Origin of the sequence: Shouchella miscanthi, assembly GCF_007725405.1 — a bacterium.
GTDB classification, from domain to species: domain Bacteria; phylum Bacillota; class Bacilli; order Bacillales; family Bacillaceae_D; genus Shouchella; species Shouchella hunanensis.
Window position 1 is genome coordinate 1 of record NZ_CP042163.1, and the last position, 115343, is coordinate 115343.

Below are 115343 nucleotides of genomic sequence, written 5' to 3' on the forward strand. Positions count from 1 at the left end.
TTGGAAAATATTCATGACCTATGGAATAAAGTACTTGAAGAAATGAAACAGAGAGTAAGTAAGCCTAGTTATGAAACTTGGCTAAAATCAACGACAGCAACGGCTTTGCAAAATGACGTTATTACAATAACAGCTCCAAATGAATTTGCTCGCGATTGGCTTGAAGATCATTACTCAAGCTTAGCAGCAGATATTATCGAGCATTTAACTGGTGCAAGACTAAACCCGAAATTTGTCATTCCACAGCACGAACAAGAACAAGTCATTCAAGAACAACCAACTCCTGCCGCGACAGAAGTAAATGTAGCTACCCAAAATGACACAAATCGTTCGATGTTAAATGATAAATACACGTTTAATACCTTTGTTATCGGTTCTGGTAACCGGTTTGCCCATGCTGCTTCACTGGCTGTTGCAGAAGCGCCAGCCCGAGCATACAATCCACTTTTCATTTATGGTGGCGTTGGACTAGGCAAAACACATTTGATGCATGCCATCGGTCATTATGTAATGGAACATAATCCAAACGCTAAGGTTGTTTATCTCTCTTCAGAAAAGTTTACAAATGAATTTATTAATGCGATTCGTGACAACAAAGCGGTTCATTTCCGCAACAAATATCGCAATGTCGATGTCTTATTAATAGATGATATTCAATTTATTGCTGGGAAAATTCAAACTCAAGAAGAGTTTTTTCATACATTTAACGCTCTACATGAAGAGTCAAAGCAAATTGTGATCTCGAGTGATCGTCCTCCTAAGGAGATTCCTACATTAGAAGATCGTCTTCGTTCAAGATTTGAATGGGGCTTAATAACAGACATAACGCCACCTGATCTTGAGACGCGTATTGCCATTTTAAGAAAAAAAGCAAAAGCAGAAAACCTTGATATTCCAAATGAAGTGATGCTTTACATTGCGAATCAAATTGACACGAATATACGTGAGCTAGAAGGGGCTTTAATTCGTGTTGTCGCGTATTCTTCTCTTATCAATCAAGACATGAATGCCGATTTAGCTGCTGAAGCTTTAAAAGATATTATTCCAAATGCACTACCAAAAACGCTGAGCATCTCAGATATTCAAAAACTTGTCGGTGACCATTATCAAGTTAAATTAGAAGATTTCAAAGCGAAGAAGCGAACAAAATCTGTTGCTTTTCCTAGACAGATTGCAATGTATCTCTCAAGAGAAATGACAGATGCCTCCTTACCTAAAATCGGTAGTGAATTTGGTGGCCGTGACCATACAACGGTCATTCATGCTCACGAAAAAATTTCAAAATTACTTGTTACCGATCAAGATTTACAACAAAAAATACAAATGATTACCGAGCAGCTTCGCCAATAGGCTGTGAATGATGTGTATAATTGGAACAAGCCTATCCACAATTTACCCACATGTGAATAGGCTATCTCTTTACGCATTTTTTTAGTTATCCACAAACCCACAAGCCCTATTACTATTACTACGACTTTTATAATAAAAAAAGAATACTATATATGTTTATGAAAAGGAGTATCAAAGTATGCATGTCATAATTGATCGCAACCGAATGGTTCATGATGTTCAACACGTATCGAAAGCTGTTTCTCCGAGAACAACGATTCCTATTCTTACTGGAATAAAAATTGTCGCAACAAAAAATGGTTTAACGTTAACAGGAAGTGATTCTGATTTATCGATTGAAGCATTTATTCCAACCGTTGAAAATGAGAAAGAACTTGTTGAAGTCCAGGAAGAAGGAAGTATTGTATTACAGTCAAAATACTTTTCTGAAATAGTGAAAAAATTACCTGGCGATACAATTGATATTACGGTTCATGATCAATTTGCTGCTACGATTCGTTCTGGATCTTCTGTCTTTACGTTAAATGGATTAGACCCTGATGAATATCCACGACTTCCGCAGTTGAAAGAGGATTTGATTTTTTCTATGCCTCAAGACATGCTTCGCAATGTTATTCGTCAGACTGTCTTTGCAGTGTCCACTCAGGAAACACGCCCAGTGTTGACAGGTGTAAACATTGAGACCGAAGAAGGTGGGTTAATCTGTACTGCAACAGATAGTCATCGCTTGGCAATGAGACGTACAAAAATCGATGCTGAAAATGAAGACCTGCATTTTCAAAATGTGGTTATTCCGGGAAAAAGCTTGCAAGAATTGAGCAAGATTGTAGAAGATACATCAGATGCCGTTAATATTGTTGTGACGGAGAACCAAATTTTATTCAAACTTGGGCACGTGTTATTTTTCTCAAGATTGCTAGAAGGAAAGTATCCAGTTACATCAAGTATGATTCCAAATCAATCAAGAACAAGCTTTGTGCTGAAAACGAAGCCGTTGCTTCAGACATTAGAACGAGCACTTCTTTTATCTAGAGAAGCAAAAAACAATGTCATAAACATGAAAACCTTGGGAGAAGGCGAAATTGAAATTTCATCTACTTCACAAGAGGTAGGGAAAGTGACCGAACAAATGGAAGTTGAACGGTACGAAGGTGAAGAACTAAGAATCTCTTTTAACGGTAAGAACATTATCGATGCTTTAAAAGTCATTGATAGTGAAGAGATTCATTTGATGTTCACAGGAGCGATGAGTCCGTTTGTTATCCGTCCAATTGATTCTGATCGGTACTTACACCTTTTTTCACCAGTACGGACTTATTAAAAGCTTGTGTGAAAAAAGGTTGGCTAGAGACGATTCGTTTAGTACAATAGAGAAAGAGTTTTTTTTAGAGCGAACAATACGATACAGCTAACAAATTAGAGACAGCATCCATTTGACGTATGCTGTCTTCCCTTCGTCTAGCAGATGGTGAGGTGTACGATCTTGGAACAAATTGAGATTGAATCAGAATACATTACACTCGGTCAATTACTAAAAGAAGCTGGAGTGATTGATACTGGTGGAATGGCAAAGTGGTATTTAAGCGAGTATATTGTCTACGTAAATGGTGAAGAAGAAAATCGCCGAGGTAAGAAGTTACGACCTGATGATCAAATTGATTTAGTAGATGGACGAACCTTTGTAATCGTTACGAAGGTGTAAGAAATGCTAATAAGAAAAATTCAACTAACGTCCTACCGTAATTATGAGAGAGCAGCATTGTCTTTTGGTGATAAAGTAAATGTGTTTATTGGAGAAAATGCACAAGGTAAAACCAATTTACTAGAAGCGATTTATGTCATCTCTCTTGCGAAATCCCATCGATCGAATAAAGACAAAGAATTGATACGATTCGATGATGAATTTTCCCGAATCCATATTGAAGCTGAAAATCGAACTGGCCAAGTCGAGCTAGATTTAATTATCTCGCAGAAAGGAAAGCGCGGGAAGATAAATGGGCTAGAGCAAAAACGCTTAAGTGATTATGTCGGAACGATTAATGTTGTCATGTTTGCACCGGAAGATTTAGAACTTGTTAAGGGAAGCCCACAAACAAGAAGGCGTTTTATTGATATGGAGTTAGGGCAAATTAGTCCGGTTTATCTCTATGAATTGTCTCATTACGGCAAAATTATGAAACAACGTAATGTCTTACTTAAAACGATGCAGGTGAAACGTTCGACGGATTTTACGATGCTTGATATTTTAACTGAACAAATGATAGAGCGAGCGGCTTTTATTATAAAAAAGCGTGGGGAATTTACGAAACAGCTAGAAAAATGGGCCGTTCCGATTCACGATTCTATTAGCAGAGGAAAAGAAGTGTTAAGACTTCAATATATCCCTTCTTTAGAGGTATCAGAAGAGGGAAATCTGTCGAAAATAAAAATAGATATGCAAAAAAAATACGAAGCGAAAAAAGCAGAAGAAGTAAGAAGAGGAACGACGTTATTTGGGCCGCATCGAGATGATTTAGCTTTTACCATTAACGACTTAGATGTTCAAAAGTTCGGTTCTCAAGGGCAGCAGCGAACGACAGCATTATCTCTTAAATTGGCAGAAATTGATTTAATTCATGATGAAGTCGGTGAATATCCTGTTCTATTACTAGATGACGTGCTATCAGAACTAGATGATTATAGACAATCTCATTTACTAGAAACGATTCAGAATCGCGTACAAACGTTTGTAACAACGACGTCCATTAGCGGACTACATGAAAGTGTTCGTCAAGAAGCGTGCATTTTTACTGTGAACCAAGGTGAAATCAAACGAATGGAGTAAACGATGTATATTCATGTAGGTGGAGATATTATTTTACCAATCAACCGGATTGTTGGTATTTTTCCATATGTTGAAGAGGCGTTACCGAAAGACACACTCGCTTTTCTTGAAAATCAAACGATACAAAAAACGTGTATCGGCAATGTAACAGACGCGATCAAAAGCGTCATTGTAACAAATCATCATGTGTATTACTCTCCGGTTTCCACACAAACCCTCTATAAGCGCTCAACCGAAAATGTGCTAGATCGTTTATTTGAGGAAGAAGAAACCAATGGATAGGACCCCTAACGAGAAGGTGAAAAATGTTGGAAAATGATCAAAATCAAACGTATGATGAAAGCCAAATACAAGTACTTGAAGGGTTAGAGGCAGTAAGAAAACGACCTGGTATGTACATCGGATCGACAAGCCAAAGAGGGTTACACCATTTAGTCTGGGAAATTGTCGACAATAGTATCGATGAAGCAATGGCCGGTTATTGTGACACCATTACATTAACCATTGAAAAAGATAATTCTATTACGGTGGAAGATAATGGTCGTGGTATACCTGTTGGGATTCAAGAAAAAATGGGTCGTCCAGCAGTTGAAGTTATTATGACTGTTCTTCACGCTGGTGGAAAATTCGGTGGAGGCGGCTATAAAGTCTCTGGTGGTCTACACGGTGTAGGGGCATCTGTTGTAAATGCCTTATCGACTTATTTAGAAGTGAATGTCCATTTGGACGGGAAAATCCATAAGCAATCCTATTCAAGAGGTGTGCCTCAAGAGGATTTAAACATTATTGGTGAAACCGAAAAAACAGGGACCGTTATTACGTTTAAGCCAGACGGTGACATTTTTAAAGAGACATTAGAATTTGATTATGACACATTAGCGAGTCGTGTAAGGGAGCTTGCCTTTTTAAATAAAGGGCTTACCATTCGCATTGCTGATAAAAGAACGGAAGAGGGAAAAGAAGCTACGTATTATTACGAAGGTGGGATTTCTTCGTTCGTTATGCATTTGAATCGTACGAAAGAGGCACTTCATTCTGAACCTATCCATGTTGAAGGTGAAAAAGAAGGATTAACAGTAGAAGTAGCTGTTCAATATAACGATGGCTATACAAGCAGTATTTATTCATTTGCAAATAACATTAACACCCACGAAGGTGGCACACATGAATCAGGCTTTAAAACTGGTTTAACACGTGTTATTAACGATTATGCAAGAAAGAACAGCCTGTTTAAAGAGAATGATCCGAATCTTAGTGGTGAAGATGTTCGCGAAGGATTAACGGCTATTATTTCTGTTAAAATTCCAGAGCCTCAATTCGAAGGGCAAACGAAAACAAAGCTAGGGAACAGTGAAGCAAGAACAATTACAGACTCTCTTTTCTCTGAAAGTTTCTCACGTTTTATGGCAGAAAACCCTACGGTTGCGCGCAAAATCGTAGATAAAGGCTTGATGGCTTCTAGAGCTAGAGAGGCTGCAAAAAAAGCACGTGAATTAACGCGCCGAAAAAGTGCGTTAGAAGTGAGTTCACTACCAGGTAAACTAACAGATTGTTCTTCTAAAGATGCAACCATCAGCGAATTATTTATTGTAGAAGGTGACTCGGCAGGTGGGTCTGCTAAAGGTGGACGAGATCCACATATCCAAGCGATTTTGCCTCTTAGAGGGAAAATCTTAAACGTAGAAAAAGCGCGTTTGGATAAAATTCTAGCAAATAATGAAATTCGGATGATCATAACAGCAATTGGCACGGGTATTGGCGAAGAATTCGATATCGAAAAAGCTCGCTACCATAAAATTGTGATTATGACAGATGCGGACGTAGATGGTGCCCACATTCGGACGCTTATTCTTACATTCTTCTATCGCTATATGCGTGAGTTAATTGAAAGTGGCTTTGTGTACATTGCGCAACCGCCATTATATAAAGTGGAACAAGGAAAAAATAATGTAACCTATGTTTATTCAGATCGAGAATTAGATGCACATCTCTCAACCATTGAAGATCGAACGAAGGTTGGAATTCAGCGTTATAAAGGACTAGGGGAAATGGATGCTACTCAATTGTGGGAAACCACAATGGACCCAGACACAAGAAATATGCTTCAAGTAACTCTAGCAGATGCTATTAAAGCAGATGAAATTTTTGAAGTGTTAATGGGAGATCGAGTAGAGCCACGACGCGATTTCATTCAAGAGAACGCACAGTATGTAAAGAACTTGGATATTTAAGAGGAGGACTAAGGATGTAACTTAGTCTGTTGCGGAGGTTTTTGTATGGCTGAAGAAGATGTGTCGAGACTTAGAGAACGATTAATTGATGAAGAGATGAAAGAATCATTCATGGATTATGCCATGAGTGTTATTGTTAGCCGAGCTCTTCCTGATGCACGAGATGGAATGAAGCCGGTTCACCGCCGTATTCTTTATGCGATGTTTGAATTAGGAATGACACCTGATAAACCGTTTAAAAAATCGGCAAGAATTGTCGGAGAAGTTTTAGGGAAGTACCACCCTCACGGAGACTCTTCTGTATACGATACAATGGTTCGTATGGCGCAAGATTTTAGCTATCGTTATATGCTCGTTAATGGACATGGAAACTTTGGTTCTATTGATGGAGATTCCGCGGCGGCAATGCGTTACACAGAATCAAAGATGTCGAAAATCTCCATGGAGCTTGTTCGTGACTTAAACAAGGATACGGTTGACTTTGACGATAACTACGATGGTACAGAGCGCGAGCCTAAAGTATTGCCAGCGAGATTCCCAAACCTTTTAGTGAACGGTACTTCTGGTATTGCCGTTGGGATGGCGACGAATATCCCTCCTCATCAACTAGGGGAAGTGATTGATGGTGTGCTTGCATTATCAAAAGACCCAGAGATTACGATCCCAGACTTAATGGAGCACATTCCTGGTCCAGATTTCCCTACTGGAGGAGAAATTTTAGGACGTTCTGGAATTCGTAAAGCTTATACGACTGGTCGCGGGTCCATTATGGTGCGCGCAAAAACAGAAATTGAAGAGAAAAAAGGAAAACAGTCTATTATTGTGACTGAACTACCTTACCAAGTAAATAAAGCTCGTTTAATTGAAAAAATTGCTGAACTCGTTCGTGATAAAAAAATAGAGGGTATTACCGAGCTGAGAGATTCATCTGACCGAAATGGTATGCGTATTGTTATTGATATCCGTCGCGACGCAAATCCAAACGTCATTTTAAATAATTTGTACAAGCAAACGGCTTTGCAAACGAGTTTCGGAATTAATATGTTGGCACTCGTTAATGGCAAGCCTGAAGTATTGAATATAAAACAGGCGTTAGAGCATTATTTAGCGCACCAAGTAGAAGTTATTCGTAGACGGACACAATTTGATTTAAATAAAGCAGAAGCTCGTGCGCACATATTAGAAGGGCTACGAATTGCACTAGACCATATTGATGAGATCATCGCGTTAATTCGTGCGTCAGCAACAGCTGAAATTGCTCGAAATGGATTGATTGAACGCTTTGAACTTAGCTATGATCAGGCGCAAGCCATTTTAGATATGAGATTACAAAGACTGACTGGTCTTGAACGAGATAAGTTAGAACAAGAATACAAAGAAGTAATGGCTCGTATTGCAGAGCTAAGAGCTATTTTAGCTAGTGAAGAACGTGTGTTAGAAGTTATTCGCGAGGAATTAGAATTGGTTAAGCAGAAATTTAATGATGAACGCAGAACGGTTATCTCGATGAGTGAAGAACATCTTGAAGATGAAGATTTAATCCCTCGTCAAAATATCGTCATTACCATTACACATAACGGTTATGTAAAGCGTCTACCGGTTTCTACGTACAGAGCACAAAGACGTGGTGGTAAAGGAATACAAGGAATGGGAACAAATGATGATGATTTTGTTCAACATTTGTTTATAACAAATACCCACCATACCATTTTATTCTTTACTGACAAAGGAAAAGTATATCGTTTAAAAGGCTATGAAATTCCTGAATTAGGACGAACAGCAAAAGGGATCCCAGCCATTAATCTCTTGCAAATTGAGCCAGGGGAAACGATCAGTACAGTAATTCCAATCGAAGAATTTGGCGACAACTCTTATTTATTCTTCTTAACGGAACATGGTATTGCGAAGCGAACAACGTTGTCCGCATTTGCAAACATCCGTAAAGGTGGTTTGTTCGCCATTAATTTGCGTGAAGGCGACTCGTTACACGGTGTCCGTTTAACAGATGGGGACCGAGAGATGATGATTGGCACAAGGCAAGGAATGGCTATCCGTTTCCATGAGACGGATGTTCGTGACATGGGACGAACTGCTGGTGGTGTAAAAGGGATTACCCTTTCGAACGATGATGGTGTAGTTGGAATGGATGTTATCAACGAAGACCAAAAGGTGCTTGTTGTAACGGAAAAAGGTTACGGAAAGCGTACAGAGCTGGAAGAATACCGTGTTCAGAGCCGAGGCGGTAAAGGCATTAAGACGTGTAATGTAACCGACAAAAACGGTCCGCTTGTGTCGTTAAAGATGGTTGGCGAAGACGATGACATTATGATTGTAACGGCGAATGGTATTATTATTCGGACAACTGTTGAAGGGATTTCGACAACCGGAAGAAATACACAAGGGGTTACTCTTATCCGTGTTCAGGAAGGCGAAGAGGTAGCAACCGTTGCCCGAGTCAATATTCATGATGAAGATGTAGAGGATCTTGAGGATAGCGAAGAATTAGAAACGACAGAAGCTACAAACGATATAGAAGAAACCACTGACTCGAATGAAGAATAAAAGAAACTGTCCTTTTGGACAGTTTCTTTTTGCTTTAAAGGACTGGGTACTCTGGATCAAGTCGAGGATGAGTGTAAAAGGGAGGTCTAGGTCCTATTTTTGGAACAAGCCATGAATCTCCTAAATAGTGCATACGCTCATGTTCTGATGAATCGCTCTTTGTAAGCAGGGTGACTTCAGGATAAAGTGTAAAGTTCATAAGACTGCTCCTCCTTTGTAACTTACTATATGCAAAGTCAAAGAGGGAGAAGTATGTCTCTCAGCAAAAAAGACGTGCACGTAGGTAATCGCCTATTCATAGTGTAGGATTATCGAGGTGATGAAATGACCAATGAATTTGACAAAAAGCGTGAGATTGAAGAGCTTCAACAATGGTTTCATTCAAATATAAAAGAAGGAACTTATCCTTTATATCCTAGCTATGGAAAGATCACACGCTATGAAGAACTAAATTTAACGGGCCCCGAACAAAGACAATTGGAGCAACCGGGAATTGAATCATTAATGGTTCCGCGTCCTATTATAGAAAATGAACAATATAAAGGTTCTGGAAAACTAGAAAATAAAGTCGCCATAATTTCAGGCGGTGACAGTGGAATTGGTGCAGCGACGGCAATTGCGTTTGCAAAAGAAGGTGCTAACTGTGTGATTAGCTACTTACATGAGCATGAGGACGCCTACCGAACGAAGAATAGGATTGAGGAATTAGGACGTCGCTGTTTACTTATTTCAGGGGATGTGAGTTTAAAAGAAAAAAATGAAGAAATTGTACGCCGAACGATTGAGACTTTTAAAAAGATTGATATCGTCGTTAACAATGTCGGTATCCAATTTCCGCAGCAATCGATTACCGATATCACGGACGAACAATTTGATCACACGTTTAAAGTGAATGTGTACTCGCATTTTTACTTAACAAGAGCAGCTATGCCCTATTTAGAGCCTGGAAGCTCCATTATTATGACATCTTCTGTCGTAACGTATGTGGGAGAGCCACAGCTTGTTGATTATACGGCGACAAAGGGAGCGAATGTAGGATGGACGAGAGCTCTGGCGAAACAAGTTGGAAAAAGAGGGATACGTGTAAATGCGGTGGCACCAGGTAAGATTTGGACCCCGCTTATTCCGTCTAGCTTTTCAGCAGATGATAATGCCCTACCTGTAGATAATGTATTTGGTAGAGTAGGTCAACCTTTTGAATTGGCTCCCACATATGTGTACTTAGCTTCAGACGATTCACGTTTTGTAACTGGTCAGGTTTTACATGTTGATGCGGGGCAATCAACAAATAGTTAATTGTTAGTGGCCGTAAACTAAACACAAGCTTTTTATGGATCATGAAGATAATAGTAAAAGAGAATAATTGATTAGAACGAGAATGGTGTGTGCTTGAACCAGCAACGCTGTTCTCGTTGTCAATTTAGTGGCTGAATACATTCTTCTTAGGTTCGTTTGCTAATAACGACGAAATACATGAATAGGAGAGTAAGTATGTAACTAACATAGTGTTGTTGAACTTACTGAATAGAAACAAGTTAAATGAATAAAGCTGAAAAAAGTTTAAAAATATAGTTGACGATTTATTAATAGAATGATATATTATTACTTGTCCTCTTAAGAGAGGCGCAAACAACTTAATTTTAATTTAAAAAAGTTGTTGACTTTATACGCAAGAAAATGGTATATTAATTGAGTCGCCAAGAGAGATCGAGGCGCAAACGAGTTCTTTGAAAACTGAACAAAAGCCAAGCGTAAAAAGAGATACAAGGTATCTCGTCAATGAAGTTAGACACAGCTTTAAAATGTGCAAATGAGCAAGTCAAACACTTTTAACGGAGAGTTTGATCCTGGCTCAGGACGAACGCTGGCGGCGTGCCTAATACATGCAAGTCGAGCGGACAGAAGGGAGCTTGCTCCCGGAAGTCAGCGGCGGACGGGTGAGTAACACGTAGGTAACCTGCCCCTTAGACTGGGATAACTCCGGGAAACCGGAGCTAATACGGGATAATAAAGAGAATCACCTGATTCTCTTTTGAAAGACGGTTTCGGCTGTCACTAAGGGATGGGCCTGCGGCGCATTAGCTAGTTGGTAAGGTAACGGCTTACCAAGGCGACGATGCGTAGCCGACCTGAGAGGGTGATCGGCCACACTGGGACTGAGACACGGCCCAGACTCCTACGGGAGGCAGCAGTAGGGAATCTTCCGCAATGGACGAAAGTCTGACGGAGCAACGCCGCGTGAGTGAGGAAGGCCTTCGGGTCGTAAAGCTCTGTTGTGAGGGAAGAACAAGTACCGGCGTAACTACCGGTACCTTGACGGTACCTCACCAGAAAGCCACGGCTAACTACGTGCCAGCAGCCGCGGTAATACGTAGGTGGCAAGCGTTGTCCGGAATTATTGGGCGTAAAGCGCGCGCAGGCGGCTTCTTAAGTCTGATGTGAAATCTCGGGGCTCAACCCCGAGCGGCCATTGGAAACTGGGAAGCTTGAGTGCAGAAGAGGAGAGTGGAATTCCACGTGTAGCGGTGAAATGCGTAGATATGTGGAGGAACACCAGTGGCGAAGGCGACTCTCTGGTCTGTAACTGACGCTGAGGCGCGAAAGCGTGGGGAGCAAACAGGATTAGATACCCTGGTAGTCCACGCCGTAAACGATGAGTGCTAGGTGTTAGGGGTTTCGATGCCCGTAGTGCCGAAGTAAACACATTAAGCACTCCGCCTGGGGAGTACGGCCGCAAGGCTGAAACTCAAAGGAATTGACGGGGACCCGCACAAGCAGTGGAGCATGTGGTTTAATTCGAAGCAACGCGAAGAACCTTACCAGGTCTTGACATCCTTTGACCACTCTGGAGACAGAGCTTCCCCTTCGGGGGCAAAGTGACAGGTGGTGCATGGTTGTCGTCAGCTCGTGTCGTGAGATGTTGGGTTAAGTCCCGCAACGAGCGCAACCCTTGATCTTAGTTGCCAGCATTCAGTTGGGCACTCTAAGGTGACTGCCGGTGACAAACCGGAGGAAGGTGGGGACGACGTCAAATCATCATGCCCCTTATGACCTGGGCTACACACGTGCTACAATGGATGGTACAAAGGGCAGCGAAACCGCGAGGTGGAGCCAATCCCATAAAGCCATTCTCAGTTCGGATTGTAGGCTGCAACTCGCCTACATGAAGCCGGAATTGCTAGTAATCGCGGATCAGCATGCCGCGGTGAATACGTTCCCGGGTCTTGTACACACCGCCCGTCACACCACGAGAGTTTGTAACACCCGAAGTCGGTGAGGTAACCTTTTGGAGCCAGCCGCCTAAGGTGGGACAAATGATTGGGGTGAAGTCGTAACAAGGTAGCCGTATCGGAAGGTGCGGCTGGATCACCTCCTTTCTATGGAGTTTTTACTCTAGTCGATGTATGACCTCGGGTCATATAGCGCTTTGGATCTTTTGTTCAGTTTTGGAAGAATTCCTCTTCCAATTGAAAATGCGAAGGTAATGGATACCACGCTTAGAACGCCACGTCCTGTGGCAACGCCTGGTACCTACATCCTGTAGGCATGGTTCTTTGAAAACTAAATCATAATCAATCAACTCAAATTAGTTTTGTTCATCGGTTTTACAACTGTTTGAACGAGACGTCAAGAATTCATAAACCTTTTAGGTTAACCAATTGACAAAGAGACCCGAGTAGATCAAGGATGGGAAATGCTTGATGGAAGGAGCGTAGTTCGCTACGTAACTGACAGAAAGACAGGAACCAGACGAAGAGATACGATGGGAATCTGAAGTGAAAATGGATAAGTTAGAAAGGGCGCACGGTGAATGCCTTGGCACTAGGAGCCGATGAAGGACGCGACGAACAGCGATATGCTTCGGGGAGCTGTAAGTAAGCTTTGATCCGGAGATTTCCGAATGGGGGAACCCACCATCCGTAATGGGATGGTACTCCTGCCTGAACACATAGGGCAGGGTGAGGCAGACCCGGGGAACTGAAACATCTAAGTACCCGGAGGAAGAGAAAGCAAATGCGATTTCCTGAGTAGCGGCGAGCGAAACGGAATCAGCCCAAACCAAGAGGCTTGCCTCTTGGGGTTGTAGGACACTCTATACGGAGTTACAAAGAAACGGAGTAGGTGAATTGTCTGGAAAGACAAGCCGAAGAAGGTAACAGCCCTGTAGCTGAAACTTCGTTTCCTCCAGAGTGGATCCTGAGTACGGCGGGACACGTGAAACCCCGTCGGAATCCGGGAGGACCATCTCCCAAGGCTAAATACTCCCTAGTGACCGATAGTGAACCAGTACCGTGAGGGAAAGGTGAAAAGCACCCCGGAAGGGGAGTGAAAGAGATCCTGAAACCGTGTGCCTACAACTAGTCAGAGCCCATTAACGGGTGATGGCGTGCCTTTTGTAGAATGAACCGGCGAGTTACGATAACGTGCAAGGTTAAGCTGATGAGGCGGAGCCGTAGCGAAAGCGAGTCTGAATAGGGCGAGTGAGTACGTTGTCGTAGACCCGAAACCGGGTGATCTACCCATGTCCAGGGTGAAGGTCGGGTAACACCGACTGGAGGCCCGAACCCACGCATGTTGAAAAATGCGGGGATGAGGTGTGGGTAGGGGTGAAATGCCAATCGAACTCGGAAATAGCTGGTTCTCCCCGAAATAGCTTTAGGGCTAGCCTCGAGTGATGAGTTTTGGAGGTAGAGCACTGATTGGACGAGGGGTCCCCACAGGATTACCGAATTCAGTCAAACTCCGAATGCCAAAAACTTTAACTCGGGAGTCAGACTGCGAGTGCTAAGATCCGTAGTCAAGAGGGAAACAGCCCAGACCATCAGCTAAGGTCCCCAAGTATACGTTAAGTGGAAAAGGATGTGGAGTTGCTTAGACAACCAGGATGTTGGCTTAGAAGCAGCCATCATTGAAAGAGTGCGTAATAGCTCACTGGTCGAGTGACTCTGCGCCGAAAATGTACCGGGGCTAAACGTATCACCGAAGCTATGGCAATCCCAGTAGGGATTGGGTAGGGGAGCGTTCCAAGGACTGTGAAGCTAGATCGTGAGGACTAGTGGAGTGCTTGGAAGTGAGAATGCCGGTATGAGTAGCGAAAAGAGGGGTGAGAATCCCCTCCGTCGAAAGCCCAAGGTTTCCTGAGGAAGGCTCGTCCGCTCAGGGTTAGTCGGGACCTAAGCCGAGGCCGAAAGGCGTAGGCGATGGACAACAGGTTGATATTCCTGTACCACCTCGTATTTGTTTGAACGATGGGGGGACGCAGAAAGGTAGGGTGAGCGCGCCGCTGGCTGTGCGCGTCGAAGCATGCAAGGCTGGAACATAGGCAAATCCGTGTTCCGTGAAGGCTGAGCTGTGACCGTGAAGGACCCAAGGGTCCGAAATCCCTGATCCTCCGCTGCCGAGAAAAGCCTCTAGTTAGAATACAGGTGCCCGTACCGCAAACCGACACAGGTAGGCGAGAAGAGAATTCTAAGACGCTCGGGAGAACTCTCGTTAAGGAACTCGGCAAAATGACCCCGTAACTTCGGGAGAAGGGGTGCTCTATTAGGGTGTTAAAGCCCGAGAGAGCCGCAGTGAATAGATCCAAGCGACTGTTTAGCAAAAACACAGGTCTCTGCGAAGCCGTAAGGCGAAGTATAGGGGCTGACACCTGCCCGGTGCTGGAAGGTTAAGAGGAGGGGTTATCCCGTAAGGGAGAAGCTCTGAATTGAAGCCCCAGTAAACGGCGGCCGTAACTATAACGGTCCTAAGGTAGCGAAATTCCTTGTCGGGTAAGTTCCGACCCGCACGAATGGTGCAACGACTTGGATACTGTCTCAACGAGAGACCCGGTGAAATTATAGTACCTGTGAAGATGCAGGTTACCCGCGACAGGACGGAAAGACCCCATGGAGCTTTACTGTAGCTTGATAGTGAGTGTTGGTACCATTTGTACAGGATAGGTAGGAGCCTTGGAAGCCGGAGCGCTAGCTTCGGTGGAGGCGTCGGTGGGATACTACCCTGATGGTGCTGACATTCTAACCTCGACCCGTGATCCGGGTCAGGGACATTGTCAGGTGGGCAGTTTGACTGGGGCGGTCGCCTCCTAAACAGTAACGGAGGCGCCCAAAGGTTCCCTCAGAATGGTTGGAAATCATTCGTAGAGTGCAAAGGCATAAGGGAGCTTGACTGCGAGACCTACAAGTCGAGCAGGGACGAAAGTCGGGCTTAGTGATCCGGCGGTGCCGTATGGAAGGGCCGTCGCTCAACGGATAAAAGCTACCCTGGGGATAACAGGCTTATCTCCCCCAAGAGTCCACATCGACGGGGAGGTTTGGCACCTCGATGTCGGCTCGTCGCATCCTGGGGCTGAAGTAGGTCCCAAGGGTTGGGCTGTTCGCCCATTAAAGCGGCACGCGAGCTGGGTTCAGAACGTCGTGAGACAGTTCGGTCCCTATCCGTCGCGGGCGTAGGAAATTTGAGAGGAGCTGTCCTTAGTACGAGAGGACCGGGATGGACATACCGCTGGTGTACCAGTTGTTCCGCCAGGAGCATCGCTGGGTAGCTACGTATGGACGGGATAAGTGCTGAAAGCATCTAAGCATGAAGCCCCCCTCAAGATGAGATTTCCCATGGCGTAAGCCAGTAAGACCCCTTAGAGATGATGAGGTTGATAGGTCAGAAGTGGAAGTGTGGCGACACATGGAGCGGACTGATACTAATCGGTCGAGGGCTTATCCTAAATTTCTTGAGTTTGAGTATGATGATATGATTTAGTTTTGAAAGAATCACCGATTCTTTTTAACAAGAAGGTACTATTCCCTTTTAGAATGAGTTTTACAAAGAGAAGCAAGGGATTTGCGGAAGTGACGATAGACTTGAAGGAGCGTACTCACGTACGTGACTGAAAAGGAAAGAGGAAACTGACAAAAAAGCCCGACGCTTATCTGAAGTAAACCAAAGTCTGGTGGCAATAGCAAAGAGGTCACACCCGTTCCCATGCCGAACACGGTCGTTAAGCTCTTTTGCGCCGATGGTAGTTGGGGGCTTCCCCCTGTGAGAGTAGGACGTTGCCAGGCAATCAGAAGACACCTGAAAAGGTGTCTTTTTTTGTGTAGAAAGAAAAGCGCAAAAGAGCTGCGCTTCGGCAGAAGCGGTCAAACAAAAAGCAACAGTATGAAATGAGCACCATTAACGAGAACAACATGAAAAAGACATCGAAGGGAAAGCAGCGTGCTTCCCCTGTGAGACGAAAGGGTTGTTTTCGTGAAGCCTCATGGGAAGCATCGAGGATCCATCAACGAGAGGAACAAAACCACCGTGGAGCAGTAGGACGTTGCCAGGCAATGAGAAAGACACCTGAAAAGGTGTCTGTTTTTGTGTAGAAAGAAAAGCGCAAAAGAGCTACGCTTCGGCAGAAGCGGTCAAACAAAAAGCAACAGTATGAAATGAGCACCATTAACGAGAACAACATGAAAAAGACATCGAAGGGAAAGCAGCGTGCTTCCCCTGTGAGACGAAAGGGTTGTTTTCGTGAAGCCTCATGGGAAGCATCGAGGATCCATCAACGAGAGGAACAAAACCACCGTGGAGCAGTAGGACGTTGCCAGGCAATGAGAAAGACACCTGAAAAGGTGTCTTTTTTTGTGTAGAATGAAAGGCGCAAAAGAGCTGGAATCTTTAGAGAGATGAGAAGACACTAATTACAAGTGTGGTCTTAAAGGAACCCACATAAGCAGTAGAGAGCTTATTAAAGAATAAAGCATTAATACTAGACATCACCCGTTTCATGGCATAAGAGGCTTGTAAACGACTTTTAAATGAATCAGGCTATCGACCTCGATAATAAGTTAGGTTAGCGTTGAACTAATTTAGTGAGAACAACATGTTGACTATCTTTTTCTACAAGGTCTAAGAAGTTCTTAATGAACGGCATTTCGTCGCAATCCAATGTATGCAGTCTTTCTCCCCACCATTCTGTTTCATAGCGACAAATCATGCTGAGATTGTAGAGAACAAGGTAGTAGACCATTAAAGTGGGAAGCTTCATGTAGTCTGTTTTGGCTGAATGGAGAGCATATGTGTTTTCATTTACAAATAAAAGAGGACTAATGTTTCGTTCTTTTAGTACATCAATAGGGTGTAAGACAATAGTTTCCCTCTGTTCACTAATGTTTAACGAATGGTTGTAGCCATAGCTAATTAAATAATCCTTAAAACGTTCAGCTGTCATATGGTAAGCATCAAGCACACTAGAAGGAAATGTGAGTGTTTGATTTTCGTGAAGCGTTCCGTAGTAATAAGGTTGTTCAGAAAGCAGATGAACAAAAGCATCTTGCATCGGTGGTAGTTGTTTAAATAAGAGAGCCATGGAGTATTTATCAGAATATTGATTTGGTTTCATGTGAAACATTTTTTGCATTAGATGTGGAAACAAACCATCTTGTTGTACTTTTACTTCATCGGCTAAAAACGAATAGCCTTGCTTTTTTCTTTTTCGTGTTGAGACACCGTGAGACAATACAGATGATTTTGCTGGGTAGTCTGGGTCGTATTTAAGAATGCAGGCTTTTAGAAGCTGAGAGACTCCGTAAAATAAAAGCATCGGCTTTATCGCTACAGGAGCTTGTTTAGCCTGAGTGTAGTAAAGCTGACCATGTTGAATATGATACATAAATCGGTAAGAATTCATGTAGCTCTTTGAAGAGGCAACATCTTCTTTTTCAATAAGCTGATACTGTTCTTTTAGAAAATCTTGTGTAAAGCTGGCCGATTCGAAAAAGGTAAAATCATTCATAGAGGGATCCATCCTTATGTATAGTGAATTCAGAAAAGTGCTACTTAAACCCTTGTCTTGACAGTAGTTTGCCCAGTTGATAAGCTACTAATAATATTTTCTGGCTTTTTTAAGGGGGCAAATACGATGTGGGACGATAAATTTAAAAAAGAAGGCTTAACATTTGATGATGTTTTGCTTTTACCGGCTAAATCTGAAATTCTTCCAAGAGATGTTTCAGTCGCAACAAAGTTAAGTGATAATGTAAAGTTAAATATTCCAATTTTAAGCGCTGGGATGGATACGGTAACGGAATCGGAAATGGCTATTGCGATTGCTCGTGAAGGTGGTATGGGGATTATTCATAAGAATATGTCCATTGAAGAGCAAGCGGAACAAATTGACAAAGTCAAACGTTCAGAAAGTGGTGTTATTACAGATCCATTTTTCTTAACGCCGGATCGACAAGTATTTGATGCTGAGCACTTAATGGGTAAATATCGTATCTCAGGTGTACCTATCGTAAACGAATCTCAACACTTAGTAGGGATTCTTACAAATCGCGACTTACGCTTTATTGAAGACTATTCCATTAAAATTGATGATGTTATGACGAAGGAAGGTCTTGTTACAGCCCCGGTTGGAACGACTTTAGAAGAAGCAGAGAAAATTTTACAAAAATATAAGATTGAAAAATTACCACTTGTTGATGATGAAGGTGTGTTAAAAGGGTTAATTACCATTAAAGATATTGAAAAAGTAATTGAATTCCCTAACTCAGCTAAAGACAAGCAAGGTCGTCTTCTTGTAGGTGCAGCCATTGGTGTGTCTGCAGATGCTGATGTTCGTATTGAAGCGGTTGTAAAAGCAGGTGCCGATGCAATTGTCATTGATACTGCACACGGTCATTCACAGGGTGTGTTAAATAAAGTAGCTGATGTAAGAGCTAATTATCCTGACCTAACCATTATTGCAGGGAATGTTGCTACTGCTGAAGGCACAAAGGCATTGATTGAAGCTGGAGTTAGTGTAGTGAAAGTAGGAATTGGTCCAGGGTCTATTTGTACAACACGTATTGTTGCTGGAATTGGTGTTCCGCAAATTACCGCAGTGTATGATTGTGCAACCGAAGCAAGAAAACATGGTGTACCAATTATTGCTGATGGTGGGATTAAGTACTCTGGAGATATTACTAAAGCATTAGCTGCTGGTGGACATGCTGTAATGCTTGGTAGCTTGCTGGCAGGTGTTTCTGAGAGCCCTGGTGAGACTGAAATCTATCAAGGTCGTCAATACAAAGTTTATCGAGGCATGGGTTCCCTGGGTGCAATGGAAAAGGGAAGTAAAGATCGTTATTTCCAGGAAAATAATCAAAAGCTCGTTCCAGAAGGTATTGAAGGACGTACATCTTATAAAGGACCGTTAGCAGATACGGTTCACCAGTTAGTTGGTGGTGTTCGTGCTGGTATGGGTTACTGTGGAACGGCTACATTAACAAATTTAAGAGAAGAAGGCCAATTTGTCCGGATCACTGGTGCAGGCTTAAAAGAGAGCCACCCACATGATGTACAAATAACAAAAGAAGCGCCAAATTATTCGTTATAATCGACAAACTTTTGACCAATAGATAGGGACTTCCCTATCTATTTTTTTGTATGTTAGCATGATACAATAAGAAACATGTGTAGAAATAGTGGAGGTGTCATTTTTGAAAAGAAATAATCGAGCGAAGTGGGCAAGAATGTCTTTGTTGTTCACGTTGATTTTAGCTCTAGTAACAGTACCTTATCAAAAAGCAGATGCAAATACAATTAATGTTGATGCGTCGGCTGCAATTATGATAAATGGAGATACAGGTCAAATCCTTTATGAAGATAATATAGATGAGCAGTTAGCTATCGCAAGTATGACAAAAATGATGACTGAGTATTTATTGTTTGAAGCGATTGAAGAAGGCCAAGTTTCTTGGGATGATACTGTTCAAATTGAAGATCATTTATATCCTTTATCTCATCAAGGCGGTCTTTCAAATGTAATGCTACGCTCAGATTATGATTATACGGTGAAAGACCTTTATGAATCAATGGCTATCTATTCTGCAAATGCGTCAACAATGGCACTTGCTTCTCATATTGCTGGATCAGAATCGGCATTTGTTCAGCAAATGAATGAAAAAGCAGCAGAATTAGGTCTTGATCATTATGACTTTGTTAACTCAAGTGGATTACCGAATTCTAGTTTAGATGGTCATCATCCAGACGGGACCCCAGCAGATGCGGAAACAACTATGTCTGCTCGTTCTGTTGCACAACTTGCTTTTCATCTTTTAAATGACTACCCGGAAGTATTAGAAACAGCAAGTATTCCTTTTGCTGAATTTCAAGCGGGACCAGATGAAACAGTGAATATGCCAAACTGGAATCAAATGTTACCAGGTATGAGTCATGAATACGAAGGCGCAGATGGATTAAAAACGGGTACAACCGATGCTGCTGGGAACAGTTTTACAGGAACAGCCTTACGAGATGGTACACGACTGATCACCGTTGTAATGAATGCAGGAGATCCACAAATTAGAACTGAACGTTTTGATGAAACAGCAAAATTGTTTGATTATGGATTTGATCAGTTCGAAGACATTACTGTTGTGGAAGAAGGCCAAGAGCCCGAAGACAATACGTTTACTGTTAGTGGCGGGAAAGAAACAGAGGTCTCAGTCGTCACTTCTGAAAACTTGAATGTATCAACCCAAAAAAATGCAAATCAAGACTACACGCTTGAAGTCGTCCTTGATGAAGAGCTCTTGAATGAAAATGGAGAACTTGTCGCACCAATAAGCGAAGGCGAGCGTATTGGTACGTTAAAAGTGAACTTTGATGATCCAACGGAATACATTCAAGGGACACAGTTAAGCGGAGTTGCATTAGTTGCAACAGAAGATATCGAAGAAGCTGGTTGGTTTACAATGTCTATGAGAGGTATCGGTTCATTCTTCTCAAGCATGTGGACGAGTCTTACTGATACTGTATCTGGCTGGTTTAATTAAGAAAATGAAAGAAGCAGTTCTATTGTGGCTGCTTCTTTTTTCACTATTCGGGTACATAAATGAAAGAGGGAGTTGATTATAAAATGAAAGTGGCACTGTATCAAGGGGATATCGAACTTGGTGATGTTAAGAAAAATAGTGAGCGTGTGACAGCATGGATGGAACAGCTTTCTAAAGAGAAAAGTGTGAATTGTGTTATTTTACCCGAATTGTGGTCGTCAGGTTATGCGTATGATCAATTAGAACAGATAGCGTCTCAAGAAAAACAAACAAAAGCCCTGTTGGTTGAACTCGCTAACACCTATAAGGTGCATATAATTGGAGGATCAATCGTTACAAAAAGAGAAAATAAGTTTTACAATACAGCTCTTGTTTATAACAAAGAAGGGGCATTGGTTAATCAATATGATAAAGTGCATCTAGTGCCAATGCTAAACGAACCTGATTTTTTTGCAGCTGGTCAAGAACCGCCACGTTTATTTACTTTAGATGGGTTAACGATAGGCATAATGATTTGCTATGACCTACGTTTTCCTGAATTGGCAAGAAAACTAACGTTAGCAGGTGCAGATGTATTAGTCATTCCTGCTGAGTGGCCAAAAGCAAGAACAGCTGTATGGCGTACATTGCTTCAAGCACGAGCGATTGAAAACCAAGTATACGTTATTGGTGTTAATCGCATAGGGTCTGATACTCAAACCGCGTACGGTGGTCATTCGGTTGTTATTCGACCAAGTGGTGATGTAGTAGAAGAAGCAACTGAAGATAAAGGAACGATTATTGCAGCTTTGAAGAAAAAGGAGGTTGAACAGATTAGAGAAGATATTCCTTTATTAAAAGACCGCAAACCTGGTCTTTATTGAGAGATGTAGCTGCAGAATAGGGGTGCAAAGTCATGTTAAATTTAAGTGAAATCATGAAGTTAGACATCATGAAGCCTGCTACGATTAAAACTGCTCTTGAGCATGTAGGCAATAAACAAGTGGAGTGGGTCTCTATAACCGAGGCACCAGTAGAAAACTTTATACGTAAACACGAACTTGTTTTAACAACAGGTATTGGTTACGGTCATGATCCAAAACAATTTTATGAATTTGTATCCGACGTCATTAAATCTGAAGCTGCTGCGTTAGCAGTAGCGACAGGTCGCTATATATTTGAGTTATATGAAGACGCGAAAGCACTAGCAGAAGAACATGAATTTCCCATTCTATTTTTGCCATGGGAAATTCGATTTGCTGATTTAACGCAAGCGGTAACTGCCCGTTTGTTAGATCAAAAGCAAGAGCATCTTCGATTTACGCAGCATATTCAACAAGAATTACTCTCCCTTACTCTTGCAGGCAATCGATTATCAACAATCGCTGACCATGTTTCGAACTGTATAGCGGTACCTATCGTCATAACTGATCATGTAGGTACGTTAAAGGGGAGAAGTCATCTTGTCTCCCATTCATTTGAAAAGCAAATACGAAATGCGTTAAACGACGTGAAAGCATTTGATTCCTCAAGCGAACACCATCCTCTTGAAAGCAAAATTCAAGAAATTGTTGTGGGAGAGAATACGTTGTATGTATTACCAATTATCCAAACAAATCATGATATTCAAGGCTATTTGTTTACAACGCCACTGAGTGGATCAGACAAAATTGATGAACAAAGCTTTTTCATTATTTTAGAACATACAGTAACCGCAGCCGCGTTCTGGTTTTTACAGGAAAACGCTGTTCAAGAGGCGGAGGCAAGGATTCGAGATAATTTCGTTGCCGATTTAGCTAATGGGATTCACACAAAGCCTCTACATGCAAAAGCACGTGCGTTTGGCTATAATTTACATTTATCTTATCTTGCAATCGTTGGTTTTCCTCATAATTTTGAGACGTTATTCTCGCAAATTGGTCAAACGGCTACTTATGAAGAATGGTTAACGAGTATGATTCATTACATTGAGGAAGAAATTTATTTCGCAGGGTCGACGATTGAACGAGGATGTATGTCAACTTTTTTAGATGGTCAAATGGTCATCTTCTTAGAGGTTTCTGCAGAGGATTATAAAGCAACGGTCAATAGTTTTTTAGACTTATTATACCGTAGATTGGATCATTTATTGCCTGATGTTGAACTTACTTGGGCAATAGGAGATGCAGCCATTGAGCCCAATAGATTTGCAACTCGTTTTACAGAAGCAAAACAGGCACTGCAATTAGGGTTGGGTCGACTTGGTAAAGGCAGTCGAATTTATTTCAGCGATACGAAAATTGATCGAGTCATGCACAAAATCGGTACAGTTGGTGAAATTAAAGAGTTAATCACCGGTTACGTTCAACCGCTTATTGATTATTCGACAATGAGAGAAATTGATTTACTTGAAACCTTTATTGTGTACCAGCGAAATCAAAATAAGGTGTCTCAAACAGCTCGTGTTTTGCACCTTCACCGTCAATCTCTATTATATCGACTTAGAAAAATTGAGACCATTACAGGCTTATCTCTTGCGAATCCTGATAACCTTTTTTTGTTGGATTTATGTATTCGTACGTATCAAATAAATAAGAATATGGAGACACCTCAGCTGTAGGTGTTTTTTTGTGTGTGGAATAAGATCTGACGTTCAAAATCCTTGCTACAAAAGGAAAAAGTGACTTGAAAAGAAAATTGTATAATGAATATACCTAATTTTCATACATTTTTTCCATTACGTTCAATAGAGGGGCTCTATATACTGTACATAGAGAATAGCTTACATCTATAAGGAGGCCAGAAAATGTTCCCGTTTACGTTAGAGGAGTTTCAAGCACGAATTGCGAATACAAAAAAGAAGATGGAAAAAAGGGGAATTGATGTCTTACTCATAACGGATCCAGCCAATATGAATTATCTCTCTGGTTTTAACGGCTGGTCCTTTTATGTTCATCAGATGTTAGTCTTATTCATTGATGAGGAACAGCCGATATGGCTTGGTAGAGGGATGGATGCGAATGTCGCTAAGCAGACAACATGGCTGATGCACGAACGGATTATTTCATATCCGGACTATTTTGTACAGTCTCGGGAAGAGCACCCAATGGATTTTATCGGCAAGGTCCTTGCAGACATTGGTCAATCGAATCGCTCCATCGGTGTTGAGATGGATACGTATTACTATACCGCACAGGCTCATCATCGCTTAAAACAAGCTTTACCAAATGCAACCTTTATCGATGCTACAAACCTCGTAAACTGGGTCAGAATTATAAAATCAGAACAAGAAATTCATTATATGAAGCAAGCGGGAAAAATTGCTTCTAAAGCTATGTATGCAGGCATGAATGCCATTCAAGCCGGTGCAAGAGAATGTGATGTGGTTGCTGATATTTACCATGCACAACTATCAGGAACGGATGAAAGTGGTGGCGATTATCCAGCCATTGTACCATTGCTACCTGCCGGTATTAAAACAGGCGCCCCTCATATTACGTGGACGGACCAACGCTATCCGAGTGAAGAAACGGTCATCATTGAACTGGCAGGTTGTCATCAGCGTTATCATGCACCTTTAGCTCGAACGATTACAATTGGAAAACCACAGCAGCGTGTTTCAGATGTAGCAGACATTGTTGTAGAAGGGTTAAATGAAGTGATGGCTTTTATTAAGCCTGGTGTCACGTGTGAACAAGTCGAGGCAGTCTGGCAAAAGACTATTAATCGTTATGGATTAAAGAAAGAGTCGCGGTTAGGTTATTCAACCGGTTTGAATTATCCACCTGATTGGGGTGAGCACACTGCAAGTTTACGAAAAGGGGATCAGACAGAAATAAAAGAGAATATGGCATTTCATGTTATTCCCGGTATGTGGTATGAAGATTTTGGAGTCGAGATTAGTGAATCGATTCGAATTACAAAGGACAGTTGTGAGCTGCTAGCAGATTTTCCTAGACAGCTATTATCAAATACGTCGATTGACTCAGCGTCTTAATCAAAAATAAGGGGATGAAAATATGACAGGACAACACAAACCAACATTAGCAACCCAAGCTGTTTGGGCAGGAGAAAAAGAATATCTTGTACATGGAGCGACCCAGGTGCCTGTTATACCTAGCGTTGCATTTGGCTATGACGATATGGATGAATGGTATGAAGTCGCAATCGGACGCAAAAAAGGTCATATATATGGACGAAACACAAATCCAACTGTGCAAGCATTTGAAGACAAAGTAAAGATATTAGAAGGCGCTAACGCGGCGACGAGTTTTTCTACTGGAATGGCCGCCATTTCAAACACGTTATATACATTTCTTCGTCCTGGTGATCGTGTTGTGACAATTAAAGATACGTATGGCGGTACGAACAAAATTTTTACAGAATTTTTGCCGAATATAGGCGTGGATGTGCAATTTTGTGAAACAGGTAATCATGAACAACTAATAGAGGAAACAGCGAAAGGCTGTAAAATTTTATATTTAGAAACACCGACAAACCCAACTGTGAAAATTACGGATATAAAGAAATGTGCTCAAGCAGGTCATCAAGCAGGAGCGTTAGTTGTTGTCGATAATACGTTCGCTACCCCAGTAAATCAAAATCCGTTGCAACTTGGAGCTGATCTTGTTCTGCATAGTGCTACCAAATTTTTAGGCGGTCATGCCGATGCATTAGGCGGTGTTGTCGTAGGCTACGATCACGCCCTGATCGAAGCCATCTATCATTACCGTGAAATTAACGGTGCAACAATGGATCCTTGGGCTGCTTATCTTCTATTGCGTGGTATGAAAACGCTAGATCTTCGAGTAAAGAGACAGGCAGAAACAGCAATGAAACTAGCAACGTATTTAAAGACTGTCGAAGGTGTGGAACAAGTCTTTTATCCAGGTCTTGAAGACCATCCAAATCATGCCATTGCGAAAGAACAAATGTCAGGATTTGGTGGTATGTTGAGTTTTGCTGTTACTGGAGGGGTGGATACGGTTCGTCATCTATTGCCGAAATTACAATTTGCTAATCGAGCTGCTAACTTAGGTGCTGTAGAGACGACAGTAGGACCTGCAAGAACAACGAGTCACGTGGAATGTACACCAGAAGAACGTGCAGCCATGGGCATACCAGAAGGCCTCATACGCGTTTCTTGTGGGATTGAAGATGCAGATGATATTATTCAAGATTTTAAACAAGCGTTTGAGGCAGTGAAAGTAGGCGTTTAATGTGGAAGTGTTAAAAGATTATGCTCTTAAAATAGAAGAGCAGCTTATTGAATGGCGTCGCCATTTGCATCGATATCCTGAGTGTAGCTTTCAAGAAAAAGAAACCTCTGCTTTCGTCAAAAAACAGCTAGAAAGCATACCGGGAATGACCGTTTTTGAGTCAAACGTTGGTTATGGGGTCGTAGGAACATTATCAAATGGTGTTGGACCAACGATTGCATTGCGTGCCGACATGGACGCATTGCCAATTAAAGAGGAGGCAGATGTCTCCTTTTCTAGCGAACATCCTGGGGTAATGCATGCGTGTGGCCATGATGCTCACACGGCCATTTTACTTGGCGCCGCAACGTTGCTTGCAGAACAATTCAACCATAAATCAAGAACAGGTACAATTAAATTTGTGTTCCAACCAGCAGAAGAATCGACGGATGAAACGAATACATCAGGTGGGTTGTATTTAGTAAAAGAAGGTGTGTATGACGATGTTGATATGGCGTTTGCTCTCCATATGTGTCCGTGGCTCACGCCGGATGCCATTCAAGTTTACAAAGGACCAGCTATGGGTAGCTTAGACGTGTTTAAAGGGACAATAAAAGGAACCGGTGGACATGGTGCTTATCCTCACTTAGGAACGGATCCTGTCTGGTTGCTGTCTCAAATTTTGCCTACATTATACAGCTTACAAAGCAGGTTTATTTCTCCGTTAGATGCAGCTGTATTAAGTATAGGCATTATTCAAGGTGGAAGGGCTAATAATGTGATTCCGTCTGAGGTATATGTGGAAGGAACCGTACGTTGTTACTCGGCAGCTACACGAAACGACTTAATTGAGGAAATAAAAAAAGCTTTTACATTAGCAAATGTATTCGGTGGAGAAGGCACTTGCCTAATTGACTCTGGTGAGCCAGCTCTCGTAAATAACGATGAGGCTGTTGATGTAATCGTGGAAACGGCTAAAAAGCTTTATCCAGACGATCGGATTGTGGAAGCTCCCTATGGTATGGGGAGTGAAGATTTTGCCCATACAGCGGAAAAAACGCGATCTGCTATGTTCTTTTTAGGGTGTAAACCCGAGCATGGTCAATATGATTTACACACGCCGCTTTTTCAAATTGATGAAGCATGTCTGAAAAAGGGGGCAACTTTGTTAGCTTCAATGGCGTTGGCTGCATTACAAGGGGGAATTGACAATGAAGCTTAAATTAGCATTACTCGGATTTGGAGTAGTCGGGCAAGGGCTCGTGGAGCATCTTATTCATAATTGTGGGAAGGCGAAAGAAGAGGTTGGCTTTGATCCAATGGTCGTTGCCATATCTGATTTTAAGAAAGGTTCTCTCTATGATCCGAATGGCCTTGATTTAGAGCTACTCCTTCATACATTGGAAACAACAGGTTCCCTTGAGGATTACCCTCATTCAAAAGGTTTAATTCGTGATCTTGATGCCATTGCAACCATTATTGAAAGCAACGCAGATGTCGTCGTTGAAGCTACTTATACAAATGTAAAAACAGGAGAGCCAGCTATCACCCACTGTAAAACAGCATTTCAACACAAAAAAAGCGTTGTGATGACGAATAAAGGCCCCATTGCTCTTGCATTAAAAGAGCTTGAGAGTCTAGCAAAAGAAAACAACGTGTTTCTTGGCTATGAGGGAACTGTTATGAGCGGAACGCCGTCATTACGACTTCCGAAGACAACATTAATTGGAAATAAAATTACGAAGATTAGTGGAATTTTAAACGGCACAACCAATTACATGATTACACAAATGGAACAAGGCTGTTCATATGAAAGTGCCTTAAAGGAAGCACAAGAAAAAGGATATGCAGAGGCAGATCCAACGAGTGATGTTGAAGGCTACGATGCCATGTACAAAGTCGTTATTCTCGCAAATGCTATTATGGGTAAAGATATTACTGTAGAACAAGTTGAGCGACAAGGTTTAAATACCTTAACTCAAGAGGCTATCTTAATGTCTAACGAAAAGCAGACTTGTTGGAAGATGCTCGGTACAGTGGAAGAAGGAGCAAATGGTGAGATACACGCATCTGTGAAGCCCGTCGAAATTCCTCTTACGCATCCTTTAGCAAGCATTGGCGGTGCAACAAATGCCATTACGTATTCATGTAATATGTCTGGTGATATTACGTTAACAGGAGCCGGAGCAGGGAAAAGTGAAACCGGGTATGCTCTTTTAATTGATTTAATTTACTGCCATCTGCACGTGCAAAGCCAATCAAATACGACGATGATACATTAGGAGGTTATTCCTATGAAGGTAGATTTGAAGCGTCAGAAAATGTTTGTTGCAGGTGATTGGGTTGAACGGGAACGTGTACTGGAGGTGCGTAATCCAGAAGATGATGACTTACTTGCAGTCGTTCCACGTGCCTCCCGAAAAGACATGGAAGAAGCAGTGGAGCTAGCAAAGAAAGGTGCTCAAGTATCTGCTCTTTTACCTGTGTATAAGCGAATGGATATCTTAAATAAAGCGGCTGATTATGTGTCGGCACATAAAGAAGCCTACGCTAGAACGATTGCTCTGGAGGGTAGTAAGACGATTACAGAAGCAAGAAAAGAAGCAGGTCGATGTGTAGAGACGTTGCGGTTATCGGCAGAGGAAGCGCGAAGAGTAACAGGTGAAACCATTCCGTTTGACCAATCTGAAGGAGGAGTTGGTCGATTTGGCTATTATGAACGAGTCCCGTTAGGCATTATTGGGGCGATTACGCCATTCAACGATCCATTAAATTTAGTTGCCCATAAAGTTGGTCCTGCAATTGCTTCTGGGAACGCAATTGTTTTAAAACCATCAACGGCAACCCCTCTTAGTGCTCTCTTTCTAGCAGAAGCATTCGATTATGCAGAACTGCCAAAAGGCATTCTTTCTGTTATTACAGGTGTAGGGTCTGAGATAGGTGATGTCTTAATGACCCATCCAGATGTGCGAATGATTTCATTTACAGGTGGGATGGAAGCTGGATTAAAGATTGCCAATCAAGCAGGATTAAAAAAGAAAAGCATGGAACTTGGTTCAAATTCTCCTGTTATCGTACTGGAGGATGCTTCACTCGAAGAAGCTATACCTGCATGTGTAAGTGGTGCTTTTTGGGCTGCAGGACAGAACTGCATCGGTGTGCAGCGGATTTATATTGATGAATCCATTTATAAAGAGTTTAAAGATCAGTTTGTGAAAGAGACGAAGCGATATCAGCTTGGTCCAAAGCTTGATGAATCAACGAGTATGGGGCCGTTAATCAATGAAAAAGAAGCAAAGCGTGTGGCTTTTATGGTGGAAGACGCAGAGCGGACAGGTGCAACCATTCTTACAGGGGGCAAACGAGACGGGGCTTTTTATGAGCCAACTGTGCTTGAAAATGTTCCAGAAGATTGTCATTTAGGAAGAGAAGAAGTATTTGGCCCTGTTGTTTTGCTTTATTCTTTCCGAACCCTTACGGAAGCAGTAGAAAGAGCGAATCAAACAGACTACGGTTTACAAGCTGGTCTTTTTACGAAAGACCTACAGCGAGCGTTTACCCTGATTAAACAGCTTCACGTTGGCGGTGTGATGATTAACGATAGTACGGACTTTCGCATTGATGCAATGCCTTTTGGCGGTACAAAACAATCAGGTGTCGGGCGAGAAGGTGTGAAATTTTCGATACATGAAATGACTGAAGAGAAAGTGATTTGCTTTAAGCTTGCTTAGATGACACTATATGGATTGAAGGAAATAGCCTTCAATCCTTTTTTGCATATAGGTGGAAATGGTGCTTAATGTGTGGATGAGAAAGCTTGTTTCTTTATAGGCTGTTATAGGCGTTACCATGATAAAATATCGTCTCGTTTGGTTTTTGTCTTTATGAACAGAACATGTTAAACTAATGAGAATAAACAGAAAAGAACAAAAAGGAGAACAACTATGAAAAAAATAGTCGGAACAGTAACGGTTGCAGGAGCAGTTCTCGTATTAGCAGCCTGTGGAAGTGATGAAACATCGAGCGGAGAAACAAATTCAACAGCGAATGATGAAAATACGGAAGTCGTTACATATGATATTGCGACAGATAACAATTTTGTTCCATTTGAATTTATTGATTTAGAAACAAATGAGTTAACCGGTTTTGACATTGAATTGATGGAAGCGATTGCAGAGGAATCGGGATTCGAAGTGAATTTTCATCAAATGGATTTTAGTGGTGCATTGTCAGGAATTGAACAAGGATCCTATGATGCAGCCATAAACGGCATGAGCATCACAGAAGAACGCAAGCAGAATATTGATTTTTCTGATCCATATTACGAGTCAGGTCTAGTGTTAGCCGTTGCGCAGGACGATGATACAATTCAGTCCATTGATGATCTCACTAGTGATCATAAAGTTTCCACTAGACTATCTTCCACAAGTCAAACGTATCTTGACGAACAAACAGATGCAGAAGTTGATGCGTATCCAGAAATTACAGAAGCCTATCAAGCATTAATTGCTGGTCACGTTGATGCGGCACTTTATGATATGCCGAACGTACAATATTTCATCCAACAGCAAGGAGAAGGCTCAATGAAGATTGTGGGTGATTTGTTAACAGGTGAAGATTACGGGATTGCTTTTCCAAAAGGGTCTGATTTGGTTGACGATGTCAATGAAGCATTAGCGACGTTGATGGAAAATGGCACCTACGGAGATATTTACGAAACCTATTTTGGAGAAAGACCTGAAGGAATGTAATTGAAATTGAGTTGCTCATACAACAAGGTGAGCAACTTTCTTAATTGAAAGGAAGAGGTAGAATGGATTTTGATTTTGGTGCCTTTCCATTTTTAGTAGAAGGGTTAAAGTTAACAATTATTATTACGCTAGTCGGGGTGTTTTTTGGAAGCATTATTGGTTCCTTAGTAGGTCTTATGAAACTTTCTCGCTTCAAGCTGATAAAAGCTGTTGCAGTGGTTTTTGTAGAAGTTATTCGAGGTACACCGCTATTAGCACAAATCTTCTTTATTCACTTCGGGATCCCTGGTATTTTTGGTGTCAGATTTGATCCATTATACACAGGAATTTTTGTTATTGCGATTAATTCAGGCGCATATATTGCCGAAATTGTCCGTGGAGCGATACAATCTATTGATAAGGGACAGATGGAAGCAGGGCGTTCTTTAGGCTTAACAGGAACGCAGACGATGCGGCATATTGTATGGCCACAGGCAGTAAAGGTAATGATTCCTCCTTTTGGGAATCAATTTGTCATCAGTTTAAAAGATACATCGCTCTTATCAACGATTGCCGTTGCAGATCTGATGTATCAAAGTAGAACCTATACCGGAATTTCTGCGTCTTATTTTGATACATACTTACTCGTTTGTTTATTTTACTTAGCCATAACGATACCAGCTTCTATTTTATTACGTTATATAGAACGGAGACTTGACCACTAATGATTACTGTAAAGAATTTATATAAAAGCTTCGGGAAAAATGAAGTGCTAAAAGGGATTTCAACGACAATTCATGAAAAGGAAGTTGTATGTGTGATTGGTCCATCAGGATCAGGGAAGAGTACCTTTTTGCGCTGTTTAAACCGGCTTGAGGAAATTACCTCTGGAGAAGTATATATTGAAAAGGAGAATATCGCTGACCCGCGCACAGATTTAAATCGGATTCGTCAAGAAGTAGGGATGGTGTTCCAGCATTTCAACTTATTCCCCCACAAGACCGTTTTAGAAAATATTACACTTGCTCCGCTAAAAGTGAAAAATGCAAGAAAAGAAGAAGCGATTGATGTGGCATTGGCCTTGCTTGAAAAAGTGGGTTTAAGTGACAAAGCGGATGCTTATCCTGCAAGCCTGTCTGGCGGTCAAAAGCAGCGAGTAGCAATTGCACGTGCGCTCTCCATGAATCCAAAAGTGATGTTATTTGATGAGCCTACATCAGCACTTGATCCAGAGCTTGTTGGTGATGTTCTCGGTGTCATGAAGGAACTGGCTTTAGAAGGAATGACGATGGTCGTTGTGACGCATGAGATGGGTTTTGCAAGAGAAGTAGGAGATCGAGTATTCTTTATGGATGACGGGAAGATTGTAGAAGAAGGCACACCCCAACAACTATTTGATGAAACACAGCACGAACGGACGAAGGCTTTTTTGAGTAAAGTGTTATAAAAAAACGAGTTAGCTGTTCCATGATGGTAGAGGGAACCTTATCAGAGAACAGCTTTTTTGTTAAAAAGAGAGTATGAAATAATATTTCTTAACTAAATATTATTTGTTTTGTGTTAATTTAAACTAATTTATGATATTATCAAGTAGAAAAGGAGGTGAATTTATTATGAAGAAGTTATTATTTGCAGTTGTTATTTTACTTTCTATTGGGTTTACATCAGAAGCGCAAGCTTCGACTTCCAATGTTGCTAGTCCTGGGAACACAGTTTCTGCTCAAGATGTATCAATTCAAGGCTCAAGAATTGTTTCGAATATCCAGAGAACATTCTCTAGCTATCCACCTCAAACAATTTACTATAGTTCCGGTGGATATGGTGGACATATTCAATTACAAATGGTGCGACGATCTGGAAGTAATTACATAGGTATTTATGCTGGTGAAATTCGCCCAATATGTGTAGGCGGTGTTTGCCCATAAAACCTCTCTAGTATTATTGTCTAAACTGATAAATAAGCAAGCAAAAACAGCGCACTCAATGCGCTGTTTTTGCTTTTAGAGATAAAATTATTTTAAGAGTAAGCTGGCTGCATTTTACCGGATGTAATTTCTTCCATGTAATGGCAAGCCCCTTTATGCCCTTCCTTCATATCCTCAGTTGTGCGAAGATCAGGATTTTCTGTACGACACTTGTCAGTAGCAAATGGACAACGTGTGTGGAAACGACAGCCGTTTGGAGGATCAATCGGAGAAGGGACATCTCCCTTAAGAATGATACGCTCTTTTTTTATATTTGGATCAGTACTAGGAATTGCTGATAACAATGCTTTTGTATAAGGGTGCTGCGGATTATCAAAAACAGATTTTTTATCACCCATCTCAACAATTTTTCCAAGGTACATAACAATAACTCGATCAGAAATATGGCGGACGACGCCAAGGTCATGTGAGATAAATAGATATGTTAATTTGCGTTCTCTTTGTAGCTTTTTAAGTAAATTGATAACCTGTGCTTGAATCGACACGTCAAGTGCCGATACAGCTTCGTCACAGATTATTAATTTTGGATTAACTGCAAGTGCACGTGCAATCCCAACACGCTGGCGCTGACCACCACTAAATTCATGTGGGAAGCGATCAATTTGGTGTTCACCTAAGCCAACGGTTTTCATTAGTTCACGAATAATGCCATCATGTTCTTTAGGAGGTGCAATTTTTTGGATTGTTAGAGCTTCTGATAAGACTTGTCTAACTGTTTGACGCGGGTTAATGGATGCATAAGGATCTTGAAAAATGATCTGCATATCATCGCGTTTCTTACGCATTTCACCTCTACTTAATGAGAGGATATCTTCGCCTTGAAATTCAACTGAACCTTCGGTGGGCTCATCTAAACGCAGAATGGCACGACCTGTTGTTGATTTCCCACAACCAGACTCTCCTACAATCGATACTGTTTCGCCTTCTTCTATTTCAAAAGAAACATCGTCAACGGCTTTGACATGATTAACAGTTCTTCCTAAGAAACCACCTTTTATCGGAAAGTATTGTTTTAAATTAGTTACTTTGAGTAACGTATTCTGCATGAACATTCACCTCCGGGCCATCCCACTGGTCAGTATAAATCCAGCACCGTACTTGTCTGCCATCTTCTTCTGTTTTCAATTCAGGAAGTTCTTTACAGATCTCAGTTGCAAACGGACAACGTGGTGCGAAGCGACAACCTTCCGGCATATCAGCTGGAGCAGGTACCGTTCCCTTAATAATTGTCAAATCACCTTCCACATCTTGATCGTGTTTAGGTAAAGAATTCATTAAACCAACTGTATAAGGGTGCCTTGGGTTCTTAAATAAGTCATTAATAGGTGCATATTCGACAACTTGTCCACCGTACATCACTGCTACATTATCGCATGTTTCAGCAACAACACCTAAATCGTGTGTAATCATAATTACAGCCATGCCCAAGTTGTTTTGTAGTTCACGAATTAACTCTAGTATTTGTGCTTGAATTGTAACGTCTAACGCTGTGGTCGGTTCATCAGCTATCAACAGCTCAGGGTTACAAGCGAGCGCAATAGCAATCATGACTCGTTGTCGCATTCCTCCGGAAAGTTCGAAGGGATATTGATCAATTCTTTTTTCTGGAGACGGTATACCAACTAGTTTTAGCATATCAATTGAACGTCTTCTAGCTTCTTTTTTTGATAGTTTTTGATGAATTTGGTAGGACTCACTGATCTGTCTCCCTACAGTAAAAGTAGGGTTTAATGATGTCATAGGCTCTTGGAAAATCATTGAGATTTCATTTCCTCTAACTTTTCGCATTTGAGCAGATGATTTCTTCGTTAAATCTTCACCTTTGAAAAGAATTTTACCGTCAACGATTTTTCCTGGAGAAGAGAGGAGATTTAAAATTGATAGAGAGGTAATACTCTTACCAGATCCAGATTCTCCAACTATCCCAATTGTTTTCCCTTTTTCTACAGAGAATGTAACGCCGTCAACGGCTTTAACTTCCATTTCTTTAGTGAAAAACGACGTCCGAAGATCTTGAACTTCAAGTATTGTATCGTTAGCCAATCGTTCCACACCTTTCCTTAAAAAATCATTTATTCTACTTCAACACGTTTATTTACAAATCGATAGGCAATGTCAACTAGAAGGTTTACAAGAACAAAACATAATGAAGCAATTAAAATTCCACCCTGCATGACTGGGAAATCTCTACGAGTTATGGCTTCAAAAATCATTCTCCCCATACCATCAATAGCAAAGACAGTTTCCGCAAGTACGGCACCACCAAGTAGTCCACCAAAACTTAATCCTACTACAGTAATAACAGGAATCAATGCATTTTTTAAAGCGTGTTGATAAATAACGTAACGTTCTTTAACTCCTTTTGCACGGGCGGTACGAATGTAATCTTGATTAATAACTTCAAGCATGCTTGAACGAGTCATTCGCGCAATAATGGCTGCTCCAGAAATTCCAAGCATGGCAACTGGTAAAATCAATTGATCAAAATTTCCCCAACCAGATGCTCTAAACCAACCAGTGTCAAAGAAATTCTGGATAATTGGTATATTACCAAGTGCGAACCACTGAATAAGTAGTAAACCAAGCCAAAAATTTGGCATAGACATACCGAACATCGCAATAACCATAATTGCTGAATCTGTAAATGTCCCCCTTTTAGTGGCTGAGAGTATACCAGCAACTAAGCCAAGAAAAATACTTAAAATTGTACTATAGATTGCCAATTCCATGGTAATTGCTAGCCTCGGAAACATCATCGATCCAACATCTTGCCCTGTGGTAATAGAGTTACCAAAATCAAGTTGAATTAAGTTCGCCATATAATTAAAGTATTGAACAGGCAATGGGTCATCTAATCCTAGTCGCTCAGTAATAACATCAATTTGTTGTTGTGTGGCATTCTCACCAGCAAGAACTTGAGCGGGATCACCCGGAATAAAATGCATTAAACTAAAAACAAGTATCGTTACACCTAATAAAACAGGAATTAGTTGTATAAGTCTTCGTACAAGAAATTTAAACAAAATGACACCTCTTTTCTATCGTTTTAACTTAGGATCTAAAGCATCACGAAGACCATCACCAAAAACGTTGAATGCAATTACAAAAAGAACAATTGCTATCCCTGGTGCATATGTCATATGTGGTGCTTGGTACATATAGTTTCGACCATCGTTTAACATTGAACCCCATTCAGGAGATGGTTCAGGTGCACCTAATCCTAAGAAAGATAGTCCAGCAGCAGCTAGAACACCAGTAGCAATAGATAAGGTTGTTTGTACAATTATGGGTGATAGTGTATTAGGTAATATGTGTTTAAAAATAATTCTACCATCACTAGCGCCTAAGGCTCGAACAGCATCAATGTATTCTAATTTTCTAACAGATAACGTAGAACCACGTGCGATTCTAGCGAAAACAGGAAATGAACTGATGGCAATTGCTAAAATAATGTTTTCAATCCCCGCGCCTAAAGTTGCAACAATAGCAAGTGCTAAAATGATTCCAGGGAAAGCAAGAAGCACATCCATAATTCTCATAATAAATGCATCAAGTCTTCCACCATAATAACCAGATATAACACCAATCGCTACTCCAACGGAACCTGCGAGTGCTACTGAAGCAAAACCTATGACAAAGGTCGTGCTCATACCGTGAAGTATTCTTGAAAAGATATCTCTTCCATACTGATCGGTTCCAAACCAATTCTCAGCCGATGGTCCCATTAATCTGTTTTCATAAGTGTGTTCATTAATACCTTCTGGTGCGAAGTGCGGACCGACTATCGCAATAATCGCTAATATTAAAATAAGACTTCCACCGGTAATTGCTGATTTGTTCGTCAGAAGTCTCTTTAAAAAGTCCGTCCAATTTCGTATAAAAGGACTTTTGGTGTTTTCTGACTTAGTTTCTTGGACTGAAGTGTTCTGCGTCATCTACAACTTCCTTTCCTTTCAAAATCGTCTTTCTGAGTTTATTGCCCGCATTCTTTAATTATATACAAAGTTGAGCGTTGGAAACAATCAGAAAATAGTATTCTTAGGATAATAGTTTAGTGGATTAAAAGATAAGTTGCAAAGGAAATTTTATGTATAACTGTTAAATTGGAAAAACCTTCAATATATAGTAGTCATGAAATTGATATGTCTTATAATTCTGTTAAAAACACTTGTCCACCTGGATGAGAATGTTTGTGTAATGTAAATAATTTTTTTATATTGAGATAGTAATATAGGAAGAAAACTAGAGTTTTTTGATAAATTGTAAAAAAGTCTATTTTTTTGATTGCTGAATCTAAGACTATAGTATAAAATTAGGCTAGTTTTACACGTAATAGCCAAAACAAAGGGGGAAAAAGAATTGAAGAAATACAAAAGTACTCTATATGGAGTTTCTGCACTAGCTTTAGCTATTGGACTCTCCGCATGTACAAGCGAGCCAAACGACGATGGTGGACAAGGTGCTACCGATGGAGGAAGTGACTCAGGTGAGCCTCAAGAAGGTGGGGATTTTGTCTTAGTTATGCAGTCCCATGCAAGTGGTCTTGATCCGCATCAAGTTAACGACGTTCCGTCAGGTCAAGTTCAAGAGCAAATGTTTGAAGGGTTATTAGATTTTGATGATAACTTAGAGTTACAACCACAATTAGCAGAAGATTATGAGGTTGAAGATAATAAAATTTGGTTTAAGTTACGTGAGGGCGTTACTTTCCATGATGGCGAGCCTTTCAATGCTGACGCAGTTAAAGCCAATATTGAACGTATTACAGATGAAGCTGTCGGATCACAACGAGCATTTTTATTTGATGAAATATCTGAAATAAATGTCATTAATGACTATGAAATTGAATTTTTTACAGAAGAGCCATTTGCTCCGCTTCTTTACAGCTTTGCTCATAACGGTGGTTTTATGATTAGTCCGGCTGTTATTGAAGAAGACTACGCAGCAATGGAAGATGGAGAGCAGCCTTATACTGCTGTAAATGCTAATCCAGTTGGAACTGGTTATTTCAAATATGAGTCTGGTGTTGCAGGTAGTGATGACATTGTTATGACTCGTAATGAAGATTATTGGGATGAAGAGACTTATTTAGATAGCGTAACTTTCCGTGTAGTTCCAGAATTAACTACACGTGTATCAGAAGTTGAAAGAGGAGACGCTCATTTTGCCGAGCCGGTTGACTCTACATCAATTCCTCAAATCGAGGCAATGAGCGATGCTTCTTTAATTGAAACAGAAAGTATTTCTGCTTCTTACTATGGTTTCAATACGGAAATAGAACCATTTGATAATCCGGATGTTCGTCGTGCTATTGCAATGGCGATTAACAAAGAAACAATCCTTAATGATCTAATGGATGGTTACGGACGAGTTGCATCAGCTCCTGTGCCTCCTCGTGTAGATGGACATGATGAAAACATTGAATCAATTGAGTTTGACCCAGAGGCTGCAAAAGAACTTCTTGAAGAAGCTGGTGTTGAAAACTTAGAAGTAGAGATTCGTACAAACGATTCTGATACTCGTGTGCGTATGGCAAACTATATGATTAGTGCGCTTGAAGAAATCGGAATTACTGCTACGATGAATGCATCAGATTTCCCGACGTACCTTGAAGATACAGCAAACGGAAACCATGAAATGTATATCCTTGGCTGGAGCTCAGCAACAGCGGAAGCTGATTATGCACTTGCGCCATTATTCCATTCAGAGAGTTCCGCTGCAAGTGGAAACCGTTCTTTCTACTCGAATCCTGATGTAGATCGTTTAATTGAAGAAGCTGCAGTTGAGATTGATGAAGAAAAGCGTCAAGAACTTTATAGTGAAGCACAACAAATTATTGTTGATGATGCTCCAGTTGTGTTTACAACGTACACAAACTATTTAAATGTTATGCGTGATAACGTTCATGACTTTGTGATTTCTCCACAAGGTGGTTATAATTTACACCGAACGTACTTCTCAAATTAAGCAAATCGAAAAGTTGATCGCTACAATTGTGGTGATTGACTTTTTTTCTGTAGAACAAGATAAGTAAGTGAGATTATTTAAATTAGTTAAGAAAAAATAATGTTGATTGTTCTATTACTTTCTGATATAGTTGTCTTTGTCAGTTGATACGGAGGAATACCCAAGTCCGGCTGAAGGGATCGGTCTTGAAAACCGACAGGGGTGTTAAAGCCCGCGGGGGTTCGAATCCCTCTTCCTCCGCCATTTTTCTTATAACATGTACACGACCCTAGATGAGTGGTCGTTTTTTTGTATCTATAGAGGGGCTGAAAACGTGGTCATTCAAAGTGATGAAGAGTGGATGGAATATGCGCTAATAGAAGCAAAACAAGCACTTGTATATGATGAAGTCCCAATTGGTGCTGTTGTTGTAAAAGATAATAAAGTAATTGCGTCAGCATTTAATTTAAGGGAAACGGATCAGCTTGCGACGGCTCATGCAGAAATTTTGGCTATTCAGAAAGCATGTAATGTGTTAGATACCTGGCGTCTAGAGGAATGCACTTTGTATGTAACGCTAGAACCTTGTCCTATGTGTGCAGGAGCTATTGTTCAGGCACGAATACCCAAAGTGGTGTTTGGCGCATCTGATTATAAAGCTGGCTGTGCTGGTACATTAATGAACTTATTAGAAGAGCCGCGCTTTAATCATCGCTGTGAAGTAAAAAGTGGTGTCTTGGCAGAAGAGAGTGGTCAACTGTTATCCACTTTTTTTAAAGCGATTCGTATGAAAAAGAAACAGTCAAAAAAAGAATTTGAACAGTAAAACATTGCGTTTTTGACATGAATCACGTATACTTAGAGTTGCGCTATTTTACTAGTGCAATAAACGATGTTTACACTTTGCCGTGCTAGACGGGGAGGTAGCGGTGCCCTGTAACTCGCAATCCGCTGTAGCGAGGTTGAATTCCTTTTTGAGGTTTCGGCTTTGTAAGGACTGCCCTAAGTAAGTGGTGTTGACGTTTGGGTTCTGCGCAACGGAAACCCATGAACCCTGTCAGGTCCGGAAGGAAGCAGCAGTAAGTGGATCCTTTCGTGTGCCGCAGAGGTGCCTGGATCGAGCTAACTGCTTAGGTAACGCTTATGAAGTTGTTATCGAAAAAAGGTGCACGGTATTTAATTATAGAATAACCAGAAGCTCGCTAGAAATGGCGGGCTTTTTTTCTACTGTTTTTTAGATAAAAAGATGACCAGCGCTTTATTCGTTTAGAAGGAAACGATATAATAAAGGCATGACTCTGAAAGGTTGGATGAGTACATGAGCTATCAAGCCCTTTATCGTGTATGGAGGCCTCAACTGCTAGAAGATGTAGTAGGTCAGATTCATATTACGAAGACATTGCAAAATGCGTTACTTCAACAAAAAATGGCTCATGCTTATTTGTTTTCCGGTCCAAGAGGGACAGGAAAAACAAGTGCGGCGAAAATTATTGCCAAAGCAATTAATTGCGAGCATGCACCTGTTGCTGAGCCGTGCAATGAGTGTAGTCGTTGTATTGGAATTACGAATGGTTCTATTATCGATGTTATGGAGATTGATGCTGCCTCAAACAACGGTGTTGATGAAATTCGTGATATCCGGGAAAAAGTTAAATACGCACCAACAGAAACGGACTACAAAGTCTACATTATAGATGAAGTTCATATGCTTTCCACAGGTGCTTTTAATGCCCTTTTGAAAACGCTAGAAGAACCACCTGCTCACGTTATTTTTATTTTGGCGACAACAGAACCTCATAAAATTCCGCTAACGATTCTATCCCGATGTCAGCGGTTTGATTTTAAGCCGATTACGAATGAAGAATTAGTCTCTCGCATGAAGCGTATCCTTGATCATAATGGTCAAGCTTATGATGAGGATGCAATTGATTTGATTGCACAAGCAGCTGACGGTGGGATGAGGGACGCGTTGAGCTTGCTGGATCAAGCGATCTCTTTTTCAGGAGACCGTGTAGCTGTGAAAGACGTTCTTGTCATAACAGGCTCTGTTTCAAGAGAGGCATTAAATAATCTAGTAGGTGCTTTGTCCCAAGATAACGCCAGATTAGCACTTGAAACAGTTGATGAGACTTTAAGGAATGGAAAAGATCCGAAACGTTTGCTAGAGGATTTGATTTTATATTTTAGAGACTTACTTCTATATAAGACAGCCCCAGAAGCGAATCACTTATTGGAAAGAGCGAAAGTGGAAGAATCGTTTGTCTCTGTAGCGAAGCAGTATGAGGTGCGGAAACTGCATCGCATTATACAAAAGTTAACGAGTAGCCAGCAAGAAATAAAATGGGCATTGAAACCAAAAATTATTTTGGAGATGGCGATCATTAATGTGATGGAAATAGAAGATGCTCCTTTAGCTCCGCAACAAAACCAAGATGTAGAAGAGTTAAGAAAGCAAATAGAGAAGTTGCAAACACAGCTGAAACAAGGGCAACCGATTGCAGCCGAAGAGCAACAATCGCCACAACGTAAACCTCAAACTCGTCCGAGATCCAGTGGTGGTAAAGGTAAGTCGACGATTACGGCTCAAGTGAAAGAGATTGTTGCCACAGCTGATAAGAATGAGCTACAAGAAACCGTTAGCAAATGGGCGAATGTGAGAGAACAATTAAAAACGATAAGTGTACCTGCTCATGCATGGTTAAACGATTGTAAGCCCGTAGCAGCGTCTTCCTCAAAGATACTCTTGGCGTTTCAAAATGAAATGCATCGTGATATGATGGATACAAAGTTTCGTGATGTTCTGAACCAAGTGCTTCAACAAGTATATGGTGGACGATCGGATTTTTCCACATTGCTGCAATCACAGTGGGAACAAGTAAAAACAGATTATATGAAAGACAAAGAGAATGACCAACCACAAGATCCTTTTATGGAGGAAGCTGTAAAGCTTGTTGGTGAAGATTTAATAGAAGTAATTGATTCTTAAGGAGCTGATTTTATGAAGAACATGGGTAATATGATGAAGCAAATGCAAAAAATGCAAAAGCAAATGGCAAAAGCACAAGAAGATTTAAAAGAAAAAACAGTTGAAGCGACAGTTGGTGGAGGAATGGTGACTGTTGTCGCATCTGGTGACAAACGAATCTTAGAAGTGAAGATCTCTGAAGATGTTGTTGATCCTGATGATATCGAAATGCTACAGGATTTAGTAGTCGCTGCGACAAATGAAGCGTTGAAGCAAGTTGATGAACTGGTTGAGCAAGATATGGGGAAATTCACTAAAGGGCTAAATATTCCGGGAATGTTCTAGGAGGCAAGTTGATTGCAATATCCAAAACCGATTGCTAAATTAATTGAAGGATTTTCGCGCTTGCCAGGAATTGGACCAAAAACAGCAAGTCGTTTAGCCTTCTATGTTTTAGATATGAAGGAAGACGATGTGTTAGATTTTGCAAAAGCACTTGTTCACGCTAAGCGAGATTTAACGTATTGTTCTGTATGTCATAGCATAACGGATTCGGATCCGTGTCAAATTTGTGATGATGCCCATCGAGATCAAACAACCATATGTGTTGTTCAAGAATCGAGGGATTTAATTGCAATGGAGAAAATGAGGGAGTACACTGGCTTGTATCATGTTCTTCACGGATCAATTTCACCAATGGACGGAATTGGCCCGGAAGACATTAAAGTGGCTGAGCTCATTAAAAGGTTACAGGAAAATGGTCAAGTGGAAGAAGTGATTATTGCAACGAACCCAACAATTGAGGGTGAGGCTACGGCAATGTATATTTCCCGCTTGATAAAGCCTACTGGTATAAAGGTAACTAGATTAGCGCACGGCTTGCCTGTTGGTGGAGACTTAGAATACGCGGATGAAGTTACGCTATCAAAAGCAATAGAAGGTCGACGCGAGTTGTAGGTGGACATAAAATGATTGGAAAACGAAAAAAAGGCGCTCTTCGAAAAGAAGAGGATCAACGACTCTACTACTATGTCGATGCGATGAAAGAGCAATTGGACTACAAACGAGGGTTGCTAGAACATAGTTTAGATGCATCTGAGGACATGCACTTTGATGTACAGCGTGCTGAAATGTTGTACTCATTCTTACTTAGAGAAGCTAGAGTGCGCCATGAACGGAAACGAAAATAGAAAGAAAGAAGCTCCTGTTTGTGCAGGAGTTTTTTTATTGAGAAAAAATAAAGTTCTAATTGGTGACTCTATACATATAGTAAAGCAAGACGAGCTATCGGTGAGGAGGGGTTGGGTTTGGGAGATTGGATATTGTTATTGCTGGGGGCGCTGGTTATCTTATTGTTGTTAGTAGGTGCTTCAGTTAAGCCATTTCGATTTATCGGTCGATTAGGTGTGAAATTTATTATTGCGGCATTGTTTCTCTTTTTATTTAATTCATTAACGACGATGACAGGGCTTTTTGTACCAATTAATTTAACAACTACAGCGGTTGTTGCTTTGTTAGGATTACCAGGTATGGCCCTGTTAGTCGCGGTTCAGCAACTTATTTTATAAAGGACAATCAATAGAATAAAAAAATCTTTTAAACAACTAAAATTTTAGTTGTTTATTTTGTATTGCTATGATATATTATTACTTGTCCTCTTAAGAGAGGCGCAAACAACTTAATTATAATTTAAAAAAAGTTGTTGACTTTATACGCAAGAAAATGGTATATTGATTGAGTCGCCAAGAGAGATCGAGGCGCAAACGAGTTCTTTGAAAACTGAACAAAAGCCAAGCGTAAAAAGAGATACAAGGTATCTCGTCAATGAAGTTAGACACAGCTTTAAAATGTGCAACAGCTTAGGATCTTCGACTAAGATCGCAACGTCCATGTTGCAACGTCGAAGTCAACACATCCGTGTGTAAGTAAACACTTTTAACGGAGAGTTTGATCCTGGCTCAGGACGAACGCTGGCGGCGTGCCTAATACATGCAAGTCGAGCGGACAGAAGGGAGCTTGCTCCCGGAAGTCAGCGGCGGACGGGTGAGTAACACGTAGGTAACCTGCCCCTTAGACTGGGATAACTCCGGGAAACCGGAGCTAATACGGGATAATAGAGAGAATCACCTGATTCTCTTTTGAAAGACGGCGTCTAGCTGTCACTAAGGGATGGGCCTGCGGCGCATTAGCTAGTTGGTAAGGTAACGGCTTACCAAGGCGACGATGCGTAGCCGACCTGAGAGGGTGATCGGCCACACTGGGACTGAGACACGGCCCAGACTCCTACGGGAGGCAGCAGTAGGGAATCTTCCGCAATGGACGAAAGTCTGACGGAGCAACGCCGCGTGAGTGAGGAAGGCCTTCGGGTCGTAAAGCTCTGTTGTGAGGGAAGAACAAGTACCGGCGTAACTACCGGTACCTTGACGGTACCTCACCAGAAAGCCACGGCTAACTACGTGCCAGCAGCCGCGGTAATACGTAGGTGGCAAGCGTTGTCCGGAATTATTGGGCGTAAAGCGCGCGCAGGCGGCTTCTTAAGTCTGATGTGAAATCTCGGGGCTCAACCCCGAGCGGCCATTGGAAACTGGGAAGCTTGAGTGCAGAAGAGGAGAGTGGAATTCCACGTGTAGCGGTGAAATGCGTAGATATGTGGAGGAACACCAGTGGCGAAGGCGACTCTCTGGTCTGTAACTGACGCTGAGGCGCGAAAGCGTGGGGAGCAAACAGGATTAGATACCCTGGTAGTCCACGCCGTAAACGATGAGTGCTAGGTGTTAGGGGTTTCGATGCCCGTAGTGCCGAAGTAAACACATTAAGCACTCCGCCTGGGGAGTACGGCCGCAAGGCTGAAACTCAAAGGAATTGACGGGGACCCGCACAAGCAGTGGAGCATGTGGTTTAATTCGAAGCAACGCGAAGAACCTTACCAGGTCTTGACATCCTTTGACCACTCTGGAGACAGAGCTTCCCCTTCGGGGGCAAAGTGACAGGTGGTGCATGGTTGTCGTCAGCTCGTGTCGTGAGATGTTGGGTTAAGTCCCGCAACGAGCGCAACCCTTGATCTTAGTTGCCAGCATTCAGTTGGGCACTCTAAGGTGACTGCCGGTGACAAACCGGAGGAAGGTGGGGACGACGTCAAATCATCATGCCCCTTATGACCTGGGCTACACACGTGCTACAATGGATGGTACAAAGGGCAGCGAAACCGCGAGGTGGAGCCAATCCCATAAAGCCATTCTCAGTTCGGATTGTAGGCTGCAACTCGCCTACATGAAGCCGGAATTGCTAGTAATCGCGGATCAGCATGCCGCGGTGAATACGTTCCCGGGTCTTGTACACACCGCCCGTCACACCACGAGAGTTTGTAACACCCGAAGTCGGTGAGGTAACCTTTTGGAGCCAGCCGCCTAAGGTGGGACAAATGATTGGGGTGAAGTCGTAACAAGGTAGCCGTATCGGAAGGTGCGGCTGGATCACCTCCTTTCTATGGAGTTTTTACTCTAGTCGATGTATGACCTCGGGTCATATAGCGCTTTGGATCTTTTGTTCAGTTTTGGAAGAATTCCTCTTCCAATTGAAAATGCGAAGGTAATGGATACCACGCTTAGAACGCCACGTCCTGTGGCAACGCCTGGTACCTACATCCTGTAGGCATGGTTCTTTGAAAACTAAATCATAATCAATCAACTCAAATTAGTTTTGTTCATCGGTGTTACAACTGTTTGAACGAGACGTCAAGAATTCATAAACCTTTTAGGTTAACTGTTTTACAAAGAGACCCAAGTAGATCAAGGATGGGAAATGCTTGATGGAAGGAGCGTAGTTCGCTACGTAACTGACAGAAAGACAGGAACCAGACGAAGAGATACGAAGGGAATCTGAAGTAAAAATGGATAAGTTAGAAAGGGCGCACGGTGAATGCCTTGGCACTAGGAGCCGATGAAGGACGCGACGAACAGCGATATGCTTCGGGGAGCTGTAAGTAAGCTTTGATCCGGAGATTTCCGAATGGGGGAACCCACCATCCGTAATGGGATGGTACTCCTGCCTGAACACATAGGGCAGGGTGAGGCAGACCCGGGGAACTGAAACATCTAAGTACCCGGAGGAAGAGAAAGCAAATGCGATTTCCTGAGTAGCGGCGAGCGAAACGGAATCAGCCCAAACCAAGAGGCTTGCCTCTTGGGGTTGTAGGACACTCTATACGGAGTTACAAAGAAACGGAGTAGGTGAATTGTCTGGAAAGACAAGCCGAAGAAGGTAACAGCCCTGTAGCTGAAACTTCGTTTCCTCCAGAGTGGATCCTGAGTACGGCGGGACACGTGAAACCCCGTCGGAATCCGGGAGGACCATCTCCCAAGGCTAAATACTCCCTAGTGACCGATAGTGAACCAGTACCGTGAGGGAAAGGTGAAAAGCACCCCGGAAGGGGAGTGAAAGAGATCCTGAAACCGTGTGCCTACAACTAGTCAGAGCCCGTTAATGGGTGATGGCGTGCCTTTTGTAGAATGAACCGGCGAGTTACGATAACGTGCAAGGTTAAGCTGATGAGGCGGAGCCGTAGCGAAAGCGAGTCTGAATAGGGCGAGTAAGTACGTTGTCGTAGACCCGAAACCGGGTGATCTACCCATGTCCAGGGTGAAGGTCGGGTAACACCGACTGGAGGCCCGAACCCACGCATGTTGAAAAATGCGGGGATGAGGTGTGGGTAGGGGTGAAATGCCAATCGAACTCGGAAATAGCTGGTTCTCCCCGAAATAGCTTTAGGGCTAGCCTCGAGTGATGAGTTTTGGAGGTAGAGCACTGATTGGACGAGGGGTCCCCACAGGATTACCGAATTCAGTCAAACTCCGAATGCCAAAAACTTTAACTCGGGAGTCAGACTGCGAGTGCTAAGATCCGTAGTCAAGAGGGAAACAGCCCAGACCATCAGCTAAGGTCCCCAAGTATACGTTAAGTGGAAAAGGATGTGGAGTTGCTTAGACAACCAGGATGTTGGCTTAGAAGCAGCCATCATTGAAAGAGTGCGTAATAGCTCACTGGTCGAGTGACTCTGCGCCGAAAATGTACCGGGGCTAAACGTATCACCGAAGCTATGGCAATCCCAGTAGGGATTGGGTAGGGGAGCGTTCCAAGGACTGTGAAGCTAGATCGTGAGGACTAGTGGAGTGCTTGGAAGTGAGAATGCCGGTATGAGTAGCGAAAAGAGGGGTGAGAATCCCCTCCGTCGAAAGCCCAAGGTTTCCTGAGGAAGGCTCGTCCGCTCAGGGTTAGTCGGGACCTAAGCCGAGGCCGAAAGGCGTAGGCGATGGACAACAGGTTGATATTCCTGTACCACCTCGTATTTGTTTGAACAATGGGGGGACGCAGAAAGGTAGGGTGAGCGCGCCGCTGGCTGTGCGCGTCGAAGCATGCAAGGCTGGAACATAGGCAAATCCGTGTTCCGTGAAGGCTGAGCTGTGACCGTGAAGGACCCAAGGGTCCGAAATCCCTGATCCTCCGCTGCCGAGAAAAGCCTCTAGTTAGAATACAGGTGCCCGTACCGCAAACCGACACAGGTAGGCGAGAAGAGAATTCTAAGACGCTCGGGAGAACTCTCGTTAAGGAACTCGGCAAAATGACCCCGTAACTTCGGGAGAAGGGGTGCTCTATTAGGGTGTTAAAGCCCGAGAGAGCCGCAGTGAATAGATCCAAGCGACTGTTTAGCAAAAACACAGGTCTCTGCGAAGCCGTAAGGCGAAGTATAGGGGCTGACACCTGCCCGGTGCTGGAAGGTTAAGAGGAGGGGTTATCCGTAAGGAGAAGCTCTGAATTGAAGCCCCAGTAAACGGCGGCCGTAACTATAACGGTCCTAAGGTAGCGAAATTCCTTGTCGGGTAAGTTCCGACCCGCACGAATGGTGCAACGACTTGGATACTGTCTCAACGAGAGACCCGGTGAAATTATAGTACCTGTGAAGATGCAGGTTACCCGCGACAGGACGGAAAGACCCCATGGAGCTTTACTGTAGCTTGATAGTGAGTGTTGGTACCATTTGTACAGGATAGGTAGGAGCCTTGGAAGCCGGAGCGCTAGCTTCGGTGGAGGCGTCGGTGGGATACTACCCTGATGGTGCTGACATTCTAACCTCGACCCGTGATCCGGGTCAGGGACATTGTCAGGTGGGCAGTTTGACTGGGGCGGTCGCCTCCTAAACAGTAACGGAGGCGCCCAAAGGTTCCCTCAGAATGGTTGGAAATCATTCGTAGAGTGCAAAGGCATAAGGGAGCTTGACTGCGAGACCTACAAGTCGAGCAGGGACGAAAGTCGGGCTTAGTGATCCGGCGGTGCCGTATGGAAGGGCCGTCGCTCAACGGATAAAAGCTACCCTGGGGATAACAGGCTTATCTCCCCCAAGAGTCCACATCGACGGGGAGGTTTGGCACCTCGATGTCGGCTCGTCGCATCCTGGGGCTGAAGTAGGTCCCAAGGGTTGGGCTGTTCGCCCATTAAAGCGGCACGCGAGCTGGGTTCAGAACGTCGTGAGACAGTTCGGTCCCTATCCGTCGCGGGCGTAGGAAATTTGAGAGGAGCTGTCCTTAGTACGAGAGGACCGGGATGGACATACCGCTGGTGTACCAGTTGTTCCGCCAGGAGCATCGCTGGGTAGCTACGTATGGACGGGATAAGTGCTGAAAGCATCTAAGCATGAAGCCCCCCTCAAGATGAGATTTCCCATGGCGTAAGCCAGTAAGACCCCTTAGAGATGATGAGGTTGATAGGTCAGAAGTGGAAGTGTGGCGACACATGGAGCGGACTGATACTAATCGGTCGAGGGCTTATCCTAAATTTCTTGAGTTTGAGTAGATGATTTGATTTAGTTTTGAAAGAATCACCGATTCTTTTTAACAAGAAGGATTTCATTCCTTTGACAAAGAGCAACAAGAAGATCGAGGACTAGAAGTGCTTGAAGGAAGGAGCGTACTTGCGTACGTGACTGACAGAAAGACACAAATAGGACGAAGAGATTCGCCGTTGATCTGACGTCAAAATAAGTCTGGTGGCAATAGCAAAGAGGTCACACCCGTTCCCATGCCGAACACGGTCGTTAAGCTCTTTTGCGCCGATGGTAGTTGGGGGCTTCCCCCTGTGAGAGTAGGACGTTGCCAGGCAATCAGAAAGACACCTGAAAGGGTGTCTTTTTTTGTGTATAAAGAAAGACGCAAAAGAGCTGCGCTTCGACAGAAGCGAGTCAGACAAAGAAAATCGCCGTAAAATACGAGCACGATAAAAAAGAACAACATGAAAAAACAACGAAGGAAAGCAGCGTGCATCCCCCCGTGAGACGAAAGGGTTGTTTTCGTAAAAGCTTCATGGGAAGCATGGTGGATCAATTAACAAGAGGAACGTCCTCGAAGAAAACCACCCTGAAGCCAAGGGACGTTGCCAGGCAATGAGAAAGACACCTGAAAGGGTGTCTTTTTTTTGCGTAGAAAGAAAGATGCAAAAGAGCTGCGCTTCGACAGAAGCGAGTCAGACAGATCGAGAATGATTCATTTTTACCGAACCACTCTTTGAGGAAGTAGCGATGTTACCGTTTGAAAAACGTCTTTTTCAAACAAAAGAAGTTAGAAAACTAAAGTTTAATACATAATTTGGAAACTGACAGCTACCTTCTTCCCTAATCAACGCTTACTCCGAGCTGGGGCATTTTTGAGTCAGATAGAGGCCCTACCCTTCGCTCATGGCATACAATCCTTACTCATAAAGAATGAAGAAAGCACGATTAATAGCAAATATTTCATTCAAACGGTATTCTTCTTATCCTTCAGGATGAACAATTAGATTGGGGAGCTGTTGAAGAGACAGCAAGGCGAAGTCCTTTCTTGCATGGGACGACGGAAAACCTTGGTTTAATTGGTCTAGATCGTGCGCTGTGTACATTGTATATGGTAGGTATGTTAAAGCAGACACCTAGTCATTATGTTAATCACTGTTACGTTCATCATAAAGGTCTAGTTTGTTCAGGTGAGATTTCGAAGAAGTTAGCTACTGTTATGCTTGATGTAGAACAAATTCTCTCCTGTAAAGAGTTTGGTGCCATAGATGCGGTAGTATCAGAGGCGATTAACTGTGACTGGGCAGAATCTGGAGAAGAAAGCGACACATATAGCCGTTTAAGTGATTGGGAAATCCTTTGTATCTCTCGGTCCGAGCACAATCCTTAATTCATTCTTTATTAGAGCAACCTGATAAATTTATCGTACGTGAAGGCGCTACAGGCAGAGGGATTCCTTTTTCAATGCGCCCGGATTCTCGGCTACTAATGAAAGATAGGAATGTAGAAATAGCTTTTGAAGATTGAACTCAATCCTTCAAAACGATGAAGCAAACGTATGAGGTACTCGATTTCTCAAGTTTGGCAGAAACAATTTAAGTTATACAAACACCTATATAGGTGTTTGCGCATACAATAATAAATAATGCCTCTCGTCGGTATAAGGAGCGCATTCTGGGCGATACTTATGGTGGAGGTGCATCTATGCAAAGAGTAGAACGAACGATTCGATTTAAACTTTATAAAGAGTGTCATGTGTGTGGGGATCTTATAGAAAAGGGGTTACGTTTAGGTCGTACAGAAATTTGCAATCGATGTGAGAGAAATATGGTTGAAGAAAATGATCACTACTTATACGATCGATACATTCAAGCGGTAAAAGAAATATGGAAACATTATTAAGAAGACTTGTTCCTGAAACAAGTCTTTTTTAGGTGACGGCTAATACATAATTCGTTAAAATAGAAGGAGTAAGAAAACAAAAAGGGGGTGTCACATGAGTGTACGTACTCCCATTATAGATGTTATACAAGCTCATATGAACCGAAAACCTTTGTCATTCCATGTACCTGGTCATAAAAATGGTCATAAATGGCATTCGTACCTTCCTTTATTTGAGTATTTATTGCCTTACGATGTAACTGAATTATCTGGGCTTGATGATTTACATGATGCAAAGGGAGCCATTGCTGAATCGCAGCAGTTGTGTGCTCAGTTTTATGGAGCCGGCGAAACAAGTTATCTAGTCGGTGGGTCAACAAGTGGAAATTTAGCAATGATATACGGTGTATTACAAGAAGGAGACACGGTATTTGTTGAGCGTGATTGTCATAAATCGGTTATGCATGCATTAGAGTTATGTAAAGCAAATGTCGTGTTCTTGTCGTCACAACGGTCAAGCGTCACCAATCATTCTCTAGGCGTACCATGTGAAGTGCTAAAACATGCGTACAAACAACATCCCCATGCGAAAGCAATTATTTTAACCTATCCAAATTACTGGGGAAGTGTGATTGATTATAGCGAAACGTTTCGCTTTGCAAAGCATCATGGACTACTTCTATTAGTCGATGAAGCACATGGTGCCCACTTTGTTGTGAGCAATGAAGCTTTAAATAGTCCGCCATCAGCACTACAATTAGGAGCAGATATTGTGGTACAGTCTGCTCACAAAATGCTACCAGCTCTGACGATGACAGGTTGGCTTCATTTTTCTCCCACCATTGATCCACTTATCAAAAAACGAATAAAGCATGCGCTACAAATGTTTCAATCAAGTAGTCCTTCTTATATCTTGCTTGCTTCATTAGATGGGGCAAGGGCATTTCTAGAAGAACAAGGTCATCTTGCTTATCGTGAAGCTCTTGAAGCACGGAAAGACCTGTGTGAATGGATAGAGGTTCATCCAAATATAGAGTTAGTAGAAGAAGAAGCACGCTTTACAGACCCTTTAAAACTAATGGTAAAGCCGACAAATAGTGGTACAGGAATGAGTGTTTTAAATGCATTGAAGCAAGTAGGGATAGATGCTGAAATGGCAGACCCGAACGTTGCGTTGCTTGTTTTAGGACTATCTAGCTTACATCCAGATACGCAGAAACGGTTAAATCATGTTACGATAGAATTAACACCCCTTAAAGAAAAAAAAGATGTTGAAGCAGGAGCTAAGGGGAGTTTGTCCGAATTAATAAGAAGCAAAGATAATAAAGAAAACGTTGAGCTTCTGTCTCTACAAGATGCTGTTGGCCAAATAGCCGCTACGGACGTTATTCCGTATCCTCCAGGTATTCCGCTCCTTTTAAAAGGAGAGAAAATTTCTGAGGAGCACGTAGAACAAATGAAACAGTTCCTTTCTACAGGGGTTGCCTTCCAAGGATTTCAGCCCTATGAAGGAATAGTAGTTGAGCGTAAATCAGGAGAAGAATAATGCAAAAAGGTCTATTTATTTCAGTCGAAGGTGGCGAAGGAGCTGGCAAAACGACTGTAGTCGATAAAATTGAGTCTACGTTAAAAGAACGAAAGTATACGGTATTGCGGACAAGAGAACCTGGTGGGGTTGAGCTTGCAGAGCAAATAAGAAATCTATTGCTTCACACAGAGCAAATAGACATGGATGATCGTACGGAAGCTTTGCTCTATGCAGCTGCAAGAAGAGAGCACCTCGTGAAAAAAGTTCTTCCAGCAATAGAGTCAGGTGCGATTGTTTTATGTGATCGTTTTATTGATTCAAGTCTTGTCTACCAAGGGTATGCTCGAGGAATTGGAATGGAAGAAGTATGGAAAATTAATCAGTTTGCCGTTGAAGGTCATTTACCCGACTTAACGCTTTACTTTGACGTTTCGCCAGAAGTTGGTTTAGCACGAGTCAAGAAAGATCAAGTGCGGGATTGGAATCGTCTGGATCAAGAAACGATGAATTTTCATAAGAAAGTAGAGAAAGGGTATAAACTACTTGTTGAAAGTGAACAAGAACGCATTAAGGTCATTCAAGCAGAGCGGTCATTTGAAGAGGTCTACCATCAAGCGCTTACGATTATAGAAGACTTTATTAAAGGAGTGGAATAAGATGAAGCTAATTATGGCAGTTATCCAAGATAAAGATAGTACGAGATTATCAGATGCATTAGTAAAAGAAGACTATCGAGCGACACGTCTATCAAGTACAGGTGGATTTTTAAAAGCAGGGAATACCACTTTCCTTATTGGTGTTGAAGATGACGCTGTCGAAGAAGTCATGGGAATTATTCAGAAAAACTGCCGTAGTCGCGAGCAAGTCGTAGCCCCTATTTCACCGATGGGCGGCAATGCGGATTCTTACGTTCCTTATCCGGTAGAAGTACAAGTTGGAGGAGCGACGGTCTTTGTACTTCCAGTAGATCATTTTGAACAATTTTAATTAATCGTGGTGGATGAAATGAATAATTGGAACGATTGGATAGAGGCACAGCCACAGGTTGTGCCTATGTTAGTAGAGAGCATAAAAAAACAACGTCTTGCGCATGCTTACTTGTTTGACGGACAAGCTGGAAGTGGAACCATGGAGCTTGCTATTCTTCTCTCTAAAAGTTTTATGTGCCAGGAAAAGCAAGGGGCGAATCCTTGTTTAACATGCTTAGATTGTACACGAATAGACTCTGGTAACCATCCTGATCTACATAAGATTGCGCCTGATGGTCAGTCAATCAAACGGGAGCAAGTGGATTACCTCCAAAAAGAATTTTCTTATCGAGGAGTGGAATCACGACAAAAAGTGTACATTGTCTCTGATGCGGATAAGATGACAGGAACGGCCGCTAATACGTTATTGAAGTTTTTAGAAGAGCCGCAAGGAGAGACATTAGCGATCCTTCTGACGGAACAGGTTGAAAATGTGTTACCGACGATTAGAAGTCGAGCACAGCACATACGGTTTCACCCTCCACTAAAAGAAGAAATTGTAAAGCAACTAATGGAGAATGGGATTGATCAAAAACATAGTTCGTTTTTAGCCGAACTCACAGAAAATAAAGAGGCAGCATTACGTCTAACAGAAGACGACTGGTCTTTTCAAGCCAGAGGTGTAGTGTTACAATTGATGCATGAGTTATACACAAGACCTGATCAAGCAATTATTACGTTAGCTGAAAAGTGGCTGCCGTTAATGAAAGAGCGCATTCATCAGGAAATGGGTCTTGAAATGATGACTTTATGGTTGCGAGACCTTTTATATATACGAGTTGGAAAGCAAGGAGAGCTTGTTTATAGCGATTTTTATGAATCCTATAAAGAGTTGTCGCTATCAACATCACAGCGTCTCATTACCCTTTCGTTGGCTAAAGTGATGGAAGCAAAAAGCCAACTTAGTGCTAATGTTGCCGTACAGTTAGTGATGGAAAGATTGCTTTTCACGATACAGGAGGGCTAGTTTTGCACGAGGTTGTAGGTGTCCGATTTAAAAAAGCGGGCAAAATTTATTACTTCTCGCCAGGTTCTCTCGAAATAACTGGTGAAGAAGCTGTAATCGTCGAAACATCCCGAGGAGTCGAATACGGGAAAGTAGTCGTTTCACCAAAGTTTGTTGATGAACAAGACGTTGTTTTGCCGTTGAAACAGGTTATTCGTTTAGCAACAGCTGAAGATACATTAGTTGTAAAAGAGAATCGCGAGGCAGCTCGAGACGCGATTGACGTATGCACGAAGAAGATCGAGGAACACAACTTAGATATGAAACTCGTTGACGTTGAATATACGTTTGATCGTAATAAAGTATTGTTTTATTTTACTGCCGATGGTCGTATTGATTTTAGAGAATTAGTAAAAGACTTAGCCGCTATCTTTCGGACAAGAATTGAATTGAGGCAAATCGGTGTAAGAGACGAAGCGAAGTTGCTCGGGGGAATCGGTCCTTGTGGTCGAATGCTTTGTTGTTCTACGTTCCTAGGTGATTTCGAACCTGTTTCAATTAAAATGGCAAAAGATCAAAATCTCTCACTTAATCCCGCAAAAATCTCAGGACTTTGCGGTCGTTTAATGTGTTGTTTGAAGTATGAAAATGACACATATGAAGAAGCTAAGAAAGAAATGCCTGATATCGGTAAGAAAATCTCCACCCCTGATGGAACAGGAAAAGTGATTGGATTGAATTTACTTGACCGAGTCGTTCAGGTTCAACTTTTTGAAGAAGAACAGACGCTTGAATATGCTTTTGATGAATTAATGAAAAGTGAAAAGCTCACTTCAAAAGCAACGGATTAATGAGGTGAACGATGTGGATAAGAAGGCCATCTTCATGCAGGTTTCAAGCCTTGAAGAACGAATTGGTGATTTGCACGAAGAATTACGAGGTTTAAAAGAGCAGCTCGCTTACTTAATTGAAGAGAATCATTATTTACACATAGAAAATGAAAATTTACGTAAACGCTTAGAACCGGAAAAGCCTATTCTCCCTGAAGAGTTTGAACGTAAGAAGATGGTTGGAGAAGGTCATGAGAATTTGGCAAGGCTCTACCAAGAAGGCTTTCATATATGCAACACACACTATGGGAGTATTCGGCCTGAAGGTGATGATTGTTTGTTCTGCCTTTCATTTCTACATCAAAAATGAAAATACCAGAAGCCGATCTCCGTATGTTGAGATCGGCTTTTACAGTAAAGGAGTGAGGCAAAGTGCTTAAAGAAGATGAGCGAATGGATCATATTGCAGGTACCACTTATCAGATCATCCAAAGCGATAACGTATTTACCTATTCAATTGATGCAATCTTGCTAGCACGATTTGCTTCAATCCCGCTTCAAAAAGGACGAATACTTGATCTTTGTAGCGGGAATGGCGTTGTTGGTATGACCATGACGGAGCGAACAAGAGCCGCTATCACGTTGATGGAACTGCAAGAACCACTTCATACAATGGCACAGCGATCGATTAAAGAAAATAACCTATGTGAAAATGTGACTGCTTTATGTGCTGATTTAAAGGAGATAAGACAACACTTTGCACACGGTTTCTTTGATGCCGTTACATGCAATCCGCCGTATTTTAAACAATCCAGTCACGAACAAATAAAAGAGGAACGAACAAAGGCAATGGCTCGACATGAAATTGCTTGTACACTATCAGAGGTAGTGACATCAGCAGCTTATGTGTTAAAGCATGGTGGAAAATTAGCCATGGTTCATCGTCCAGATCGTTTGGTTGACATTATTGAAGCAATGAAACGAAATAAGATTGAACCTAAGCGGATTCGTTTTTGTCATAGTAAAGCAGGTAGCCATGCGAACATGCTTTTAATAGAAGGTATTAAAGGAGGCAAGCCTGGTTTAAAGACAGAGTCTCCGTTAATGGTTTACGATGAAGACGGTCGCTACACAAAGGAATTTAACGAGGCCTACTTTCGCTTATGAAGCATTATATGTATGTACTTGAATGTGGCGATCAGTCTTGGTACACCGGCTACACGAATAATGTGGACCAACGGTTACGCAAACACGAAGAAGGCAAAGGTGCTAAATACACTCGAGGTCGAGGACCGCTAAAGCTTATTTTTGTTGAAACGTTTGCAACAAAAGAGGAAGCATTAAAGCAAGAATATCAATTTAAGCGAAAAACAAGGCGCGCCAAGGAGCGTTACGTTTTAGAACGAAGGAGTTTACAAGGAAATGATTGAACAAAAAAGTTATCCGCTTGAAGGTGGCGGTCTTTACCTAGTGCCAACCCCTATTGGCAACTTAGAGGACATGACAGTTCGAGCTATTCGTCTATTAAAAGAAGCCGATTATATTGCTGCAGAAGACACGAGGCAAACAAAAAAGTTAACGAACCATTTTGAGATTTCAACACCGCTAGTGAGCTACCATGAACATAATAAGTATAAAGCGGGTCGAGAACTGGTAGAAAAGATAAAAGCCGGTGCTGTGATTGCTCTTGTCACTGATGCAGGAATGCCAGGCATCTCTGATCCAGGCGAAGATCTCGTTACACTCTGTTTGGAAGAGAACCTTTCTGTTATATCTTTACCTGGAGCGAACGCAGCGATAACCGCTTTAGTAGCATCAGGCTTATCAACCCACTCCTTTCTGTTTATTGGATTTCTACCTAGAGGAAAAAAGGATCGCAAACTTGAATTAGAACGTCTACAAAAACAAACGGATACCCTTATCTTCTATGAAGCACCTCATCGGTTAAATCAAACACTTCAAGCGATTTATGATGTATTTGGAAACCGAAACATCGTCCTGGCGAGAGAGTTAACGAAGCGCTATGAAGAATATAATCGAGGTACAGTGGAAGAGGCGATAGAATGGGTAAAGACTGGTCAAGTAAAAGGTGAGTTTTGTTTATGTATTGAGGGATATAACGGTGAAAGCCAAGAGGATGAAACCGAATGGCATCACGCATTAACCGATATTCAACATGTAAAGCATTACGTGGAAATCGGTCTTTCTGAAAAAGAAGCGATCAAACAAGTTTCAAGTGATCGTGGATTAGTCAAACGAGAGCTTTATCAACGGTATCATGAGGCAAAAAAATAAACCCGCCATGGGCAGGTTCAGATAATTATTTTTTTGCCACATAGTCTTGGAGTTGTTCAAGTACAGCTTCGGCTCCTTGAGGGCTAAGTACGATCTTTCCATTTGCCAATGATAAGTTATCATCAGATACTTCACCTGTAACTTGGCATGTCATGTTGGCCTTGTATTTCTTCAAGATGATGCGGTCGTTATCAACATAAATTTCAAGTGCATCCTTTTCAGCAATGTCCAACGTACGACGAAGCTCAATCGGAATAACAACGCGACCTAATTCATCGACTTTACGGACGATCCCAGTTGATTTCATTACGTTTCCCCCTTAGATATGAAGCCAGTGTATAGTCAAGAATAATTTTATGTCATATTTCGACATAATTCTATAGTAATCTAAGAATAACAATATTTCCAAAACAAGTCAATCGCTTTAAATAAAAAAACTTATATTTTGCGACAATTTATTTTAAGCACTATGAAACCCGGCACAACAGTGTTTATAGAGGAAAAACATCTATTATAAAAAAGAAAGGAGAGGGTGAAAATGGATATTCATGCAGATGTAATTGTAAAATTGCAAGAATCAAACCAAAGATTAAAAGATACATATGCGCAGAGTAGTAGAAACAAAGACCTAATTCGACAAAAACTGACGAAAGAAGCGAATGTCTTTCGACAAATGAAGCGTCTTTCTACAGACGACCTTGTAAGAGCACTTGCTGGACGAAAATTAGCGGGAACAGATGGATCTGTCAATCAGACTAAAGGGGAAGCGCCTCATATTATTTATTTGTTTCAAGCTGTTGCTAAGGCAACAGATGGTCGTGCGGAATGGGAGTCTGATTTATTTATTCCATTATTAGAACGTGAAGACGACGAGGAAGAAACGATTAGTAAGCAACGGGCAAAACGTTTAGCGGTTTTAGAATTAAAGGCGGCGCGATCTTTAATCGAAGCAGACGACATTGCTGTAATGTTAATGGACGGTGCACTTTATCATTATCGAATTGATGCAAAAGAGGAATGGGAAGAACTTCGAGATTCAGCTTTGAAACGTAACACGTTATTAATTGGTGTATCTGAAGAAATTACAACAGAAAATTTGATCACTTTGGCAAGTTTTGAGACCTATGCTCGGAACCCATACTCATATGACCGAGATTTGTTATTTGGCATGCTTGATCAAAATGAAATGATCTACATTGATACGATTCAGCATAAAGCAGGCTTGCTTTCAACGTGGATGCGACTAGGGGCAACCCCATCCATTACAGGGTTTGATATGTTAGAAGAGCAAAGGGAGCATTTAAATTGGATTGGGGATTTACTTTGTACGCTTACCCCGTCTGAAGGTCGGGGTATACCACTCTGGCTAGACCATATTGATAAGGAAATTCGCATAACAGACAAGCTCGTTGAAGGATTGGTGGAACAATACATTGATGAAGACATTCGTCGACAATTCTTTGTGAAATTGCGAACCGAACGACCGTATTAAAAGGAGGAATCGCTTTGCAAGTTGTTGGAATTACTACTCAACATGAAGTGCATATAGCATCGAAATCACATAAGTTTCGCATGAATGAAATGCTTGTGATCGAAGACAAAGAGTTGAATGAACCTAAAGGTGAAGTTGTAGAAACGTTATCATATAATCGCTATATACCGATGGGAATGGACAAGGGGTTAGTAGATCGAAATGTGTTAGAGACTCTTGAAGCGATTGGGTATGACATTGGGCAAGATGATATCCATCTCGCGAAAGTGCGCTTATTTGATGAGGCCCAAAAGCCCATTCAAACAGGCGTCCGTGTGCGTCACCCAGAATTTAGTGAGATTGAGCATTTGCTTGTTTCAACATCGAAAGAGAAAGGCATGGTATTAGGGGAAATTAAGTCTACTGATTTTGTTGCTGAATCGCTTCCGGCACAGTTGAATGACATTCTGCATATGCAAGAACATGGAATGGTGAGAGAACAGAATGGAGTACCGTTTATTTTCGATATTCGTGCCATGCAGCAATACCCACATATTGGTGTGTTTGGTGGCTCAGGATCAGGTAAATCGTTTGGTTTAAGAGTAATGCTTGAAGAGTTGATGAAATTAAAAATTCCTTCTCTTGTGTTCGATCCACATTTTGAAATGAACTTCACTGGAAAAACAGAAGCAGATCGTGGTGACGTCAACTATGCTTCTAGGTATGAGGTTGTTCAAATTGGTCGGGACGTCGGTGTTGATTTTTCAGCCTTATCAACTCGAGATGTAGAGCGATTACTTGGAGCGGCAGGGCATTTAACGGAATCAATGATTAATGTTATTCAAACGATCCACAAACGAAAAGACAGTTATCAAACGTTTAGTGATCGAATTGCCAATTTAATAGATGCACTGGATATGGGCAAGCAAAAGGTCGAGGGCATGCTGCATGATGGTGGAATGACAAAAGATGACATTAGTCGTTATAGTGCATTCAAACAGTTACTTGATCAGTTTGGTAGCTTGCCTCCATCTTCTGTAAAGGGTATTCAATGGCGTGCAAACCGTTTACATCAGGCAGGGCTTTTTCAACAAAACATTCGAGCGATTGAGCACGGCATCCATAATGGTAAGCTTGTTGTGATTCAAGGGGCTGTTTGGTTACTGCAAGTGTTTGCTAGCTACGTGATAGGCTCTCTATACTTTAAACGTCGCGCTTATAAAGATGCAAAGCTGCAACAACAGCAAAGCGAGTTCTTTCCACCGTTTGTTGTGGTAACAGATGAAGCACATAACTTTGCGCCTAAAGGATACGAAGCGCCGGCTAAATCAGTACTGAAAGAAATTGCGCAAGAAGGAAGAAAGTATGGTACGTTTCTAATTTTCGCTACACAGCGTCCAACATTGCTGGATGAAACAATTACCGCACAGCTTAATTCTAAGTTTGTTTTTCGAACGGTTCGAGGAACGGACATTCAAACGATAAAAGAAGAAACGGATTTAACGGCAGAAGAAGGGAAGCGACTTCCTTATTTGCAATCAGGGGATGTGTTTGTCTCTTCTGCCATTATCGGACGAACCGTTGCTGTTCGTATTCGACTCGCTCATTCAACCAGCCCTCATACGATGAACCCATTTGATGAGCTTGAACAAATGAATAACGCTGGAAATGAAGAAATAGTTGCGGCACTTGAAGATTTCCTTCCTCTGGCAGAAATGCACGTTATGCAAAAACTAGATGATTTAAACAAACAGTCAGGAAAGTCGTGGGATGTATCAGAATGGAAAATCACGTTAGAACAACTTTGTGAAGAAGGGCTTCTAACAAAACAAAAAACACCGTTTGCTACTCTTTATGATCGCACTTGACAGATAGATGTATAGTTCGCTATATTTTTGATAAGAATGAACAATATACGTTTCTATGAATGGATGAGTATAAAGTAGAGCGCTTGTACAAGAGAGCCGGGTGAGGTGAAAGCCGGTCAAGTGTTGCTTTAGAAGATGGTCCAGGAGAATTTATCTTCGAGCCTAAATGGTAAGGGGATGACGTTTGCCAGCGTTAGTGGTCTTGAGCCTTGTCTAAATGGATGAGGGAATTTTGGGTGGTACCACGTAAGTTAACCTTTCGTCCCGATTGTGGATGAAGGGTTTTTTGTATTTTATTTGAAAGGATGAGCACGTTGACAAAACCATCATTTTACATCACAACACCTATTTATTATCCAAGTGGGAAGCTTCACATTGGGCATACGTACACGACTGTTGCTGGCGATGCAATGGCACGCTATAAGCGTCTTCGTGGTTATGATGTTCGCTATCTAACAGGAACTGATGAGCACGGACAGAAAATCGAACAAAAGGCAGCAGAGAGAAATATTTCACCTCAAGAATATACCGATGAAATGGTAAAGCCTATCAAAGAACTTTGGGAAAAACTGGATATTACTTATGATGATTTTATTCGTACAACAGAAGATCGTCACAAAAAAGTAGTTGAAAAAATCTTTAATCAGCTTCTTGCTCAAGACGACATTTATTTAGGTGAATACGAAGGTTGGTACTGTGTATCCGATGAGACGTTCTATGGAGAAAGAGAGCTTGTTGACCCAATAAAGGACGAAGCCGGAAACATTATTGGTGGTAAGAGTCCTGATTCTGGTCACCCCGTTGAAAAAGTTCGGGAAGAATCTTACTTCTTTAGAATGAGCAAGTATGCAGACCGACTGTTAACGTATTATGAAGAAAATCCTGATTTTATACAGCCTGCATCAAGAAAAAATGAAATGGTTAATAATTTTATTAAGCCAGGCTTGCAAGATTTAGCTGTATCGCGAACATCTTTCACATGGGGCGTAAAAGTGCCATCCAACCCAAAGCACGTTGTCTACGTTTGGATTGATGCGTTAACAAACTATATTACCGCCCTTGGGTATGGTACGTCTCAAGATGAGCTATACAAAAAGCATTGGCCAGCAGATGTTCATCTTGTTGGAAAAGATATACTTCGCTTTCATACTATTTATTGGCCGGTTATGTTAATGGCACTTGACCTACCTTTGCCAAAAAAAGTATTTGGTCATGGCTGGTTTTTAACAAAAGACGGAAAAATGTCGAAATCAAAAGGAAATGTCATTGACCCAGTCCCATTAATCGATCATTTTGGATTAGATGCAATACGCTATTATTTGTTGCGTGAAGTCCCGTTTGGCGCAGATGGCGTATTCACACCAGAAGCGTTTGTGGAACGTGTGAATTATGACTTAGCAAATGATCTCGGAAATTTATTAAACCGTACCGTTGCGATGATCAATAAATATTTTGACGGTTCAATGCCAGCATATATTAAAAGCGCAACACCCTTTGATCAAGAATTAGTAGATTTAATTGACGCGACGGCAGCAAAAGTAGAAAATGCGATGGAAGAAATGGAATTCTCAATTGCATTAACTGCCATTTGGCAGCTGGTAAGCCGTACGAATAAATACATTGATGAAACACAGCCATGGATGCTTGCAAAAGACGAAGAGAAACAAGAGCAGTTAGGTTCCGTCATGTACCATTTAGGAGAATCACTCCGTATCATCTCTGTATTTTTGCGTCCTTTCCTAACGAGAACCCCAGAGAAAATCTGGGAGCAGTTAGGAATAAGTGAAGAACAAGCACAATGGGAGTCTATTCGCACATTTGGCATCATTGAAGCAGGCACAAAAGTTAGCAAAGGCACACCCGTTTTTCCACGTTTAGATGTGGAGAAAGAAGTCGAGTATATTGTTGAACTCATGGGAGGAAAAGCAGATCCTGAGCCTGAAGAAATTGAAGATGAAAACCAAATTACAATCGACGATTTTTCAAAGGTAGAATTAAAGGTGGCTGAAGTCATTGGTGCAGAGCCAGTCGAGGGCGCAGATCGTCTGTTGAAAATACAATTAGACTTAGGTAGTGAAAAACGACAAGTTGTATCTGGTATCGCAAAATACTATTCACCAGAAGAATTAAAGGGCAAAAAAGTCATTTGTGTCACGAATTTGAAGCCAGTTAAGCTTCGTGGTGAGGTATCACAAGGTATGATATTAGCTGGGTCAAAAGGGAAAAAGCTTCAACTTGCTACAGTAGACGGAAATTTACCAAACGGTGCTCAAGTCAAATAAAATGATTACTAGGGAGCGGTGGAAACGAACCGCTCTCTTTTTACATTGCCCTGAAATCTTAGGAACCAAGTGTTGAAACGATCCAATAAAATGAACAGAAAATAAAAAAATAAATTAAAATTAACTATTGAAATCGCTTTCACTATCGATTATGATCTTATTGAAACGTTTCAATTGAAAAGAGGAATATGTGAATGCCCACATTAAAAGATGTAGCAAAAAAAGCAAAAGTAAGTGTGTCGACGGCTTCTTACGCTATGAATGGTAGCTCGTTAATCTTACCTGAAACAAAAAAAAGGGTTCATGATGCCGCAAAAGAGCTTGGTTATCGGATTAATGGATCTGCAAAAAATTTAAAAAAAAGTAAAACCGAAATTGTAGCTGTATTTATTAGTGGATTTACTGGACCAGTTTTTAACGAAATGTTAGAAGGGGTTCACGAGTACATTGCGAAGCACGGTTATGAATTAGTTGTTTGTGCGTCTAATGATAAACATAGATTGATTGTAGAAAATCATTTTGATGGGGCAATTATCCTTAATTACCATATGGAAAATGATCTATTAGAGATGATTGCGTCAGAGAAGATGCCAATTATTGTACTAGATCGAGAAAGCCAGCACCCCCATATCCACTCATTGCTATTGCCAAATGATAAAGGTGTACAACAAATTATGGAAGCGATTACAAAGTCAGGTCATGAGCGGATAGGCTTTATGGCTGGTCAAGGATCATCGTTTGATGGAGAAAAACGACTTGAAGCATTTCAATCATTTATGCAAGAGAGGGATTTACCTATTTATTTGAGCGATTTTATTCGTGCTGATTTTACAGAAGAGAGCGGATACCACTGTATGGCAGCTTATTTAGAAAAAACAAGTGGAAAATCGCAAGCAACAGCCTTTGTTTGTGCCAATGATGAGATGGCAATCGGAGCCATTCGTGCGAGTAAAGAAAAAGGCATGCGAATTCCAGAAGACATTGCCATTGTAGGTTTTGATGATATACCCATTGCTATGTACACAGACCCCCCGTTAACAACGGTTCGGGTGAATAAGAAGCAATGGGGCAAAGAGGCAGCAAGACAACTACTGGATCGTATCGAAAAGAATCCAACTGAATTACCTCGAGAAACGATGGTTGAGTTAGTGAACCGCGGATCTTTATAAGCTACGATTAATAATGCCCATAAAGGTGAGGAGAGATTATCATGAAAAAGTTCTTACTAATGCCAGTTGGAATAATGCTAATTACATTAGCGGCATGTGGAGGAAATGATTCAGCAACAGAAGAAAACGGCGGAGACGATCAAGTTACCATTACATACGCTAGCTGGGGAATTGGTCAAGATGGAGAAGAAAACCTCGATACGCTAATGATTGACGCTTTTATGGAGGAATATCCGCATATTAAGGTTGATATTGACCGGTCGCTTGACCCTGCTGATTGGAATAGCTCACTAGCTTCGGCTGCTAGCGCAAGTACAATGCCAGATGTGTTTACCATTGCCGAAGTACCATTGGGTTTAAGTAATAATTGGCTTCTTGATTTAAATGGGTTGACGGAAGCGGATGAGGAGTTTGGTGAAATACCAGAAGCAATTCGACTTGCAGTCAACTACAACGATTCTATCTATGCAGTGCCATCAGGAACGCAGATGCTTGGCTATTTCGTCAATAAAGATTTATTCAACCAAGGCAATTTAACGATTCCGAAGTATGGCTATAGCTTAGACGAATTTTCTACGGCCATTCGGGAAACATCCGATGTTCAGCAAGGTGTATCAGGTATTAATCAAATTTTTTCAATTCCAGACTGGTATCCATCGGTTGTAGATGAAACAGCGGGCTGGTATACATTTAATGATGCTACAGGCTATGATCTCGCTAGTTCCAACTTCATTAATGGAGTGCAATTAGCATCTGATCTTGCAAATGGAAACTATGCGTATGATTCGTTAGATGATGCACAAAAGGAGCGCTTTGCAGGAGACAATGCAGAAGAAGTATGGTTGAACGGCGATATTGCGCTTAAATGGGATGGTACATGGAGTCTCGAAGGATTAAACAATGATGCAGAGTTTGATTGGGATTTTGTCGGTATTCCAGGCGGGCGTCCGGTTGTAACAAATGATTACCTAGGCATTTCTAGTTCAACAGAGCATGAAGACGAAGCCTATTTATTTTCAAAATGGATGGCGTTTGGGAAAGAAGGCTTCTTAAAACGAATTGAACTTGCTGATGAAGCTGGCATTGTTGTGAATAAACTTCCAGTAACAGCTGACCAAGACGTATTGGATCAATTTTTTGCTAATATTGATGTTCCAGGAATAGAGCAAGCATATGAAGGTATTGAGAACGCGGTCATTGAACCAATGAAAACGGTTCCGGGATATGTAGATTCTCGTTGGGAAGCACCAACAGGCATTTCAATTGGGGATGAAGGAAATGCAACCATTGCAGCTCTTATCGATGCTGCAGTGCGTGGCGATATTAAAATAGAAGATTATGCAGTTCAATTAAATGAGTTAGCGAATAGTCGTTATGAAGAAAGCAAAGAGGCAATCGAATAAACAGTAAAAGAGAAAAAGCGCGTTAGACAACGTCATGAATTTGTTGTAAGCGCTTTTTCATTTAAAAGACTTTCGAGCAGCTCCTTTTAAGTATGAAAGGAAATGGGGGGGTTTGATGTTAAAAAGAAGTTCTATTGTTTGTTTAACCATATTAGGTTTTCTAGCTTATTCGCAACCAACTGTAGCAGAGACGACTGAAACACTTGAAGAGCTGGAGCTATCATACGATGAGGTTTATCAGAGCAACAAAGATGAGTACGGTAACAAAATAAGTGATTCGCAACACTTTACTGTCAATCAATTTAAAGAATACGAAGGGATTGATCAGGACTACATCAATTGGGCAACGGATGGTCGTTTTACAGTAGAGGTGGATGTGGCTGAAGCTGGTTTGTATGAGATCGGTGTTGCATATCGGGTAACAGAAGAAACCCTCGTGCCTTCTGAAGGAGCTATTCTAATAAATGGTCATTATCCGTTCTCAGAGAGTAGAGGAATGATCTTTCCTAGTGAATGGATTCAAAATGAAACAACGTTTGAGCAGGATCGCTATGGAGCAGATATTATGCCTAGTCAGAGTCAACTACAAGACTGGCAAACGTTTCGATTAGGTGATTCAAGAAGAGTGGAACCATTTGCATTTGCGCTTGAGCAAGGACAGAACACGATAGAATTCAAACATGTCCGAGGCGAAATGGATATAGCCCATGTAACGATCGAGCCGGTGACAGAGATTTCAACTTACGATACATACATAAGTGACATAGACGACGAAGAGGTTATTAACGATTTAATTACAATTGAAGCCGAACACCCAAGCAAAAAAAACGAATCCTCTATACGACCAATTGTGACGCAGGATCCTTCCGTTTCACCGTATGAGACTGGAGCAAGGCTACTTAATACATTCGGGGGTGACTCTTGGAAAGTAAGTGGTCAATCTGCCTGCTGGTCTTTTGAAATTTCCGAGAGCGGATTTTATTATATTACTTTTAAGGCACTGGCAAACAACGATGCCAATAAAGATATATACCGTACCATTTATGTGAATGGAAGGATACCATTTGCAGAACTTAAGAGTTATCCATTTCCGCAAAGTGCTCATTGGGAGAACCAAACACTAGCTAATGATGCCAATGAGCCGTTTCGTATTAATTTGGAAGCAGGCATGAATGAACTTTGTCTAAGGGTGGACGACACTCCTACGCAAGAGGTACAAAATGAGTTAACGCTCATTATGGCGGAAATGGATGAATTAACGTTATCAATTAAACAATTAACTGGAAATCAGCAAGATGCAAGTAGAGGATGGCGTATTGAAGATTATATTCCCGATGTGTCCAATCGGTTACGCTCTTGGGCTCAGAAGGTCGAGACTGGAGCTGATAAGCTAAGGGCTGCAAGTACAAGTGAAGGAGATAGCGTTCAAGGTGTGTCACTAAGAGTAGCAGGGGATCGTTTACGCTCTTTAGCGGAGACACCGAACGAATTACCGAACCGCTTAAATGAATTATCTGAAGGCTCCAGTTCGGTTTCTCAAGTACTCGGGGATGTGTCCATTGCTTTAAGAGAACAACCACTTCTGCTCGATCAACTGTTCATTCATGGCAAAACTTTGTTGCCGGATGCAGAAGCTGGGTTATGGATGAAAACCAAAGAATCGGTAAGTCGCTTTTTTCAATCATTCAGTGGCGACGATTTAACAACGGTAAATACAGAGCACGATGTTGTTGAAGTGTGGGTTAATCGACCACGTCAATATGTTGACTTAATGCAGTTAATGGCGGATCAACAATTTACACCGGAGACAGGAATTGAGGTCAGGTTTTCACTTATGCCAGATGAACAAAAGTTAATTTTAGCAAGTGCAGCTGACAGTCAACCAGATTTGGCATTAGGGATTAGTAACTGGCTACCATACGAGTTAGCCATTCGTGGTGCAGCGGTAGATTTAAGCCAATTCGACGATTTTGATGACTACATGAATCAATTTGCCCCAGGGGCATTTATGCCGTTAATGATTGAAGATTCAATCTATGCGCTGCCAGAGACGCAAGATTTTTCGGTGTTGTTTTACAGAGAGGATTTAATGGATGCATTATCCCTACCTGTTCCTAATACATGGGGGGATGTGGTTGACATCTTACCAGAATTACAACGGTATGGTATGAACTTCTATTCATCAATTGCAGGAGGTGCAGCCTTCAAGCCTTTTGCAGCAACAGCACCGTTTATCTATCAATTTCAAGGTCAAATCTTTGAAAAAGATGGTATGGGTGTGGCCTTAAATGAAGATGAAGCACTGCAAGGTGTGCAGTTTATGGCTGATTTAAACACGATTTACAGTACACCCTTGCAAGTGCCAAACTTCTATAATCATTTTCGGTATGGCTCACTTCCTTTAGGGATTGGAAACTTTGCAACTTACGTGCAGTTAACCTCTGCAGCGCAAGAATTGACTGGCTGGGATATTGCCCTGCATCCTGGTGTCGAACAGGAAGATGGCTCTGTCTCTCGTTGGGCCAGTGGTGCCGCGCAAGCTGGCATGATGTTTAACGGAAGCGACAATCAAGAACAGGCATGGGCGTTGTTACAATGGTGGATGAGTAAAGAAACACAAAGGGAGTTTGCTCAAACCTTGCAAATGACGTACGGGGCAGAATACATGTGGAATACGGCTAACCTTGAAGCATTTAAAGAACTTCCATGGCCAGAGGAGCATAAAGACGTTATTTTAACGCAATGGGAACAATTAATTGAAGTGCCCAAAACACCATATGCCTATATGGTTGAACGGGAGATAAGTAATGTTTGGAATAAGATGGTCTTTGATGGTGAAAATGCTCGTTCGGCTGTTGATGATTCGATTATTACGATCGATCGCGAGCTGCGCAGAAAGATGGAAGAGTTTGGCTATATGCAAGATGGAGAAGTGATCCGTCCGTACCCAATTCCGACAATTGAAGCGATCAAACAGAAAACGAGGGAGAGCGAATGAATACACAACCAAGACAACACGTGAGCACTGCATTGTTCTTAGCTCCGTATTTACTCTTATTCATTCTCTTTATTGTCATACCAGTTCTTGCAGCAATTGTATTATCGTTTACGTATTTTAATGCAATTGAATTTCCAAGCTTTGTTGGCTTGGCGAATTATGTAAACGTATTAACGCAAGATAGTGTGTTTATGCAGTATGTCTTGCCAAATACTGTCATCTTTGCGCTTATCGTCGGACCAGGCGGTTATATCCTTGCATTTATTCTTGCGTGGATGCTAGCGCAAATCACAAAAGTGCCGAGAACGATTTTAGCGCTAATCATTTACTCACCATCAATGACTTCTGGAATTGCGATGGCTGTTGTTTGGTCCATTATTTTTAGTGGCGACCAGAGTGGTTATTTAAACAGTCTCTTAATGCAGTGGGGAATGGTATTTGAACCAATTCAATGGTTACAGTCTCCACAGTATCTATTAGCGATTATGATTGTTGTTACTCTTTGGGGCAGTATGGGTGTCGGATTCTTAGCGATGTTATCAGGGGTTATGAACATTAATAAAGAGATTTATGAAGCTGGTTATATTGACGGCATTAGCAATCGATTTCAAGAAATTATTTATATTACAATCCCATCTATGCGACCGCAAATGTTGTTTGGCGCTGTGATGGCAATTGTGCAAACCTTTCAAGCTGGTGCGATTGGTGTCGCGCTATCTGGAGCGAATCCTACGCCTCAGTATGCAGGGCAGTTAATGGTTAACCACCTTGAAGATTTTGGTTTTATCCGCTACGAGATGGGCTATGCAGCTGCAATATCGGTTATCTTGCTTCTTTTTGTGTATCTTTTTTCGATCGTAGCAAGACGGTTATTTGCGGATAAAGATTAGGAGGAGCAGACATGGCGAGTTCGTTTCATGGGAGCAGAATGAATCCCGATAAATTTCACCTAAGTCAGCTGAAATTTTACTTGTTTTTAATACCGCTTGCGATTTTTATGGCTATGCCAATCGTCTATATTTTTTCGCATGCATTTAAACCAATTGATGAGTTATTTGCTTATCCCCCGAGGTTTTTTGTCGACAAACCAACGATACAAAATTTTGCTGATTTAATTAACAATCGAAGCGAATCTGGAGTACCAATGTCCCGTTATTTATTTAACAGTATTATCGTTACGCTTGTTGTTGTTGCCATTACCGTGTTTATTAGTTCAATGGCAGGCTACGTGCTATCGAAAAAGAAATTCAAACTAAAAAAAATGATATTTGAACTAAATACTCTCGCTCTCATGTTTGTTCCTGCGGCTGTAGGAATTCCAACGTACTTGCTTATCCAACAAATTGGTTTGCTCGATACATTTTGGGTTCACATCCTGCCAATGCTTGCTATGCCAGTCGGTTTATTCTTATTGAAACAATTTATCGACCAGATTCCGAATGAGCTAATTGAAGCGGCACAAATGGATGGAGCGAAAGACATTCAAATCTATTGGAAAATTATTATGCCTTTGGTAGCTCCTGCACTGGCAACGGTAGCGATTTTATCTTTCCAAGCAGTATGGAACAGTGTAGAGGCATCAACATTGTATATCAACGACGAAAACTTAAAAACCTTTGCCTTTTACATGTCTACTTTAACAAGTGATGCTGCAGGAAATACGGTAGCTGGACAAGGAATGGCTGCAGCTGCAGCGCTTATTATGTTTTTGCCAAACCTAGTAATTTTTATTATTTTACAAAGCAAGGTAATGAATACGATGGCCCATTCAGGGATTAAGTAAGGGGGAAGGAACGAGATGAAGCAAACACTGCTCACATGGCTCTTTATAATGATTGTCTGTCTCTTGCCATTGAGCGCACAGGCATCCGTTGAGGTTCCTTATAAAACTTATACACTTACTGGTGAAGGCTATCCGATTGAAACCCAAGTTGCATACGTACCGGTTGGAAATATTGGGTTGACGGGTGATTTACTAGCGCCGGAAGATCTGTTTGTTGGGAAAGACAATTTGATTTATGTTGCCGATTCGGGTTTCCAGCACGTTGTTGTTTTTGACGAAGAGGGAAAACGGATTCGGGAAATTGGGACTGGACTATTAAGGGAGCCACTTGGTGTTTTTGTTAACGAAGAAGGTATTTATGTTGCAGACTACGCGCTTGAAGAAATCGTTTTATTTAATCATAGTGGTGACCTCATCAACACATTCGGCAAACCAGATACACCTTTATATGGGGAGCGTGCAGCCTTCAAGCCTCAAAAAATCACGGTGGATCGTAGAGGCAACCTTTACGTTGTTTCTGAGGGATCAACAAATGGGATTGTCCAACTAAGTGCAGAGGGTGATTTTCTTGGTTTCTTTGGTGTCAATCGCTTTGGAGGTTCATTGCTTTCCTTTTTACCGGATCTAATAACAAGCGAAACTCAGCGGGTAAATCAATTTTTACGGGTACCCCCTGCTCCAACGAACATAACGATCGATGAGCAGGGGCTCGTTTACACGGTAACGGCGGGTACGGATAATGAAGTCGTGCGGCGTTTGAATATTGCTGGTGCGAATATGCTTCCTTCTGATATAGCAGGTTCAAATCCAATGCGCGATGTGGCTGTTGGTGCAGCTGGTAATATGGTAACCATCTCGACGGACGGAACCATTTATGAGCTCGATCCAGAAGGCTACACACTGTTTTACTTTGGTGGAAAAGAAGATGGTACCAGTCGGGCAGGCTTGTTTGTTCAGCCAAGTGCAATTGAGGTCGATCGTAACGGCCAGCTACTTGTAGCCGATCGAGAAAAAGGGACAGTCGAGCTATTTAATCCGACAGGTTTTACGAGGAATCTTCACGAGGGAATTCGCTTGTTCACAGAAGGTTACTATGTTGAAAGTGAAGCGATTTGGCAAGATGTCTTACAGTTAAATGCCTCCTTCGCCCTTGCCCACAATGCGATTGGCCAGTCTGAGTTTAAACAACAAAACTATAATAAGGCGATGGCTCGTTTTGAGCGTTCCAATAATTACAGTGCCTATTCTAATGCATTCTGGGAAGTGCGTTACGAATGGATGCAAGAAAAGTTAAGTTTGTTGTTCGCTTCCATTATCGGATTAATAACACTCCGTTTCGGCATCATTTATACAAACCGACGCTTTGGTTATTTAGCACCAGTAGAAAAAAGGTGGGTGCAGGTTAAGCGTTTAAAGTTATTTAATGAACTACTGTTTGTGTTTCGCTTTATTCGTCACCCAATTGATAGTTTTTATTATGTAAAAGAAAATAAACGGGTTTCTATTTTATCAGCTTCTATTCTGTATGTGTCTCTATTTATCTCGTATTTGTTTTTCATCTACGGTCGAGGGTTTATTTTCAGACCAACACCACTAGAATACTTTTGGTTTACGTATGATTTACTCATATTTGCTACGCCGATCGTCTTTTTCTTACTTGTTAACTATTTGGTGAGCACCATTAGTGATGGTGAGGGACGCTTTCGAGAGCTGTATATTGGCTTTATATATGCGAGTGCCCCCTTGTTAATAGGGCTCGTTCCTCTCGTATTCGTGTCCCGTATTTTAACGTTAAATGAAGCGTTTCTCTTTCAATTTAGTTTACTTAGCATGATTGTTTACGCACTAGTAATTCTTTTTATCATGCTGAAGGAAATTCATGATTTCACATTTTGGGGTACGGTGAGAAATGTGGTCCTTACCATTTTTGGCATGATCTTGCTTGCTTTTGTGCTTATGATTGTTTATGTCCTATTTGATCAAGTCATCCAGTTTTTAGCATCCATTTGGCAGGAGGTGCTCTACCGTGTTTAAAAAGCTCGTTCGTGTGAGTATAACTTTTGGTGTTATTCTTTTTGCTGGACAACAGCTTGTCTATGCGGAAGAGCAGGAGTCAGGAATAACCCCTTGGCAACGTTCAAATCAATTCACGCAACCTGATCATGCAGAACAGGCTGAACTTCCAGTTGTGAACCCGGAAGATCATGGGTTTATAAAAATGGCAGAAACAGAAGAACTAATTCTTTATGTAGAGCACGAGTCACTCGGGATTGCGATTAAAGCCAAACAAACAGGCTATGTTTGGCAATCTGGCGTCCATGGTAATGAGGATGCCCAACTAAATGAAACGTGGCGAGATATGGCAAATTCAGCGCTAACTGTTGAGTACTTAGACCAGCGTGACACGATCCAAACAGAAAGTCTTGTTACATACAATCCTGACATACATGTGGAGCAAACGGACTCAGGCTTTAAAGCAGACGTTGTGTTTGGACGATCAAATATTGAATTGACACTATTGGTTTCGTTAGATGGTGAACGATTGCAACTTACTATACCTGAAGAATCCATTGTAGAGGGTGATCGAGCTAAGCTTGTAACATTGCGCTTGTACCCGTTTCTAGGTGCTGCAGATGAGAACCTATCTGATGGATACTTATTTATTCCAGATGGAAGCGGTGCGTTAATTCGATTTGAAGAAGAAGCAAGAGCGACTTCGCCATATCGAGCCCCTGTTTACGGAGAAGACGCAGCATTTGAACGGAATCAAACAGCCGTTTCTTTATTAAATGAGCCCTTATCAATTTCTTACCCCGTATTTGGTGTTGTACATGGAGAGAAACAAAATGGGTTCGCAACCATACTTGGAGAGGGTAAGCATTATGCGACGATTTTGGCCTATCCAAAAGGAGCATCAACTGATTTTTATTGGGCGACTGCTTACTATACATTTCGTCATGAGTATTATCAACCAACTAATCAAAGTGGTGATGGTTTTAATACGTACCAAACTGAGCGACTTTTATACGGAATTGAACAAGAGCGTGTGTTCTTACAAGAGGATCATGCTAGCTATGTGGGGATGGCCCATGCGTATCAAGAATACTTAGCAACAAATGAACGACTGCCTGAGCAAAAGGATCAAGTGCAGCTAAATGTAACCTTCTTAGGTGGGGAAACAAAACGGCGCTTTTTTTGGAGGACGGTTGAACCTGTAACCCCTGTTGCAGCTATTGCTAACCACGCTGCAGAACTGAATCAGGCAGGTGTGAAGAACATGCAAATTACGTATCGTGGTTGGCTGGCTGGAGGGTTGACAGGAACATTGCCGCGAAAGGATGGGTTTGAATCAGCACTTGGTACAACAGGTGAGCTTGCCTCTACACAACAGTATCTAGCGGATCTTAACATTCCTTTTTATTTTCAAACCGATTATACGAAAGCGTACGATGGGGCTGCAGGCTTTTCAGGACAACATGATGTTGTGAGACGATTAAATGGTGAGGCAGCATTGGAGGTAAGAACGTTTTGGGATCATTTTTTGCTAACGCCTGAGTGGGCGCTTAACACTGTTGATGCAGATCTATCGATGTACAAAGAGAATGGCATTAACCGATTATCGATTGATACGACCGCTTCTGAATTGTTTAGTCATTATACAAAAAGGACGGTTATGCAGCGCGACGAAGTGCTTCAACAATATGAAATGCTATTCGAAAAACTACTATCTGAAGTTGGGCCATTAGCACTGAATCGACCGAATGATTATGCCTGGAAGTATGCCGAAAGCTTTCAACAGATTCCCCTTTACTCGTCCAATTACACGGTAGTAACCGATACGGTGCCGTTTCTGCAAATTGTTTTAAAGGGGCATGTACCTTACTTTGGAGAATTCTCTAATTTTCATAATCAAACCGAGCAAGACCTTCTTCGGATGATTGAATACGGTGCTTATCCATCGTTCTTGTTAACAACAGAGTCTCCAGATGTACTTTTCAATACGCCTTCCGAAGATTTATTTACGTCACAATTTTCTACGTGGAAAGAAGATGTGACGAATCAATATGAATTAGCAATTCAAACTTTAGAACCTGTTGAGGGTGAACAGATTATAAACAGAGTTGTGCACGGAACGGGATTAATTGAAATGGTTTATTCAAACGGACTATCGGTAGTTGTGAACTATCGGCAAGCGGATGCAACTATTAATGGACTGGTACTTTCTCCGTTAAGCGCCAAGACCGTCCAGAGTTCAGAACTTGCTAGAGACAAGGAGGATCGCCCATGAATCGGTTAACGATGAAAACAAAAAAAACGCTAACTGGATATGGGTTTATACTTCCTTGGATCATTGGATTCGCGATCTTCACGGCATTTCCATTATTTTATTCCATTTATTTAAGTTTTCATGATGTCATTATTACACCAAATGGCATTCAAACAACGTACACACATTTTTCAAATTATACGGATGCGTTTGTTGTCGATAGTCAATTTGTGCAAATTCTAGTAACGTACTTACGTGAATTCGCGTTTTCCGTACCGGTCATTTTAGTGTTCTCTTTAATTATTGCGCTACTTTTAAATCAGCCAATACGGTTTCGTGGATTGTTCCGGATGGTGTTCTTTCTGCCAGTTATTATTATAAGTGGGCCAGTGGTGAAACAATTAATTGATCAAGAAATGACAAGTATACCTGTTCCAGAAAATAATCTTCTTTTTGTGTATTTACTAGCAGGTGATGGTATAGTCAGCACCGTTTTTACGTATTTAATGGATAATCTCGTTATGACTCTTTGGTTTTCAGGTGTACAAATTTTAATTTTTCTAGCTGCTTTGCAGAAAATTGATCGTCACATTTATGAAGCAGCAAAAATCGACGGTGCATCGAACTGGGAATGCTTCTGGAAAGTAACGCTTCCAAGTTTATTTCCGATTGTGGTAGTAAATACCATCTATACTACGGTTATGTACTCCATTTTTGCATTAAATGGTGTTGTACTTCATATCCAAAGCCATATGTTTCGTGTAGAGACTGGATTTGGTTACGCCTCTGCCTTATCTTGGATTTACTTTGCTGTTATCTGCTTACTCTTACTTCTAATCGTTGGCTTTATGACAGTACGCGGACGTAAGGGGGGAGCATCATGAATATACAAACTAAGAAAGTAAAGAAAAAGCGTTCCATCGTTGGTTTCACAAAAATAAGAAAGCTGTTAATAGGGAGCCAAGATAATAGCGGGTTCATACTAAAGATACTTGTTTATAGTTTATTAGTCGCAATCGGATATGTGTACTTATTTCCAGTGTTGTACATGGGTGTATTTAGCTTTAAACGTTTAGATGATTTACTAAATCCTCTCGTCACTTGGATTCCGACAGGACTGTATTGGGAGAATTTCAGTAGAGCATTAGAGGTGCTTAATTTTTGGCCAACATTATGGCAAACCTTGTATGTCACTGTTTTACCAGCTGCTATTCAAACAGGTGTTGCTGCTGTTGTTGGTTATGGATTTGCAAGATTTTCATTCCCTTTTAAGAAAACACTGTTTGCGCTCGTATTAGTGACGTTTATTATTCCTCCTCAAGTTACGTTGATTCCGCGTTATGTGTTTTTTAACGACCTTGGGTTGCTCGGAAGCATTCAATCGTTCCTTTTACCAGCTTTGTTTGCTCAAGGGATTAACAGTGCCATATTCATTTTAATTTTCTATCAGTTTTTTCGATTACTGCCAGATTCACTTGAAGAGGCTGCACAACTTGATGGGGCGGGAAATGTACGCATTTTCTTAACCATTGCTTTACCAATGGCTGTACCAGCAATGATTATTTCATTTTTGTTTTCGCTCGTGTGGTATTGGAATGAAACGGGATTGGCAGCCATTTACTTTGGAAATAGTTTAACAACCTTACCACTTGAACTACAGCGTTTTTCTATTGTTTATGAACAAATGTATGGTGGCGAAGGAAGTTTTGATTTTATTAATGAAGGCATTCAAATGGCGGGGACACTTATTACCATTCTGCCGCTGCTCATTATTTATTTTATTGCACAGCGATGGTTTGTTGAAGGTGTAGATCGATCAGGAATAGCAGGAGAATAAGGGAGAGATTTACTTTGACTAGAGAAGACATTATTCAAGAAGAAGCGTATAGAAGTTTTTTATTTTTTTGGCAGGAGGCCAATACAGATTCATCTAGTCCTGGTTTTGGGTTAATACGGGATAAAACAGGTGACGACGCTGTTCATGTTGCCAGTATTGCATCGGTAGGATTTGGTTTGTCTGCAATCGTTATTGGAGTTGAGCGAGAATGGATTACGAAAGAAGAAGGATATAATCGAACGAAAGGGACATTAGAGACATTTCTGCATCGAGTGGAGCATATCGATGGTTTTTTCTATCATTTTCTTGATATGAGAACAGCTAAACGCTACAAAGAATACCATGATTGTGCGTCTATTATTGATACATCTCTTTTTATAAACGGTGCCATTACGTCAGCTGAATATTTCGGTGGAGATATTGCTAAGTTAGTCGAGCAAATCTATGAGCGGATAAATTGGCAAACGTATTACAACAAAGAAACAAATCAATTCTATATGGGATTTGATGAAAAAACAGGTGGATTTGGTCAGTGGGATATGTACGCGGAGCAAATGATGCAATATATGCTTGGAACCGCGTCACCTTCATACCCAGTCCCAGTGAAGATTTATGACGGATTTGAACGTCAAGTAGGTACATACGGGGACTACACGTTTTATCACTCACCAGGAGGGCAACTATTTACACACCAGTTTTCACATGCATGGTTCCAATTTAAAGGAGTCGTTGATAAAGATGGAATTGATTGGTTTGACAATTCGATTAAAGCGACTCTTGCTAGTAGACAACACGCCATTGATCATCAAGACTCTTTTCAAACGTGGTCAGAGCATTCTTGGGGGCTAACAGCTAGTGAAGGGCCAAATGGTTATCATGGGCACGGCACACCACCGTATCATCCACATGTTGATGTAAAAAATGATGGTACAGTAGCTCCATGTGCGGCTGCTGGTTCTATTGTCTTTACACCTGAACAATCGAAAGATGCTTTAGAACATTTTTATCGCAATCATCCTCAATTGTGGAGCAAATATGGGTTTTTAGATGCTTTTAATTTAGATATGGATTCGCCGTGGTATTCAGAACGCGTCATTGGGATTGATAAAGGCATTACATTGTTAATGATTGAGAATGAACGTAGTGGCTTAATATGGGATCTTTATATGAACAATGCCATTATACAGAGAGCACAAAAGCTATTGGGGTTTAGAACATTACAAGAAGTTTAAGAAGGGATGTTCCCATGATCGAAATAAAAGAAAAAAAGATTTATATCGATGGCAAGCCCCAATTGATTCTATGTGGTGAAATTCATTATTTTCGGCTCGAAAAAACGGAATGGCAGGATCGAATAAACAAATTAAAAGCAGCAGGGTGTAATGCTGTAGCTACATATGTTCCATGGATTTGTCATGAGTCAGTGGAAGGAGAAATCGATTTAACAGGGGAGACAAGGTCGGAATTAGATTTGATTAGTTATATCAACCTCTGTCACGAAAATGATCTCTATTTCATTGTGAAGCCAGGTCCGTTCATTATGGCAGAAATGAAGAATGAAGGAATACCTTACTGGATTTACGAAAAGCATCCTCATATTGTACCAATTGGCTGGGATGGAAGAGCAGGTTCAACGCCAACTGTTGATTATACGCACCCTGATTTTTTAAATGAAGCGAAGGGATGGTATAAAGAGGTCATGACAGCAATTGTACCCATGTTACATGAAAACGGTGGGCCTATTATTGCTGTTCAACTTGATAATGAAGTGGGGATGCTTGATTGGGTTAGCAACACACCAGATTTAACAGACCATGTTATTGCGTCATTTCTGAGCTGGTTAAGGGAAACGTATAGCGAAAGCGAGGATCGTTATCCGATTCCGCTAACCGCTGAAGCGATTCGTTCTCCAGATGAATCGTATACCGCTATGCTTCATTTGGACCTTGGCTATTTTATGCGACAACGATTTGCATTGTATATTAAGTGTTTACGAGGTTATGCGGAGATGTTTGGTGTACATGCTATCCCATTTATTGTTAACATTCATGGAACTGGTGGTGGGCGTGGCTTTACGTTTCCAATTGGCATTAGCCAACTTTATGAAAGTTATACCCAAGCACCTGGGTACTTGTCGGGTTCTGATATCTATTTTGGGGATTTAACGATGGAAACATTCCAAGATTTGTATCTTATAAACGGAATGATGGATGCGGTTCATAGACCGGAACAACCCCTCTCATCTATTGAATTTAATTGTGGAGATGGTAACTTTGGTGAGAATTATGGAGGGCGTTATGACCCTTCAGCAGCTGATTTAAAAGCAAGAATGTGTATAGCGCAAGGGAATCGGTTACTAAACTATTATTTATTTGCTGGTGGTCAAAATTATCGGTTTAATCAAGTGCACGGAGATGGAAATGATCGTATCGCTGCGACAGGGGAACGGCATGGATTTGCTGCGCCAATTGACCCTGAAGGCTACGAAAATTATACATATCCACGTATGGCAGAATCCATTCAAACCGTAATGGCACAGAAGGAACAGCTTGCCGCGATGGAGGAAGAGCGAGATTCACTCGTGTTCGGCTTTATTCCTGATTATTTTATGACAGAATATCGCTACCCAAAGAGTCACAGGATGAAAATGTTGTACCAAAATCTTGAAACTTACCGCGCTCATGGTGCATGGGAGATTATGGGCAGAGCGCTCTTGCTCGCTAACTATCGGTTTACAGGCCATGATGTTCAAAACAAGGAACTGGATCCTTCTGAACAAAAAGCAATTGTGCTCCCTTCGGCATCGTACATGAGTCGGTCGATTCAGAAAAAGCTCGTAACGTATATGAAAAACGGGGGCACGGTTTTATTGTACGGAGAAGCACCCACGTATGATATGGAAGGGAACAAATGCCAACTCTTGCTTGAAGCGGCTAATGTGGAGGTTGTTAAGACGAGGCATGCAACTGAAAAGCAGTTTTTGTCTGTAGTGGCAAGGGGGCTAGCTTCTCCAAGACCTGAAGTGCGCACACACGTTGCACAAGTCTTTTCGAGTCAAGATGCAGAGCCGATCTTTCAGTTATACGGTACAGATGAGCTCACATCATTTAAAGAACAAGTAGGTCAAGGAACGCTAATGGTGATAGGAAATGCGTATCGTTGTGACATTGACTTGTTTCAAAAATTGCTAACATCCGTAGGTGTACAGCCAACCCTTTCTCACGATTACAAGCATCACGGTCTTTTTATGACATCCACAAGAGATGAAAAGGGACAACGCTTTATTCATGTGCTCAACTTAGATGGGCTTGAGAAGTCTTTTGCCATTTATGAACATAAACAAATGTTATTTAATCGCGTGAATGTCCATCTTGATGCACGGGCAGGTTTGCTACTGCCGCTTAATGTTTCTTATGGTTCTGTGAAAATACTATACGCTACAGCAGAGGTAAAGTGGTATCAGAAAACTTCGATGACATTTAAAGGGAGTCGTAAAGGTTTTGTGATTTTTTTACAGACAAAACAAGTTGTTCAAGTCGGTTCTGGAGTAATGGTGAAGCGCTTGGAAAACCATCATTATTTACTGCAAGCAGAGCAAGCCGAATGTACAATAACGTTTAGGTAGAGACGGACCTGTTCATTTACAGAGCATTCTCTTAGCTAATCAAGTGGTTAGTAACTAACTTTACATTTTTTAATTTTTCAGGTAATGTAAAAATGAATGAAGTAGGAGGTGAGTAGATTGGATTCTTTTAATGGTAGCCAGGCAAAACGATTAGCGTATTTATGGATGTGTCAGGCGATTTTTTCAGCAGTAGTTAAAAATTGGATTAGTCTGTCCGTTTTTAAACAACTGTATAGGAAAATAAACCATTAGAAAGAAACACGTCTGTCTACTCGCATACGGTAACACATGCAGCAGCGATCTTTCGCTGCTTTTTTCGTGTTTTGTTTCTTTCTTGACAAAAGGAGAAGCAAATGATTGATTTTTACGGCAAGAATATGGGTCAAAATTATGCAGGGAATCAAATTTTTGAGCAAGTATCCCTTCAATTAAATGCAGGGGAGCGCGTTGGATTAGTTGGTAGGAACGGAGAGGGAAAGTCTACACTAGCTAAGTTGATAGCTGGTATAGAAAAGCCTTCTGCTGGTGAAGTGGGTTGGCGCAAGGGATTAACAAAAGCGTTGTTAAATCAGACGCCTGACTATAAGGGGCTTTCTGTAAAGGATGTGTTAGAACTTCCTTTTTCTTCATTAAAGGAATTAGAAAAAAAGTTGAAAGGTATTGAAGTGAACTTGAGTAAGCCGCTAAGTCAGAAAGTGCTGTCCCAGTTGCTAAACGAATACGCGGAATTACAAGAACGGTATAGCAATAATGGTGGATATGACTACCAATCTACTATACGTAAAGTGCTTACAGGTCTAGGGTTGCAACAGTACTTGGATCAACAATGGGAATGGTTAAGTGGTGGAGAACGATCAAAAGTAGAACTTGCTTGCTTGATCGTAAAGAAGCCTGACCTTATTATTCTTGACGAACCCACTAATCATTTAGATCTTCTTGCTGTAGACTGGTTAATTCATTGGTTGAACCAATATGATGGCAGTCTTGTCGTCATATCTCACGACCGCTTTTTTCTGGACCAAGTGATAACAAAAGTATGGGAAATGGATCAAGGTACGGTGTATGACTATAAGGGCAATTACACTAGTTTTATCCACCAGAGAGAAGAGCGATTGCTTAAAGCATTCCAGCATTATGAAAATCAGCAAAAGAAAATCAAAAAAATGAAAGAAACAATCAAGCGTTTAAAAGAATGGGCAAACCAAGCAAATCCACCTAATGCAGGTATGCATAGACAAGCAAAGAGTATGGAAAAAGCATTGAATCGAATACAACTTATACAAAAGCCTGTTCATGGAAAGAAGGTAGATCTGACTTTTACCGAATCCCACCGCAGTGGTCGAGATGTGTTTCAATTTAAGGGTGTTTTCTTTGCTTATCGTGACAACGTTATTCTTAAAGAAGCTCACTTTCTTGCGCGACACCAAGAGCGAATTGCCATTACTGGACCAAATGGGGCAGGGAAATCGACAATTTTTGAACTATTGCGCGGGAAATATTCTCCGCAACAAGGGAATGTTATGGAGGGAGCCAGTGTTTCGGTAGGCTATTTGTCACAACATATTCCTGAATTAGTTAATGAAAAGACAGTTCTAGAAGCATATCGAGAATATGCCGCTATTGATATTGGAGCAGCTCGTTCAAAGCTGGCACAGTTTTTATTTTATGGTACGGATGTGTATAAGAAAACAGAGGACTTAAGTGGAGGAGAACGAATGCGTTTGCGGTTGGCTCAACTAATGGAAGAATCCCATAATGTGCTGCTTTTAGATGAGCCTACAAATCACCTTGATATTGAATCGAGAGAAGTGTTAGAAGAAGCAATCGATCAATATGTTGGAACGGTTATAACGGTCTCCCACGATCGGTATTTTCTGAATAAGTATTTTCCTGTTACGTACTGGTTACAAGAAGGGGTATTAACACGATATGAAGGATCCATTTCATATGCACAAGACGTTCGAGCTAGAATGTCATAATAACTGCTGGATCGATTGATTTACCGTTTTGAAAAGCACGAGCGAAAAAAGAAAAAAGTGCTTTCGACGAAACTGCTGTGGAAACAACAGCTAACCTGTCGTTAGCACTTTTTTTAGGGTGGTTGCATAACCGTGTCAACGATCTACTTCTTCATCATCATCGATGTCGGTTAAACTAGCTACTTTCCCATCATCAACTCGTACCTCTAAAAGTTGGTCATCTTTTTTTAGGGCAAAGATTCCACTATTAAAATCGGTTTGTAAATGTTTGAAGAAAATACCTTCATATGTTTGTCCGTCTAAGTCATCAAAATGAAGGTCAAAGGTGCCTTCTTCATCTTCTACTAAGTATGCATGAACACCGCGTTCAAAATTCCAGTCCTCTGTTTCCTCAGCACGCTCTTTCGGAACGACATGAAGATCAGCAAATGGGGCTTCTTCTAATAATTCGTGCACGATTGATCCACCAAGTAACTTCGCCCAAATGCTTTCGATAAACTGGCCAATTACAATTTGCGACGCGTGCAATTCTTTTGCTTTCGTTGTAATGACTTTTGTAATATCGTGATAATGTGATTTTTCTACAATAAGAGTAGCGTTAAATGTACCAGCTAATTCACGAAATAATGTCATATCCACTTCTTTATCATTTTTAAATTCTTCATCAGGTAAAGAATCAAAAACAAGTATAGTTAAAGGGGCGTTTAACTGCTTAGCTAGTCCAGCACCTCGAGTAATGAGCTTTTTTCCATTGTGTCCATAATTTACGCAAACGAGTATGTTTTCTTTTATTGACATGTATATACACTCCTTCCATCACTAAGCGATATTATTCCCTGATTTACAAGGGTTAAACGCGTTTTAAGCTCTCTAAAACAGACCCCGAATTTGAAATGCTTATCCATTTTATTTAAAATGCGTACAGAGAGGTGAAAAATCATGTTGATTGATACACATGTACATTTAAATGCAGATCAGTTTGAGGATGACGTAAACGAAACGATTTTGCGAGCAAGAGAAGCTGGCGTTAAGGAAATGGTTGTAGTCGGTTTCGATGAGAAAACCATTAATCGAGCAATGGAACTAATTGAAAAAGATGATCATATATATGCGGCTATTGGCTGGCACCCAGTGGATGCAGTTGATATGACAGATGATCATTTAAGTTGGATTGAAGAACTCTCAAAGCATCCAAAAGTAGTCGCACTCGGCGAAATGGGCTTGGATTATTATTGGGATAAATCGCCAAAAGAGGTGCAAAAAGACGTTTTTCGAAAGCAAATCGCTCTGGCAAAAAAAGTGAAGCTTCCGATTATCATTCATAATAGAGATGCGGATCAAGACGTTGTGGATTTATTAGAAGAGGAGCAGGCAAAAGAAGTGGGTGGCGTCATGCATTGTTTCGGAGGAAGTGTTGAAACTGCTGAACGTTGTATAAAGAATAACTTTTATATTGGCTTAGGAGGACCAGTTACGTTTAAGAATGCAAAGCGGCCAAAAGAAGTGGCTAAGCAAATTCCATTGAATCGATTAGTAGTGGAAACAGATGCACCGTTTCTCGCGCCTCATCCGTACCGTGGAAAGCGAAATGAGCCTGCTTATGTGAAACGAGTAGCAGAGGATATCGCTGATATACGTGAAATGTCATTTGAGGAATTGTGTCAAAAAACAACTGAAAATGCAAAGAAATTATTTGGATTAAATGAACAATAGAAAACAAATAATGCAGGGATAATGCAGAAAAATGTCAAAGATTACTGGAATATTACGTTTATGTAACGTCTGTTGACAGTGTACAGGTTGGTCTTTATAATTCAGTCCTTGAGGAGGGACTGAAAATGGACCAATTGTCAAAACACGTTGATTTAACAAATAATCGACTTCCATTACAAACAAAAACGTTTCTCGTAGTTGGCCTATTTATTGCTCTTATTTTATTTTTTACTGGCTTATACGAATGGAACAAAAAATCCGTTATTATTAACGTAAACGGGGAAGAGTCGGTTATAACAACGCATGCACAATCAATAGAAGAACTACTTTTTAGTTTAGACATAGACGTAACCGAGCATGATCTGGTCGTACCACATCTTGAGACAGAATTATCTGATGACATGAACATTCTTTACAAGCAAGCGCATATGGTCACTTTAGAAGTGAACGATGAACAAGTTCAAGTGCCGACTACGGTGGACACCATCTATGATTTTATACAGGAACAAGGATATGATTATCGCTCAGAAGACCAATTAGTACCTCATGGTGAATCAGCTATTGAAGACGGTTTGACTATTACATATAAACCTTCAGTTGAGCTTCATTTTGCATATGATGGAACGGAAGATACATACTGGAGTGCATCAGCGACTGTCGCTGACTTTTTGAAAGAAGCAAATGTGGAACTAGGTGAAGAAGACCGAGTAGAACCAAGTCTTAATGAAATCCTTGAAGAGGGCTTATCCATACAGCTAATTAGAGTTGAAAAAGTCACCGATGTCATTGAGGAGTCAACGGCGTACGAGACAATTCGTGAAAATGACGACACACTTAAAACAGGTGTAGAGCGAGTTGTTGAACAAGGCGAGCGCGGAAAACAAGAGCTTCATTATGAGATTACGTATGAAAATGGCGAAGAAATTAGCCGCAAGTTAATTGATACAAAAATGGTAGCAGAGCCAAAAGAGCGAATTATTGCTGTAGGAACAAAAGAAGAAGAGGCGAAACAGTTTGTTGCGGAAACAAAAACAGCTAACGCTACCGTTAGTCAGCCGACAAAAACGAGCACGTCAAGTTCTTCAAATGAAACCAATAAACCAAAAGAACCTAGTCAACCAAAAGAAATGAATCAGGCAAAAACGATTCAAATGACAGCAACGGCTTATTCAGCTGAATGTAATGGCTGTAGCGGGATTACGGCAACAGGCATTAATCTTTTAAGTGACCGCAATATGAAAGTTGTAGCGGTTGATCCAAGTGTAATTCCATTAGGGTCTAGAGTTCATGTAGAAGGTTATGGAGAAGCGATTGCTGGGGATACTGGTGGTGCAATTACTGGAAACAAAATTGATCTCCATGTTCCGACAAGTAGTGAAGCAATGAGTTACGGACGTAAGACAGTCAATGTAACCATCCTTGATTAAACCATGAAAAGAAGCGAACGCTAGTCGCTTCTTTTTTTTTTGGTATAAAACAGCTAAAATAAAAGGAGTATATGTGATACATGAAAGAGGAAAAAATGAAGATAAAAGAAATAATCGTTGTAGAAGGACGATCAGACACAGTTGCGATAAAGCGAGCGGTTGATGCAGATACGATTGAAACAAATGGATCTGCGATTGGTGAAGACGTATTAAAACGTATAGAACTCGCCTATGAAAGAAGAGGCGTCATTATCTTAACCGATCCAGATTATCCTGGTACTCGTATTAGAAGAATTGTCAGTGAACGTGTCCCGGGTAGTAAACACGCATTTATCCCAAAAGCAAAAGCAATGAGAAACAATCGGACTTTAGGTGTGGAACATGCAAGTGATGAGGCAATTCGTCAAGCACTAGAAGATGTGCGTTCCACAGGAAAAGATCATTATAAATCGGCTATTTCTGTTAGCGATTTAATAAAGGCCGGTTTGCTGTCAGGTGCCGGAGCAAAGAAGAAAAGGGAAGCGTTAGGGGAACGACTAGCGATTGGCTATGCCAATGGAAAACAATTAAAAAAAAGACTGGATGCCTTTGAAATTACGATAGAAGAGTTTGCACAAGCATTAAAGGACATTGAGGTAACGGAGGAATTACGTACGTGAAAAAAGACATTGCGACACCAGCTCGAACGAAAGAAATATTAGCGAAGCATCGCTTTCAATTAAAAAAAAGTTTAGGACAAAATTTCTTAATTGATTTAAATATATTAAACGGAATTGTTGAAGCGAGTGGGTTTACAGAAGAAGACGGTGTCATTGAAATTGGTCCAGGTATCGGCGCACTAACGGAACAATTGGCGAAAAAAGCAAAAAAAGTCGTCGCGTTTGAAATTGACGATCGGCTTCTTCCTATATTAGAAGATACGCTGTCCCCTTATCCAAATGTGGAAGTCATTCATCAAGATGTATTAAAAGCCGACCTTGTTGACATCATCGCTTCTAAGTTTAACGATACGGAACATGTGCATGTCGTTGCTAATTTGCCTTACTATGTGACAACACCAATCTTGATGAAATTGTTAGAGGATCGCTTACCGCTTAAAAGCATTACGGTTATGATTCAAGCGGAGGTGGCTGATCGTATTGCAGCTGGCCCATCAACAAAAGAATACGGCGCCTTATCCATAGCCGCTCAATATTACTCGGATGCAAAAAAACGTCTGCATGTACCTGCGAGTGTCTTTGTACCAGCACCACGCGTAGATTCTGCTGTGTTAAAACTAACCATTCGAGATCAGCCTTTAGTACATGTAACGGATGAAGCATGGTTCTTTAAAGTGTTTCATGCCTGTTTCGCCAATCGCAGAAAAACCATTATCAATAACCTGGTTCATAATTTAGTGGGAAAAGAAAAAAAAGCATTGGCACAGCAAGGGTTGGAACAAGCAAATATAGATCCGATGCGAAGAGGCGAAACGTTATCAATTGAAGAATTTGCTGCTTTAAGTAATGAATTAGATCAACTGTTAGACGAAAGCCGTTAAAACGAGTCACAGCCCCCTATATACTCACATAGGCTAGACGAGAGGGGGCAACGTGATGACAGTGAAAACGGGTGATATAGTTGGTCGTCTCTCTTATAAATGTGATCTTTTATTTCGAGTATTGACCATTTCGAATGATGTAGTAACCCTTGTAGGGGAAGAAATGCGCTTACTTGCCGATGCGCCAATGGATGATTTAAAAGTGATGACGTTGAAGGAACGAGAAGAGGATAAAAATAAAGTGAAAGAGCAAGAAGAAGCCTCTTATCGTTTATTTCGTCAGGACGCAAAGCTCATGAAACGCAGACAAGATTATCAAACACATGCTGGTTATGAAGAAACATCACATTTCTTTGAGTTAAGAGGAAGAGTGTTACACCTCGATGGTGATGCGAACTATTTAAATCGATGTACAGATATTTACAATAAATTAGGAGTTCCTGTTTACGGTGTTCATCTTGCGGAAAAAGAGATGCCGTCCCAATTAGCTTCTTTATTAAAAATGGTGCAACCAGATATTTTAGTGGTCACAGGTCATGATGCGTATTCAAAAGCAAAAGGAAATCGAAATGACCTAAAGGCTTATCGTCACACAAAGTATTTCGCTGAATGTGTGCGTATTGCCCGTAATCATACAAAAGACCTCGATCGTTTACTAATCTTTGCCGGCGCGTGTCAGTCTCATTTTGAAACGTTAATACGAGCTGGAGCGAATTTTGCGTCTTCACCGGATCGTGTCAATATCCACGCCTTAGACCCTGTATATATAGCTTCTAAATTAAGTCGAACATCATTTTCTGATACGGTTAATTTATGGGATATTATTCGAAATACCATTACCGGCCAAAAAGGTCTTGGTGGAATTGAAACGAAAGGTAGCATGAGACTCGGATTACCATACAAAGAAGAATACGAAGATGAAATAGATCCTTCTTAGCTACTGGATGAACCGGCAGGAACTTGAGGAATAACAACATGAATGACGGGCGCTTCGATTATGAGCAACGTCAAAGCTCTTTTGAAAGCATGTCCGTCATCTTCTTACGCTATTGTTATTCTTTTTCCATGCGCGGCTTTAACGGATTTATTTACTGATGAAAGGCATGCCAAATTATCAATGGGTATATTTTTTTAAAAAAATTAATGAAAAGATGTCAATTTCTAATAAAATTGGACAAAAAACATATACTATCTACAACATATTACAATATTAGTCATTGACACAAGCATGGAACGTTGTTAAAATTATTTATTTTGACTTTCAAACCATTCCTTGGTATAATGTCTATAGTGAGGTGGTTGTGGAAAATGGCAAAGACGTTAATTGACATTAAGCGAGCACTAGATAGTAACATTGGAAAGAAAATAACAATTAAAGCAAATGGAGGACGTAAAAAATCGTCTGAACAGTCAGGTATGATTGAAGAGACGTATCCGTCTGTATTTATTGTTAAGCTAGATGAAGATCAAAATTCTGTTGAGCGTGTTTCTTATAGTTATGCAGATGTTTTAACGGAAACTGTACAATTACTATTACCAGGTGACAGCGGTAAGCCCGCAACGCTCATCTAAGAAACGAGACTTTCTTTCCAAAAAAAAGAAAGTCTTTTTTTTTGGATTTGTGCACACTATAAACGCAGTTAATAATCAAGCAAAGGGGCGGTTTTATCATGAGCAGAAGACGAGGCGTTATGTCCGATCGCTTAAAGGAAGAAATTGCAAAAGAGCTTGGCTTTTATGACACTGTAGAAAAAGAAGGTTGGGGCGGCATTAAAGCAAAGGATGCCGGCAACATGGTAAAGCGAGCAATTGAGCTGGCTGAACAAAACCTTCATGCACGAAAATAATTACTGTGGTCTATGGTTCAGTGGTATTCCCACTGAATCGTAGATTTTTTGTTTAAACAATCTCTATTTGGGAATAGTAATACTACTAACCTATTAAATTGGAGATGATGAAAATGAGTTTACAAGAATATATTACCGAAATTAACAATATGTTGGAAGAAGCGAAGACACCTGTACATAATGAGAATAACGAGTAAATCACCCTTTTTTCACTAAGGGTGTTTTTTTATGATGCATCGAACAGGAGAAAAGGTGGTATGTTCGATTCACAAGTGATAAAATAACCTCAGCATTATGCATGTATAGAAGGTGAGAAAGTGAAGGTTTCCATTAAGGCACCGGCAAAGATTAATTTGTCATTAGATGTATTAAGAAAGCGTAACGATGGTTATCATGAAGTAAAAATGATTATGACCATGGTTGATTTAGCGGACCGAATTGATTTAACAAGTTGTGACTCTGGAAAAATAACGGTGGATGTTTCAGAGGGTTTTGTTCCAAATGACGAACGGAACTTTGCTTACCAAGCGGCCGCTTTGTTAAAGAAGAAATACAAGGTATCAGCAGGTGTTCATATTTATATTACAAAGCGTATACCTGTAGCTGCAGGACTTGCAGGCGGAAGTAGCGATGCAGCAGCAACGTTGAAAGGGTTAAATCAGCTATGGGAGCTTGGTTTGACGCTGGATCAACTAGCTGAATTAGGTGCTGAAATTGGCTCTGATGTTTCTTTTTGTGTGTATGGCGGAACTGCGCTTGCCACAGGTAGAGGTGAAATCATTGAATCCATTCCATCTCCACCACCGTTATGGGTCATCCTTGCTAAGCCACCAATTGGTGTTTCAACTAAGGAAATCTACGGTAATGTAAAGCTTCATCGGGCTAAGCATGCGGATACTGAAGCGATGCTTACAGCGCTTGAGAATCAAGATACAGACGGCATTTTCGCCCATCTTCATAATACGTTAGAAGATGTGACACTCGAATTGTATCCAGAAGTAAAGCATTTAAAGGACCAGATGAAACGATTTGGTGCAGATGCTGTGTTAATGAGTGGAAGTGGGCCAACTGTTTTTGGTTTAGTGAAAACAGAATCAAGAGTGAATCGAATTTATAACGGATTAAGAGGTTTTTGCGAAGAAGTTCACGCTGTTCGATTAATTCGTACAAGCAATACTTGTCCAAAACCGGATGAAAGTGATATCTTATAAGTATATAATTCGGTTATGGCTCGGAGGGATTATGAAAAAATTAAAACGTAGTTCACGTCTGGTTGATATGACGTATTTTTTGCTCCAACATCCACATGAAGTAATCTCATTAACGCATTTTTCGGAGCGTTACCAAGCAGCGAAGTCATCTATTAGTGAGGATTTAGTTATTATTAAAGAAATGTTTGAAGATGAAGGCTATGGAGCGCTGTTAACGATCCCAGGGGCAAGTGGCGGTGTGAAATATATGCCGAGAATGAATAAGGAAGAAGCAGAAACGCTTGTTCATCAACTAGTCCTTGATCTAAATAAGCCGGAACGTATTTTACCTGGCGGGTATCTGTACATGATGGATGTATTAGGAAATCCTAAATTGTTACATGAAGTCGGTCGATTATTTGCGGCTGCGCTGTATGATAAAGAGATTGATGCTGTTATGACGGTTGCCACAAAAGGTATTCCACTTGCATATGCAGTAGGTCAGCACTTAGGAGTACCGGTTAGTATTGTGCGGCGTGATCATAGAATTACGGAAGGATCGATGGTGAGCATTAATTATGCTTCAGGTTCATCAGACCGTATTCAAACCATGACTTTAGCTAGACGAAGCTTAGCTGCTGGTTCTAAAGTATTCATTGTGGACGATTTTATGAAAGCTGGTGGAACTATTCGCGGAATGGTTGATCTATTAGCAGAATTTGATGCAGATCTAGTAGGGATCGGCGTGCTAGTTGAAGCGGCTGAGGTGTCTGAACGGTTGGTCGATGATTACGTGTCGTTAACGAAGCTAACGAATGTCGATGCTCGCGAAAAGCAGATTGAATTGTTAAGTGGGAATATATTAGATCGATTACATTAAAAGGGGACAAAAAAATGAAAATTGTTCATACGACGAATGCACCACAAGCAATTGGACCTTACTCACAAGGAATGATTGTAAACAATATGTTCTACAGCTCTGGTCAAATTCCTCTAACAGCGGAAGGCGAACTTATAAAAGGAACAGTTGAAGAGCAAACGCATCAAGTTTTCCATAACCTTAAAGCGGTTTTAAAGGAAGCCGGTTCTTCTCTTGATAAGGTAATTAAAGCAACCGTATTCATTAAAGATATGAATGATTTTCCACGCATTAATGAGGTTTATGGAGAATACTTCTCGGAGCATAAACCAGCCCGTTCATGTGTTGAAGTTGCTCGTTTACCGAAAGATGTATTAATTGAAATTGAAGTAATTGCTTTAGTATAAAAAAGAAAAAGCTAAGCGAAACGAAAGCTTCTCTGTTTTGCTAGCTTTTTTTTGTAAAAGGAATGACGTTTATATGGAGCGATTAAAGTTGTTTTAACGTTTGTTTCTTATTACGGTTCTTGGTACGTTGTACTGAAACGAGGATGAATGTAATTATTTTTTGAAAAATCGTAAAAAAACTTCAATTGTTTGAAGGAAAAAGGAAACCTCTCTAGAATGTAGTATACAGATAATCTATAAGAGAGGTGACCATCATGGAAATTACTGACGTAAGGTTACGGCGTGTCCAAACGGAAGGGCGTATGCGGGCAATTGCATCTATAACAATTGACCATGAATTCGTTGTTCACGATATTCGTGTAATCGATGGAAACAACGGCCTATTCGTTGCAATGCCGAGCAAGAGAACACCTGACGGAGAATTTAGAGACATTGCACACCCAATCTCCTCTAAAACTAGGGAAAAGATTCAAGTGGCTGTTATAGACGAGTACGAGCGAGTAGGAGAATATGAAGACGCTACCAATTATGAAGAAGCTGGTGCTTCGTAACAATAGGTTGAAGCTAAACCAGTCTGTGCAAAACGCAGGCTGGTTTTTTTGTATATTTTTCAAGTATGTAAAGACGTCCAGAGATATTGAAATACGTGGTGGTTTCAAGTATAGTTTTAATGATGAACATGAACGAGTGTGGAGGGGAATATGAGCGGACGATATGCAATTGTTCTTGCTGCTGGGCAAGGAACAAGAATGAAGTCAAAGCTTTATAAAGTGTTACACCCAGTTTGTGGAAAACCAATGGTCGAACACGTTGTAGATCAAGCGAAAGCGGTCGGCTTTGATGACATCGCAGTTGTTGTTGGTCACGGTGCGGAGCAAGTAAAAGAAGCGATCCCAACTGGCGCTTCCTTTGTACTGCAAAATGAGCAACTTGGTACTGGGCATGCGGTACAGTGTGCAGAATCATTGTTGAAAGGGAAGAACGGTACAACAGTGGTCCTGTGTGGTGATACGCCATTAATAACAGCCGAAACGTTAAAGACTCTGATTGCGTTTCATGAACAGGAAGCAGCAAAAGCAACTATCTTAACAGCATATGCCGACAATCCACATGGATATGGACGAATTATTCGTGGCTCAAACGGTGAAGTCGATAAAATAGTTGAACAAAAAGATGCATCTAGCGAAGAGCTTCGTGTGAATGAGATTAATACAGGTATTTACTGTTTTGATAACAATACGTTATTTGACGTATTACAAATGGTGACAAATGAGAATAAACAAGGTGAATACTACTTACCAGACGTAATTGGACTCTTAAATAAAAAAGAGGAAAAAGTGTGTGCCTATGTTACACCAACAATGGAAGAAACCATTGGTGTAAATGATCGAGTTGCCCTAGCGCAAGCCGAAAAAGCGATGCAAGCACGAATTAACATGTATTGGATGACACAAGGGGTTACGTTCATTGATCCGAACACGACATATATATCCGTTGATGCAACACTAGCACAAGATACGACACTATTTCCGAACGTTAGTATAAAGGGTAACTCTAACATTGGTGAAGATTGCATCATAGAGTCAGGTAGTGAAATTCACCATTCTGTCATTGAGAAAGGCGTTCACATTCGATCCTCTTATATTTATAATAGTTATGTACACGAAGGTGCTACTATTGGACCTTTTGCTCATATACGGCCTGATTCGACTGTCGGTAAAGAGGTTAAAGTCGGTAATTTTGTGGAATTGAAGAAAGCAAGCATCAATGACCGTAGTAAAGTATCCCATCTAACGTACATTGGTGATGCGGATATTGGCAAAGATGTTAACATTGGATGTGGGGTCGTGACGGTCAATTACGATGGCACAAACAAGCATCAAACAATCGTGCATGACGGTGCGTTTATTGGCTCAGGATCAAACCTAGTCGCACCTGTTGAGATTGGGAAGCATGCATTTGTAGCAGCTGGTTCAACGATAACAAATCATGTAACGGATTACTCACTGGCTATAGCACGAGCTAGACAAGTAGATAAAACAAATTATATAAAAAAAGATCAATAACATTTACTGGAGGTAACACAAGAAATGGCAAACTATAGCGACCCAAGCTTAAAGGTCTTTACTCTTAATTCTAACAAGGCTTTGGCTGAAGAAATCGCTCGACATATTGGAGTTTCTCTTGGAAAGAATTCTGTCATGCGCTTTAGTGATGGTGAAGTTCAAATTAACATTGAAGAAAGTATTCGTGGCTGTGATGTATACTTAATTCAATCAACATCGGCTCCAGCGAACGAACACTTAATGGAACTCTTAATTATGATTGATGCAGTAAAACGAGCTTCAGCGCGTACGATCAACATTGTTATGCCTTATTACGGCTATGCGAGACAAGATCGAAAAGCACGGGCGCGAGAACCAATCACAGCTAAACTTGTGGCTAATCTGCTTGAAACGGCTGGTGCAACTCGTGTTTTAACAATTGACCTCCATGCAACTCAAATTCAAGGTTTCTTTGATATCCCAGTTGACCAGTTAATGGGTGTACCAATTTTATCTGATTATTTTAGCAGCAAAGGGCTTGACGATATTGTTGTTGTTTCACCGGATCATGGTGGAGTGGTACGAGCTCGTAAAATGGCCGACCGCTTAAAAGCACCAATTGCTATTATTGATAAACGTCGACCAAGACCAAACGTGTCAGAAGTAATGAATATTGTTGGTAATATTGAAGGAAAGACAGCCATTATTATTGATGATATTATTGATACAGCAGGAACAATTACACTTGCGGCGAATGCTTTAGTAGAACAAGGAGCAAAAGAAGTATATGCTTGCTGTACGCACCCTGTTCTATCTGGTCCAGCAGTAGATCGAATTCGCAACTCTAAGATTAAAGAATTGGTTGTAACGAATACAATTGATTTGGATGAAGAGAAAAAAGGTGCCAACATTACAGAGTTGTCTGTAGCGGAGTTGATGGCTGAGGCTATTATTCGCGTACATGAAGATGCTTCTGTATCCACCTTATTCGATTGATTTTTGTTATCACCCTAGAGAGAACTTACGAAAAAGAACAAGGAATTCTGTTTGAAAACTGACCTTTAAGGGAACACAATTAACAGACGTGTAAAACTAAGATGAGGTGAAAGAAAGATGACAGTATTACAAGCTCGTGATCGTAAAGACTTAACAGGACAAGAAACAAGAAATATTCGTCTAAATGGTTTTGTGCCAGGCGTACTATATGGTAATAAAATTGAGAGTCAGCCGGTTTCAGTAGAAAGTGTTGCTTTCTTAAAAACAATGAGAGAAGTAGGCCAAAACGGTTTATTTGATCTTGAATTAGAAAACGGTAAAAAGCACCACGTAATGGTGCAAGAAGTTCAAGTGGACCCTTTGAAAAATCATTACACGCATATTGATTTCTTCGAAGTGAACATGAAAGAAAAACGTGATGCAAATGTACCTGTTCATTTAGAAGGGGAAGCGCCAGGAGCAAGCGAAGGCGGTATTGTGAACCATCTTCTTTATGAAATTACTGTACATTGTTTACCGGCGGATATTCCGGAAAGCATTACGGTAGACATTTCAAATTTAAACGTTGGAGATACGCTATCAATTTCAGAGATGCGTTCCACTGTTTCTGTGGACATCGTGAATGAAGATGACGAAGCGGTTGTAACGGTACAAGCGCCAACGGTAACAGAAGATCCAGATGAAACAGAAGAAGATGGTACGACTGCGCTAGGTGTAGAAGCAACAGAAGAGCGTGAGGATGACGACAAAGATCGTCCGGGTCGTGTTGAATAGTAAATAAAGTGACGAAAGGTATGACCCTTTGGGGTTATGCCTTTTTCGTCAAGTTTGAATAAAGGAGTTACGCATGAAGTTAATTGTGGGGTTGGGAAATCCTGGTAAACAGTTTGATAACACAAGACATAATATAGGTTTCGACAGTGTTGACCTCATAGCTGAACAATTCGATTCTTCTCTTACTAAGCAAAAATTCAACGGCTTATATGGAGAAACGATTGTAAATGGTGAGAAAGTAATGTTGCTAAAACCTTTAACGTATATGAACCTTTCTGGAGAGTGTGTTCGGCCGTTTATGGATTATTTCAACGTAAGCTTAGAAGAGCTTGTTGTCTTGTATGATGATTTAGATATACCGCCAGGAAAAATACGTTTACGCCAAAAGGGTAGTGCAGGTGGTCATAACGGAATTAAATCACTTATTCATCATTTAGGAACCCAAGAATTTAACCGGGTTCGTATTGGTGTGGGACGTCCTACTAACAATGAACCAGTTGTGAAATACGTCTTAAACCGTGCCGCAGGTAATGAGAAAGCGCTTTTAGAGGATGCCATTAAAAAGACGGCACAATCAATTGAAGCATGGATGACAAAGCCGTTCCTTGAAGTGATGAATGTATACAACCGATAGGATAATGTCTCATTCTTTTGATCATACTGTAAACAAGAATATCTGTTTACAAGGAGTGATTAAAATGGCTGTGCATTATGGTTGTAAGTACTGTCAAAAACAAATGGCAACGCTGGAAAATCAATATACTTTCGAGGAATTAGGGATAAGCAAATTAGGTGCCGTGGATCAGTTAGAGAGCGTTCGAGTAACTCAAGAAGGCGATGTCCATATTGCGGCAATTTGCGAGGATTGTTACCAAGCTTTTCAATTAAATCCGCTTTTGCACGAAACTCAAAATGTGATTCATTAATAGCAACAAAGCTTTGGTATCCTTAAAGACCAAGGCATTTTTCAATTAAAACGAGCGTAGGATTGATAATACAAACGATATAGTGAAGTGCAAATCGTGTTAGCGAAATCAGGGGGAAAAGAAATGTTAGGATTGCAACAGTTTGTCAGTGGAACGAATGAGCTACAAACCATTGCTAACGGAATAGAAAAAGGTCAAAGTGAACAGGTGCTATCAGGCTTAACAGGTTCATCAAGAACAGTTGCGAGCGCTTCTCTTTATCGGGAAACGCAGCGCAATCAGCTCATTGTGACACATAATTTATTCCAAGCACAAAAAATGTACGAAGATCTTGTTGACTTATTAGGGGAAGAAAAAGTTTATCTTTATCCAGTAAATGAATTAATCTCAGCAGAAATTGCCGTTGCTAGTCCTGAAATGAAAGCGCAACGCATTGATGTGTTAAATCGACTTGTAAATGGGTTTTCAGGAATTATTGTCGTTCCTCTAGCGGGGGTTCGCCGTTTACTACCGCCGAAAACATTATGGGCTCAGTATCAGCTGGATGTAACGGTTGGAACAGACGTTCAAGAACTTGATTCGTTTATTAGTCAGCTGGTGTCAATGGGTTATAGAAGAACCGATATGGTTTCAGCGCCTGGTGAAATGAGTGTCCGTGGTGGCATCATTGATTTGTATCCACTCACTGAAGAACATCCCATTAGAATAGAACTTTTTGATACAGAGATTGATTCTTTACGATACTTCTCGTTAGAAACGCAGCGCTCTGAGGGACAGCTGGAAACAATTAAAATTGGACCTGCGGAAGAAGTATTGTTAACCTCAACACACTATAGTCATGCAGCTTCTGTTTTAGAAGAACAACTAAGCGTAACAACTAAGAAAGTATCGAATAAAAAAACACGAGAATCTTTGCAAGAGCGAATTCCGTTTGAAATTGCGCAATTAAAGCAAGGACAACCGTTTGAAGGTATGTATAAATACATGTCGTTTTATTATGAGAGTCCGCATACGCTTCTCTCCTATATGTCAGAACACGCTGTTATTTGGATTGATGAAATGACTCGTGTAAAAGAGATGTCGGAAAACCTTATTAAAGAGGAAGCAGAGTGGCATACAAGCATGATTGAACAAGGGGCCATTGTGCACGGCGCAGAAATGTCCTATGAACTGCTAAATCGGTTACAAGAAGTCCCTCAATCAATTGTTTACTCAGCTTTATTTCAAAAACAAATTCCAGGGACAAAACCGCAACAGGTGCTTAATGTCTCTTGTAAATCCATGCAAAATTTTCATGGACAAATGGATTTGCTCACATCAGAAATCAATCGCTGGATTGCTAACCACTATACGGTTCTGTTTATTGCTGGAACAGAAGATCGGGCAAAACGACTTTCGTTAAATCTTTCTGATGAGAATATTGACGCTCATCTTATAGAAGGAAAAACAACTTTAACGAGTGGAACGGTGCAAATTTACACGGGTCATTTGCATGCTGGGTTTGAATTACCTGAGCAAAAGCTTGTTGTTATTACAGAAGAAGAAGTGTTTGCCAAACAAGCAAGAAAGCCAAAGCGCCGTCAAACAATGTCCAATGCAGAACGAATTAAAAGTTACTCAGAACTCGCTGTTGGAGACTTAGTTGTTCACGTTAATCATGGTGTTGGGAAGTACTTAGGTGTTGAAACCTTAGAAATAAATGGCGTTCATAAAGATTACTTAAATTTGCGTTACGCTGGAAATGACAAGCTGTATGTTCCAGTAGAACAAATCGACCAAGTCCAGAAATATGTAGGATCTGAGGAAAAAGATCCAAAAATTTATGCGCTTGGCGGAAACGATTGGAAAAAAGTAAAGAGTAAGGTGAAGTCGTCTGTTGAAGATATCGCAGATGATTTAATCAAGCTTTATGCAGAAAGAGAAGCGAGCGTTGGGCACAAATTCTCAGAAGATGGGCCCGAACAGGGTGATTTTGAAGGTTCCTTCCCTTATCAAGAAACGGAAGATCAAACACGTGCCATTGCAGAGATAAAAGAAGACATGGAAAAGCAACGTCCGATGGATCGCTTGCTTTGTGGTGATGTAGGTTATGGTAAGACGGAAGTAGCAATTCGTGCTGCCTTTAAAGCCATTATGGATGGAAAACAAGTGGCAATCCTTGTCCCAACAACGATATTAGCGCAGCAACATTTTGAAACCATTTCAGAACGGTTCTCAGAGTTCCCAATTACGGTTGGTGTGCTTAGCAGATTCCGCTCGAGAAAAGAGCAAACGGAAGTACTAAAAGGCTTAAAGGCAGGTTCTGTGGACTTGGTTGTTGGAACCCATCGCTTATTATCGAAGGATATTGTGTTTAAAGACCTCGGCCTGTTAATTGTCGATGAAGAACAGCGATTTGGCGTCACGCATAAGGAAAAAATCAAACAATTAAAATCGAACATAGACGTATTAACCTTAACAGCAACGCCAATACCAAGGACGCTCCATATGTCCATGCTAGGCGTACGTGACTTATCCATTATTGAGACACCTCCAGAAAATCGCTTCCCCGTTCAAACATATGTGGTGGAATACAATCCATCCATTGTACGAGAAGCCATTGAGCGTGAAATGACTCGGGGTGGTCAAGTCTACGTTCTCTACAACCGCGTAGAAGATATTGAAAGAATGACTGAACAAATAGCCATGCTCGTTCCAGATGCAAAGGTTTCCTATGCGCACGGACAAATGAATGAACGTGAGCTAGAATCGATTATTTTAAGTTTCTTAGAAGGTGAGAGTGACGTATTGGTCACTACGACAATCATTGAAACAGGTGTCGATATTCCGAATGTTAATACACTCATCGTTAGTAATGCCGATAAAATGGGTCTATCACAGCTTTATCAAATTCGTGGTCGAGTTGGTCGTTCAAATCGTGTTGCGTATTCATACTTTACGTACCAACAAGACAAGGTGTTAACGGAAGTAGCTGAGCGTCGACTTCAATCTATTAAAGAATTCACGGAACTTGGTTCTGGGTTTAAGATTGCGATGAGGGATTTAACGATTCGAGGCGCAGGTAATCTTTTAGGAGCCCAGCAGCATGGATTTATTGATTCGGTTGGTTTTGACTTGTACTCTCAAATGCTAAAAGAAGCAATTGATGAGCGGAAAGGAACAGGAGCGAAAGAAGAGACGTTCCAGTCAGAGTTGTCAATTAGTGTAGACGCTTATATTCCAGAGCGCTATATTCCTGATGCGAAGCAAAAGATTGAAATGTATAAGCGATTCAAAGGTATTGAAACAATGGATGACCTAACCGATCTTCAAGATGAATTAATTGATCGGTTTGGTGAATATCCGAAGCAAGTTGAATACTTGTTAGGTCTTACGAAAATAAAGCACCTTGCTGATCAATATAAAGTAGAGAAAATCAATGAAGCGAAAGATGCCATTGTCATTCTCCTTTCAAATGAGACAACACAATCGATCAAAATTGCGTCATTCATGGAATCTGCTCGCGCCATCGGTCGATTTATAACAGTCGGAACTCAAGGGGATCAGTTGAAAGTAACGATAAAAACAAAGAGTATGTTAGCAGAACAAATGCTAGATACGACGTTTGAAGTCCTACAAGCTGTGAAGCGAGCTCATCTAAGCCAAGATCACGTTACCGTTAGCTAGGAAGTAGTCATCAAATCAATAAGATATTTCATCAATTGGTGAATAGTTCTTAAAAAAGGAAGGATACTACAGTTATAACAAATTGTATTCTTCCTAAATGATTTGATTTTACATCTTAGAAAGCGAGGCTTTATGTATGAAAGCAACTGGAATTGTAAGACGTATTGACGATCTTGGCAGGGTTGTTATACCTAAAGAAATAAGAAGAACGTTACGCATTCGTGAAGGCGATCCGCTCGAAATATTTGTTGATCGAGAAGGTGAAGTGATTCTAAAGAAATACTCACCAATCTCTGAGTTAGGTGACTTCGCAAAGGAATATGCCGAGGCCTTATACGATAGTTTAAATCAATATGTGTTAATTTCTGATCGTGATACATATATTGCGGTAGCTGGCGCTTCTAAAAAAGAATATGCAAACAAGGCCGTTGGTGAAGTAATTGAAACTGTAATGGCTAACCGTAAATCTCACATGGAAGCGAATGCAGGCGAATATAACCTTGTTGGCGATCACAAAGATGATTATAAAGGCTACGTGGCGGCACCAATCATTGCTAGTGGTGATCCTATTGGTGCAGTTGTGATCTTTTCAAAGTCAGAAGCGCTATCAGGAAAACTAGAACAGAAAATGGCTGAAACCGCAGCTGGCTTTTTAGCCCGTCAAATGGAACAATAGTGTCAAAAAACATATGAGCGAGATCGCTCATATGTTTTTCTTTATTTCATTTAGTAGCCATGTAGAATAAAATAAAGAAAAAGGGAGGTTTATATGAGTACATTCTTTAAAGTTTGGATAAATCCGAGAGGGGTTATTCGTAACAAAATTGAGCAGGAAGCACAGGCACAACCATTTGGTAAATACTTACTTCTTGCCTACATATCTGGAATTTTTTCGATTATGTTTTCCTTTGAAATGGAAGCGCCTTTTTCAGCTTCAGTGTTTAGTCTTTCTGTATTTCTTGGTGCTATTGTTACGTCTGTGTTATCGGTATTTTTAATGCCCGTTTTGTTTAAATGGTTTGGTAGTTGGGTTGGAGGTAGAGGTTCGTTAGCAGAAGTGAGAGTCGCTGTTATTTATACACAAGTGTTACCTCAGATTTTTATTGGCATTTTACTATTACCTTTTATCTTACTAATTGGTGAGAGCTACTTCTTAGTTTTTGAAAATTCTTTAGAGCCCCAGCTTAGCGGCTTACAAAATTGGGCACTACTTGTTGCATCCTTACTTCTGATTGTGTTATTTATATGGCAATTTATTGTAATGCTACAAGGGTTAGGAGAGGCACATGGTTTTTCAGCGTGGAAGTCATTACTCGTCTATATTATTTTTACTGTTTTATTAACCATCTTCTTAGTCATTGTTGGTTTAATCTTGGCGTTAACGATTGGCATACTGTTTATTTAGACGATAGAAAAGGCCCCCAGTCTACTAGACAGGGGGCCTTTTCTCGTACAGATTAGATTCGGTTTAGTTGTTCAATAATGAGAGGAACGGCGCGAGTTGCTTCGCTTTTCTGCATCGTTGTTAATATAGGCTCGCGATTCGCATATAAAGCGTGGATTTCTTTTACGAGTGCATCGCCTTTCATAGATTCTTCCTCTAGCATGTGGGCATAGCCATTCTTTACAAACGTTTGTGCGTTCAAAATTTGGTCACCACGGCTACTCTGTCTCGACAACGGGATAATAAGCATAGGGATTTGCAATGCAAGAAATTCAAAAATAGCATTTGACCCACCCCGGGTGACAACGATATCTGCGGCTTGCATGAGGTGGGGAAGCTCTTCATGCACATATTCATATTGTTTATAGCCACGCTTCCCTTCTAGTGCGGGATCAAGATGGCCTTTTCCACAGATATGAATGATTTGATACGTATTAAGCAAATCCTCTAGTGATTGACGAATGCCTTCATTAATCGCCTTAGCCCCTAAACTTCCACCCATTACGAGTAGTACGGGTTTCTGTTTAATAAAGTCAGTGAGTGCCAACCCTTGTGTACGTGAACCAGACATTAAATCATCACGGATGGGTGAGCCGACAACGTTTGTTTGTTCGCTAGGAAAGTGTTTTGCTGTTTCAGCAAATGACGTGTAGAACATCTTTGTAAAGCGCTTGGCAATTCGATTGGCTAAGCCGGGCGTTAAGTCACTTTCATGTAAGTGAACAGGAATGCCAAGTGAATAAGCTGCAATCACAACTGGAACCGTTACGAACCCGCCTTTAGAGAAGACCACATCAGGTTTCTCTTTTTTTAAAATTTTACGAGCCTGTCTAAGGCCGTTTGAGATTCGAGCAAGATCTGTTACATTTTTCATATCGAAATAGCGTCTTAATTTGCCACTAGAAATTCCAAAATAAGGAATATTGTTTTTCTCCACAAGTTCTCTTTCAATGCCATCGTAAGAACCAATATAAGCGATGGACCACTTGCTTCGATCCATCTGATGAATAATCGCTAAGTTCGGTGTTACGTGTCCTGCGGTTCCTCCACCAGTAAAAATAATTTTTTTCATTCCATACCTCTCCGTCTATTTCAATCTTAACCGATTAGTAAGTGTGCTAGTAAATCGACTACAATGTACAGCCCTGCAAGACATCCAATCATGGCGATGATGACAAGCAGGGCTTTCAAGATACCAATCTTTTGTGCTTCGGAATAAGCAATCAAAAAAATGGCGAAAACCCAAACGACTGTTAAGTCAATCATGACTGAGCCGAAACTAACGATCGTACGTAAGATCGGCGTTTGGGCTTGAAGGGTGAGTAAAGCGAGACCAAATAGAATCAAATTAATTAAACCAACAAAAATGCCAGGCATAAACAAAGCGTAAACAAATACTTTTCGTGTCGCTTTGACGTCACCGTTTCCTCCATACCAACCGCCTACATGGCCAAACGCAAAACTAAAGCCGTAATAAAGGATCGGTCCAGTAAATGCCCCAATTAAAATGGTAATGACAAGTGGAAGGAAATTACCTGTAGAAGCTAGAAGCAACGTTTCACTTCTAGAAAACCAAAAACTGGTTAACCCTCCAAAAATAATGGATAGTATGAGAGTCGCTTGTTTATGTATATCACTTTTTAATGTATCTTTCATTGTTTGGCGAGGCGCAACCCATATGGCGAGCCATGGATTTGTTTGTTTCAAGCAATCACCTACTATATCATATCTTTTGTTCTTATCATACCATGTTTTATGATTATGTATGAATAGGCTGAAAAAAGAATTAAACATGATAAGAATTCTAGTTCAATTTCGTGATGAGATAAGTTCGACAACATGCAAGGATGATGCTATTTTAGAAAGGTAAAGGGGGAAGAGTACTTGAATACATCACACGTGCTAAAAGGGGCTTTCCTCTTATCGGTTGCTGCACTCGTAACGAAATTATTAAGTGCTGTCTACCGAATTCCTTTTCAAAATATGGCTGGAGATCTAGGTTTTTATGTCTATCAGCAAGTCTATCCTTTCTTTGGCATGATGACAATCCTAGCCTTATATGGTTTTCCTGTTGTGCTGTCAAGGCAAATTGCTGAGAAAAAAGCACAAGGAAAAGATGAAGAAGTCAACGAATTATTAAGCTATACGTTTTTAGGATTATCGCTAGTATCCATTGTGATATGCGCGCTCTTTATAGTCTTTTCACGCCAACTTGCTTTATTTATCGGGGATGAATCTCTTACAGATGTCATTCGACTTGTTGGGTTTGGGTTTTTATTTCTACCTGTTTTAAGTATTTTTAGAGGAGCTGGGCAAGGGATAAATCATATGACGCCGACAGCACTATCGCAAGTAAGCGAGCAATTTGTTCGGGTGCTAGCCATTCTTGTTTTAACGTATGTGTTAGCCTCTAGAGGATATGATGCCTACGTAATAGGGGAAGGTGCTATCTATGCCTCTCTTCTAGGTAGCGTAGTTGGCTGTGCTTTTTTACTTGTGCTAGCGAATAAAAAAGATATGCGTTTTCATACTCAACTTTCTTTCAAAAAGTTTTTCCGCCATCAGGCTGTTTTTTTAAAGCAAAGCTTGTTTATTTGTTTAAATTCACTTATTTTATTGCTATTTCAAGTTGTTGACGTTATGACCGTTGTACGCTCCTTACAAGCAACATCGATGTCCGATGTCGCGATCTACACAGCAAAAGGAGTCTATGATCGCGGCCAGCCTTTAATTCAATTAGGGACCATTTTAATTACATCGATTGCTCTAGCCGTTGTACCATTATTATCAAACGCCCTCGCAACGAAAAGGTACAAGGATGCGCGACGCTATCGCGATGTCATGATGAGACTAACGATTCTGCTAGGTGGTGGGGCAACAATTGGGCTGTTTTTATTAATGGATTCAATTAACACCATGCTTTTTACAAACCAAGCAGGTACCGAAGTATTAAGAGTGTTTGTTTTGTCCATTTTTCCTTGTTCTATCTATTTGGCTGGGGCTGCTATTATTCAAGGGTATGGACGCATCCATATTCCGGTCTATGCAATCGTTGCAGGTATAGGAACAAAAATAATTGGAAATGTGATGTTTATAACGGTAATGAAGTCTACGATGGGTGCAGCCCTTGCAAATGTGTTAGCCTTTACAGTGATGATGGGCATTGTGCTGTATTCGCTAAAAAAGATTGATCAGCGACTGTTTGTACAAAAGCAATCATATGTAATATTGCTTATCGTGCTGCTCAGTATGGGGGTACTCGTACTTGGGGTTAAGGCAGGAATGAATCAATGGCTTTCTTTACCAAGTCAACGAAGTGTTCATGCAATCCAAGCCCTTACTCTTGCAGGAATTGGTGCAGGTTATGTAGGGGTGGCAGTATTGTTTAGCAATATTTTTACGGTGCGAGAATGGGCTAGTGCGCCTAAATTAGCGGCTTTACGGAAACAGGTTATTCAAAAGTTTATTAACAAATAGAGGTGTACGATGGGAATGATTAAAGTAGTTGGTTTAGGAGCAGGAGAATTAGATCAGATGCCACTAGGTGTGTATCGTACCTTGAAGGGAGCACCGGATGTCCGTGTGCGTACCCTTGATCACCCGGTTGTGGCAGACTTGCAGCAAGAAGGCGTAACGTTTGAGTCCTACGACGAAACGTACGAGCGATTTGATTCGTTTGAAGCCGTATACAAAACAATAGTAAACGACTTAATCGATCGTGCTCAAGTGGAGGATGTTGTATATGCAGTACCAGGTCATCCGTTTGTGGCAGAGAAGACCGTTCAGCTCTTACAAGATGCAGCCGATCACCATCAGGTAAAGCTAGAAGTTGTTGGAGGGACATCTTTTCTCGATCAAATGTATACGAGCCTTAGAATTGATCCAATCGAAGGCTGTCAAATTCTTGATGGAACGGTATTGAAGCAAGAGGAAATTCAAATGCGTCATCATCTTATTATTGTCCAAGTGTATGATAGCCTCATTGCATCAGATGTTAAGCTTACGCTAATGGAAAGCTATCCAGACGATTATGAGGTGACAATCTGTACGGCTGCGGGTACGGCAGAAGAGGAGCTTGTACGCGTACCGTTATATGAGCTTGATCATCAAACGGAAGTAAATAATTTAACTGCTGTGTACGTGCCGCCAGTTCAGGATGAAAAACTCCTTTATAAGGACATACAGTATTTAAAGGGCGTTATTGCTCGGTTACGGAGTCCAGAAGGTTGCCCTTGGGATCGAAAACAAACGCATCAATCATTGAAGCGATTCTTATTAGAGGAATCGTATGAAGTGCTCGAGGCGATTGATCAAGAAGATGATGAACAGTTAACTGAAGAACTTGGGGATGTGCTCCTGCAAGTTCTCCTGCACGCACAAATTGGTGAAGAGGCAGGGTATTTTCAGCTTGCAGATGTTATTGAGACGTTGACAGAAAAAATGATTCGTCGACACCCGCATGTATTTGGGGACAAGTCTGTGCAGTCTGCTGAAGATGTGACATCGGTCTGGGAAGAAGTGAAACGAAAAGAAAAGGCAGACAGCAACATGTCACAGCCGAAGCGGTCGATTTCTTCCTTTCCTTCTATGTTGGCAGCAGCGGAAACGATGCAGAAAGACATTGCGAAAACCGGATTTGAATATGAAGCCATTGAACAAGTGTATGATAAAGTGTTAGAAGAGCTGAATGAAGTAAAAGCGGCTGAGGACCTAGAACTGGAGAAAGAATATGGTGATTTACTGCTCGCAGTTGTGAGCTTAGGTCGATTTATTAAGCAATCACCAGAAGTATCCCTGCATAAGGCATTAACGACTTTTCTAACAAGATTTGAGTATGTTGAAGCTCAAGCAGAAAAAGCAAGCATGACAATCGATGATGTGAATGTGACTACGCTGGACGCATGGTGGAAAGAAGCCAAGCGTTTAGAAAGCGATGAATAAAGGAGCCAACTTATGAGACTTGATAAATTTTTAAAGGTATCCCGTTTGATTAAAAGACGAACATTAGCTAAAGAGATTAGTGATCAAGGTAGAATTACGGTGAACGGTCAAACAGCAAAGGCCGGTACCACAGTTAAGCCCGGAGATGAGCTTTCTATTCGTTTTGGTCAAAAGCTCGTCACCGTTGAAATTAACGACCTAAGAGAAACAACGAAGAAAGACACAGCAGCAGAAATGTATACTATTGTGAAAGAGGAATCGGTCTAATGAAAGCATTTATTTTTGACATGGATGGGGTCATTATTAATAGCGAACCTCTGCACTTTGCCGTTGAAGCGGAACTTGCAAAGGAGAAGGGCATTACGTTAAAAGAAGGAGAGCTCGAATCCTACGTCGGTACACGCGCAGATGAGATGTGGTCTTCCTTGAAAGCAGAGCACCAGGCAGACTTTGATGTAGATACGCTGTTACAAGAGGCAAATGAAAAAAAATTAGCCTATTTACGCGACGCCAACATGGAACCCATTGATGGTATTCGAGAGTTACTTGAACAATTAAAAGAAAAAGGCTACAAGATTGGCCTAGGATCGTCGTCAACTGTTGCTTTTATTGATGCAGTCTTAACCGGATTCTCCATAAAAGATCAATTTGATGTTGTCTTAAGTGGGGAACAAGTAGCAAAAGGGAAGCCTGCGCCAGACATTTATTTAACAGTAGCTGATCGTCTAGGGGTTAGTCCTCAGCACTGCACGGTTTTAGAGGATGCTGCACACGGTGTTCAAGCAGGAAAAGCAGCTGGAATGACTGTCATTGGGTATGTGAATCCACATTCAGGAAATCAAGACTTGTCTAAGGCTGATTTACGTGTTGAAGACATCGCAGCTATTACCATCTAAGTAGGTAATATACATCAAAAAAGCGTACCATGGGGTACGCTTTTTTTTAGCCTTTAACAACATCGGTCGGTGTTTCGCCTTTAGCACCAGCGACAAGATTTTGAATGGCACGCATCGCCATCGCTTCTCTCGTAGCTGCAGTAGCCGAGCCGATATGAGGAGTAAGAGTAACATTTTTCATTGTTAAAAATGGGTGATCATGCGGTAATGGTTCGGTTTCAAACACATCGAGGGCTGCTCCAAAGATCTCGTTATTTTGTAAAGCCTCTATAAGTGCTCTTTCATCGATGACACTACCGCGAGCTCCATTAACGAGTAATGCGGTTGATTTCATCTTGCGTAAAGCGTCTTTATCAATGAGGTGCTTCGTTTCATCTGTCAGAGGAACCATTAATACGACGATATCTGAGCGTGAGAGCAGATCATCTAATTCCACTTTTTCAGCGTTATAGCGTTTCTCTGCTTCAGGTCGATGAGAACGATTGTGATAGAGGATGTTCATGCCAAATCCTTCCTTGGCTCGATGGGCGATTTTCTCACCAATTCGGCCCATCCCAACGATACCGAGTGTCTTCTCGTAAACATCTTGTCCAAATAAAGCGTCTGACGCTGTTTCTTTGCTCCATTCCCCGTTTTGAATGTGCGTATGTAATTCAGCGATTCTTCTAGAGCCGGATAAAATAAGACCGAACAGAAGGTCAGCTACCGTCTCGTCTAGTACATAAGGGGTATTGGTAAGCAACACACCCTCGTTTGCTAATCCTGTAGGGTCAAATTTGTCATAACCAACAGTTGCCGTACTAATCACTTTTAATCGGTCGCACCCTTCTACAAGCGCTGCATCCACTGCATGACCGGTAAGCAACGCACCATCAACTTGTTTCAAGATGGCTCTTAAATCATCCTGTTGCAGTGTCTTCTGTTGATCCCATATCGTATAAGAACAATGCTGGGAAAGGTACGTTAATGCGCTTTCAGGAACAGGGTGTGCTAAGAATACTTTAGGTTTGCTCAACATAAATCACTCCTAAGGGTGCCTTTTCTAGTAACTATAAGGCTTACGCAAATAGAAATCAAAAGAAAACCTTACCGTTGCCAATGAGGAAAATGACACGATTGTGTAAAATGTTTGACTTGAAATTCAAGCGATTGTTGCATACACTGTATTTATATATGAGAATGATTTTCATTATCCTGGCGAAATTGGAGGAAGGACCGTGCAACAAAACGAGATGTACGATCTTACAATTATTGGTGCTGGGCCTGCTGGGCTGTACAGTACGTTTTATGCGGGAATGCGAGACTTAAAAGTAAAATTAATTGAATATAATAGCGAATTGGGCGGAAAGATTCTCTTTTACCCGGAAAAAATTATTTGGGATGTAGGAGGCATGCCACCTACACCGGGGGCAACTCTTATCGATCAATTAGTTAATCAAGCAAATACATTTGATCCAACGATTTGTACAAACGAACATATTGAGAAGATGGTGCGTGAGCCTGACGGAACGTTTACACTTTTTAATGATAAAGGTGATAAGCATTATAGCAAAACGGTTTTGCTAGCTTCAGGTCACGGAATTCCTGTTATGCAGAAGTTAGAGCTAGAGGGTGCAGATCGTTTTGAGGTGTCTAATCTTCATTATACGGTAACTCAAATTGAAAGTTTTCGAGATAAGCGCGTGTTAATATCAGGTGGCGGAAACGCTGCGGTGGATTGGGCAAATGAATTAGTCGGTGTAGCAAAAGAAGTCATTGTCTGCCACAGAAGGCACGATTTTGGAGGACACGAAAAAAACGTCGCTCATATGAAATCAAAAGTAGAGCTGCGAACACCGTTTCAAATTAAAGAGCTACATGGTGAGCTAGCAGCCATTGATTCAGTGACTCTCGCGCATTGTGATACTCAACTTGAGGAGCGGTTTGACATTGATGCTGTCATTGTAAACCACGGTATGAAGATGGACGGGTGTTTTCTAATGGAAGCGGGCTTAGAGTTAGAGGCAGATGGATTTGTCCGTGTTTCGCCATGCATGGAAACCAGTCAGCCTGGAATCTTTGCTGCTGGAGATGTGACAAGGCATGCAGGCAAGCTTCAATTAATTTCAGGTGCATTTGTTGAAGGGGCTACAGCTGTGAACGGCGTTAAGCAATACCTTGATCCTGCTGCGACTAAACAAGCGTACGTTTCTTCTCATAATGAAAAGTTCAAACAACGAAACCAAGAAATTAAAATTGAACATAAGCATAAAGATAAACGAAAGAAACTAGAATTTACGTAAGATATGTAGGGCGATTCTGTCCACTACATATCTTTTTTTATTACCCTTGCTGTAACTCGGCGATGACTTGTTGAATGGAACGTGGATCTTTAGCACTCATTGAATCTCTTGTGAGACGAAAATAAGTCCGTTGACGATAGAGATAGAGAGTCGTAACCTGTTGGTTTTGAAATATCTTACGGACTGCTTGTATCTCATTTTGTTCACCTGTTAATGGCTGTAGCTGGAAGTCAGGTACAATGAGGGCGCTCATATAGCGCAAAAAAGATAGAAGCGTAGTATGGACATGATAGGAAAAAATCGTGTTCTCGTTCATTATGAGAACCGCTTGATTAGGCCAGCTGCTTTTTTGTAAAGCGGCGTATAGAAGAGCGGCGTCGTCGGATTCAGTCAAATAAGAAGACGTGCACAAAACAAGGTTAGCACCAGTACATTTGACGTCGTTGAACGTATGGATGTGCTGGATCTGTGGCGACATCAAGCTCTGTTCATCCATCGTCTCTGTGAGCAAATAGACGGTCATTTGTCATTCTCCTTCTTGTCGGAATAAATAGCTTGTTCTACCATACTTAAGCACTGCATAAGTATCAAGTAAAGAACTGTTTTTTCGAGGAGCGTGCATAGTATGGATCAAACAAACTACGAGTTTGGAGCACCAATGGGAAGGGAAAGAAAAAACAATGACCACGATATTACGATTAAAGGTCGCAAACAATTAGATATTACAGGTGTGAAGCAAGTAGATAGTTTTGATAATGAAGAGTTTTTATTGGAAACGGTCATGGGGTACTTATCAATTAAAGGTCAAAATTTGCATATGAAAAATTTGAATGTCGAGCAAGGGAATGTGTCAATAGAAGGAAAGATTTACGACCTTATTTATGTAGACCAGAATCAGCAAGGGAAATCAAAAGGATTATTTGGAAAGCTATTTAAATAATGACACTAACTGTGCAGTTTCTATCAATGTTATCAATGGCCGCGATGGGCGTATGGCTCGGAGCGGCTTTAGATACCTATCATCGGTTTATTGGTAAGAAACATTCCTTCGACATTCAAACAGCAGTAGCAGATTTTTGTTTTTGGACGGTACAGGCTCTACTCGTTTTCTATATCCTTTATCAGGTTAATTTTGGAGAAGTTCGCATTTTTGTATTCATTGCTTTGATGCTAGGGTTTGCTGCATATCAAGCAATGTTTAAACATGTATACAACAAAATTCTTACCGGGATCATCTTTTTCTTCAAAAAACTTTTCGCTTTCTTAGTGTATGTTATAAAGACGCTATTGTTTAATCCTGTAAAATGGTTATTGCACATTTGTAGGCGTTTCGCTATGATGATAGTACTTACATTGTGGAGTCTTATCTTCTATTTGTTATGGAAACCACTTTATTTTGTCCTGTCTCTTCTAGGCGTTGTCAAAGTTGCCAAGAAAGGACAGCCTATCTTTGGAAAAATAAAGGGTTTCTGCGACCGTTTAATGAAGAAGAAGTAGAGGTGAGTAGTGTGGCGTCTAAACGAGCAACAATCAGAGAAATTGATACAAAGTATATGGAACAACGGCAGCAGGAGTTAGATCGACAATCAAAGCGACGTAAAGGGTTATACAGACGCTTAACATTTATGGGCGTCGTGTTTGGGGTTCTAATGATTGTATGCGGTATTACCTTGTTTAAACAATCGGCTCAAATTAGCGAGAAAAAGGCAGAGGTTGAGAGTTTGCAAACCGAGCAAGCAACGTTATTGGAAGAACGAGATTTCTTAAAGCAAGAGATTGAAAACTATCAAGACGTAGAGTATATTATGGAAATTGCAAGAAGAGATTATTTCCTTACATTGCCTGGTGAGCAAAGAATTAACGTAACGAAGCAAAACAGCGATTGACACGTTTTTTTGCTGTCGAGTATAATGTTTTCAAGTATGGAATTTACCTAAAATTTTAAGGAGGATGTACGTTTTCATGTCCATAGAAGCAGGCAGCAAGCTGCAAGGCAAGGTTACTGGTATTACACACTTTGGTGCATTCGTTGAATTACCAGAAGGAAAAACAGGACTTGTGCACATTAGTGAGGTTGCGGATCACTATGTTAAAGATATTAATGAACTATTAAAAGTCGGCGATGAGGTTACCGTTAAAGTCGTCAATGTAGAAAATGATGGCAAAATCGGACTCTCTATCCGCAAGGCTATTGACAAACCAGTAGAAGAAAAGAGACCGCCTCGCCCTTCTCATTCTGATTCACCGCGTCCGAATCGTCAGTCAGGTGGTTTCCGAGGTGGAAGTAAACCGCGTGTCACACCATCTTTTGAAGATAAGATGAGCCGTTTCTTAAAAGATAGTGAGGAACGCCTAACAACGATTAAACGTCAAACAGAATCAAAACGTGGCGGCAGAGGTGCGAAACGAGGTTAGCATGCAGCTTGTGTAACGTATCGTCCGTTATATAGAACGAATGGTTAAGAGAAAGAGTGAAAAGATCACTCTTTTTTCTTTTAATTCCTATTGACTTCAATAAAAAAAAGAAGTATATTAATAAGCGTCGTGAAAAACATGGCGGTGTAGCTCAGCTGGCTAGAGCGTACGGTTCATACCCGTGAGGTCGGGGGTTCGATCCCCTCCGCCGCTATCAAAGAAAAAAGATGACTCTCGTAAAGAGGGTCATCTTTTTTTATGTTATAGCTAGTGTGATGGATGATGGTAGAACCCATTTTTCTATTCTTAAACGTACTTTTGTCCGTCATTTGTTGGCAAAGGTAGTGTAAACTAGCAAGAATATGCTAGTCACCTTCTTAAAATTCTTACTTTTTGTGATTTTTTTTTGCTAGTTAAGCCGAAGAAGGTCGAAAGTCTTTTTTAACGCGTTACGTAATTCTGACAAATTCTGTTCTTTACAGTTGGTATAGTGACACTACGATATCTAAATAGGTGGTGGCGCAATCGTGAAAACAGAGAAGTCAAACGGAACGCTTTTAGCTACAGGTGCTTTTGAAAGAATAAATCATGTACAAGCCCGGTTACAAGTAAGTGGACAAGCTTTGAAAAACATGAGCAAAACACTTTTCTTTGAATGGGGTTTATTAATCGCTCTTGTTGGTTTTCTTCTAGGAAGAGCGATGATCTTAGCTGAGCTTACACCGTTTATCTTGCCATTTTTGGCTTCGGTCTTTTTACTGCGACGAAATCATGCTCTGATAGCTAGTATAGCGTTACTAGCGGGTACAGTATTTAGTTATCATGGAGAAATCTTCTTTGCTTTAATAGGAATGGCAATCTTTCTTTTATTATATAGAGGTGCCAAAACATTTTTGGATCAACCAGGAAAAGCCCTACCTTACTTAGTCTTTGGGGCGAGTATACTGACTCGACTTGGTTTAGTATTTGTCACAACTGGAACGATTAGTCAGTATGCCTTAATGATGGCAACCGTTGAGGCAGGCTTAAGCTTTATTTTGACAATGATCTTCGTACAGAGCATTCCGCTTATTACGGGAAAACGGGGCGGACAAGCTTTGCGAAACGAGGAGATTATCTGTCTTATTATTTTGCTTGCTTCCGTCATGACGGGGACGATAGGGTGGGCATTAAATGATGTTGTCATGCAGCATAGTCTTGCTCGCTACTTAGTGCTAATCTTCGCATTTGTAGGCGGTGCGGCGATTGGGTCTACCGTAGGTGTTGTAACGGGATTAATTTTGAGTTTGGCTAGTGTGGCGAGCTTGTATCAAATGAGTTTGCTTGCATTTGCTGGTTTATTAGGTGGTTTACTAAAAGAAGGAAACCGTATCGGTGTTGCCTTTGGGCTACTAGTTGGTACCTTATTAATAGGACTGTATGGGGATGGAGGCGGCAGTATTTTCGCTACTGTAGCCGAAACAGGTATTGCCATTGCGCTATTTCTACTGACCCCAAGAAGTTGGCTTCGATCAATAGCAAAGTATATACCTGGTACTGTTGAACACGCTCAAGAACAACAGCAGTACTTACGAAAAGTTCGAGATGCAACAGCAGGACGAGTCGAGCGCTTCTCTTCGCTTTTCCAAACGCTATCGAACAGCTTTAAAGTCCAGCAAAAAAGTGATGAAGAACAACATTCAAACGATGTGGATGTGTTGCTTAGTCACGTCACGGAAAAAACATGCCAAACGTGTATGATGAAGGAAAAATGTTGGGTTCAAAATTTTAATCAAACGTACGATTCAATGGCGAAGATGGTTGAACATATTGAAGTGAATGGGACAATGAATGATCCGAAATTGCAACGTCAGTGGAGAAGCCATTGTCGCAAGCCTGATCAAGTTATTGCAGCGATTCATATGGAGACAAATCAATATCGAGCTAATAAAGAATTAAAACGGCAAGTTCAGGAAAGCCAGCGCTTAGTAGCAGATCAATTATTAGGGGTATCTAGAGTGATGGGGGATTTCGCTAAAGAAATTCAAAAAGAAAAGCAGCCTCATTTAATTCAAGAAGAATATATGGTCGATGCATTGCGTGGTGCGGGAATTGATGTTGGTCATATCGACATTTATAGTATTGAAAGTGGGCGAATTGAAATTGAAATGAGCGTTCAATGTGATCATGATAATGGCGAGGCTGAAAAAATTATTGCACCGATGCTGTCAGACTTAGTAAAGGAGACCATCATATTAAAACGGGAGGAACCGCGTTTTTACGCGAATGGCTACAGTCATCTATCATTTGGTTCCGCTCAAGCATTTGTTATGGAATCAGGTGTAGCAAAAGTTGCAAAAGGAGGCGAATGGTTATCCGGGGACAATTATTCGATGATTGAGCTCAATAGCGATAAATATGCCATTGCTATTAGTGATGGGATGGGGAATGGTGAGAAAGCGTACTTAGAGAGTAGTGAAACGTTGGCACTTTTGCAAAAGGTACTTCAATCGGGTATAGAAGAAACCGTAGCGATTAAGTCAGTGAACTCCATTTTGTCTCTGCGCAATACAGAGGAAATGTTTTCGACATTAGATCTGGCGATGATTGATATGAACGATGCACACGCTAAATTTCTGAAAATTGGATCGACACCGAGTTTCATAAAGCGTGGAAACCGAGTATCAAAAGTGGAAGCTGGTAACTTACCGATGGGGATTATTCCCGAATTTGAAGTGGAAGTCGTGCAAGAGCAACTGCGAGATGGCGATTTACTTATTATGTGTAGCGATGGTGTGCTAGAAGCGAAGCGGTCTGTTGAGAACCGAGAACAGTGGATGAAGCGAATTATTTCTGAGATCGCGACAGACGATCCGCAAGAAGTTGCCGATATTATTTTGGAGCGGGTTATTCGCTCAGAGGATGGAAACATTATAGAAGATGACATGACGATTGTCGTCACACAAATAAAGCTACACAAGCCGAAGTGGACTTCCATTCCTATTCATCCTAAAGTTCAGAAGCAAAAGAAAAGCAGAGCGTTCTTTAAGCAAGCAACTGGAACGTAAGCGTATAAAAGCGTACCTTCATGGCGATGCTTGTAAGACTAAAAGCTAGCTGGAGGGAATGCAATGAAAGGGACTTTAAAGCAAATCTTACTTATAACAGATGGCTATTCAAATGATGGAGAAGATCCAATCGCGATTGCTCGACTAGCACAGGAGTTCGGAATCGCCGTCAACGTCATCGGTATTATGGGTGATCAAAAAGAAAATGCGCATGGATTAAACGAAGTAGAAGCGATTGCTGATGCTGGTGGCGGTGTAAGTGAGATTGTATATGCAAGACAATTATCGCAAACGGTTCAAGTGGTGACGCAGAAAGCGATGACGCAAACTTTACATGGCGTTATTAACCAAGAGTTAAAGCAAATCTTAGGTAAAGGAGAAGAAATGGATTCACTTCCCCCTGAAAAAAGAGGCGAGGTAATGGAGGTCGTAGACGAAATTAGTGAAACGGCTCATTTAGAAGTCTGTATTCTCATTGATACGAGTGCTAGTATGGCGAATAAACTTACTAAAGTTCAAGAAGCATTGGAAGATCTTTCAATTGGTTTACACTCTAGAACCGGGGATACGTCTTTCGCCGTTTATACATTTCCTGGACGAAAACATCCAATCGAAAAAGTAATGGATTTTTCGCCGACGTTAAACCGTTTAACGAAATTGCTAAGCAAGTTATCTTCAGGTGGGATGACGCCGACTGGTCCGGCATTAAAAGCGGCTCTTTCCGTTATGAAAGAAAGCGGCTCAAGAAGGAGAGTCATTGGACATGAAGACGACCAACTCTTCGGCTAAGCAAAAGCTGCTTACTCCTGGAACTGTTGTTACTGGAAAATGGAACCGACAGCATTATTCGATTGTGCGCAAGTTAGGTGAAGGGATAACAGGGGCAGTTTATCTTGCTCACTCAACCGAGCGGAAAGTGGCAATAAAGTTTGGCAATGATCAAATGTCCATTGCTCAAGAAGTCAATGTACTCAAAGAATTAAGTAAGGTTCAAGATACTTGTCTTGGGCCTTATTTATATGAAGTAGACGATTATGTAGAAGCAGGAAGCAAGTCAATCGTCCCTTTTTATGTGATGGAATATATTCAAGGGGTCGATTTTTTACGCTTTATGGAAGGGAAGGGCAGTGAATGGCTCTCTGTTGTCGTTTTACAGCTGCTTGATCAACTTCAAGGTCTACATGATCGCGGTTGGATATTTGGTGATATAAAACCAGAAAATATTATCGTCACAAAAAATGCGACAAGCGTTCGTTTGTTAGATGTAGGTGGTACAACAAAAAAAGATCGGGCCATTAAAGAGTACACAGAATTATATGATCGAGGGTACTGGCTCGGTGAAAGCCGGAAGGCAGAAGTAAGTTATGATCT

The 115343-nt window shown here is 41.1% G+C and carries 98 protein-coding genes, 2 tRNA genes, 6 rRNA genes, 1 other RNA gene and 1 other annotated feature (1 of these 108 running past the window's edge); of the genes, 95 read left to right on the top strand and 12 right to left on the bottom strand.

What is annotated here, in order from left to right; genetic code table 11:
- The 7 genes from dnaA to gyrA all read left to right on the top strand — a co-directional run bounded on the left by dnaA (position 1) and on the right by gyrA (position 8967).
- Positions 1-1350, top strand: coding sequence for a chromosomal replication initiator protein DnaA (dnaA, locus tag FPV17_RS00005; protein ID WP_144557338.1), 1350 nt, complete (start codon positions 1-3; stop codon positions 1348-1350).
- Between the two features lie 178 nt (positions 1351-1528).
- The gene (dnaN, locus tag FPV17_RS00010; protein WP_144557340.1) at positions 1529-2671 is read left to right on the top strand and encodes a DNA polymerase III subunit beta; all 1143 of its coding nucleotides are present in this window, start codon (positions 1529-1531) and stop codon (positions 2669-2671) included.
- Positions 2672-2833: 162 nt separating this feature from the next.
- Positions 2834-3052, top strand: a complete 219-nt coding sequence (yaaA, locus tag FPV17_RS00015; protein ID WP_035396907.1) for a S4 domain-containing protein YaaA — start codon at positions 2834-2836, stop codon at positions 3050-3052.
- Between the two features lie 3 nt (positions 3053-3055).
- Complete coding sequence (gene recF, locus FPV17_RS00020) at positions 3056-4174, top strand: DNA replication/repair protein RecF (RefSeq protein WP_035396908.1); 1119 nt, start codon at positions 3056-3058, stop codon at positions 4172-4174.
- A gap of 3 nt (positions 4175-4177) precedes the next feature.
- Entirely contained in the window at positions 4178-4456 is a 279-nt protein-coding gene (remB, locus tag FPV17_RS00025) for an extracellular matrix regulator RemB (protein ID WP_051667704.1), read from the top strand.
- Between the two features lie 26 nt (positions 4457-4482).
- Entirely contained in the window at positions 4483-6405 is a 1923-nt protein-coding gene (gene gyrB, locus FPV17_RS00030; RefSeq protein WP_186370786.1) for a DNA topoisomerase (ATP-hydrolyzing) subunit B, read from the top strand.
- A gap of 45 nt (positions 6406-6450) precedes the next feature.
- Positions 6451-8967, top strand: coding sequence for a DNA gyrase subunit A (gyrA, locus tag FPV17_RS00035; protein ID WP_144557343.1), 2517 nt, complete (start codon positions 6451-6453; stop codon positions 8965-8967).
- A 34-nt stretch (positions 8968-9001) separates the two neighbouring features.
- Here gyrA and FPV17_RS21615 read toward each other — a convergent pair whose 3' ends face one another.
- Positions 9002-9166 carry a hypothetical protein gene (locus FPV17_RS21615; RefSeq protein ID WP_158332031.1) on the bottom strand — a complete coding sequence of 55 codons (165 nt, stop codon included), beginning with the start codon at positions 9164-9166 and terminating at the stop codon, positions 9002-9004.
- A 125-nt stretch (positions 9167-9291) separates the two neighbouring features.
- Here FPV17_RS21615 and FPV17_RS00040 point away from each other — a divergent pair, with 125 nt between their 5' ends.
- The 4 genes from FPV17_RS00040 (at position 9292) to rrf (FPV17_RS00055) (ending at position 16025) form a co-directional block, all read left to right on the top strand.
- The gene (locus tag FPV17_RS00040; RefSeq protein ID WP_035396910.1) at positions 9292-10263 is read left to right on the top strand and encodes an SDR family oxidoreductase; all 972 of its coding nucleotides are present in this window, start codon (positions 9292-9294) and stop codon (positions 10261-10263) included.
- 533 nt (positions 10264-10796) lie between these two features.
- A 16S ribosomal RNA gene (locus FPV17_RS00045) occupies positions 10797-12344 on the top strand.
- A 407-nt stretch (positions 12345-12751) separates the two neighbouring features.
- Positions 12752-15688, top strand: a 23S ribosomal RNA gene (locus FPV17_RS00050).
- A 221-nt stretch (positions 15689-15909) separates the two neighbouring features.
- A 5S ribosomal RNA gene (gene rrf, locus FPV17_RS00055) occupies positions 15910-16025 on the top strand.
- Together the 16S, 23S and 5S rRNA genes form the textbook arrangement of a ribosomal RNA operon.
- 776 nt (positions 16026-16801) lie before the next feature.
- Here the strand turns inward: rrf (FPV17_RS00055) and FPV17_RS00060 are convergent.
- Positions 16802-17743, bottom strand: a complete 942-nt coding sequence (locus FPV17_RS00060; protein WP_186370690.1) for a YaaC family protein — start codon at positions 17741-17743, stop codon at positions 16802-16804.
- 126 nt (positions 17744-17869) lie between these two features.
- On the opposite strand from FPV17_RS00060, the gene guaB reads away from it, so the two are divergent.
- From guaB to FPV17_RS00125, 13 genes are all read left to right on the top strand, one after another.
- Positions 17870-19327, top strand: coding sequence for an IMP dehydrogenase (gene guaB / locus FPV17_RS00065; RefSeq protein ID WP_038484763.1), 1458 nt, complete (start codon positions 17870-17872; stop codon positions 19325-19327).
- Between the two features lie 94 nt (positions 19328-19421).
- Complete coding sequence (locus tag FPV17_RS00070; RefSeq protein ID WP_437183319.1) at positions 19422-20768, top strand: D-alanyl-D-alanine carboxypeptidase family protein; 1347 nt, start codon at positions 19422-19424, stop codon at positions 20766-20768.
- Between the two features lie 83 nt (positions 20769-20851).
- Entirely contained in the window at positions 20852-21631 is a 780-nt protein-coding gene (locus FPV17_RS00075) for a carbon-nitrogen family hydrolase (RefSeq protein ID WP_035397861.1), read from the top strand.
- A 32-nt stretch (positions 21632-21663) separates the two neighbouring features.
- Complete coding sequence (locus FPV17_RS00080; protein WP_144557349.1) at positions 21664-23346, top strand: PucR family transcriptional regulator; 1683 nt, start codon at positions 21664-21666, stop codon at positions 23344-23346.
- Positions 23347-23532: 186 nt separating this feature from the next.
- Positions 23533-24723 (top strand): M24 family metallopeptidase, encoded by a 1191-nt coding sequence (locus tag FPV17_RS00085; RefSeq protein ID WP_144557351.1) that lies wholly within the window; start codon positions 23533-23535, stop codon positions 24721-24723.
- Between the two features lie 22 nt (positions 24724-24745).
- A complete protein-coding gene (locus FPV17_RS00090; protein ID WP_144557353.1) occupies positions 24746-25945 on the top strand; it encodes a cystathionine gamma-synthase family protein in 1200 nt (399 codons plus the stop codon).
- A 1-nt stretch (position 25946) separates the two neighbouring features.
- Complete coding sequence (locus FPV17_RS00095; RefSeq protein ID WP_052008239.1) at positions 25947-27146, top strand: M20 metallopeptidase family protein; 1200 nt, start codon at positions 25947-25949, stop codon at positions 27144-27146.
- Positions 27136-28206 carry a homoserine dehydrogenase gene (locus FPV17_RS00100; protein ID WP_144557355.1) on the top strand — a complete coding sequence of 357 codons (1071 nt, stop codon included), beginning with the start codon at positions 27136-27138 and terminating at the stop codon, positions 28204-28206. The genes FPV17_RS00095 and FPV17_RS00100 overlap by 11 nt, the downstream gene beginning before the upstream one ends.
- Before the next feature lie 12 nt (positions 28207-28218).
- On the top strand, positions 28219-29655 hold the full coding sequence (locus tag FPV17_RS00105) for an aldehyde dehydrogenase family protein (RefSeq protein ID WP_144557357.1): 1437 nt from the start codon (positions 28219-28221) through the stop codon (positions 29653-29655).
- Positions 29656-29868: 213 nt separating this feature from the next.
- Positions 29869-30675, top strand: coding sequence for a transporter substrate-binding domain-containing protein (locus FPV17_RS00110; RefSeq protein ID WP_035397853.1), 807 nt, complete (start codon positions 29869-29871; stop codon positions 30673-30675).
- Positions 30676-30737: 62 nt separating this feature from the next.
- On the top strand, positions 30738-31379 hold the full coding sequence (locus tag FPV17_RS00115; RefSeq protein ID WP_035397851.1) for an amino acid ABC transporter permease: 642 nt from the start codon (positions 30738-30740) through the stop codon (positions 31377-31379).
- The gene (locus FPV17_RS00120; RefSeq protein WP_035397848.1) at positions 31379-32101 is read left to right on the top strand and encodes an amino acid ABC transporter ATP-binding protein; all 723 of its coding nucleotides are present in this window, start codon (positions 31379-31381) and stop codon (positions 32099-32101) included. The genes FPV17_RS00115 and FPV17_RS00120 overlap by 1 nt, the downstream gene beginning before the upstream one ends.
- Positions 32102-32267: 166 nt before the next feature.
- Positions 32268-32579: a hypothetical protein gene (locus FPV17_RS00125; protein ID WP_144557359.1), complete on the top strand. Its 312-nt coding sequence runs from the start codon at positions 32268-32270 to the stop codon at positions 32577-32579.
- Between the two features lie 92 nt (positions 32580-32671).
- On the opposite strand, the gene FPV17_RS00130 is transcribed toward FPV17_RS00125, so the two are convergent.
- The 4 genes from FPV17_RS00130 to FPV17_RS00145 all read right to left on the bottom strand — a co-directional run bounded on the left by FPV17_RS00130 (position 32672) and on the right by FPV17_RS00145 (position 36574).
- A complete protein-coding gene (locus FPV17_RS00130; protein WP_144557361.1) occupies positions 32672-33685 on the bottom strand; it encodes an ABC transporter ATP-binding protein in 1014 nt (337 codons plus the stop codon).
- A complete protein-coding gene (locus FPV17_RS00135) occupies positions 33657-34622 on the bottom strand; it encodes an ABC transporter ATP-binding protein (RefSeq protein WP_186370787.1) in 966 nt (321 codons plus the stop codon). The genes FPV17_RS00130 and FPV17_RS00135 overlap by 29 nt, the downstream gene beginning before the upstream one ends.
- 89 nt (positions 34623-34711) lie before the next feature.
- Entirely contained in the window at positions 34712-35662 is a 951-nt protein-coding gene (locus tag FPV17_RS00140) for an ABC transporter permease (protein ID WP_144557365.1), read from the bottom strand.
- Between the two features lie 15 nt (positions 35663-35677).
- Positions 35678-36574, bottom strand: coding sequence for an ABC transporter permease (locus tag FPV17_RS00145; RefSeq protein ID WP_144557367.1), 897 nt, complete (start codon positions 36572-36574; stop codon positions 35678-35680).
- A 424-nt stretch (positions 36575-36998) separates the two neighbouring features.
- On the opposite strand from FPV17_RS00145, the gene FPV17_RS00150 reads away from it, so the two are divergent.
- The 23 genes from FPV17_RS00150 to rsmI all read left to right on the top strand — a co-directional run bounded on the left by FPV17_RS00150 (position 36999) and on the right by rsmI (position 56875).
- Complete coding sequence (locus FPV17_RS00150) at positions 36999-38606, top strand: glutathione ABC transporter substrate-binding protein (RefSeq protein WP_144557369.1); 1608 nt, start codon at positions 36999-37001, stop codon at positions 38604-38606.
- A gap of 150 nt (positions 38607-38756) precedes the next feature.
- Positions 38757-38849, top strand: a tRNA-Ser gene (locus tag FPV17_RS00155).
- 76 nt (positions 38850-38925) lie between these two features.
- A complete protein-coding gene (gene tadA, locus FPV17_RS00160) occupies positions 38926-39411 on the top strand; it encodes a tRNA adenosine(34) deaminase TadA (protein ID WP_246117177.1) in 486 nt (161 codons plus the stop codon).
- Positions 39412-39491: 80 nt separating this feature from the next.
- Positions 39492-39758, top strand: an RNA gene (gene ffs / locus FPV17_RS00165) — signal recognition particle sRNA large type.
- A gap of 145 nt (positions 39759-39903) precedes the next feature.
- Complete coding sequence (gene dnaX, locus FPV17_RS00170) at positions 39904-41571, top strand: DNA polymerase III subunit gamma/tau (RefSeq protein ID WP_144557371.1); 1668 nt, start codon at positions 39904-39906, stop codon at positions 41569-41571.
- Between the two features lie 12 nt (positions 41572-41583).
- The gene (locus FPV17_RS00175; RefSeq protein WP_035397842.1) at positions 41584-41895 is read left to right on the top strand and encodes a YbaB/EbfC family nucleoid-associated protein; all 312 of its coding nucleotides are present in this window, start codon (positions 41584-41586) and stop codon (positions 41893-41895) included.
- A gap of 12 nt (positions 41896-41907) precedes the next feature.
- Positions 41908-42507 (top strand): recombination mediator RecR, encoded by a 600-nt coding sequence (recR, locus tag FPV17_RS00180; RefSeq protein WP_035397839.1) that lies wholly within the window; start codon positions 41908-41910, stop codon positions 42505-42507.
- 11 nt (positions 42508-42518) lie between these two features.
- On the top strand, positions 42519-42740 hold the full coding sequence (locus FPV17_RS00185; RefSeq protein WP_035397837.1) for a YaaL family protein: 222 nt from the start codon (positions 42519-42521) through the stop codon (positions 42738-42740).
- A gap of 117 nt (positions 42741-42857) precedes the next feature.
- Positions 42858-43118 carry a pro-sigmaK processing inhibitor BofA family protein gene (locus FPV17_RS00190; RefSeq protein WP_035397834.1) on the top strand — a complete coding sequence of 87 codons (261 nt, stop codon included), beginning with the start codon at positions 42858-42860 and terminating at the stop codon, positions 43116-43118.
- A 367-nt stretch (positions 43119-43485) separates the two neighbouring features.
- Positions 43486-45034, top strand: a 16S ribosomal RNA gene (locus FPV17_RS00195).
- A gap of 407 nt (positions 45035-45441) precedes the next feature.
- Positions 45442-48376: ribosomal RNA gene (locus tag FPV17_RS00200) — 23S ribosomal RNA — on the top strand.
- 209 nt (positions 48377-48585) lie between these two features.
- Positions 48586-48701, top strand: a 5S ribosomal RNA gene (gene rrf / locus FPV17_RS00205).
- 714 nt (positions 48702-49415) lie between these two features.
- A complete protein-coding gene (locus tag FPV17_RS00210) occupies positions 49416-49757 on the top strand; it encodes a hypothetical protein (RefSeq protein WP_035395073.1) in 342 nt (113 codons plus the stop codon).
- Between the two features lie 314 nt (positions 49758-50071).
- Complete coding sequence (locus FPV17_RS00215; RefSeq protein WP_035395075.1) at positions 50072-50269, top strand: sigma factor G inhibitor Gin; 198 nt, start codon at positions 50072-50074, stop codon at positions 50267-50269.
- A gap of 94 nt (positions 50270-50363) precedes the next feature.
- Positions 50364-51794: an aminotransferase class I/II-fold pyridoxal phosphate-dependent enzyme gene (locus FPV17_RS00220; RefSeq protein ID WP_144557372.1), complete on the top strand. Its 1431-nt coding sequence runs from the start codon at positions 50364-50366 to the stop codon at positions 51792-51794.
- Positions 51794-52432 (top strand): dTMP kinase, encoded by a 639-nt coding sequence (gene tmk / locus FPV17_RS00225; protein WP_144557373.1) that lies wholly within the window; start codon positions 51794-51796, stop codon positions 52430-52432. The genes FPV17_RS00220 and tmk overlap by 1 nt, the downstream gene beginning before the upstream one ends.
- Before the next feature lies 1 nt (position 52433).
- Entirely contained in the window at positions 52434-52763 is a 330-nt protein-coding gene (gene darA / locus FPV17_RS00230; protein ID WP_060705882.1) for a cyclic di-AMP receptor DarA, read from the top strand.
- A gap of 18 nt (positions 52764-52781) precedes the next feature.
- Positions 52782-53771, top strand: coding sequence for a DNA polymerase III subunit delta' (gene holB, locus FPV17_RS00235; RefSeq protein WP_060705881.1), 990 nt, complete (start codon positions 52782-52784; stop codon positions 53769-53771).
- A gap of 2 nt (positions 53772-53773) precedes the next feature.
- Positions 53774-54601, top strand: a complete 828-nt coding sequence (locus tag FPV17_RS00240; RefSeq protein WP_144557374.1) for a PSP1 domain-containing protein — start codon at positions 53774-53776, stop codon at positions 54599-54601.
- 13 nt (positions 54602-54614) lie between these two features.
- Positions 54615-54950: a DNA replication initiation control protein YabA gene (gene yabA, locus FPV17_RS00245; RefSeq protein WP_035395080.1), complete on the top strand. Its 336-nt coding sequence runs from the start codon at positions 54615-54617 to the stop codon at positions 54948-54950.
- 62 nt (positions 54951-55012) lie between these two features.
- The gene (locus FPV17_RS00250; RefSeq protein ID WP_246117094.1) at positions 55013-55747 is read left to right on the top strand and encodes a tRNA1(Val) (adenine(37)-N6)-methyltransferase; all 735 of its coding nucleotides are present in this window, start codon (positions 55013-55015) and stop codon (positions 55745-55747) included.
- Positions 55744-56010 carry a GIY-YIG nuclease family protein gene (locus FPV17_RS00255; protein ID WP_035395081.1) on the top strand — a complete coding sequence of 89 codons (267 nt, stop codon included), beginning with the start codon at positions 55744-55746 and terminating at the stop codon, positions 56008-56010. Before FPV17_RS00250 ends, FPV17_RS00255 begins: the two co-directional genes overlap by 4 nt.
- Complete coding sequence (gene rsmI / locus FPV17_RS00260) at positions 56003-56875, top strand: 16S rRNA (cytidine(1402)-2'-O)-methyltransferase (protein WP_035395082.1); 873 nt, start codon at positions 56003-56005, stop codon at positions 56873-56875. The genes FPV17_RS00255 and rsmI overlap by 8 nt, the downstream gene beginning before the upstream one ends.
- Before the next feature lie 25 nt (positions 56876-56900).
- On the opposite strand, the gene abrB is transcribed toward rsmI, so the two are convergent.
- A complete protein-coding gene (gene abrB, locus FPV17_RS00265; protein WP_035395083.1) occupies positions 56901-57182 on the bottom strand; it encodes a transition state genes transcriptional regulator AbrB in 282 nt (93 codons plus the stop codon).
- A gap of 231 nt (positions 57183-57413) precedes the next feature.
- On the opposite strand from abrB, the gene FPV17_RS00270 reads away from it, so the two are divergent.
- The 16 genes from FPV17_RS00270 to abc-f all read left to right on the top strand — a co-directional run bounded on the left by FPV17_RS00270 (position 57414) and on the right by abc-f (position 81557).
- Positions 57414-58367 carry a DNA double-strand break repair nuclease NurA gene (locus FPV17_RS00270; protein WP_035395084.1) on the top strand — a complete coding sequence of 318 codons (954 nt, stop codon included), beginning with the start codon at positions 57414-57416 and terminating at the stop codon, positions 58365-58367.
- Between the two features lie 14 nt (positions 58368-58381).
- Positions 58382-60214, top strand: coding sequence for an ATP-binding protein (locus FPV17_RS00275; RefSeq protein ID WP_144557375.1), 1833 nt, complete (start codon positions 58382-58384; stop codon positions 60212-60214).
- A 46-nt stretch (positions 60215-60260) separates the two neighbouring features.
- Positions 60261-60484: a binding site (T-box leader), on the top strand.
- 35 nt (positions 60485-60519) lie between these two features.
- Positions 60520-62496: a methionine--tRNA ligase gene (gene metG / locus FPV17_RS00280; RefSeq protein ID WP_144557378.1), complete on the top strand. Its 1977-nt coding sequence runs from the start codon at positions 60520-60522 to the stop codon at positions 62494-62496.
- Between the two features lie 194 nt (positions 62497-62690).
- The gene (locus FPV17_RS00285; protein ID WP_052007975.1) at positions 62691-63665 is read left to right on the top strand and encodes a LacI family DNA-binding transcriptional regulator; all 975 of its coding nucleotides are present in this window, start codon (positions 62691-62693) and stop codon (positions 63663-63665) included.
- 41 nt (positions 63666-63706) lie between these two features.
- Positions 63707-65068 (top strand): ABC transporter substrate-binding protein, encoded by a 1362-nt coding sequence (locus FPV17_RS00290; protein ID WP_060705878.1) that lies wholly within the window; start codon positions 63707-63709, stop codon positions 65066-65068.
- 115 nt (positions 65069-65183) lie between these two features.
- Positions 65184-68066, top strand: coding sequence for an extracellular solute-binding protein (locus FPV17_RS00295; protein WP_144557380.1), 2883 nt, complete (start codon positions 65184-65186; stop codon positions 68064-68066).
- Positions 68063-68956: a carbohydrate ABC transporter permease gene (locus FPV17_RS00300; RefSeq protein WP_052007979.1), complete on the top strand. Its 894-nt coding sequence runs from the start codon at positions 68063-68065 to the stop codon at positions 68954-68956. The genes FPV17_RS00295 and FPV17_RS00300 overlap by 4 nt, the downstream gene beginning before the upstream one ends.
- 11 nt (positions 68957-68967) lie before the next feature.
- Positions 68968-69849, top strand: coding sequence for a carbohydrate ABC transporter permease (locus tag FPV17_RS00305; protein WP_144557382.1), 882 nt, complete (start codon positions 68968-68970; stop codon positions 69847-69849).
- Positions 69850-69864: 15 nt separating this feature from the next.
- On the top strand, positions 69865-71883 hold the full coding sequence (locus FPV17_RS00310; RefSeq protein WP_144557384.1) for a YIP1 family protein: 2019 nt from the start codon (positions 69865-69867) through the stop codon (positions 71881-71883).
- Positions 71876-74137, top strand: a complete 2262-nt coding sequence (locus FPV17_RS00315) for a DUF5696 domain-containing protein (protein WP_144557385.1) — start codon at positions 71876-71878, stop codon at positions 74135-74137. Before FPV17_RS00310 ends, FPV17_RS00315 begins: the two co-directional genes overlap by 8 nt.
- Entirely contained in the window at positions 74134-75000 is an 867-nt protein-coding gene (locus FPV17_RS00320) for a carbohydrate ABC transporter permease (RefSeq protein ID WP_060705869.1), read from the top strand. The genes FPV17_RS00315 and FPV17_RS00320 overlap by 4 nt, the downstream gene beginning before the upstream one ends.
- The gene (locus FPV17_RS00325) at positions 74997-75953 is read left to right on the top strand and encodes a carbohydrate ABC transporter permease (protein WP_144557387.1); all 957 of its coding nucleotides are present in this window, start codon (positions 74997-74999) and stop codon (positions 75951-75953) included. The genes FPV17_RS00320 and FPV17_RS00325 overlap by 4 nt, the downstream gene beginning before the upstream one ends.
- Before the next feature lie 14 nt (positions 75954-75967).
- Positions 75968-77185 (top strand): glucoamylase family protein, encoded by a 1218-nt coding sequence (locus FPV17_RS00330; protein WP_144557389.1) that lies wholly within the window; start codon positions 75968-75970, stop codon positions 77183-77185.
- A 14-nt stretch (positions 77186-77199) separates the two neighbouring features.
- On the top strand, positions 77200-79578 hold the full coding sequence (locus FPV17_RS00335) for a beta-galactosidase (RefSeq protein WP_035395093.1): 2379 nt from the start codon (positions 77200-77202) through the stop codon (positions 79576-79578).
- A gap of 108 nt (positions 79579-79686) precedes the next feature.
- On the top strand, positions 79687-79830 hold the full coding sequence (locus tag FPV17_RS22465) for an RAxF-45 family protein (RefSeq protein ID WP_367614622.1): 144 nt from the start codon (positions 79687-79689) through the stop codon (positions 79828-79830).
- Between the two features lie 101 nt (positions 79831-79931).
- Complete coding sequence (gene abc-f, locus FPV17_RS00340; RefSeq protein WP_035395094.1) at positions 79932-81557, top strand: ribosomal protection-like ABC-F family protein; 1626 nt, start codon at positions 79932-79934, stop codon at positions 81555-81557.
- A gap of 135 nt (positions 81558-81692) precedes the next feature.
- Here abc-f and FPV17_RS00345 read toward each other — a convergent pair whose 3' ends face one another.
- Positions 81693-82355 (bottom strand): universal stress protein, encoded by a 663-nt coding sequence (locus tag FPV17_RS00345; protein WP_035395095.1) that lies wholly within the window; start codon positions 82353-82355, stop codon positions 81693-81695.
- Between the two features lie 141 nt (positions 82356-82496).
- Between FPV17_RS00345 and FPV17_RS00350 the strand changes: the two genes are divergently transcribed.
- The 19 genes from FPV17_RS00350 to FPV17_RS00440 all read left to right on the top strand — a co-directional run bounded on the left by FPV17_RS00350 (position 82497) and on the right by FPV17_RS00440 (position 100352).
- A complete protein-coding gene (locus FPV17_RS00350; RefSeq protein ID WP_035395096.1) occupies positions 82497-83270 on the top strand; it encodes a TatD family hydrolase in 774 nt (257 codons plus the stop codon).
- 125 nt (positions 83271-83395) lie between these two features.
- The gene (locus FPV17_RS00355) at positions 83396-84697 is read left to right on the top strand and encodes a resuscitation-promoting factor (protein WP_144557391.1); all 1302 of its coding nucleotides are present in this window, start codon (positions 83396-83398) and stop codon (positions 84695-84697) included.
- A 95-nt stretch (positions 84698-84792) separates the two neighbouring features.
- On the top strand, positions 84793-85356 hold the full coding sequence (rnmV, locus tag FPV17_RS00360; RefSeq protein ID WP_035395140.1) for a ribonuclease M5: 564 nt from the start codon (positions 84793-84795) through the stop codon (positions 85354-85356).
- A complete protein-coding gene (gene rsmA, locus FPV17_RS00365; RefSeq protein ID WP_144557393.1) occupies positions 85353-86237 on the top strand; it encodes a 16S rRNA (adenine(1518)-N(6)/adenine(1519)-N(6))-dimethyltransferase RsmA in 885 nt (294 codons plus the stop codon). Before rnmV ends, rsmA begins: the two co-directional genes overlap by 4 nt.
- A gap of 55 nt (positions 86238-86292) precedes the next feature.
- Positions 86293-87174 (top strand): sporulation peptidase YabG, encoded by an 882-nt coding sequence (gene yabG / locus FPV17_RS00370; RefSeq protein WP_035395102.1) that lies wholly within the window; start codon positions 86293-86295, stop codon positions 87172-87174.
- Between the two features lie 371 nt (positions 87175-87545).
- Positions 87546-87809: a biofilm formation stimulator Veg gene (gene veg, locus FPV17_RS00375; protein WP_035395103.1), complete on the top strand. Its 264-nt coding sequence runs from the start codon at positions 87546-87548 to the stop codon at positions 87807-87809.
- 98 nt (positions 87810-87907) lie between these two features.
- Entirely contained in the window at positions 87908-88084 is a 177-nt protein-coding gene (locus tag FPV17_RS00380) for a small, acid-soluble spore protein, alpha/beta type (RefSeq protein ID WP_035395104.1), read from the top strand.
- Between the two features lie 317 nt (positions 88085-88401).
- A complete protein-coding gene (gene ispE / locus FPV17_RS00385; RefSeq protein WP_035395105.1) occupies positions 88402-89295 on the top strand; it encodes a 4-(cytidine 5'-diphospho)-2-C-methyl-D-erythritol kinase in 894 nt (297 codons plus the stop codon).
- Between the two features lie 31 nt (positions 89296-89326).
- The gene (gene purR / locus FPV17_RS00390; protein ID WP_035395106.1) at positions 89327-90154 is read left to right on the top strand and encodes a pur operon repressor; all 828 of its coding nucleotides are present in this window, start codon (positions 89327-89329) and stop codon (positions 90152-90154) included.
- A gap of 14 nt (positions 90155-90168) precedes the next feature.
- Positions 90169-90540 (top strand): RidA family protein, encoded by a 372-nt coding sequence (locus tag FPV17_RS00395; protein ID WP_035395107.1) that lies wholly within the window; start codon positions 90169-90171, stop codon positions 90538-90540.
- A gap of 254 nt (positions 90541-90794) precedes the next feature.
- A complete protein-coding gene (gene spoVG, locus FPV17_RS00400) occupies positions 90795-91091 on the top strand; it encodes a septation regulator SpoVG (RefSeq protein WP_035395108.1) in 297 nt (98 codons plus the stop codon).
- Positions 91092-91241: 150 nt separating this feature from the next.
- Complete coding sequence (glmU, locus tag FPV17_RS00405) at positions 91242-92606, top strand: bifunctional UDP-N-acetylglucosamine diphosphorylase/glucosamine-1-phosphate N-acetyltransferase GlmU (RefSeq protein WP_060705862.1); 1365 nt, start codon at positions 91242-91244, stop codon at positions 92604-92606.
- A gap of 24 nt (positions 92607-92630) precedes the next feature.
- Positions 92631-93581 carry a ribose-phosphate diphosphokinase gene (locus FPV17_RS00410; RefSeq protein ID WP_035395109.1) on the top strand — a complete coding sequence of 317 codons (951 nt, stop codon included), beginning with the start codon at positions 92631-92633 and terminating at the stop codon, positions 93579-93581.
- Between the two features lie 117 nt (positions 93582-93698).
- The gene (locus FPV17_RS00415; RefSeq protein ID WP_035395111.1) at positions 93699-94355 is read left to right on the top strand and encodes a 50S ribosomal protein L25/general stress protein Ctc; all 657 of its coding nucleotides are present in this window, start codon (positions 93699-93701) and stop codon (positions 94353-94355) included.
- Between the two features lie 73 nt (positions 94356-94428).
- Entirely contained in the window at positions 94429-94989 is a 561-nt protein-coding gene (pth, locus tag FPV17_RS00420) for an aminoacyl-tRNA hydrolase (protein ID WP_144557395.1), read from the top strand.
- 64 nt (positions 94990-95053) lie between these two features.
- Positions 95054-95281, top strand: a complete 228-nt coding sequence (locus tag FPV17_RS00425; protein ID WP_035395113.1) for an anti-sigma-F factor Fin — start codon at positions 95054-95056, stop codon at positions 95279-95281.
- Positions 95282-95404: 123 nt separating this feature from the next.
- Positions 95405-98947 (top strand): transcription-repair coupling factor, encoded by a 3543-nt coding sequence (gene mfd / locus FPV17_RS00430; protein WP_144557397.1) that lies wholly within the window; start codon positions 95405-95407, stop codon positions 98945-98947.
- Between the two features lie 136 nt (positions 98948-99083).
- Positions 99084-99623 (top strand): stage V sporulation protein T, encoded by a 540-nt coding sequence (spoVT, locus tag FPV17_RS00435; protein ID WP_035395114.1) that lies wholly within the window; start codon positions 99084-99086, stop codon positions 99621-99623.
- Between the two features lie 93 nt (positions 99624-99716).
- Positions 99717-100352, top strand: a complete 636-nt coding sequence (locus FPV17_RS00440; RefSeq protein WP_144557399.1) for a YIP1 family protein — start codon at positions 99717-99719, stop codon at positions 100350-100352.
- A 52-nt stretch (positions 100353-100404) separates the two neighbouring features.
- Here the strand turns inward: FPV17_RS00440 and murG are convergent, their stop codons facing one another.
- Both murG and FPV17_RS00450 read right to left on the bottom strand, forming a co-directional pair.
- Positions 100405-101463, bottom strand: a complete 1059-nt coding sequence (gene murG, locus FPV17_RS00445) for an undecaprenyldiphospho-muramoylpentapeptide beta-N-acetylglucosaminyltransferase (protein WP_144557401.1) — start codon at positions 101461-101463, stop codon at positions 100405-100407.
- A gap of 26 nt (positions 101464-101489) precedes the next feature.
- Positions 101490-102098: a YIP1 family protein gene (locus tag FPV17_RS00450; RefSeq protein WP_035395116.1), complete on the bottom strand. Its 609-nt coding sequence runs from the start codon at positions 102096-102098 to the stop codon at positions 101490-101492.
- Between the two features lie 177 nt (positions 102099-102275).
- On the opposite strand from FPV17_RS00450, the gene FPV17_RS00455 reads away from it, so the two are divergent.
- From FPV17_RS00455 to FPV17_RS00470, 4 genes are read left to right on the top strand one after another with little or no spacing between them, the layout of a single operon-like run.
- The gene (locus FPV17_RS00455; RefSeq protein ID WP_144557403.1) at positions 102276-103868 is read left to right on the top strand and encodes a putative polysaccharide biosynthesis protein; all 1593 of its coding nucleotides are present in this window, start codon (positions 102276-102278) and stop codon (positions 103866-103868) included.
- A gap of 15 nt (positions 103869-103883) precedes the next feature.
- Positions 103884-105332, top strand: a complete 1449-nt coding sequence (gene yabN / locus FPV17_RS00460) for a bifunctional methyltransferase/pyrophosphohydrolase YabN (RefSeq protein WP_367614623.1) — start codon at positions 103884-103886, stop codon at positions 105330-105332.
- A gap of 12 nt (positions 105333-105344) precedes the next feature.
- Positions 105345-105599: an RNA-binding S4 domain-containing protein gene (locus tag FPV17_RS00465; protein ID WP_035395120.1), complete on the top strand. Its 255-nt coding sequence runs from the start codon at positions 105345-105347 to the stop codon at positions 105597-105599.
- Positions 105599-106228 (top strand): HAD family hydrolase, encoded by a 630-nt coding sequence (locus FPV17_RS00470; protein WP_144557407.1) that lies wholly within the window; start codon positions 105599-105601, stop codon positions 106226-106228. Before FPV17_RS00465 ends, FPV17_RS00470 begins: the two co-directional genes overlap by 1 nt.
- 46 nt (positions 106229-106274) lie before the next feature.
- Here the strand turns inward: FPV17_RS00470 and FPV17_RS00475 are convergent, their stop codons facing one another.
- Complete coding sequence (locus FPV17_RS00475) at positions 106275-107246, bottom strand: 2-hydroxyacid dehydrogenase (protein ID WP_035395121.1); 972 nt, start codon at positions 107244-107246, stop codon at positions 106275-106277.
- Between the two features lie 214 nt (positions 107247-107460).
- Between FPV17_RS00475 and FPV17_RS00480 the strand changes: the two genes are divergently transcribed.
- A complete protein-coding gene (locus FPV17_RS00480; protein ID WP_144560380.1) occupies positions 107461-108510 on the top strand; it encodes an NAD(P)/FAD-dependent oxidoreductase in 1050 nt (349 codons plus the stop codon).
- A 40-nt stretch (positions 108511-108550) separates the two neighbouring features.
- Here the strand turns inward: FPV17_RS00480 and FPV17_RS00485 are convergent, their stop codons facing one another.
- Positions 108551-109033 carry a hypothetical protein gene (locus FPV17_RS00485; protein WP_144557409.1) on the bottom strand — a complete coding sequence of 161 codons (483 nt, stop codon included), beginning with the start codon at positions 109031-109033 and terminating at the stop codon, positions 108551-108553.
- A 102-nt stretch (positions 109034-109135) separates the two neighbouring features.
- Between FPV17_RS00485 and yabP the strand changes: the two genes are divergently transcribed.
- The 8 genes from yabP to prkT form a co-directional block, all read left to right on the top strand.
- A complete protein-coding gene (gene yabP, locus FPV17_RS00490) occupies positions 109136-109450 on the top strand; it encodes a sporulation protein YabP (protein ID WP_078439973.1) in 315 nt (104 codons plus the stop codon).
- Complete coding sequence (gene yabQ, locus FPV17_RS00495) at positions 109450-110007, top strand: spore cortex biosynthesis protein YabQ (protein WP_035395124.1); 558 nt, start codon at positions 109450-109452, stop codon at positions 110005-110007. The genes yabP and yabQ overlap by 1 nt, the downstream gene beginning before the upstream one ends.
- 11 nt (positions 110008-110018) lie before the next feature.
- Complete coding sequence (locus tag FPV17_RS00500) at positions 110019-110396, top strand: septum formation initiator family protein (protein WP_246117095.1); 378 nt, start codon at positions 110019-110021, stop codon at positions 110394-110396.
- Between the two features lie 76 nt (positions 110397-110472).
- Complete coding sequence (locus tag FPV17_RS00505; protein WP_144557411.1) at positions 110473-110925, top strand: S1 domain-containing RNA-binding protein; 453 nt, start codon at positions 110473-110475, stop codon at positions 110923-110925.
- A 140-nt stretch (positions 110926-111065) separates the two neighbouring features.
- Positions 111066-111139 (top strand) — tRNA-Met (locus tag FPV17_RS00510).
- A 310-nt stretch (positions 111140-111449) separates the two neighbouring features.
- On the top strand, positions 111450-113972 hold the full coding sequence (gene spoIIE, locus FPV17_RS00515) for a stage II sporulation protein E (protein WP_437183320.1): 2523 nt from the start codon (positions 111450-111452) through the stop codon (positions 113970-113972).
- A 63-nt stretch (positions 113973-114035) separates the two neighbouring features.
- Positions 114036-114761: a vWA domain-containing protein gene (locus tag FPV17_RS00520; RefSeq protein WP_035395128.1), complete on the top strand. Its 726-nt coding sequence runs from the start codon at positions 114036-114038 to the stop codon at positions 114759-114761.
- On the top strand, positions 114736-115343 hold the 5' portion of the coding sequence (gene prkT, locus FPV17_RS00525; RefSeq protein ID WP_052007982.1) for a serine/threonine protein kinase PrkT. 358 nt of this gene lie beyond the right edge of the window; 608 of the gene's 966 nt are visible here — the first part of the coding sequence; it begins with the start codon at positions 114736-114738; its stop codon lies beyond the right edge, outside the window. The genes FPV17_RS00520 and prkT overlap by 26 nt, the downstream gene beginning before the upstream one ends.

Excerpts from the sequence above, each read along its gene's own strand:
- yabN (WP_367614623.1), top strand. The coding sequence starts at position 103,884 with ATGATTAAAGTAGTTGGTTTAGGAGCAGGAGAATTAGATCAGATGCCA.
- FPV17_RS00425 (WP_035395113.1), top strand. The coding sequence starts at position 95,054 with ATGGCTGTGCATTATGGTTGTAAGTACTGTCAAAAACAAATGGCAACG.
- FPV17_RS00480 (WP_144560380.1), top strand. The coding sequence starts at position 107,461 with ATGTACGATCTTACAATTATTGGTGCTGGGCCTGCTGGGCTGTACAGT.
- FPV17_RS00270 (WP_035395084.1), top strand. The coding sequence starts at position 57,414 with ATGGATATTCATGCAGATGTAATTGTAAAATTGCAAGAATCAAACCAA.
- FPV17_RS00060 (WP_186370690.1), bottom strand. The coding sequence starts at position 17,743 with ATGAATGATTTTACCTTTTTCGAATCGGCCAGCTTTACACAAGATTTT.
- mfd (WP_144557397.1), top strand. The coding sequence starts at position 95,405 with ATGTTAGGATTGCAACAGTTTGTCAGTGGAACGAATGAGCTACAAACC.
- FPV17_RS00175 (WP_035397842.1), top strand. The coding sequence starts at position 41,584 with ATGAAGAACATGGGTAATATGATGAAGCAAATGCAAAAAATGCAAAAG.
- spoVG (WP_035395108.1), top strand. The coding sequence starts at position 90,795 with ATGGAAATTACTGACGTAAGGTTACGGCGTGTCCAAACGGAAGGGCGT.
- FPV17_RS00395 (WP_035395107.1), top strand. The coding sequence starts at position 90,169 with ATGAAAATTGTTCATACGACGAATGCACCACAAGCAATTGGACCTTAC.
- FPV17_RS00300 (WP_052007979.1), top strand. The coding sequence starts at position 68,063 with ATGAATACACAACCAAGACAACACGTGAGCACTGCATTGTTCTTAGCT.
- FPV17_RS00410 (WP_035395109.1), top strand. The coding sequence starts at position 92,631 with ATGGCAAACTATAGCGACCCAAGCTTAAAGGTCTTTACTCTTAATTCT.
- FPV17_RS00110 (WP_035397853.1), top strand. The coding sequence starts at position 29,869 with ATGAAAAAAATAGTCGGAACAGTAACGGTTGCAGGAGCAGTTCTCGTA.
- FPV17_RS00080 (WP_144557349.1), top strand. The coding sequence starts at position 21,664 with ATGTTAAATTTAAGTGAAATCATGAAGTTAGACATCATGAAGCCTGCT.
- FPV17_RS00350 (WP_035395096.1), top strand. The coding sequence starts at position 82,497 with ATGTTGATTGATACACATGTACATTTAAATGCAGATCAGTTTGAGGAT.
- FPV17_RS00085 (WP_144557351.1), top strand. The coding sequence starts at position 23,533 with ATGTTCCCGTTTACGTTAGAGGAGTTTCAAGCACGAATTGCGAATACA.
- FPV17_RS00520 (WP_035395128.1), top strand. The coding sequence starts at position 114,036 with ATGAAAGGGACTTTAAAGCAAATCTTACTTATAACAGATGGCTATTCA.
- FPV17_RS00295 (WP_144557380.1), top strand. The coding sequence starts at position 65,184 with ATGTTAAAAAGAAGTTCTATTGTTTGTTTAACCATATTAGGTTTTCTA.
- FPV17_RS00325 (WP_144557387.1), top strand. The coding sequence starts at position 74,997 with ATGAATATACAAACTAAGAAAGTAAAGAAAAAGCGTTCCATCGTTGGT.
- FPV17_RS00415 (WP_035395111.1), top strand. The coding sequence starts at position 93,699 with ATGACAGTATTACAAGCTCGTGATCGTAAAGACTTAACAGGACAAGAA.
- holB (WP_060705881.1), top strand. The coding sequence starts at position 52,782 with ATGAATAATTGGAACGATTGGATAGAGGCACAGCCACAGGTTGTGCCT.
- FPV17_RS00470 (WP_144557407.1), top strand. The coding sequence starts at position 105,599 with ATGAAAGCATTTATTTTTGACATGGATGGGGTCATTATTAATAGCGAA.
- veg (WP_035395103.1), top strand. The coding sequence starts at position 87,546 with ATGGCAAAGACGTTAATTGACATTAAGCGAGCACTAGATAGTAACATT.
- FPV17_RS21615 (WP_158332031.1), bottom strand. The coding sequence starts at position 9,166 with ATGAACTTTACACTTTATCCTGAAGTCACCCTGCTTACAAAGAGCGAT.
- FPV17_RS00475 (WP_035395121.1), bottom strand. The coding sequence starts at position 107,246 with ATGTTGAGCAAACCTAAAGTATTCTTAGCACACCCTGTTCCTGAAAGC.
- glmU (WP_060705862.1), top strand. The coding sequence starts at position 91,242 with ATGAGCGGACGATATGCAATTGTTCTTGCTGCTGGGCAAGGAACAAGA.
- FPV17_RS00310 (WP_144557384.1), top strand. The coding sequence starts at position 69,865 with ATGAAGCAAACACTGCTCACATGGCTCTTTATAATGATTGTCTGTCTC.
- FPV17_RS00440 (WP_144557399.1), top strand. The coding sequence starts at position 99,717 with ATGAGTACATTCTTTAAAGTTTGGATAAATCCGAGAGGGGTTATTCGT.
- dnaX (WP_144557371.1), top strand. The coding sequence starts at position 39,904 with ATGAGCTATCAAGCCCTTTATCGTGTATGGAGGCCTCAACTGCTAGAA.
- rnmV (WP_035395140.1), top strand. The coding sequence starts at position 84,793 with ATGAAGATAAAAGAAATAATCGTTGTAGAAGGACGATCAGACACAGTT.
- dnaN (WP_144557340.1), top strand. The coding sequence starts at position 1,529 with ATGCATGTCATAATTGATCGCAACCGAATGGTTCATGATGTTCAACAC.
- FPV17_RS00355 (WP_144557391.1), top strand. The coding sequence starts at position 83,396 with ATGGACCAATTGTCAAAACACGTTGATTTAACAAATAATCGACTTCCA.
- pth (WP_144557395.1), top strand. The coding sequence starts at position 94,429 with ATGAAGTTAATTGTGGGGTTGGGAAATCCTGGTAAACAGTTTGATAAC.
- FPV17_RS00100 (WP_144557355.1), top strand. The coding sequence starts at position 27,136 with ATGAAGCTTAAATTAGCATTACTCGGATTTGGAGTAGTCGGGCAAGGG.
- tmk (WP_144557373.1), top strand. The coding sequence starts at position 51,794 with ATGCAAAAAGGTCTATTTATTTCAGTCGAAGGTGGCGAAGGAGCTGGC.
- FPV17_RS00090 (WP_144557353.1), top strand. The coding sequence starts at position 24,746 with ATGACAGGACAACACAAACCAACATTAGCAACCCAAGCTGTTTGGGCA.
- FPV17_RS00105 (WP_144557357.1), top strand. The coding sequence starts at position 28,219 with ATGAAGGTAGATTTGAAGCGTCAGAAAATGTTTGTTGCAGGTGATTGG.
- FPV17_RS00335 (WP_035395093.1), top strand. The coding sequence starts at position 77,200 with ATGATCGAAATAAAAGAAAAAAAGATTTATATCGATGGCAAGCCCCAA.
- yabQ (WP_035395124.1), top strand. The coding sequence starts at position 109,450 with ATGACACTAACTGTGCAGTTTCTATCAATGTTATCAATGGCCGCGATG.
- FPV17_RS00320 (WP_060705869.1), top strand. The coding sequence starts at position 74,134 with ATGAATCGGTTAACGATGAAAACAAAAAAAACGCTAACTGGATATGGG.
- FPV17_RS00505 (WP_144557411.1), top strand. The coding sequence starts at position 110,473 with ATGTCCATAGAAGCAGGCAGCAAGCTGCAAGGCAAGGTTACTGGTATT.
- FPV17_RS00075 (WP_035397861.1), top strand. The coding sequence starts at position 20,852 with ATGAAAGTGGCACTGTATCAAGGGGATATCGAACTTGGTGATGTTAAG.
- FPV17_RS00040 (WP_035396910.1), top strand. The coding sequence starts at position 9,292 with ATGACCAATGAATTTGACAAAAAGCGTGAGATTGAAGAGCTTCAACAA.
- FPV17_RS00120 (WP_035397848.1), top strand. The coding sequence starts at position 31,379 with ATGATTACTGTAAAGAATTTATATAAAAGCTTCGGGAAAAATGAAGTG.
- FPV17_RS00465 (WP_035395120.1), top strand. The coding sequence starts at position 105,345 with ATGAGACTTGATAAATTTTTAAAGGTATCCCGTTTGATTAAAAGACGA.
- abc-f (WP_035395094.1), top strand. The coding sequence starts at position 79,932 with ATGATTGATTTTTACGGCAAGAATATGGGTCAAAATTATGCAGGGAAT.
- rsmI (WP_035395082.1), top strand. The coding sequence starts at position 56,003 with ATGATTGAACAAAAAAGTTATCCGCTTGAAGGTGGCGGTCTTTACCTA.
- FPV17_RS00285 (WP_052007975.1), top strand. The coding sequence starts at position 62,691 with ATGCCCACATTAAAAGATGTAGCAAAAAAAGCAAAAGTAAGTGTGTCG.
- FPV17_RS00290 (WP_060705878.1), top strand. The coding sequence starts at position 63,707 with ATGAAAAAGTTCTTACTAATGCCAGTTGGAATAATGCTAATTACATTA.
- abrB (WP_035395083.1), bottom strand. The coding sequence starts at position 57,182 with ATGAAATCAACTGGGATCGTCCGTAAAGTCGATGAATTAGGTCGCGTT.
- spoVT (WP_035395114.1), top strand. The coding sequence starts at position 99,084 with ATGAAAGCAACTGGAATTGTAAGACGTATTGACGATCTTGGCAGGGTT.
- FPV17_RS00380 (WP_035395104.1), top strand. The coding sequence starts at position 87,908 with ATGAGCAGAAGACGAGGCGTTATGTCCGATCGCTTAAAGGAAGAAATT.
- FPV17_RS00125 (WP_144557359.1), top strand. The coding sequence starts at position 32,268 with ATGAAGAAGTTATTATTTGCAGTTGTTATTTTACTTTCTATTGGGTTT.
- metG (WP_144557378.1), top strand. The coding sequence starts at position 60,520 with ATGAGCACGTTGACAAAACCATCATTTTACATCACAACACCTATTTAT.
- FPV17_RS00255 (WP_035395081.1), top strand. The coding sequence starts at position 55,744 with ATGAAGCATTATATGTATGTACTTGAATGTGGCGATCAGTCTTGGTAC.
- remB (WP_051667704.1), top strand. The coding sequence starts at position 4,178 with ATGTATATTCATGTAGGTGGAGATATTATTTTACCAATCAACCGGATT.
- FPV17_RS00485 (WP_144557409.1), bottom strand. The coding sequence starts at position 109,033 with ATGACCGTCTATTTGCTCACAGAGACGATGGATGAACAGAGCTTGATG.
- yabP (WP_078439973.1), top strand. The coding sequence starts at position 109,136 with ATGGATCAAACAAACTACGAGTTTGGAGCACCAATGGGAAGGGAAAGA.
- FPV17_RS00345 (WP_035395095.1), bottom strand. The coding sequence starts at position 82,355 with ATGTCAATAAAAGAAAACATACTCGTTTGCGTAAATTATGGACACAAT.
- murG (WP_144557401.1), bottom strand. The coding sequence starts at position 101,463 with ATGAAAAAAATTATTTTTACTGGTGGAGGAACCGCAGGACACGTAACA.
- FPV17_RS00185 (WP_035397837.1), top strand. The coding sequence starts at position 42,519 with ATGATTGGAAAACGAAAAAAAGGCGCTCTTCGAAAAGAAGAGGATCAA.
- FPV17_RS00145 (WP_144557367.1), bottom strand. The coding sequence starts at position 36,574 with ATGACGCAGAACACTTCAGTCCAAGAAACTAAGTCAGAAAACACCAAA.
- FPV17_RS00220 (WP_144557372.1), top strand. The coding sequence starts at position 50,364 with ATGAGTGTACGTACTCCCATTATAGATGTTATACAAGCTCATATGAAC.
- FPV17_RS00135 (WP_186370787.1), bottom strand. The coding sequence starts at position 34,622 with ATGGAAGTTAAAGCCGTTGACGGCGTTACATTCTCTGTAGAAAAAGGG.
- FPV17_RS00130 (WP_144557361.1), bottom strand. The coding sequence starts at position 33,685 with ATGCAGAATACGTTACTCAAAGTAACTAATTTAAAACAATACTTTCCG.
- gyrA (WP_144557343.1), top strand. The coding sequence starts at position 6,451 with ATGGCTGAAGAAGATGTGTCGAGACTTAGAGAACGATTAATTGATGAA.
- FPV17_RS00305 (WP_144557382.1), top strand. The coding sequence starts at position 68,968 with ATGGCGAGTTCGTTTCATGGGAGCAGAATGAATCCCGATAAATTTCAC.
- darA (WP_060705882.1), top strand. The coding sequence starts at position 52,434 with ATGAAGCTAATTATGGCAGTTATCCAAGATAAAGATAGTACGAGATTA.
- recF (WP_035396908.1), top strand. The coding sequence starts at position 3,056 with ATGCTAATAAGAAAAATTCAACTAACGTCCTACCGTAATTATGAGAGA.
- FPV17_RS00115 (WP_035397851.1), top strand. The coding sequence starts at position 30,738 with ATGGATTTTGATTTTGGTGCCTTTCCATTTTTAGTAGAAGGGTTAAAG.
- guaB (WP_038484763.1), top strand. The coding sequence starts at position 17,870 with ATGTGGGACGATAAATTTAAAAAAGAAGGCTTAACATTTGATGATGTT.
- FPV17_RS00215 (WP_035395075.1), top strand. The coding sequence starts at position 50,072 with ATGCAAAGAGTAGAACGAACGATTCGATTTAAACTTTATAAAGAGTGT.
- yabG (WP_035395102.1), top strand. The coding sequence starts at position 86,293 with ATGACAGTGAAAACGGGTGATATAGTTGGTCGTCTCTCTTATAAATGT.
- purR (WP_035395106.1), top strand. The coding sequence starts at position 89,327 with ATGAAAAAATTAAAACGTAGTTCACGTCTGGTTGATATGACGTATTTT.